This window comes from Lentzea fradiae (genome assembly GCF_900100955.1).
Lineage (GTDB): Bacteria > Actinomycetota > Actinomycetes > Mycobacteriales > Pseudonocardiaceae > Lentzea > Lentzea fradiae.
The window spans coordinates 57,672-173,014 of the sequence record NZ_FNCC01000006.1; the positions used below are offsets into that span (position 1 = coordinate 57,672).

At 70.0% G+C, this 115,343-nt stretch carries 102 protein-coding genes and 3 tRNA genes (2 of these 105 cut by a window edge); 60 read left to right on the forward strand and 45 right to left on the reverse strand.

From position 1 onward, the window contains the following. A protein-coding gene (locus BLT23_RS14850; protein ID WP_143035939.1) for a hypothetical protein crosses the window boundary here: on the forward strand, positions 1–485 show its 3' portion. 382 nt of this gene lie to the left of the window's left edge; the window shows 485 of its 867 coding nt (coding positions 383–867); its start codon lies off the left edge, out of view; the stop codon is at positions 483–485. A gap of 141 nt (positions 486–626) precedes the next feature. Beyond that, positions 627–2,921, forward strand: coding sequence for an FdhF/YdeP family oxidoreductase (locus BLT23_RS14855; protein WP_090049592.1), 2,295 nt, complete (start codon positions 627–629; stop codon positions 2,919–2,921). Here BLT23_RS14855 and BLT23_RS40735 read toward each other — a convergent pair whose 3' ends face one another. From BLT23_RS40735 to BLT23_RS14870, 4 genes are all read right to left on the reverse strand, one after another. Then, positions 2,922–3,089, reverse strand: coding sequence for a hypothetical protein (locus tag BLT23_RS40735; protein WP_176946756.1), 168 nt, complete (start codon positions 3,087–3,089; stop codon positions 2,922–2,924). Between the two features lie 23 nt (positions 3,090–3,112). Next, a complete protein-coding gene (locus BLT23_RS14860; protein WP_090049595.1) occupies positions 3,113–3,670 on the reverse strand; it encodes an ArsR/SmtB family transcription factor in 558 nt (185 codons plus the stop codon). A gap of 69 nt (positions 3,671–3,739) precedes the next feature. Continuing rightward, positions 3,740–4,231, reverse strand: coding sequence for a hypothetical protein (locus BLT23_RS14865; protein WP_143035940.1), 492 nt, complete (start codon positions 4,229–4,231; stop codon positions 3,740–3,742). Between the two features lie 78 nt (positions 4,232–4,309). Further along, positions 4,310–5,812 (reverse strand): phytoene desaturase family protein, encoded by a 1,503-nt coding sequence (locus BLT23_RS14870; RefSeq protein ID WP_090049598.1) that lies wholly within the window; start codon positions 5,810–5,812, stop codon positions 4,310–4,312. Positions 5,813–5,877: 65 nt separating this feature from the next. On the opposite strand from BLT23_RS14870, the gene fdhD reads away from it, so the two are divergent. From fdhD to BLT23_RS14885, 3 genes are read left to right on the forward strand one after another with little or no spacing between them, the layout of a single operon-like run. Next, positions 5,878–6,705 carry a formate dehydrogenase accessory sulfurtransferase FdhD gene (gene fdhD, locus BLT23_RS14875; RefSeq protein ID WP_090049600.1) on the forward strand — a complete coding sequence of 276 codons (828 nt, stop codon included), beginning with the start codon at positions 5,878–5,880 and terminating at the stop codon, positions 6,703–6,705. Then, complete coding sequence (locus BLT23_RS14880; RefSeq protein WP_090050320.1) at positions 6,692–7,822, forward strand: CaiB/BaiF CoA transferase family protein; 1,131 nt, start codon at positions 6,692–6,694, stop codon at positions 7,820–7,822. Before fdhD ends, BLT23_RS14880 begins: the two co-directional genes overlap by 14 nt. A gap of 38 nt (positions 7,823–7,860) precedes the next feature. Beyond that, a complete protein-coding gene (locus tag BLT23_RS14885; RefSeq protein ID WP_090049602.1) occupies positions 7,861–8,742 on the forward strand; it encodes an alpha/beta hydrolase in 882 nt (293 codons plus the stop codon). 96 nt (positions 8,743–8,838) lie between these two features. Here BLT23_RS14885 and BLT23_RS14890 read toward each other — a convergent pair whose 3' ends face one another. The 6 genes from BLT23_RS14890 to tig form a co-directional block, all read right to left on the reverse strand. Continuing rightward, entirely contained in the window at positions 8,839–10,152 is a 1,314-nt protein-coding gene (locus BLT23_RS14890; protein WP_176946757.1) for a serine hydrolase domain-containing protein, read from the reverse strand. Between the two features lie 20 nt (positions 10,153–10,172). Next, positions 10,173–10,751, reverse strand: a complete 579-nt coding sequence (locus BLT23_RS14895) for an RBBP9/YdeN family alpha/beta hydrolase (RefSeq protein ID WP_090049606.1) — start codon at positions 10,749–10,751, stop codon at positions 10,173–10,175. Positions 10,752–10,969: 218 nt separating this feature from the next. After that, the gene (clpX, locus tag BLT23_RS14900) at positions 10,970–12,250 is read right to left on the reverse strand and encodes an ATP-dependent Clp protease ATP-binding subunit ClpX (RefSeq protein ID WP_090049608.1); all 1,281 of its coding nucleotides are present in this window, start codon (positions 12,248–12,250) and stop codon (positions 10,970–10,972) included. A 228-nt stretch (positions 12,251–12,478) separates the two neighbouring features. Then, entirely contained in the window at positions 12,479–13,093 is a 615-nt protein-coding gene (locus BLT23_RS14905; RefSeq protein ID WP_090050323.1) for an ATP-dependent Clp protease proteolytic subunit, read from the reverse strand. 35 nt (positions 13,094–13,128) lie between these two features. Continuing rightward, on the reverse strand, positions 13,129–13,716 hold the full coding sequence (locus BLT23_RS14910) for an ATP-dependent Clp protease proteolytic subunit (RefSeq protein ID WP_065920813.1): 588 nt from the start codon (positions 13,714–13,716) through the stop codon (positions 13,129–13,131). Positions 13,717–13,979: 263 nt separating this feature from the next. Next, complete coding sequence (tig, locus tag BLT23_RS14915; protein ID WP_090049610.1) at positions 13,980–15,326, reverse strand: trigger factor; 1,347 nt, start codon at positions 15,324–15,326, stop codon at positions 13,980–13,982. Between the two features lie 395 nt (positions 15,327–15,721). Here tig and BLT23_RS14920 point away from each other — a divergent pair, with 395 nt between their 5' ends. Beyond that, a complete protein-coding gene (locus BLT23_RS14920; RefSeq protein WP_090049612.1) occupies positions 15,722–16,621 on the forward strand; it encodes a LysR family transcriptional regulator in 900 nt (299 codons plus the stop codon). Between the two features lie 107 nt (positions 16,622–16,728). Here the strand turns inward: BLT23_RS14920 and BLT23_RS14925 are convergent, their stop codons facing one another. Then, positions 16,729–17,757 carry a LacI family DNA-binding transcriptional regulator gene (locus tag BLT23_RS14925; RefSeq protein WP_245743966.1) on the reverse strand — a complete coding sequence of 343 codons (1,029 nt, stop codon included), beginning with the start codon at positions 17,755–17,757 and terminating at the stop codon, positions 16,729–16,731. Between the two features lie 112 nt (positions 17,758–17,869). On the opposite strand from BLT23_RS14925, the gene BLT23_RS14930 reads away from it, so the two are divergent. The 5 genes from BLT23_RS14930 to BLT23_RS14950 are packed head-to-tail and all read left to right on the forward strand — an operon-like array spanning position 17,870 to position 24,856. Beyond that, positions 17,870–19,123, forward strand: coding sequence for an ABC transporter substrate-binding protein (locus tag BLT23_RS14930; RefSeq protein ID WP_090049614.1), 1,254 nt, complete (start codon positions 17,870–17,872; stop codon positions 19,121–19,123). Next, positions 19,120–19,989, forward strand: a complete 870-nt coding sequence (locus tag BLT23_RS14935; RefSeq protein ID WP_218133754.1) for a carbohydrate ABC transporter permease — start codon at positions 19,120–19,122, stop codon at positions 19,987–19,989. Before BLT23_RS14930 ends, BLT23_RS14935 begins: the two co-directional genes overlap by 4 nt. Beyond that, entirely contained in the window at positions 19,986–20,807 is an 822-nt protein-coding gene (locus tag BLT23_RS14940; RefSeq protein ID WP_090049616.1) for a carbohydrate ABC transporter permease, read from the forward strand. The genes BLT23_RS14935 and BLT23_RS14940 overlap by 4 nt, the downstream gene beginning before the upstream one ends. Positions 20,808–20,811: 4 nt before the next feature. Further along, positions 20,812–21,930, forward strand: a complete 1,119-nt coding sequence (locus BLT23_RS14945) for a glycoside hydrolase 5 family protein (RefSeq protein WP_090049618.1) — start codon at positions 20,812–20,814, stop codon at positions 21,928–21,930. Positions 21,931–21,949: 19 nt separating this feature from the next. Continuing rightward, complete coding sequence (locus BLT23_RS14950; protein ID WP_090049620.1) at positions 21,950–24,856, forward strand: alpha-mannosidase; 2,907 nt, start codon at positions 21,950–21,952, stop codon at positions 24,854–24,856. Between the two features lie 10 nt (positions 24,857–24,866). On the opposite strand, the gene BLT23_RS14955 is transcribed toward BLT23_RS14950, so the two are convergent. Beyond that, entirely contained in the window at positions 24,867–26,003 is a 1,137-nt protein-coding gene (locus BLT23_RS14955) for a cytochrome P450 (protein WP_090049622.1), read from the reverse strand. 169 nt (positions 26,004–26,172) lie between these two features. Here BLT23_RS14955 and BLT23_RS40740 point away from each other — a divergent pair, with 169 nt between their 5' ends. Further along, a complete protein-coding gene (locus BLT23_RS40740; protein WP_176946758.1) occupies positions 26,173–26,349 on the forward strand; it encodes a hypothetical protein in 177 nt (58 codons plus the stop codon). A gap of 63 nt (positions 26,350–26,412) precedes the next feature. On the opposite strand, the gene BLT23_RS14960 is transcribed toward BLT23_RS40740, so the two are convergent. From BLT23_RS14960 to BLT23_RS14975, 4 genes are all read right to left on the reverse strand, one after another. Continuing rightward, on the reverse strand, positions 26,413–27,369 hold the full coding sequence (locus BLT23_RS14960; protein ID WP_218133755.1) for an ABC transporter substrate-binding protein: 957 nt from the start codon (positions 27,367–27,369) through the stop codon (positions 26,413–26,415). Beyond that, the gene (locus BLT23_RS14965; RefSeq protein ID WP_090049626.1) at positions 27,369–29,306 is read right to left on the reverse strand and encodes an ABC transporter permease; all 1,938 of its coding nucleotides are present in this window, start codon (positions 29,304–29,306) and stop codon (positions 27,369–27,371) included. The genes BLT23_RS14960 and BLT23_RS14965 overlap by 1 nt, the downstream gene beginning before the upstream one ends. Continuing rightward, the gene (locus BLT23_RS14970; RefSeq protein WP_245743967.1) at positions 29,306–30,319 is read right to left on the reverse strand and encodes a quaternary amine ABC transporter ATP-binding protein; all 1,014 of its coding nucleotides are present in this window, start codon (positions 30,317–30,319) and stop codon (positions 29,306–29,308) included. Before BLT23_RS14970 ends, BLT23_RS14965 begins: the two co-directional genes overlap by 1 nt. A 396-nt stretch (positions 30,320–30,715) precedes the next feature. Continuing rightward, positions 30,716–32,470 carry a hypothetical protein gene (locus BLT23_RS14975; protein WP_143035941.1) on the reverse strand — a complete coding sequence of 585 codons (1,755 nt, stop codon included), beginning with the start codon at positions 32,468–32,470 and terminating at the stop codon, positions 30,716–30,718. Positions 32,471–32,489: 19 nt separating this feature from the next. Here BLT23_RS14975 and BLT23_RS14980 point away from each other — a divergent pair, with 19 nt between their 5' ends. The 3 genes from BLT23_RS14980 (at position 32,490) to BLT23_RS14990 (ending at position 35,866) form a co-directional block, all read left to right on the forward strand. Further along, positions 32,490–33,251: an alpha/beta hydrolase family protein gene (locus tag BLT23_RS14980; protein WP_090049632.1), complete on the forward strand. Its 762-nt coding sequence runs from the start codon at positions 32,490–32,492 to the stop codon at positions 33,249–33,251. 194 nt (positions 33,252–33,445) lie between these two features. Then, a complete protein-coding gene (locus BLT23_RS14985; protein ID WP_090049634.1) occupies positions 33,446–34,666 on the forward strand; it encodes a helix-turn-helix domain-containing protein in 1,221 nt (406 codons plus the stop codon). A 381-nt stretch (positions 34,667–35,047) separates the two neighbouring features. Next, complete coding sequence (locus tag BLT23_RS14990) at positions 35,048–35,866, forward strand: alpha/beta hydrolase (protein WP_090049636.1); 819 nt, start codon at positions 35,048–35,050, stop codon at positions 35,864–35,866. Position 35,867: 1 nt separating this feature from the next. Here the strand turns inward: BLT23_RS14990 and BLT23_RS14995 are convergent, their stop codons facing one another. Then, positions 35,868–37,400 carry a helix-turn-helix domain-containing protein gene (locus BLT23_RS14995; RefSeq protein ID WP_218133756.1) on the reverse strand — a complete coding sequence of 511 codons (1,533 nt, stop codon included), beginning with the start codon at positions 37,398–37,400 and terminating at the stop codon, positions 35,868–35,870. 252 nt (positions 37,401–37,652) lie between these two features. On the opposite strand from BLT23_RS14995, the gene BLT23_RS15000 reads away from it, so the two are divergent. The 3 genes from BLT23_RS15000 to BLT23_RS15010 all read left to right on the forward strand — a co-directional run bounded on the left by BLT23_RS15000 (position 37,653) and on the right by BLT23_RS15010 (position 39,273). Continuing rightward, a complete protein-coding gene (locus BLT23_RS15000; protein ID WP_090049640.1) occupies positions 37,653–38,009 on the forward strand; it encodes a recombinase family protein in 357 nt (118 codons plus the stop codon). Continuing rightward, entirely contained in the window at positions 38,006–38,626 is a 621-nt protein-coding gene (locus BLT23_RS15005; RefSeq protein ID WP_176946759.1) for a hypothetical protein, read from the forward strand. Before BLT23_RS15000 ends, BLT23_RS15005 begins: the two co-directional genes overlap by 4 nt. 182 nt (positions 38,627–38,808) lie before the next feature. After that, complete coding sequence (locus BLT23_RS15010; RefSeq protein WP_090049642.1) at positions 38,809–39,273, forward strand: hypothetical protein; 465 nt, start codon at positions 38,809–38,811, stop codon at positions 39,271–39,273. A 142-nt stretch (positions 39,274–39,415) separates the two neighbouring features. Here the strand turns inward: BLT23_RS15010 and BLT23_RS15015 are convergent. Further along, positions 39,416–39,489, reverse strand: a tRNA-Pro gene (locus tag BLT23_RS15015). 62 nt (positions 39,490–39,551) lie between these two features. Here BLT23_RS15015 and BLT23_RS15020 point away from each other — a divergent pair. The 3 genes from BLT23_RS15020 to BLT23_RS15030 all read left to right on the forward strand — a co-directional run bounded on the left by BLT23_RS15020 (position 39,552) and on the right by BLT23_RS15030 (position 40,752). After that, positions 39,552–39,622 (forward strand) — tRNA-Gly (locus BLT23_RS15020). 269 nt (positions 39,623–39,891) lie between these two features. Continuing rightward, positions 39,892–40,233 carry a VOC family protein gene (locus tag BLT23_RS15025; protein WP_090049644.1) on the forward strand — a complete coding sequence of 114 codons (342 nt, stop codon included), beginning with the start codon at positions 39,892–39,894 and terminating at the stop codon, positions 40,231–40,233. A 183-nt stretch (positions 40,234–40,416) separates the two neighbouring features. Beyond that, a complete protein-coding gene (locus BLT23_RS15030) occupies positions 40,417–40,752 on the forward strand; it encodes a histidine triad nucleotide-binding protein (RefSeq protein ID WP_090049645.1) in 336 nt (111 codons plus the stop codon). Here the strand turns inward: BLT23_RS15030 and BLT23_RS15035 are convergent. After that, a complete protein-coding gene (locus BLT23_RS15035; RefSeq protein WP_090049647.1) occupies positions 40,733–41,341 on the reverse strand; it encodes an MBL fold metallo-hydrolase in 609 nt (202 codons plus the stop codon). The genes BLT23_RS15030 and BLT23_RS15035 overlap by 20 nt on opposite strands. After that, entirely contained in the window at positions 41,338–42,012 is a 675-nt protein-coding gene (locus BLT23_RS15040; RefSeq protein WP_425434382.1) for a 2-phosphosulfolactate phosphatase, read from the reverse strand. Before BLT23_RS15040 ends, BLT23_RS15035 begins: the two co-directional genes overlap by 4 nt. A 26-nt stretch (positions 42,013–42,038) precedes the next feature. On the opposite strand from BLT23_RS15040, the gene BLT23_RS15045 reads away from it, so the two are divergent. Then, positions 42,039–42,500, forward strand: a complete 462-nt coding sequence (locus BLT23_RS15045; RefSeq protein ID WP_090049650.1) for a ribose-5-phosphate isomerase — start codon at positions 42,039–42,041, stop codon at positions 42,498–42,500. Further along, on the forward strand, positions 42,493–43,293 hold the full coding sequence (locus BLT23_RS15050; RefSeq protein WP_090049652.1) for an Fpg/Nei family DNA glycosylase: 801 nt from the start codon (positions 42,493–42,495) through the stop codon (positions 43,291–43,293). Before BLT23_RS15045 ends, BLT23_RS15050 begins: the two co-directional genes overlap by 8 nt. Here the strand turns inward: BLT23_RS15050 and BLT23_RS15055 are convergent. The 4 genes from BLT23_RS15055 to BLT23_RS15070 form a co-directional block, all read right to left on the reverse strand. Beyond that, entirely contained in the window at positions 43,290–44,027 is a 738-nt protein-coding gene (locus tag BLT23_RS15055; protein WP_090049654.1) for a hypothetical protein, read from the reverse strand. The genes BLT23_RS15050 and BLT23_RS15055 overlap by 4 nt on opposite strands. Positions 44,028–44,084: 57 nt before the next feature. Next, positions 44,085–45,296: a GNAT family N-acetyltransferase gene (locus BLT23_RS15060; protein ID WP_090049656.1), complete on the reverse strand. Its 1,212-nt coding sequence runs from the start codon at positions 45,294–45,296 to the stop codon at positions 44,085–44,087. Between the two features lie 40 nt (positions 45,297–45,336). Continuing rightward, on the reverse strand, positions 45,337–46,689 hold the full coding sequence (locus tag BLT23_RS15065) for an aldehyde dehydrogenase family protein (protein ID WP_090049657.1): 1,353 nt from the start codon (positions 46,687–46,689) through the stop codon (positions 45,337–45,339). Between the two features lie 229 nt (positions 46,690–46,918). Next, complete coding sequence (locus BLT23_RS15070) at positions 46,919–47,527, reverse strand: mycothiol-dependent nitroreductase Rv2466c family protein (RefSeq protein ID WP_090049659.1); 609 nt, start codon at positions 47,525–47,527, stop codon at positions 46,919–46,921. A gap of 173 nt (positions 47,528–47,700) precedes the next feature. Between BLT23_RS15070 and pepN the strand changes: the two genes are divergently transcribed. Next, entirely contained in the window at positions 47,701–50,277 is a 2,577-nt protein-coding gene (gene pepN, locus BLT23_RS15075; RefSeq protein WP_090049660.1) for an aminopeptidase N, read from the forward strand. Positions 50,278–50,345: 68 nt separating this feature from the next. Continuing rightward, positions 50,346–50,996, forward strand: coding sequence for a GNAT family N-acetyltransferase (locus BLT23_RS15080; RefSeq protein WP_090049662.1), 651 nt, complete (start codon positions 50,346–50,348; stop codon positions 50,994–50,996). A gap of 54 nt (positions 50,997–51,050) precedes the next feature. On the opposite strand, the gene BLT23_RS15085 is transcribed toward BLT23_RS15080, so the two are convergent. After that, a complete protein-coding gene (locus tag BLT23_RS15085) occupies positions 51,051–51,530 on the reverse strand; it encodes a DUF5130 family protein (RefSeq protein WP_090049663.1) in 480 nt (159 codons plus the stop codon). Continuing rightward, positions 51,517–51,762: an aa3-type cytochrome oxidase subunit CtaJ gene (ctaJ, locus tag BLT23_RS15090; protein ID WP_090049665.1), complete on the reverse strand. Its 246-nt coding sequence runs from the start codon at positions 51,760–51,762 to the stop codon at positions 51,517–51,519. The genes BLT23_RS15085 and ctaJ overlap by 14 nt, the downstream gene beginning before the upstream one ends. Positions 51,763–52,404: 642 nt before the next feature. Between ctaJ and BLT23_RS40025 the strand changes: the two genes are divergently transcribed. Further along, a complete protein-coding gene (locus BLT23_RS40025; protein ID WP_143035942.1) occupies positions 52,405–52,941 on the forward strand; it encodes a DUF2345 domain-containing protein in 537 nt (178 codons plus the stop codon). A 19-nt stretch (positions 52,942–52,960) separates the two neighbouring features. Here the strand turns inward: BLT23_RS40025 and BLT23_RS15100 are convergent, their stop codons facing one another. Next, positions 52,961–53,629 carry an HNH endonuclease gene (locus tag BLT23_RS15100; RefSeq protein ID WP_176946760.1) on the reverse strand — a complete coding sequence of 223 codons (669 nt, stop codon included), beginning with the start codon at positions 53,627–53,629 and terminating at the stop codon, positions 52,961–52,963. 151 nt (positions 53,630–53,780) lie between these two features. Between BLT23_RS15100 and BLT23_RS15105 the strand changes: the two genes are divergently transcribed. From BLT23_RS15105 to BLT23_RS15120, 4 genes are all read left to right on the forward strand, one after another. Next, a complete protein-coding gene (locus BLT23_RS15105; RefSeq protein ID WP_090049668.1) occupies positions 53,781–55,877 on the forward strand; it encodes a prolyl oligopeptidase family serine peptidase in 2,097 nt (698 codons plus the stop codon). Between the two features lie 86 nt (positions 55,878–55,963). Then, positions 55,964–56,797, forward strand: a complete 834-nt coding sequence (locus BLT23_RS15110; RefSeq protein ID WP_090050334.1) for a mechanosensitive ion channel family protein — start codon at positions 55,964–55,966, stop codon at positions 56,795–56,797. 106 nt (positions 56,798–56,903) lie between these two features. Then, entirely contained in the window at positions 56,904–57,323 is a 420-nt protein-coding gene (locus tag BLT23_RS15115) for a globin (protein ID WP_090049670.1), read from the forward strand. A 57-nt stretch (positions 57,324–57,380) separates the two neighbouring features. After that, on the forward strand, positions 57,381–58,973 hold the full coding sequence (locus tag BLT23_RS15120) for a glycoside hydrolase family 13 protein (protein WP_090049672.1): 1,593 nt from the start codon (positions 57,381–57,383) through the stop codon (positions 58,971–58,973). 56 nt (positions 58,974–59,029) lie between these two features. Here BLT23_RS15120 and BLT23_RS15125 read toward each other — a convergent pair whose 3' ends face one another. Continuing rightward, positions 59,030–59,656 carry a DUF8010 domain-containing protein gene (locus BLT23_RS15125; protein ID WP_090050337.1) on the reverse strand — a complete coding sequence of 209 codons (627 nt, stop codon included), beginning with the start codon at positions 59,654–59,656 and terminating at the stop codon, positions 59,030–59,032. Continuing rightward, positions 59,649–60,080 (reverse strand): acyl-CoA thioesterase, encoded by a 432-nt coding sequence (locus tag BLT23_RS15130; RefSeq protein WP_090049674.1) that lies wholly within the window; start codon positions 60,078–60,080, stop codon positions 59,649–59,651. The genes BLT23_RS15125 and BLT23_RS15130 overlap by 8 nt, the downstream gene beginning before the upstream one ends. 93 nt (positions 60,081–60,173) lie before the next feature. On the opposite strand from BLT23_RS15130, the gene BLT23_RS15135 reads away from it, so the two are divergent. Further along, positions 60,174–60,671, forward strand: a complete 498-nt coding sequence (locus BLT23_RS15135) for a DUF2975 domain-containing protein (protein ID WP_090049675.1) — start codon at positions 60,174–60,176, stop codon at positions 60,669–60,671. A 175-nt stretch (positions 60,672–60,846) separates the two neighbouring features. Here the strand turns inward: BLT23_RS15135 and BLT23_RS15140 are convergent, their stop codons facing one another. From BLT23_RS15140 to BLT23_RS15155, 4 genes are all read right to left on the reverse strand, one after another. Next, a complete protein-coding gene (locus BLT23_RS15140; protein WP_090049677.1) occupies positions 60,847–65,784 on the reverse strand; it encodes an NAD-glutamate dehydrogenase in 4,938 nt (1,645 codons plus the stop codon). A gap of 346 nt (positions 65,785–66,130) precedes the next feature. Beyond that, positions 66,131–70,240 carry a hypothetical protein gene (locus tag BLT23_RS15145; RefSeq protein ID WP_090049678.1) on the reverse strand — a complete coding sequence of 1,370 codons (4,110 nt, stop codon included), beginning with the start codon at positions 70,238–70,240 and terminating at the stop codon, positions 66,131–66,133. Positions 70,241–70,258: 18 nt separating this feature from the next. Next, on the reverse strand, positions 70,259–71,935 hold the full coding sequence (ettA, locus tag BLT23_RS15150; protein WP_090049679.1) for an energy-dependent translational throttle protein EttA: 1,677 nt from the start codon (positions 71,933–71,935) through the stop codon (positions 70,259–70,261). Positions 71,936–72,213: 278 nt separating this feature from the next. Beyond that, positions 72,214–72,609 (reverse strand): single-stranded DNA-binding protein, encoded by a 396-nt coding sequence (locus tag BLT23_RS15155; protein WP_176946761.1) that lies wholly within the window; start codon positions 72,607–72,609, stop codon positions 72,214–72,216. 241 nt (positions 72,610–72,850) lie between these two features. Between BLT23_RS15155 and BLT23_RS15160 the strand changes: the two genes are divergently transcribed. From BLT23_RS15160 to BLT23_RS15170, 3 genes are read left to right on the forward strand one after another with little or no spacing between them, the layout of a single operon-like run. Next, entirely contained in the window at positions 72,851–73,462 is a 612-nt protein-coding gene (locus BLT23_RS15160; RefSeq protein ID WP_090049682.1) for a TetR/AcrR family transcriptional regulator, read from the forward strand. Next, positions 73,459–74,382, forward strand: a complete 924-nt coding sequence (locus BLT23_RS15165; protein WP_090049684.1) for an ATP-binding cassette domain-containing protein — start codon at positions 73,459–73,461, stop codon at positions 74,380–74,382. The genes BLT23_RS15160 and BLT23_RS15165 overlap by 4 nt, the downstream gene beginning before the upstream one ends. A gap of 9 nt (positions 74,383–74,391) precedes the next feature. Next, complete coding sequence (locus BLT23_RS15170) at positions 74,392–75,189, forward strand: ABC transporter permease (protein ID WP_090049685.1); 798 nt, start codon at positions 74,392–74,394, stop codon at positions 75,187–75,189. On the opposite strand, the gene BLT23_RS15175 is transcribed toward BLT23_RS15170, so the two are convergent. Further along, positions 75,186–77,117, reverse strand: a complete 1,932-nt coding sequence (locus BLT23_RS15175) for a bifunctional copper resistance protein CopD/cytochrome c oxidase assembly protein (protein ID WP_090049687.1) — start codon at positions 77,115–77,117, stop codon at positions 75,186–75,188. The two genes, BLT23_RS15170 and BLT23_RS15175, sit on opposite strands and share 4 nt — an antisense overlap. Positions 77,118–77,152: 35 nt before the next feature. Here BLT23_RS15175 and BLT23_RS15180 point away from each other — a divergent pair, with 35 nt between their 5' ends. Beyond that, positions 77,153–77,671 carry a hypothetical protein gene (locus BLT23_RS15180; protein ID WP_143035943.1) on the forward strand — a complete coding sequence of 173 codons (519 nt, stop codon included), beginning with the start codon at positions 77,153–77,155 and terminating at the stop codon, positions 77,669–77,671. Here BLT23_RS15180 and BLT23_RS15185 read toward each other — a convergent pair. Then, complete coding sequence (locus BLT23_RS15185) at positions 77,649–78,812, reverse strand: MFS transporter (protein WP_090049691.1); 1,164 nt, start codon at positions 78,810–78,812, stop codon at positions 77,649–77,651. The genes BLT23_RS15180 and BLT23_RS15185 overlap by 23 nt on opposite strands. 63 nt (positions 78,813–78,875) lie before the next feature. Between BLT23_RS15185 and BLT23_RS15190 the strand changes: the two genes are divergently transcribed. The 4 genes from BLT23_RS15190 (at position 78,876) to BLT23_RS15205 (ending at position 82,867) form a co-directional block, all read left to right on the forward strand. Continuing rightward, positions 78,876–79,964: a LacI family DNA-binding transcriptional regulator gene (locus tag BLT23_RS15190; protein ID WP_176946762.1), complete on the forward strand. Its 1,089-nt coding sequence runs from the start codon at positions 78,876–78,878 to the stop codon at positions 79,962–79,964. A gap of 129 nt (positions 79,965–80,093) precedes the next feature. Further along, positions 80,094–80,166: transfer RNA gene (locus tag BLT23_RS15195), tRNA-Arg, on the forward strand. A 161-nt stretch (positions 80,167–80,327) separates the two neighbouring features. Then, entirely contained in the window at positions 80,328–82,448 is a 2,121-nt protein-coding gene (locus BLT23_RS15200) for an ATP-binding protein (RefSeq protein WP_090049692.1), read from the forward strand. A gap of 38 nt (positions 82,449–82,486) precedes the next feature. After that, positions 82,487–82,867, forward strand: coding sequence for a hypothetical protein (locus BLT23_RS15205; RefSeq protein WP_090049694.1), 381 nt, complete (start codon positions 82,487–82,489; stop codon positions 82,865–82,867). Here BLT23_RS15205 and BLT23_RS15210 read toward each other — a convergent pair. Beyond that, the gene (locus BLT23_RS15210; protein WP_090049696.1) at positions 82,850–83,671 is read right to left on the reverse strand and encodes an NmrA family NAD(P)-binding protein; all 822 of its coding nucleotides are present in this window, start codon (positions 83,669–83,671) and stop codon (positions 82,850–82,852) included. The two genes, BLT23_RS15205 and BLT23_RS15210, sit on opposite strands and share 18 nt — an antisense overlap. A gap of 86 nt (positions 83,672–83,757) precedes the next feature. On the opposite strand from BLT23_RS15210, the gene BLT23_RS15215 reads away from it, so the two are divergent. Then, positions 83,758–84,519 (forward strand): AraC family transcriptional regulator, encoded by a 762-nt coding sequence (locus BLT23_RS15215; RefSeq protein ID WP_090049697.1) that lies wholly within the window; start codon positions 83,758–83,760, stop codon positions 84,517–84,519. 18 nt (positions 84,520–84,537) lie between these two features. Here BLT23_RS15215 and BLT23_RS15220 read toward each other — a convergent pair whose 3' ends face one another. After that, positions 84,538–85,332 (reverse strand): DUF3152 domain-containing protein, encoded by a 795-nt coding sequence (locus tag BLT23_RS15220; protein WP_090049699.1) that lies wholly within the window; start codon positions 85,330–85,332, stop codon positions 84,538–84,540. An 80-nt stretch (positions 85,333–85,412) separates the two neighbouring features. Between BLT23_RS15220 and BLT23_RS15225 the strand changes: the two genes are divergently transcribed. Then, positions 85,413–86,078 carry a response regulator transcription factor gene (locus tag BLT23_RS15225; protein ID WP_090049701.1) on the forward strand — a complete coding sequence of 222 codons (666 nt, stop codon included), beginning with the start codon at positions 85,413–85,415 and terminating at the stop codon, positions 86,076–86,078. Further along, entirely contained in the window at positions 86,075–87,811 is a 1,737-nt protein-coding gene (locus BLT23_RS15230) for a sensor histidine kinase (RefSeq protein WP_090049702.1), read from the forward strand. Before BLT23_RS15225 ends, BLT23_RS15230 begins: the two co-directional genes overlap by 4 nt. Here the strand turns inward: BLT23_RS15230 and BLT23_RS15235 are convergent. Then, complete coding sequence (locus BLT23_RS15235; protein WP_090049704.1) at positions 87,771–88,586, reverse strand: NAD(P)/FAD-dependent oxidoreductase; 816 nt, start codon at positions 88,584–88,586, stop codon at positions 87,771–87,773. The two genes, BLT23_RS15230 and BLT23_RS15235, sit on opposite strands and share 41 nt — an antisense overlap. Before the next feature lie 50 nt (positions 88,587–88,636). On the opposite strand from BLT23_RS15235, the gene BLT23_RS15240 reads away from it, so the two are divergent. Both BLT23_RS15240 and BLT23_RS15245 read left to right on the forward strand, forming a co-directional pair. Further along, positions 88,637–89,197 (forward strand): helix-turn-helix domain-containing protein, encoded by a 561-nt coding sequence (locus BLT23_RS15240; RefSeq protein ID WP_090049705.1) that lies wholly within the window; start codon positions 88,637–88,639, stop codon positions 89,195–89,197. Between the two features lie 7 nt (positions 89,198–89,204). After that, complete coding sequence (locus BLT23_RS15245; protein ID WP_090049706.1) at positions 89,205–89,474, forward strand: DUF2277 domain-containing protein; 270 nt, start codon at positions 89,205–89,207, stop codon at positions 89,472–89,474. 30 nt (positions 89,475–89,504) lie between these two features. Here BLT23_RS15245 and BLT23_RS15250 read toward each other — a convergent pair whose 3' ends face one another. Beyond that, positions 89,505–89,762 (reverse strand): hypothetical protein, encoded by a 258-nt coding sequence (locus BLT23_RS15250; protein WP_090049708.1) that lies wholly within the window; start codon positions 89,760–89,762, stop codon positions 89,505–89,507. Between the two features lie 317 nt (positions 89,763–90,079). Here BLT23_RS15250 and BLT23_RS15255 point away from each other — a divergent pair, with 317 nt between their 5' ends. Then, complete coding sequence (locus BLT23_RS15255) at positions 90,080–90,745, forward strand: hypothetical protein (RefSeq protein ID WP_245743969.1); 666 nt, start codon at positions 90,080–90,082, stop codon at positions 90,743–90,745. 446 nt (positions 90,746–91,191) lie between these two features. Here the strand turns inward: BLT23_RS15255 and BLT23_RS15260 are convergent, their stop codons facing one another. Together BLT23_RS15260 and BLT23_RS15265 are read right to left on the reverse strand one after the other, a co-directional pair. Beyond that, on the reverse strand, positions 91,192–91,842 hold the full coding sequence (locus tag BLT23_RS15260) for an HNH endonuclease family protein (protein ID WP_090049709.1): 651 nt from the start codon (positions 91,840–91,842) through the stop codon (positions 91,192–91,194). Between the two features lie 78 nt (positions 91,843–91,920). Continuing rightward, on the reverse strand, positions 91,921–92,868 hold the full coding sequence (locus BLT23_RS15265) for a methionyl-tRNA formyltransferase (RefSeq protein ID WP_090049711.1): 948 nt from the start codon (positions 92,866–92,868) through the stop codon (positions 91,921–91,923). A 93-nt stretch (positions 92,869–92,961) separates the two neighbouring features. Between BLT23_RS15265 and BLT23_RS15270 the strand changes: the two genes are divergently transcribed. Together BLT23_RS15270 and BLT23_RS15275 are read left to right on the forward strand one after the other, a co-directional pair. Next, entirely contained in the window at positions 92,962–94,227 is a 1,266-nt protein-coding gene (locus tag BLT23_RS15270; RefSeq protein ID WP_090049713.1) for a lysine N(6)-hydroxylase/L-ornithine N(5)-oxygenase family protein, read from the forward strand. 24 nt (positions 94,228–94,251) lie between these two features. Continuing rightward, positions 94,252–95,787, forward strand: a complete 1,536-nt coding sequence (locus BLT23_RS15275) for an amidohydrolase (RefSeq protein ID WP_218133758.1) — start codon at positions 94,252–94,254, stop codon at positions 95,785–95,787. An 18-nt stretch (positions 95,788–95,805) separates the two neighbouring features. On the opposite strand, the gene BLT23_RS15280 is transcribed toward BLT23_RS15275, so the two are convergent. Next, entirely contained in the window at positions 95,806–96,615 is an 810-nt protein-coding gene (locus BLT23_RS15280; RefSeq protein ID WP_090049715.1) for a hypothetical protein, read from the reverse strand. A 152-nt stretch (positions 96,616–96,767) separates the two neighbouring features. Here BLT23_RS15280 and BLT23_RS15285 point away from each other — a divergent pair, with 152 nt between their 5' ends. After that, entirely contained in the window at positions 96,768–98,237 is a 1,470-nt protein-coding gene (locus tag BLT23_RS15285; protein WP_090049716.1) for a CYTH and CHAD domain-containing protein, read from the forward strand. Between the two features lie 94 nt (positions 98,238–98,331). Here BLT23_RS15285 and BLT23_RS15290 read toward each other — a convergent pair whose 3' ends face one another. Beyond that, positions 98,332–99,669 carry an aldehyde dehydrogenase family protein gene (locus tag BLT23_RS15290; protein ID WP_090049718.1) on the reverse strand — a complete coding sequence of 446 codons (1,338 nt, stop codon included), beginning with the start codon at positions 99,667–99,669 and terminating at the stop codon, positions 98,332–98,334. Between the two features lie 252 nt (positions 99,670–99,921). On the opposite strand from BLT23_RS15290, the gene BLT23_RS15295 reads away from it, so the two are divergent. Genes BLT23_RS15295 through BLT23_RS15330 form a run of 8 tightly spaced genes read left to right on the forward strand, consistent with a single transcriptional unit; the run spans position 99,922 to position 105,952 of the window. Beyond that, positions 99,922–101,208, forward strand: a complete 1,287-nt coding sequence (locus tag BLT23_RS15295) for a GAF domain-containing protein (RefSeq protein ID WP_245743970.1) — start codon at positions 99,922–99,924, stop codon at positions 101,206–101,208. Positions 101,209–101,266: 58 nt separating this feature from the next. After that, complete coding sequence (locus tag BLT23_RS15300; protein ID WP_090049721.1) at positions 101,267–102,544, forward strand: FAD-dependent oxidoreductase; 1,278 nt, start codon at positions 101,267–101,269, stop codon at positions 102,542–102,544. After that, entirely contained in the window at positions 102,522–103,115 is a 594-nt protein-coding gene (locus BLT23_RS15305; protein WP_090049722.1) for a ribonuclease FAU-1 family protein, read from the forward strand. Before BLT23_RS15300 ends, BLT23_RS15305 begins: the two co-directional genes overlap by 23 nt. Beyond that, positions 103,112–103,699 carry a nucleoside/nucleotide kinase family protein gene (locus BLT23_RS15310; RefSeq protein WP_090049724.1) on the forward strand — a complete coding sequence of 196 codons (588 nt, stop codon included), beginning with the start codon at positions 103,112–103,114 and terminating at the stop codon, positions 103,697–103,699. The genes BLT23_RS15305 and BLT23_RS15310 overlap by 4 nt, the downstream gene beginning before the upstream one ends. A 46-nt stretch (positions 103,700–103,745) precedes the next feature. Then, positions 103,746–104,291 (forward strand): RNA polymerase sigma factor, encoded by a 546-nt coding sequence (locus tag BLT23_RS15315; protein ID WP_090049726.1) that lies wholly within the window; start codon positions 103,746–103,748, stop codon positions 104,289–104,291. Next, positions 104,288–105,004, forward strand: a complete 717-nt coding sequence (locus BLT23_RS15320; RefSeq protein WP_090049728.1) for a hypothetical protein — start codon at positions 104,288–104,290, stop codon at positions 105,002–105,004. The genes BLT23_RS15315 and BLT23_RS15320 overlap by 4 nt, the downstream gene beginning before the upstream one ends. A gap of 10 nt (positions 105,005–105,014) precedes the next feature. Next, positions 105,015–105,299, forward strand: coding sequence for a DUF6412 domain-containing protein (locus BLT23_RS15325; RefSeq protein ID WP_245743971.1), 285 nt, complete (start codon positions 105,015–105,017; stop codon positions 105,297–105,299). Positions 105,300–105,337: 38 nt separating this feature from the next. Continuing rightward, positions 105,338–105,952 carry a YidC/Oxa1 family membrane protein insertase gene (locus BLT23_RS15330; protein WP_090049730.1) on the forward strand — a complete coding sequence of 205 codons (615 nt, stop codon included), beginning with the start codon at positions 105,338–105,340 and terminating at the stop codon, positions 105,950–105,952. Here BLT23_RS15330 and BLT23_RS15335 read toward each other — a convergent pair. Next, positions 105,934–107,442: a PucR family transcriptional regulator gene (locus tag BLT23_RS15335; RefSeq protein WP_090049731.1), complete on the reverse strand. Its 1,509-nt coding sequence runs from the start codon at positions 107,440–107,442 to the stop codon at positions 105,934–105,936. The genes BLT23_RS15330 and BLT23_RS15335 overlap by 19 nt on opposite strands. Before the next feature lie 111 nt (positions 107,443–107,553). On the opposite strand from BLT23_RS15335, the gene pruA reads away from it, so the two are divergent. Together pruA and BLT23_RS15345 are read left to right on the forward strand one after the other, a co-directional pair. Continuing rightward, positions 107,554–109,179 carry an L-glutamate gamma-semialdehyde dehydrogenase gene (gene pruA / locus BLT23_RS15340; protein ID WP_090049733.1) on the forward strand — a complete coding sequence of 542 codons (1,626 nt, stop codon included), beginning with the start codon at positions 107,554–107,556 and terminating at the stop codon, positions 109,177–109,179. Positions 109,180–109,269: 90 nt separating this feature from the next. Further along, positions 109,270–110,193 (forward strand): proline dehydrogenase family protein, encoded by a 924-nt coding sequence (locus BLT23_RS15345; RefSeq protein WP_090049735.1) that lies wholly within the window; start codon positions 109,270–109,272, stop codon positions 110,191–110,193. Here the strand turns inward: BLT23_RS15345 and BLT23_RS15350 are convergent. Beyond that, positions 110,180–112,606 (reverse strand): tetratricopeptide repeat protein, encoded by a 2,427-nt coding sequence (locus tag BLT23_RS15350; RefSeq protein WP_090049737.1) that lies wholly within the window; start codon positions 112,604–112,606, stop codon positions 110,180–110,182. The two genes, BLT23_RS15345 and BLT23_RS15350, sit on opposite strands and share 14 nt — an antisense overlap. Before the next feature lie 175 nt (positions 112,607–112,781). Here BLT23_RS15350 and BLT23_RS15355 point away from each other — a divergent pair, with 175 nt between their 5' ends. Both BLT23_RS15355 and BLT23_RS15360 read left to right on the forward strand, forming a co-directional pair. Further along, positions 112,782–114,425 carry a bifunctional 3'-5' exonuclease/DNA polymerase gene (locus BLT23_RS15355; RefSeq protein ID WP_090049738.1) on the forward strand — a complete coding sequence of 548 codons (1,644 nt, stop codon included), beginning with the start codon at positions 112,782–112,784 and terminating at the stop codon, positions 114,423–114,425. A 279-nt stretch (positions 114,426–114,704) separates the two neighbouring features. Continuing rightward, positions 114,705–115,343, forward strand: the 5' portion of a protein-coding gene (locus BLT23_RS15360) for a carbohydrate-binding protein (RefSeq protein ID WP_245743972.1). The gene runs 591 nt beyond the window's last position; only the first 639 of its 1,230 coding nucleotides appear in the window; its start codon is at positions 114,705–114,707; its stop codon lies off the right edge, out of view.

Sequence of the window (115,343 nt, forward strand, 5' to 3'; positions counted from 1 at the left end):
ACCCGGTGACCATCAGCGAGCACAAGCCCGACAAGTTCCTCGCGGCGCTCGCACCGCAGGCGCGCGACCACTACTCGCAGGAGTTCGAGAAGTGGGTCACCCGGCTCAAGCCGGGCACGAAACTGCTCCCGAACGGCATCAGGGTGTCCGGGAAGATGACGCTCGGGGAGAGCAACGGGCATCAGGCGGTGACCACCGACTACGTGTTCGCCTACGCGTTCGAGCCGCCGGACCCGAAGAAGCTGTTCGACCAGATGGAGATCGTCGCGGCGGTGCGGACGAAGGTGACGTACGAGGTCACCCCGGAAGGGCTGTGGCCGGTGGAGTCCTCGGGGTTCCAGTACTCGATCGCCTGCCAGGCGTCGAAGGACGGGTTCCTCGCGCCCCAGTTCACCGAGCCCGCCAAGCACCTGGACGGCTTGGACGACGACGAGGCGCACTTCTCCGTGGACGGTCCGGTGCCGACCGACGGCAACTGCGAGTGACCACCCTTTCAGAGGTGCCGGGCGGCAGTGACGGCGATCACAATTGACCGTCACGGACCGTTCAACCCCTTGGGGCCCGTGACGGGCGGTGCCGCCGCGTTCTTCGGGGGCGCTGGCGGCGCCGACGTCGATCGGCGTTGAATGAGGTGCATGAGCAAGCCTCCGCAGCACGACGTCGACGAGTCCGCGCTCGAAGTCAGCACGCCCAAGACATGGGCAGCGGGGATTCCCGGTGTGCTCGTGTCACTGGACCGGGCGGTCGGCCAGATGGGCGTGGGACGCACGGTGAAGACGTTGCGCCTGCTCAACCAGCGCGAGGGGTTCGACTGCCCCGGCTGCGCGTGGCCGGAGCCGCAGGGCCACCGCAAGATGGCGGAGTTCTGCGAGAACGGCGCCAAGGCCGTCGCCGAGGAGGCGACGAAGCGGCGGATCGGGCGCGCGTTCTTCGCGGAGCACTCGATCGGGAGCCTGCGGACGAAGACCGACTACTGGCTGGGTCAGCAGGGCAGGCTGACCGAGCCGGTGGTGCTGCGCCCCGGCGCGACCCACTACGAGCCGATCGGCTGGGACGCCGCGTTCACGCTCATCGCCGAGGAGCTGAAGGCGCTGCCGTCGCCCGACGAGGCGATCTTCTACACGTCCGGGCGCACCAGCAACGAGGCCGCGTTCCTCTACCAACTGCTGGTCCGCTCGTTCGGCACGAACAACCTGCCGGACTGCTCGAACATGTGCCACGAGTCGTCCGGCTCGGCGCTGAACGAGACGATCGGCATCGGCAAGGGCTCGGTGTCGATCAAGGACTTCGAGCTGGCCGACCTGCTCGTGGTCGTCGGCCAGAACCCCGGCACGAACCACCCGCGCATGCTCAGCGCGCTGGAGGACGCCAAGAAGAACGGTGCGAGGATCATCGCGGTCAACCCGCTGCCGGAGGCGGGCCTGATGCGGTTCAAGAACCCGCAGAACGTCTCGGGCGTGGTGGGCCGCGGCACGGCGTTGAGCGACGAGTTCGTGCAGATCAAGGTCGGCGGCGACCAGGCGCTGTTCCAGGCGGTCGGGCATCTGCTGCTGCAGTGGGACAAGGTCGACAAGGACTTCGTCGGCACCAAGACGCACGGCTTCGAGACCTACGCCGAGAGCCTGCGCGAGCTCGACTGGGACCGCGTGCTCACCGCCACCGGCCTGACCCGCGAGCAGATCACCAAGGTCGCGGGCATGTTCGTCGACTCGAAGCGCACGATCGTGTGCTGGGCGATGGGCCTGACGCAGCACAAGCACAGCGTCCCGACGATCCGCGAGATCGCGAACGTCATGTTCCTGCGCGGCATGATCGGCAAGCCGGGCGCGGGCCTGTGCCCGGTGCGCGGTCACTCGAACGTGCAAGGTGACCGCACGATGGGCATCTACGAGAAGATGCCGGAGCGGTTCCTGGAGGCGCTGGAGACCGAGTTCGGCATCTCCGTGCCGCGCAAGCACGGGTTCGACACCGTGGACGCGATCAACGCCATGAGGCACGGCCGCGGCAAGGTGTTCATCGCGATGGGCGGCAACTTCGTCAGCGCCACCCCGGACACCCCGGTGACCGAGAAGGCGCTGGAGCAGTGCTCGCTGACGGTGCACGTCTCCACGAAGCTGAACCGCTCGCACGTGGTCCACGGCCGCACGGCGCTGATCCTGCCCGCCCTGGGCCGCACGGAGAGCGACGTGCAGCACTCGGGCGAGCAGTTCGTGACGGTCGAGGACTCGATGTCGGTCGTGCACCGCTCGCGCGGCCGCCTCACGCCCGCGTCGGACCAGCTGCTGTCCGAGGTCTCGATCGTCTGCCGCCTCGCCCGCAAGGTGCTCGGCGACGCCCACCCCGTGGCGTGGGAGGAGTTCGAGAAGGACTACGACGTCATCCGCGAGCACATCGCGCGTGTCGTGCCGGGGTGCACCGACTACAACGCGCGCGTGCGCCAGCCCGACGGTTTCGTGCTGCCGCACCCGCCTCGCGACTCGCAGGAGTTCGCGACGGCGACGGGCAAGGCCAACTTCACGGCCAACGAACTGACGGTCATCGACGTGCCGGAGGGCCGGCTGCTGATGCAGACCCTGCGCAGCCACGACCAGTACAACACCACGATCTACGGACTGGACGACCGCTATCGCGGCGTGAAGGACGGTCGGCGCGTGGTGTTCGTGAACCCCGACGACGTGAAGGCGCTCGGCTTCACGGACGGGCAGATGGTCGACATCGTGTCGGAGTGGAAGGACGACCCGACGGGCGTCTTCGAACGCCGTGCCGAGGCGTTCCGGATCGTCGCCTACCCGACCGCGCGCGGGTGCGCGGCGACGTACTTCCCGGAGGCGAACCCGTTGGTGCCGCTGGACTCCAAGGCGGACATCTCGGGGACCCCGACGTCGAAGTCGGTGATCGTGCGCCTGGAGGCCGCGGGCTGATCAGGCGTGCCGGACCCGGGCGGACCATCTCAGCCGTCGCCGTTCGGGTTCGGCCGTCATCTCCTCCTCGGCCTTGTTCTCCTTGACGAGCCGGCGCGCGGCGGCGTCGGCCTCGAGCTCCCGCTGCCGCGTCTTCGCGATCGCAAACGCATCCGGGTGCGGAATCATGGCTGTTCTCCCTCGGGTGGTTGTTACTCGGGTGCGACCGTGTGGCTCAGGAAGAGCCTGACCGCGCGTGACCCCTCCGGCCGCAGCTCGGGGTTCATCCGGCGCTCGTCGTACTTGTCCAGCAACGCCTGCAGGTCGGCCACGAGCTCGGCGGCCTCCTCGGCGGTGAGGAACTTGACGGTGCCCTGCGTGCCGACCACGTCGCGCCACTCCGCGGGCATGTGCTCGCGTTGCCGGATGCGGTCGCGGATGCGCTCGAACTCCTGGTCCAGGTAGGCCATCGCGGCCGCCTCCGCCGCCATGGCCGCCTCGCCGTCGAGCTCGTCCGGCGAGATGGACTGGCGCCGCCGGACGACCTGCCACGGCTTCTGCCTGCCCGGCCCCTCGACCTCGGTCACGAAGCCGTACTTGGCCAGCATGTTCAGGTGGTACGAGCAGCTGGCGACGCTCTCGCCGAGCACCTCGGAGCACTGGGTGGCGGTCTTCGCGCCCTGCTCGGTGAGCAGCTCCAGGAGCTTCCACCGGAAGGGGTGCGACAACGCGCGCAGCGCTTTCGGGTCGGTGATCGGGGTGTCGGTCATGACACGAGCGTACGCTTATCAAGGAACCCTTAGCAAGGTCCCTTGATATAGGAGTCTTGAGTTAGCGGCTCACCAGTCCGGCGAGTTCCTGGCCACGGCCGTGACCAGCGGCAACGACTCGATGATCGGCACGCGCAGCAGTTCGGCGGCCTCGTCCGGGTCGCGCACCGGTTCCACGAGCTCTCGCAGCAGCGCGCCCACGACGTCGTCCGCGGTCTGGTCGATCTCGGGCGCCAGGTCGCGCAGCTGGGCGGCGGCCTCGTTCAGCACCCGCGGACGTTGGGGCTCCTCCAGCATCAACGCGGCCAGCCTCAGCACACGGCGGCACACGCGCAACCGCAGACTGCGACTGGCGGACTCGGGACCACCCGCGAGACCCAGCCTGCCGCGGGTGCGCTCGATCCACGGCTCGACGGTCTCCTTGCGCCAGATCGGGCCGGACGCGAGCTCCGCGTCCGGCTCCGGGATGCCGTGGGAACGGCGCTTGCGCCACACCGTGACCAGCTGGCGGCTGAGGCCCATCGCGTCCGCGATCTCGGCGATTCCGTAGAAGTCCCCCACGAGCACAACTGTAACCAGAGATGACGATCTATGTCATCCAGCATGTCGCGGAATGTCGCAGAAGTCGTAGCAGAGGGTTCAGAGCCGTTCGAGCACCGCGCGTGCCGCGTTGTGGCCGCCGATCCCGCTCACGCCACCGCCTCGCCTGCTGCCCGCTCCGCACAGGAAGACGTTGTCCACGCCGGTCTCCACACCCCACCCGCCGACCTCGTCGCCGGTCTCGGCGAACGGCCACTCCAGCTCGCCGTGGAAGATGTTGCCTCCCGGCAGCCCCAGCTCCTCCTCCAGGTCGAGAGGGGTGCGGGCCTCGATGCACGGCCGTCCGGCGGCGTCCACGGCCAGGCAGTCGCGGATCGGCTCGGCCAGGTGCGCGTCGAGCTGGTCGAGGTAGCGCTCCACGAGCTGGTCGCGCAGCTCCTCGTTGCGGCCCTGGAAGAGCGACGCGGGCAGGTGCAGGCCGAACAGCGTCAGCGTCTCGTGCCCCGCGAGACCGGGCCCGAGGATCGACGGGTCGGTCAGCGAGTGGCAGTACATCTCGCCGGGCAGCACCGACGGCACCTGACCGGCGGCGCTCTCCCGGTAGGCGGTCTCCAGCTGCTCGTAGGACTCGTCGAGGTGGAACGTGCCCGCGAACGCGAGCCGCGGGTCCACACCGGACTTCAGCGCGGGCAGCCTGCGCAGCAACATGTTGATCTTCAGCTGGCAGCCGGGTGCGTCGTGGACCTCCTTGCCCTGCAACCGTCCCAGCACCGAAGGAGCCACATTGGACAGCACGAACCTGGCCTCGTAGGTCTCGCCTCCACACGAGACGGACGCCGTCTTGCCGTCCGACTCGACCGACGTCACCTCGGCACCGCACTCGATCCGGGCACCGGCCTCCCGCGCCGCCCGCTCCAGCTCGGCGGTGACGGCGCCCATGCCGCCGACCGGGACCTTCCACTCCCCCGTCCCGTTGCCGATCACGTGGTAGAGGAAGCACTTGTTGGCGCTCAACGAGTGCAGCGACGCGTGCGTGCCGATCAACGCGTCGGTGGCCACGACACCGCGCACCAGGTCGTTGCCGAACAGCTCCGGCAGCGTCTCGCCGAGCGGGCGTTCGAAGACCTGCTCCCACACCCGTCCGTCGACTCGCGCCCGCAGGTCCTCGGCCGGCACCAGCGGTTCGAGCAGGCTCGGCGCCAGCGCGGCGGCCAGCTGCTCCAGGCCGGCGTACCAGCGCTGCCACCGCTCCCAGTCGCCGAGCGACCCGCAGACCTCCTCGAACGACCGCACGGTCGCCTCGCCGGGGCTGCGTTCGACCAGGAGCCCGGACTTGCCGTCGGGCGTGTAGGACGACGCGGCACGCGACCGCAGCGCGAGGTTCAGCCCGAGGTCGCTCACGATCCGGTCGGGCAGCAGCGACACCAGGTAGGAGAACCGGGAGAGCCGGGCGTCGACCCCTTCCCAGGGCGACGCGCTGACCGCCGCGCCCCCGGCGCGCGGCAGCTTCTCCAGCACCCTGACCGACTTGCCCGCACGCGCGAGGTACGCGGCGGCCACAAGCCCGTTGTGGCCGCCTCCCACGATGACGACGTCGTCCATGCCCCGAGATCCCTCCCACGTAGCCTGGTCGTTGGGGAACATAGCGGTCCGAAGGAGATGTGCACATGGGCCGAGTGACGGTGCGCCGCCCCGTCGAGCGGGTCTCGCCGAACGGCAGGCGCCGCCGCGTCGACGCGCTCGCCGCCGAGGAGCCGCTGGAGCTGAGGGTCGACGGCAAGGCGCTCGCCGTGACGATGCGCACGCCGGGCCACGACGTGGAGCTCGCGCACGGCTTCCTGCTCAGCGAGGGCGTCATCGGCTCGTCCGAGGACATCTCGGTCGCCCGGTACTGCGAGGGCACCGGCCCGGACGGGCTGAACACCTACAACGTGCTGGACATCGCGCTGGCCGAGGGCGTGCCGCCACCGGACACGGGCGTGGAGCGGAACTTCTACACCACCTCGTCGTGCGGGGTGTGCGGCAAGGGCGCCCTCGAAGCCGTGAAGCTCAAGACCCGCCACTCCCCCGCGCTCGACCCGGTGCGGGTCACGCCGGAGGCGCTCACGACGTTCCCGGACGCGCTGCGCGCCCGGCAGAAGGTCTTCCAGAGCACCGGCGGCCTGCACGCGGCCGGGCTGTTCGCCGACGGTGAGCTGCTGGTGGTGCGGGAGGACGTGGGCAGGCACAACGCCGTCGACAAGGTGCTCGGCTGGTCGGTCCTGCAGAACCTGGTGCCGCTGCGCGGCGCGGTGCTGATGGTGTCCGGGCGGGCGTCGTTCGAGCTGGTCCAGAAGGCCGCGATGGCAGGCATCCCGGTGCTCGCCGCGGTGTCGGCGCCGTCGTCGCTCGCGGTCGAGCTGGCCGAGGAGCAGGGCATGACGCTGATCGGGTTCCTGCGCGGCGACTCGATGAACGTCTACACCGGTGGGGAGCGCGTGCTTGAGACCGCTTGACGGCGTCGTGGTCGTGAGCCTGGAACAGGCCGTGGCCGTCCCGTACGCGACGCGCCTGCTGGCCGACCTGGGCGCACGGGTGATCAAGGTCGAACGGCCGGGCACCGGCGACTTCGCGCGCCACTACGACTCGGCGTGCGGCGAAGTCTCGTCGTACTTCGCGTGGACCAACGTCGGCAAGGAGTCGGTGTCGCTCGACATCTTCCACCCCGACGGCCGCGAGGTGCTGGACAAGCTCGTCGACCGGGCCGACGTGCTGCTGTGCAACCTGTCGCCGCGCGTGTGGGCCCGGCTCGCGCTGGAGCTGCCCGACCGGCTGGTGGTCGGTGAGCTGTCCGGTTACGGCTGGGACGGCCCGTACGCGGACCGCAAGGCGTTCGACGCGCTGGTGCAGTCCGAGACGGGCTTGGTGTCGCTGACCGGCGAGGGCGACGTGATGGCGCGGGCCGGGATCTCGGTCGCGGACATCGCGGCGGGCGTGCAGCTGCAGGCCGCGGTGCTGGCGGCGTTGCTGCAACGGGCGCGGACGGGCTCCGGGGCGCGGCTGCGGCTGTCGCTGTTCGAGGCGATGGCCGAGTGGATGCACCAGCCGATGCTCTACGCCGCCGGAACGGGCGCCGCGGCCCCGCGGTCGGGGGCGCACCACCCGAGCATCGCCCCGTACGGCCCGGTGGCCTGTGCCGACGGCGCCGTGCACCTGGCCGTGCAGAACGACGGTCAATGGCAGCGGCTGTGCGATTTGATCGGCCTCGCTCCGCACGAGAGGTTCGCCACAGTGGCCTCCCGCGTCGCGCACCGGGAGGAATTGCAGAACCTCCTCGAAAAGGCTTTTTCGGGCCTCACCGCGGCTGAGCTGCTCACCACGTTGGACGCCGCCGACGTGCCGGCCGCCCTGACCAGGCCGATCACCGACCTGCCCGCCCACCCGCAGCTCGACACCTGGGTTGACGTGCCCGTTCCCGGCGGAACGGCCAGGATGCTGCCGCCCCCGGTGGCGGGCTTCGACTGGTCACCGGGTGCGGTTCCGGCCCTCGGCCAGCACAATGACCGCGTGTTGAGATGGCTGGGCTACTCCGACGAGGAACTGTCCTCGTTACGCGCGCGTTCCGTCCTCTAGAAGGAAACGAGGAACGGCATTCGCGCGATGGGGTGAGCATGGGGGAACCGAGGTTCAGCCGCCGCACGGTGTTCGTGGCGCTCGGCTTGGTCGTCGCGACCGCCGTGGGCGTCGCGACCTACGTGTCGTCGACCGCGGAGGCGCCCCGGCGGCAGATCGCGACGGCCGACCGCCTCCACACCAAGCCCGCCGTCAAGCCGACGATCCGCTTCGAGCGCGTCTACTCGTCCGCCCGGCGCCGCGAGGTCACCCTCGCCTTCTACCTGCCGACCGGCGTCAACCCCCGCGGCCTGCCCATGTCGATCCTGCTGCACGGCCTGCGCGGCAACGCCAGGAACGCGCCCTTCGGCGGCATCGCCGACGTGCTGGCCGCCGCCGTGGCGAAGGGCTCGGTGCCCGCGTTCGGCTTCGTCGCGGTCGACGGCGGCGACAACTACTGGCACGAGAACACCCCCGGCGACGACCCGATGGGCATGCTGCTCGACGAGATCCCCCGCTGGCTCAAGGACCGCGGCTACGGCGAGCCGTTCGCCGTCACGGGCGTGTCGATGGGCGGCTTCGGCGGCCTGCTCTACGCCCGCCGCCGAGTCGAACGGGGTGACCCGGTCGCGGCCGCCGCGATCGTCTCCCCCGGCCTGCTGACGTCGTGGCCGGAGATGGCCAAGCGCCGCGCGTTCAAGAACGAGGCCGAGTGGCGGGAGCTGGACCCGCTGCGGCGCCCTCAGGCGACCGGCCCGACCGCGCTGGGCGTGTGGGTCGGCGACCGGGACAAGTTCATCGAGGGCACCCGCCGGTTCCTGCGCGACGTGCGGCCCGAGGTGGCCACCGTCAGGCCCGGCGGGCACGACGACGCGCTCTACCGCTCGGTGACGCCCGACGTCATCCGCTTCCTTGCCAAGTACGCGAAGCGGGCCGTCTAGACCCGGCCGAGCACCATGTAGCCGCTGGTGCAGTACACGTACGGACCGACCGGCTCGTCACCCTCTCGCCGGTGTCCAGCAGCCCTTGCAGGTCGATCACATCCGGGTGGCCGCCCGGCCGAAGTGCACCCACTTGACCCGGTCCTGCTCGTCACGCCCGCACAGGACCACCACGGAGTGGTAGCCGCCGCGGGGCTCGACGGCGATCAGGGCGTCGTCGCGCAGCCCGGTGAACTCCCGCTCGGACTCGTCGAGGAGCCCTCGGAAGGTGTCGCCGCGCTGCTCGAACCTCACCGTCACCCGGCCGCCGGTGCCCTCGGCCACGTGGAGGTCGAGCCCCGCGGACCGGTAGACCCCGACGACCCGGTCCATCGCGATCGGGACGGGCGACGCGGGCGGCGCGGGCAGCGGTCGCAGGCGGACACCGGCGTGCTCGCCCAGCACCTGCCGGAAGACCTCGCGCGCCACCGGCAGGGAGCCGCCGCCGTTGGTGAGGAGGGCGACCGCGAGACCGGCGGCGGGAATCACCCGCAGGTGGGCCTGGAAGCCCCGCGTCGTCCCGTTGTGGCCGATGCCGGTGACACCACCGTCGTAGTCGTGCAACACCCACCCGAGACCCTGCCGCCCGCCCTGGCCGAAGTCCGGCGGCACGACCTGGGTCTCGCGCATCACGTCGAACTCGGTGGTGCCGAGGTGCAGCCGCACGAACTCCAGGAGGTCCCGCGCGCTCATCGCGAGCACCGACCCCGCCGGGGTGTCCCCCTCGACCATGGGCTTCTCGACGGGCCGCAGGTCGTCGTCGCCGAGATGACCCGACGCGCACCGCTGGTGGGCGTACTCCGCGTGGCTGACGGCGGCGGTCGGCAGGCCGAGCCGGTCGACGAGCCGCTCACGCAGGACGGCGGTGAAGCGCCGTCCGCGCAGCACCTCGACGATCCGGCCGAGCACCACGAACCCGCTGTTGCAGTACGTGTAGAGCTCACCCGGCGGGGTCCGCTGCTCGGTGTCCGCCATCCGCTCGACGTACCTCTCGAGCATGTCCGGGCCGTTACCGGTGTCGTGGAAGAGGTCGCCGTCGAAGCCCGCCGTGTGGGTGAGCAGGTGGCGTGGCGTGATGACCCGCGCCGCCTCCTCGTCGGCCAGCCGGAACTCCGGCAGCACCTCGCGCACCGGCCAGTCCAGGTCCAGCAGGCCCTCGTTGACCAGCTCCTGGACCAGCGTGGCCGTCCACACCTTCGTGATCGACCCGATCTGGAAGATCGAGTCCGTCGTCACCTCCTCGCCCGTGTCCTTGTTGAGGACACCCGCCGAGAAGTCGGTGATCTCGTCCTCGTGCAGGACGGCCACCTGCGCACCGACGACACCGTGCTCGGCCAGGAGCCCGGCCAGCCACTCCGACGACAGTTCCACGTTTCCCCCAGACTGGTTTTCTAGCGCGGCGAGAGCGGCACCGTCCGCGACCGCACCCACTTGAGCACCGCGGGCCACTCCCCGTAGCCCGCGTCGATGTTGACGTGCGCGGCCCCTGGCAGGACGTCGACCTCGATCCGCAACGCCTCCGCGAGCTGCTTGGCGTCCTGCGCCGAGCAGTGCGGGTCGCCCTCGCCCGCGACGAGGCGCGTCTCGGTGGCGGCGCGGCGCAGGTTCGCCGGGTCGAGGGGAGGCGGCAGGAACGACCTGATGGCCGGTTCCGGGTGGTCGGGCGCCGGCGGGGCGACCAGCAGCACCCGGTCGACGTGGGCGATGTTCTCGCGGGCCGCGTGGTGCAGCCACAGGTGGCAGCCGAGCGAGTGCGCGACGACGACGCGTTCGCGGTCGGCCGGGGCCGCCTCCAGGTGCGCGTCCAGCTCGCGCAGCCACGTGTCCAGGTCGGGCGCGTCCGGGTCGCTGAAGTGCGGCAGGTCGGCGAGGCCGCCGTGCTCGGACACGGTCCGGGCGAGCCAGCGCTGCCAGTGACCGGGGCCGGAACCGGTGTAGCCGTGGAGCAGCAGCACGTGGGGCAGCGACATGCACCCAGCCTAGTGGCGCGTCACGCAGCGTCGGCGGCGTAATCCACGCTCGGCAGGACTCCTCGCGGCACCTCCCCACGCCCCCGTACGACCAGTACGAAGACGTGGCGATCCGCCCGTCTGAACGCGAATTCCACCGGCAACGTCGCGAGCCACACCACTGGAACGACCGAAGGGCGCCCGGCCGGAACCGGACGCCCTTCGATTGAGCTCGAACGCTAGGCGGACTTCTCCCGGCGCTCCCGGCGCGAGGGCTGCCGGGCCACGATCGTCGGGTTCACGTTCTCCTTCACCGTCTGCTCCGTGATGACGACCTTGGCGACGTCCGTGCGGCTCGGGATGTCGTACATCACCGGGAGCAGGACCTCTTCCATGATCGCGCGCAGACCTCGGGCACCGGTGCCGCGCAGGATCGCCTGGTCGGCGACCGCCTCCAGCGCGGTCTTGGTGAACTCGAGCTCGACGCCGTCCATCTCGAAGAGCTTCTGGTACTGCTTCACCAGGGCGTTCTTCGGCTCGGTGAGGATCTGCACCAGGGACGGCTTGTCGAGGTTGGTCACCGAGGCGACCATCGGCAGACGCCCGATGAACTCGGGGATCAGGCCGAACTTGATGAGGTCCTCCGGCATGGAGTCGGCGAAGTAGTCCGCCGCGTCCACCTCGGCCTTGGACCGCACCTCGGCGCCGAAGCCCAGACCGCGCTTGCCGACGCGGTCCTGGATGATCTTCTCCAGGCCCGCGAACGCACCGGCCACGATGAACAGCACGTTCGTCGTGTCGATCTGGATGAACTCCTGGTGCGGGTGCTTGCGGCCGCCCTGCGGGGGCACCGACGCCGTCGTGCCCTCGAGGATCTTGAGCAGCGCCTGCTGCACGCCCTCACCGGAGACGTCACGCGTGATCGACGGGTTTTCACTCTTTCGAGCGATCTTGTCGACCTCGTCGATGTAGATGATGCCCGTCTCGGCGCGCTTCACGTCGTAGTCGGCGGCCTGGATGAGCTTCAGGAGGATGTTCTCGACGTCCTCGCCGACGTAGCCGGCCTCTGTCAGCGCGGTCGCGTCGGCGATGGCGAACGGGACGTTCAGCATCTTCGCGAGCGTCTGCGCGAGGTAGGTCTTGCCGCAGCCCGTCGGACCCAGCATCAGGATGTTCGACTTCGCCAGCTCGACGCCGTCGTCACGACCCTCGCGCCCGCGGTCGCCCGCCTGGATGCGCTTGTAGTGGTTGTAGACGGCTACCGAGAGGGTCCGCTTCGCCTCGGACTGGCCGATGACGTACTGGTCGAGGAAGTCGTGGATCTCGGCGGGCTTCGGCAGCTCGTCGAGCTTCACGTCGCCGGCCTCGGCCAGCTCCTCCTCGATGATCTCGTTGCAGAGATCGATGCACTCATCGCAGATGTAGACGCCGGGGCCGGCGATGAGTTTCTTCACCTGCTTTTGACTCTTTCCGCAGAAAGAGCACTTCAGCAAGTCGCCGCCGTCACCGATACGCGCCATGACCGCTGACCTATGTCCCCTCCGGCGCACACCTGCTGTAGTGCGCCTGCTGACTTGCTGTGGCAGTCCCACTGGCTGTGGGTGCTGAGCCCGTTGCACTGACGGTACCTGGCCCACCCCGCTTCAGGGGAGGACCAGCGTCCCTCCGACGCGCCGATCAGGCCAGACAACCTGGACTTCTCGGCGTGTCGGAGGCCGGGGACCGGGAGTTCCAGTCCCTGGGACGCGTCAGGACTTGGCCGAAAGCTTGCGGTAGGGCAGCACCGAGTCGACGATGCCGTAGTCCTTGGCCTCCTCGGCCGTCAGGATGCGGTCGCGCTCGATGCTCTCGCGAACCTCCTCCGCCGTCCGGTTGGTGTGCCGCGCGAGGGTGGTCTCCATCAGGCGGCGCACGCGCTGGATCTCGTTCGACTGGATCTCCAGGTCGGACACCTGACCGTACGCGCCCTCCATGGAGGGCTGGTGGATCAGGATTCGCGCGTTGGGCAGCGCGTGGCGCTTGCCGGGCGTGCCGGCGGCCAGCAGCACCGCGGCGGCCGAGGCGGCCTGGCCGAGGCAGTACGTCTGGATGTCCGGGCGCACGAACTGCATGGTGTCGTAGATGGCCATCAACGAGGTGAACGAGCCACCCGGCGAGTTGATGTACATCAGGATGTCGCGGTCGGGGTCCTCGGACTCGAGCACCAGCAGCTGCGCCATCACGTCGTTGGCCGAAGCGTCGTCAACCTGCACGCCGAGGAAGATGATGCGCTCCTCGAACAGCTTGTTGTACGGGTTCGACTCCTTCATGCCGTAGCTGGTGCGCTCGACGAACGACGGCAGCACGTACCGCGACTGAGGCATGTGGAACTGGCTCACTTGGGGTCTCCTAGCTGACGTCAGTTGTTCGAGTCGCCGACGGGCTGCGACCGGGTGACGACCTTGTCGACGAAGCCGTACTCCAGCGCTTCCTGTGCGGTGAACCAGCGGTCGCGGTCGGAGTCGGCGATGATCCGCTCGACCGGCTGGCCGGTGTGCTCGGCGATGAGCTCGGCCATCTCGCGCTTGGTGCGCGTCAGCATGTCCGCCTGGATCGCGATGTCCGCGGCCGTGCCGCCGACACCCGCGGAGGGCTGGTGCATGAGGATGCGCGCGTGCGGGAGCGCCTGGCGCTTGCCGGGCGCGCCGGCGGAGAGCAGGAACTGCCCCATCGAGGCCGCGAGCCCCATGGCCACGGTGGCCACGTCCGGCTCGATCAGCTGCATCGTGTCGTAGATGGCCATGCCCGCCGTGACGGAGCCACCAGGCGAGTTGATGTAGAGGGTGATGTCCTTCTCGGGGTCCTCAGCGGCCAGCAGCAGCAGCTGAGCGGTGATCTGGTTGGCGATGCCCTCTTCGACCTGCGATCCCAGGACGATGATCCGCTCGCGGAGCAGCCGCTCGTACACCGAGTCGTTGAGGTTCATCCCGGCGGTGGCCGACCGCATCTCGGGGGTCGGGAAGGAGTGCTGCGTCACGTCTGCCTGCCTAACTCCAGGTGGAACGAATCTGGATGCCAAAACTCTCTGCGATCGACCTTAACGAAGACGGGCGGCGTCAGATGCCCGACACCGCCCGCGTTCGCTCAGGGCTGTATTTGTGGCGCTCGCCCACACGCGCGACGAGGTCGTACTAGACGTCGTCCGGTCCTCCGCTCGCACCGGAGTGGACTCCGGCTCGAACGGGTGACCGGACGAGTCGCACGACCTCGTTACTCCTGGCCGTCCTCTTCGGACTTGGTCTCGCCGAAGAGCTCCTCGAGGTCCAGCTTCTGGCCGGCGGTGTCGCTGACCTCGGCCTGGCGGACGACGCTGGCGAGCGCCTTGCCGCGGCGGACGTCGGCGAAGATCGCGCCGAGCTGGCCGGACTGCTGCGCGCGCTTGACGTACTCGTCGGGCGAGATACCGAAGCGCTGGGCCTGGTAGATGATCCGCTCGGTCAGCTCGCCGTCGGACACCGTGACCTGCTCGGCGTCGGCGATCGAGTCGAGCACGAGCTGCGTCTTGACGGCCTGCTCGGCGGCGGTGCGGAGCTCGGTGTCGAACTCCTCCTCCGTCTGACCCTGCTCCTGCAGCCACGCGGCGAACTTGTCGTCGTCGTGGTCGAAGGCGTGCACGGCGTCGTGCTTGCGGGCGTCGATCTCGCCCTGGACGATGCCCTCGGGCAGCGGGACCTCGGTGGTCTCCAGCAGCGCCTCGAGGACCTTGTCGCGGGCCTGGACGCCCTGCTGCATCTTCTTGACGCGGGCGAGGCGGGTCAGCAGGTCGGCCTTGAGCTCCTCGAGCGTGTCGAACTCGCTCGCGAGCTGCGCGAACTCGTCGTCCAGCTCGGGCAGCTGGCGCTCCTTGACGGAGTTCAGCACCACGGACACCTCGGCCTCGCGGCCGGAGTGCTCACCGGCGACGAGCGTGGTGGTGAAGGTCTTGGTCTCACCCTCGGAGGCGCCGACGAGCGCGTCGTCGATGCCCTCGACGAGCTGGCCGGAGCCGATCTCGTAGGACAGGCCGGTGGTGCGGGCCTCCTCGACCTCCTCGCCGTCGACCGTGGCGGACAGGTCGATGCTGACGAAGTCGCCGGTCTGGGCCGGGCGCGTCACACCGGTCAGCGTGCCGAAGCGGGCGCGGAGCTCGTCGAGCTGCGTCGCGACGTCCTCGTCCGTGACCTCCTGCTCGTCCACGGTCACGGCCAGCTCGCCGAACGCGGGGACGGTGATCTCGGGACGGACGTCGACCTCGGCGGTGAACTCGAGCGTCTGCCCGTCCTCGATCTTGGTCACCTCGAAGTCCGGACGACCCAGCGTGCGCACCTCACCCGCGGAGACCGCCTCCAGGTACTTGGCCGGGATGGCCTCCTGGATGACCTCGTCCAGGACCGGCGCGCGGCCGATGCGGTTCTCCAGGACCTTCGCGGGGGCCTTGCCCGGGCGGAAGCCGGGGATGCGGACCTGCTTCGCGAGCTTCCGGTACGCCTGGTCGAAGTTCGACTTGAGCTCGTCGAACGGCACCTCGACGTTGATCCGGACCCTCGTCGGGCTCAGGTGCTCGACGGTGCTCTTCAACGTGGACTCCTCGATGCGAACAAGAACGTGCAAGACAGCCGGTACCGCCACACGTGACGCCCGGATTCCCAGCGAGTCTAGGCGAACCCCGCAGTGTGACCGCCGCCACCCCGGCTACCGGCACCACCCGCCGCCTCCCGCACCAAGATCTTTTGTTCGTCTGGCGAACGACTTCACCGAAACAACACACCCAACTACGCCCCGTCGAAGACGCGATCGCAATTTCACTCTTTCGGAGGAAAGTCTTCTCTCCGACAGATCAAGATGACTCCGTTAGCACCAATCGGCCGCGCGCTCGCGAGAGGTAGCGTTACGGCTCCTGCACCACCCGTAACAGGATCACGGGAACGAACGAGAAAAAGTCGTCGCACCGTTTTAATCCGAGGATCCGCCTGATGGAGACACGCCAGCTTCTCGCGTTCACGACCGTGGTTCAGACAGGGAGCTTCACGAAGGCCGCAGCCACGCTCAACTGCTCGCAGCCGACCATCACCACCCGCATCAAGGCCCTGGAGGAGGGCCTCGGGGTCGTCCTTTTCCGGCGCCTCCCCCGAGGTATCCAGATGACGTCGGCGGGCGTGGAACTCCTCCCGTTCGCGCGAAACATCATCAACCTCACCGAAAAGGCCCGAAAAGCCATCACGATGAACGGCGAGCCGCACGGCAAACTCGTCATCGGCTCCGCGCAGAGCCTGACCGACTACCGCCTGCTACCGCTCATCGAATACATGTGCTGGCGCTACCCCTCGGTCCAACTCTCCCTGCACTCCCGCAACGCCCTGAACAACCTCTCCTCCGTCCGGGACGGCCAACTCGACTGCGCGTTCTTCATCGGCGCCATCGAACCCCGGGAGGGCCTGGAGACCACGGTCCTCTGCCCCGAACCCCTCACCCTGGTGGCCGGCCCGAACCACGCCCTGGCCCAACGCCAGTCCCTGACCGAGGACGACATCACCGGCAGCACCCTCGTCAGGGCCGAGAACGGCGCCTCCTACCACGAGCTCTTCGAGAACACGATCGGCTTCGACGACACCCGCGCCCCGGTCCTGGAGCTGGACTCAGTGGACGCCGCGAAACGAGCGGTGGCCTCCGGCTTGGGCATAGCCCTGATGCCCGAGGTGACCGTCTCGGCAGAACTGGCCGACGGCAGGCTGGTCCGCTTGCCCTGGTCCCCGACCTTCCGCGTGTACACGCAGTTCGGCTGGCGCCAGGACAACTCGACGAACCCGGCGGTGACCGCCCTGGTCTCGGCGGCCGCGCAGGTGGTCAGCGACCAGGTCGCGTCACTGACCTGACTCACGAAGCCGAAGGCGAGCACCCACTGCACAACCGAACTGCGAAACACGCGGCCGCGGTAAGCCCCAGGCATGCCGCCCGCTCGCAGCGCGAGCCCGGTCCTTGATCAGTCGACGGGGTTCCGGGGCGGAGCCCCGCGCTGAAGAACCCGGCCAGGCGCGGAAGTCGACCCCCGGACCACCAACTCCGGCAACACGTCCTCGACATCAGACGGCAAAGCCCCACCCATCACAGCCAGCAACGCCCGAGCAGCCCGAGCCCCGAACGCGAACGTGTCCCGGGACAACGCGGTCAACCGCCCGTGCTGACACAACACCGAGTCGTCCCAAGCCACGATCGACAGCTGAGACGGCACCCCGACCCCCATCTCAGCGGCAACCTCAACCCCGGCAACCGCCATGACGTCGTTGTCGTAAACGATCGCGGACGGCGGTTCCCCAGAACCGAGCAAGGCCCGAGTAGCAGCGGCCCCGGCCTCAGCCGTGTAATCCCCGCCAACGATCACACCGTCCACAACGGACGACAAAAACGCCTGATCCCGCCGAACGGTGTGCAGCAGCGAAGGCAACCCGGCCACCCGGGCAATCCTCCGGTGCCCCAACGAAACCAGGTACTCCACAACAGACGTCATGGCCGCGTAGTCATCAGCCCACACAGAAGCCAGCGCCCCGTGATGCCCAGCCCCACCCACAACAACAGCGGGCATCCCGAGAGAAGACATCAAGGCGACCCGAGGGTCGTCCACCAACAGATCGACAAGAAAAACCCCGTCGACCCGATGCTCGGCCCACCACCGCTGGTAGAGCGAGATCTCCTCGTCCCGAGACGCCACCACCTGCAACAGCAACGCCGACGACATCTCCGACTGCATCCCGGCGATCAGCTGGAAGAAGAACGCCTCGTCCCCCAACGCCCGAGGCGGCCGCACCAAGACCAGCCCCACCGCGTCGGCGGACGCCGACGACAACGCCCGAGCGGTCGCGGACGGCCGGTACCCGAGTGACGACGCCACCTCCAGCACCCGCGCCCGCGTGGCCTCCGAAACCCCAGGCCGCCCGTTCAACGCCAGCGACACGGCCCCCTTGGACACCCCGGCCGCCGCGGCGATGTCCTTGATCGTCGGCCTCTTCACCACACCCCGCTCCACCCGAACCCCGGTCTTGTCCGGAACAAGACATGCGGACGTTCGGAGGCTAGCCGGAGATAAACCGGTTTAGCTAGGGTCCGCGAGCAGGAGGTGGGTGTCAATGAAGAGGCGCACGTTCCTCGCCGGCATGGTCGCCGTGCCCGTCGCGGGCTGCGGGCTGTCCGGCACGAGCAACTCCGGTTCGTCGGCGGGTGGTCAGGTCACCGGCGAGATCACGTTCCAGACGTGGTCGCTCAAGCCCAAGTACACCGACTACGTCAACGGTGTCATCGACGCGTTCCAGCAGCAGCACCAGGGCACCACCGTGAAGTGGGTGGACCAGCCGGCCGACGGCTACCTGGCCAAGGTCATGGCCGACGCGAGCGCGGGCACCCTGCCCGACGTCATCAACGTGCCGCCGGACCTCAGCTTCCCGCTCGCCAAGGCGGGGCAGCTCGTCGACCTGGACGAGGTCGCGCGGGACGCGAAGCCCGAGTACCTGGAGAACGCCTGGCAGGCGTTCGAGATCCCCGGCCAGGGCGGCTGCTACGGCTTCCCCTGGTACCTCAACACCGGCCCGCTCTTCTACAACAAGGCCCTGTTCCGGCAGGCGGGGCTCGACCCGGACAAGCCGCCGGCGAACTTCGACGAGCTCGAGCAGTACGCCCTCAAGCTCGCCGAGAAGAACATCGCGATCCTCGGCCAGACCCCGTCCATCGCCGACTTCGGCCTGTACGGCGTGAAGCTCTTCGAGAACGGCGAGTTCACCTTCAACGAGCCCAAGGGCGTCGAGCTCGTCGAGAGCTACAAGCGCATGTACGACGCGGGCGCGCTCATCCCCGAGGCGCTCACGCAGAACTACACCGGCGCGGGCACGAAGTTCATGGCGCAGCAGACCGCGATGAACCCCGGCAGCGCCTACGACCTGGGCAAGTTCAAGACCGACGCGCCCAGCCTCTACGCCAACATCGGCATCACCACGCCCATCACGAACACGGGCAGCGCCAACATGTTCCTGCACGGCGTGAGCGTGCCGAAGAGCAGCAAGAACCAGGCGACGGCGCTCGCGTTCGGCCGGTTCGTCACCAACGCCGCGAACCAGGTGGCGTTCGCGAAGCTCGCGTCGATCTTCCCGTCCACCACCAAGGGCGGCGACGACCCGTACTTCACCACCGAGGACGGCTCCGACGAGGCGCGCGTGCGGGTCGCGGCGGCCAAGCAGCTCAAGACGGCGGTGAACTACACGCCCGTGCAGTTCAGCGACCAGATGCGGGAGGCGCTGCTGCAACAGCTCGCGGACGCGATGCTCGGCAAGAAGTCGCCGAAGGAGGCTCTGGACGCGGCCGTCGAAGAGTGCAACAGGCTGCTCAAGTGACGCACCGCCCGTACACGCCGTGGCTGTTCCTGTTGCCGGGACTGGTCATCTGCCTCGCGTTCACGATCTTCCCGTTCCTGAACATGATCGTGCTCGCGTTCACCGACGCGAGCGCGCTGGGCGGTGGTCAGTTCACCGGTGTGGACAACTTCGTGCGGATGGCCCAGGACCCGAAGTTCTGGGTGGCCGCGCGCAACAGCCTGCTCTACATGGTGTGCGTGGTGCCGCCGCTGGTGCTGTTGCCGCTGCTGATCGCGATGCTCGCGCAGAAGGCGGTGCCGGGCATCGGGATCTTCCGCACGGCGTTCTTCACCCCGGTGATCGCGTCCGCGGTCGTGGTCGGGCTCATCTGGACGTGGCTGCTCGACAGCCGCGGCCTGGTGAACAACGTGGTGGAGGCGCTGGGCGGCACCAGGATCGGCTTCCTGACCGACTCCACGTTGCTGCTGGTCAGCTCGATGGTCGTGACGGTGTGGCGCGGCCTCGGCTACTACATGGTGATCTACCTGGCCGCGCTCGCGAACGTGCCGAAGGACCTGCACGAGGCCGCGATGGTCGACGGTGCGGGCCCGGTCCGGCGGTTCTGGTCGGTCACCGTGCCCGCGCTGCGGCCGACGATGGTGCTGATCGCGGCGCTGAGCGCGGTGAACGGGTTCCGCGTGTTCTCCGAGATCTACCTGCTGTCCGGCGGCACCGGCGGTCCGGGCGGCGCGAGCACCACGATGGTGCTGCTCATCCAGTCGGTCGGCCGCGGCCTCACCGGTGAGGTCGGGTACGCGTCGGCGCTCAGCCTCGTGCTGTTCGTCGTCCTGCTGGGGCTGCTGCTGGTCACCCTCAAGCTCAACCGCAGGGAGGACCAGCTGTGAAGCGCTCCCCCGTCTCCCTGGCCCTGCGCTACCTCGGTCTGCTGGCGGTCCTGGCCATCAGCATCGGGCCGTTCCTGTGGCAGTTCGTCACGAGCGTCAAGGGGCCGGGAGAGGACGTCTTCGTCCCCGACTTCATCCCGGACGACCCGACGCTCGCCAACTACGGCGCGGTCGCCGACGTCGTCCCGGTCTGGTCGTTCGCGCTCAACTCGCTGGGCGTCGCGAGCGTCAACGTCGTCACGAACTGCCTGGGCGCGGCGATGGCGGGCTACGCGCTGGCCCGGCTGCGGTTCCGGGGCCGCAGGTTCGCCGCGGTGGTCTTCGCGGGCAGCATCCTGGTGCCGTTCGAGGCGATCCTCATATCGCTGTTCCTGGTGATGCGCGGTCTCGGCCTCACCGACACGCTCACCGCGGTCGTGCTGCCCGGCGCGATCGCCGCGCTCAACGTCCTGTTGCTGCGCAACGCGTTCCTCGCACTGCCCGCCGAGGTGGAGGAGGCCGCGATCATCGACGGTGCCAACGCGTGGCAGCGCTTCACCCGCCTCGCGCTGCCGTCGGTCAAGGGCACGCTGGTCGTGGTGGCGCTGTTCTCGTTCATGTTCAGCTGGGACGACTTCCTGTGGCCGCTCGTCGTGCTGAGCGACCAGGAGAAGTACACGCTCACCATCGGCCTGGCGTACCTCCAGGGCACGTTCGTGCAGAACCAGCGGCTGGTGGCGGCGGGGACGATCATCGCCGTGCTTCCGCTGATCCTGCTGTTCCTGTTGCTGCAGAAGCACTTCTTCCGCGGTGTGGGGGAAGGCGCGATCAAGGGATGACTCCGTGCGTTTCGGCGTGAACTACACCCCGTCGACCGGCTGGTTCCACCACTGGCTCGACTTCTCCCTCGACGACGTCAAAGCCGACTTCGAGTCCATCGCGGGCCTGGGTCTCGACCACGTGCGGGTCTTCCCGCTGTGGCCGGTGTTCCAGCCCAACCGCGGCCTGGTGCGGCCCCAGGCGGTCGAGCAGCTCGCGCAGATGCTCGACGCCGCCCGCGAGACAGGGCTGGACGTGCAGGTCGACGTCCTGCAGGGGCACCTGTCGAGCTTCGACTTCTACCCGTCGTGGGTGCAGACCTGGCACCGGCGCAACATCTTCACCGACGCCGACGTGATCGACGGGCAGCGGTTCTACGTCCGCACGCTCGCCGAGGCGTTGCGGGACAAGCCGAACTTCCTCGGCTTCACCCTCGGCAACGAGGTCAACCTGCTCACCGAGTCGAACCCGTGCACACCGGAGCAGGCGGCCGAGTGGATCGACGTCCTGCTCGCCGAGTGCGAGGAGGCCGCTCCAGGCCGTCCGCACGTGCACTCCGAGTACGACGCCGTCTGGTACGAGAGCGAGCACTCGTTCCTTCCGGAGCACGCCGCCAACAAGGGTGCGATGACCACAGTGCACTCGTGGGTCTTCAACGGCACCGCGCAGCGCTACGGCCCGCTCTCGCCCGAGAGCGTCCACCACGCCGAGTACCTCGTCGAGCTGGCCAAGGCGCACGCCAAAGACCCGGACCGGCCCGTGTGGCTGCAGGAGGTCGGCGCCGCCCAGCCGGAGATCACCGCCGAACAGGCGCCGGAGTTCGCCGAGCAAACGCTTGCGAACGTGTTGACCTGCTCGAACCTGTGGGGCGTCACGTGGTGGTGCTCGCACGACGTCGACCGTGCGTTGGTGGACTTCCCCGAACGCGAGTACGAGTTGGGGTTGCTGACGACGGACCGCGAGGCCAAGCCGCTCGGGGAGGCGATAGCCAGGATCGTGCGGGAGGCGGAACCCGCTCCCGCCACGCGCACACCGATCACACTGCACGGCGACCGGCCCTCGTGGGGTCCGGGTGGCGCCTTCTTCGAAGAGTGGATGGCACTCGCGCGCGACGGCGTGCGGGCCTCGATCGAGCCGGCCTGAGCCAAAGGGGACCGAACACGTGCACGACGAACGCTCGCTGCTGGAAGAACGACTCGACCGCACGCTGAAGGAACGCATCCGCCCGGCCGTCTACGGCGAGACCGCGCCGCTGGAGCTGGCGGTGTGGACCGTGCCGGACGAGCCCGTCCCCGTCGCGGAGGCGCTCACGGCCGCCTATTCACCGGCACAGGTCGGTGACGCCTGGGGCGCGCCGTGGAGCACGAGCTGGTTCCGGCTGACCGGCAGCGTGCCGGAGGCGTGGGAGGGCAAGCAGGTCGAGGTGGTGCTGGACCTCGGCTTCACGCATCCCGGCCCCGGTTTCCAGGCCGAGGGCCTCGCCTACACCGCCCAAGGCGAGCCGATCAAGGGCATCGAGCCCCGCAACACCTACCTGCCGGTCGAGGGCCGTGACGTCCTGCTCTACCTCGAGGCGGCGGGCAACCCGACGATCCTCGACTTCCACCCGTTCCTGCCGACTCCGTTGGGCGACAAGGCGACGGCGGGCACCGAGCCCTTGTACAAGGTCCTCAAGGCCGAGCTGGCGGTGTTCCAGCCGCAGGTGTGGCACCTGATGCTGGACATCGAGGTGCTCCAGGGCCTGATGAAGGAGCTGCCCGGCCACGACCCGCGCCGCCACAAGGTCCTGCACGCGCTCGACCGCGCGATGGACGCGCTGGACCTCAACGAGGTCGCGGCCACCGCCGACCTGGCGCGGGAGCAGCTGGCCGGTGTGCTCGCGTTGCCCGCCACCGCCTCCGCGCACAAGGTCTCCGCGATCGGTCACGCCCACATCGACTCCGCGTGGCTGTGGCCGCTGCGGGAGACGGTCCGCAAGTGCGCGAGGACGTTCTCGAACGTCACGAAGCTGATGGACGAGTACCCGGACTTCTACTTCGCCTGCTCGCAGGCCCAGCAGTACGCGTGGATGAAGGAGCACCACCCGCACGTGTGGGACCGCGTCCGCGAGAAGGTCCGCGCCGGTCAGTTCGTCCCGGTCGGCGGCATGTGGGTCGAGTCGGACACGAACATGCCCGGCGGCGAGGCGATGGCCCGCCAGCTGGTGCACGGCAAGCGGTTCTTCCTCGACAACTTCGGCGTGGAGACCGAGGAGGTGTGGCTGCCCGACTCGTTCGGCTACAGCGCGGCGCTCCCTCAGCTGATCAAGCTCTCGGGCTCGCGCTGGTTCCTCACCCAGAAGCTGTCGTGGAACCAGATCAACAGGTTCCCGCACCACACTTTCTGGTGGGAGGGCATCGACGGCACCCGGATCTTCACGCACTTCCCGCCCGTCGACACCTACAACTCGTCGCTGTCCGGCGAGGAGCTGGCCCGCGCATCACGCCAGTTCGCCGAGCACGCCAAGGCGTCGCGGTCGCTGGTGCCGTTCGGCTACGGCGACGGTGGTGGCGGCCCCACCCGCGAGATGATGGAGACCGCGCACCGCGTCGCGAACCTCGAAGGCTCCCCGACCGTGCGCGTCGAGCCGCCGCGCGAGTTCTTCCAGGCCGCGCAGGACGAGTACCCGGACGCCCCGGTGTGGGCGGGCGAGCTGTACCTGGAGAAGCACCGCGCCACCTACACCACGCAGGCGAAGACCAAGCAGGGCAACCGCCGCAGCGAGCACCTGCTGCGGGAGGCCGAGCACTGGGCCACCGCGGCCGCGTTGCAGGGCCACGACTACCCGTACGACGAGCTGGACCGGTTGTGGAAGACCGTGCTGCTGCACCAGTTCCACGACATCCTGCCAGGCAGCTCGATCGCCTGGGTGCACCGCGAGGCCCGGGACACCTACGCCCGCGTGGCGGCGGAACTGCAAGCCCTGACGGCGTCCGCGATCGACGCGCTGAAGGGCGACGGCGACGACGAGATCACGTTCGACGTGCTCGGCGGCGAGACGCCGAAGCCGTTCGTGGCACCGGTGGACGGCGTCCTGGACAACGGGCGCCTGCGTGTCACGATCGACCCCGACGGCATCGTCACTTCGATCCTCGACTTGGAGAACGACCGCGAGGTCCTGCCGCCGCACGGCTTCGCGGGGATGCCGCAGCTGCACCGCGACAACCCGAACCAGTGGGACGCCTGGGACATCGACCCGTTCTACCGCAACTGGAAGGCCGACCTGACCCCGTCCGAACGGCTCGACGCGCCCGACGGCGTGGTCGTGCGGGCGAAGTTCGGCAACTCCGTCCTCACCCAGACGATCCGGCTGCGCGAGGACGCCAAGCAGGTCGACTTCGAGACCGAGGTCGACTGGCAGGAGCGCGAGAAGCTGCTCAAGATCGCGTTCCCGCTGGACCTGCGGGCCGAGGTCTCCACGGCGGAGACCCAGTTCGGCCACCTGCACCGCCCGGTGCACACCAACACCTCGTGGGAGGCGGCGAAGTTCGAGATCTGCGCCCACCGCTTCCTGCACGTCGGCGAACCCGGCTACGGCGTCGCGATCGTCAACGACTCGACCTACGGCCACGAGGTCACCCGCACCACCCGCGAGGACGGCGGGACCACCACGACCGTGCGCCTGTCCCTGTTGCGCGCACCCCGGTTCCCCGACCCGGAGACCGACCAGGGCGAGCACCGCTTCCGCTACGCCCTGGTCGTCGGCGGCCTGCCCGAGGCCATCAAGGCCGGGTACCGCATCAACCTGCCGCCGCGCGCGGTCCGCGGCTCCGTGCCGCCGGAACCGCTGGTGAGCACGGACAACCCGGCGGTGAGGGTCGAGGCCGTGAAGCTGGCCGACGACCGGTCGGGCGACGTCGTCGTCCGGCTCTACGAGGCGCACGGCGGCCGTGCCCGCGCCTCGGTCGGCACCTCCTTCGCCTACACCGCGGTCCAGGAGACCGACCTGCTCGAACGGCCACTGGCCGACGCGTCGGCGGAGGTGGTGCTGCGCCCGTTCCAAGTGGTCACCCTGCGGTTCACGAGGTAGCGCGCAGCCCTCAGTCGAAGCGGAAGGTGGCCGTCTCGAGGTTGTCGAGCATCCACTCCCGCCGCACGAGCGGTGCGCTGGGTTCCCTGCGCAGCAGTGGAAGCCGGCGCACCATCTCCTCCAGCAGCACGCGCTGCTCCAGCCGGGCGAGGCCCGCGCCGAGGCAGTGGTGCGGCCCGTGACCGAACGACATGATCCGGGTGCGCCGCCGGATGTCGAACACGTCCGGCGAGGGGTACCGCGCCGGGTCCCGGTTGGCGGCGCTGAGCCACCCGGTCACCCACTGGCCCGCCGGGATGGCCTGTCCGCCGACCACCACGTCCCGCACGACCAGCCGCCGCGGGCCCGGGAACACCGGGTACCAGCGCATGGTCTCCTCGACGGCGCCGGGGATCAGCGACGGGTCGGCGCGCAGCTCGTCCCAGCAGCCGAACTCGGTGAGGAACAGCAGGGCGTTCGGGATGCTCGCGTAGGTCGTGTCGACACCGGCGCCGAGCAGCATCGCGCAGTACCCGACGAGGTCGAGGTCCGACAGCGGCCTGCCGTCCACGAGGTGACCGGACCGCTGCGCGGCGATCAGCTCGGCGATCAGGCCGCCCGCGGGCTCGGCGCGCTGGCGCTCGATCTCGTCGGCGAAGAACCGCGCCATCGCCTCCTGCGGCGGGACGGTGCTGGTGGTGACCGACGCCCGGTACCACTCCTCCAGCCACTCGGTCATCATCGCCTCGGCGCTGAGGTCGAGGCCGAGCAGGTGGCAGATCACCCTCGCCGGCAACGGCCTGGCGATCACCGGGACGACGTCGAAGCCCGCCGGGTCCAGGCCGTCGACCAGCTCGGCCGAGATGGCGCGGACGCGGTCCTCCAGCCGGGCCATCACGCGCGGGCTGAACGGGTCGGCGACGGCGGCCCTCAGGTCGCGGTGGCGCTGCCCGTCGGCGGCCCACATGCCGCTCATCATCGGGTTGGCGAACGCCCGCGTCTCGTCGGTGAGGCCGTACCCGGCGGAGAAGTGCTCCTCGTCGGACAGCACCCGCTGCACGTCGGCGAGGCTGAAGACGTGCCAGGTGTCGAGCGCCTCGTCGAAGTGGACCTCGGTGGCGGGGTCGAAGAACTTCGCAGGTCGCGTGGGTAAGTGGGCGACAGTCATGCCCTCGATCGTGGCCCCTTACCCGCGGGCCGGGGGACCGCCGATCCAGCTACGCGACGTCCGCGTAAGGGGTCTCCCCGCCCGGCCGTGGGTGATCGTCCGATGTGAGGGGTGACCCCTCAGGAGCAGTCTCGGTGTTGTCAGCGAGACGACCTGAGGAGTGAGTGAGATGGAGTGGACGCCCGAGGCGATCAAGGCGGAGATGGACTACCGGCAGGAAGCCCTGCGGGAGGACGCCCGCCGCGTCCAGGAGTACTACCGCAACGGCGGGAAGCCGCGTTCGTGGTGGCACCGGATGACGCACAGGCACGAGCCTGAGGTTCCCGCCGGACCGCAGGCGGCGTGATGCCGGGGGTCGGCGGTGGGGTGGTCTCTCTCGTCCGGGGACCACCCCACCGCCGTCGCGCGTCTACCCCTGGGCGGGGAGCCACGCCTTGACCTTGTCGCCGTTGGCCTCGACCCACTTCTTGGCCGCGTCCTCCGGCTTCATCTTGTCCTCCGCGATGTACTTCGCGACGGTGTTCTGGTCCTCGTTGGTCCACTGGAAGTTCTTGACCAGCTGGTACGCGGGACCGTTGGCGTCGGCGAACTTCTTCGACACGATCTTGTCGAGGTCGTAGTCCGGGTAGTCGCAGGCGACCTTCTCGGCGTCGGCGTCACAGCCGGGCCTGTACTCCGGCAGCTTCACCTTCTCCAGCTTGATCTCGTTCAGCAGCCACTGCGGCGAGTAGAAGTAGCCGATGACCCACTTCTTGTCCTTCTCCGCCTGGCGGAACGCCTGGATCAGCGCGGTCTCGCTGCCGCCGTAGACGACCTTGAAGTTGAGGTTGAGGTTCTTCACCAGCGCCTCGTCGTTGGTGACGAACGACGGGTCGCCGTCGAGCAGCTGGCCCTTGTCCCCCGACTCGGACGTCTTGAACCGGTCCGCGTACTTGTCGAGGTTGTTCCAGTCGAGGATGTCCGGGTGCTCCTTGGCGAGCCACGGCGGCACGTACCAGCCGATCTGCCCCTTCACGCCGGTCGAGCCGGCGTTGACGGCGGTCTTCTGGTCGTCGATGTACTTCTTGCGCAGGTCGTCGTGGCCCCAGTTCTCGACGACGGCGTCGACCTCACCGGTGCCGAAGCCCTGCCAGGCGACCTCTTCCTTGAGCTCCTTCTTGGTGACCTTGCACCCGAGCTCCTTCTCGGCGACGTGCGCGAGCACCGCGGCGTTCGCCTCGTAGCCGACCCACGGGTTGATCGCGATGTTGAACGTGCCGCAGTCGCCGGCGGCACCCGACGAGGTGTCCCCGACCTTCGCGCCGCCGCACCCGCCGAGCGCGAGCGCTCCGACGAGCACCGCTGCGAGGACGTTGTGCCTTGCCACTACCGAACCTCCTGGTTGGTCCACCGCCTGGCGGCCGCCTGCGTGAGGCGGTCGAGCATGACGCCGAGCACGACGATCGCGGCACCGGCCGCGAGCCCCTTGCCGTACAGCTGGCCCTGCGAGAACCCGGCCACCACGTCGTAGCCGAGCGCGCCGGCGCCGACGAGACCGCCGACGACGACCATCGAGAGCACGTAGATCAGTCCCTGGTTGGCGGCGAGCGTCAACGCGCCGCGCGCCATCGGCAGCTGCACCTTCACGATCGTCTGCCACGTGCTCGCGCCGAGCGCCGTCGACGCCTCGACGCTCGCGGGCGGCACCGAGCGCACGCCGTCCGCGATGATCTTGGTGGCGACCGGGGCCGCGAACACCACGGCCGCGACGATGGCGGTGAAGCGCGACGCGGAGAACAGTGCGAGGAACGGCACCAGGTAGACGAAGGCGGGCATGACCTGGCCCGCGTCGAGGATCGGCCGGATGACGCGGTCGGCGCGCGTGCTGCGCCCCATCCACGTGCCGACGACGATGCCGACCAGCATGACGATGACCGTGGCGACCAGGGTGGAGGCGAGCGTGACCATGGCGTCCTGCCAGAGGCCGGTCGCGATGAGCAGGCCGAGGCAGACCGCGGAGACGACCGCGGACCTGACACCGCCGACCAGGAACGACAGCGCGACGACGACCAGCGCCACGAGGAACCACGGCGACTCGGCCAGCAGCGCCTGCAACGGGTTGATCAGCGCCCACGTCACGAAGTCCTTGACACCGCCCGTGATCACCGGCAGCGAGTCCTGCACCCACTCCGTCGCGGCGGTCGCGCCCTGCCGGATGGAGCTGCCGACCTCCACCTCGTCGGAGGGGAACTCCGCCGCCCACAGGTAGGTGTGGGACAGGTAGACGGCGACGCCCGTGACGCCGAGCCCGCCGAACAGCGCCCAGCGCGGGAGCGACCGGCGTTCGGTCGCGGCCGTCGTGACGCGGTCCAGCACGATCGCCAGCACCACGATCGCCAGACCGGCGTTGAACGCCGTGCCGACGTCGAGCGTCTGCAACGCCTTCACGACCGTCTTGCCCAGGCCCGGCGCGTCGATCAGCGCGGCGATCGTGACCATCGACAGCGCGGCCATGATCGTCTGGTTGACGCCGAGCACGATGGTCTTGCGCGACGACGGCAGCAGCACCTTCACCAGCGTCTGCTTGCCGGTCGCGCCCAGCGACTCGGACGCCTCGACGGTGTCGCGCGGCACCGAGCGGATGGCGTGCGCGGTGATGCGGATCGCGGGCGGCGCGGCGTAGATGAGCGTGGCGATCGTCGCGGACGCCGGGCCGATCAGGAAGAACAACGTCAGCGGCGCCAGGTAGACGAACGTCGGCATCGTCTGCATGAAGTCGAGCACGGGGGTCAGCACCCGGTGCACGCGGTCGGACAGGCCCGCCCAGATGCCCAGCGGCACACCGAAGAGCAACGCGATCGCGACCGCCGCCAGGGTGAGCGAGAGCGTGTCCATGCTCTCCTGCCACAACCCTTGCAAGCCGAGGAACGTGAACCCGGCGAGTGCGAGCAGCGCGACCCGCCAGCCCGCCACGACGAGGCTCACGAAGCCCGCGATCGCGACGACGCCGAGCCAGCCGATCACCGGCACCGGCCTGCCGAACGACGGCTGCGCGATCAGGGCCTGGATGAGCGTCACGAACTCGTCGATGACGAGCCGGATCTCGTTGAAGAAGTACAGGAACACCGGGTTGGTGTTGCGCGACGCGCCCACGGCGTCGTTGACCTCGTTGATCCACCGGTGCAAAGGCGTGAGCTGGGACGCGTCGAGCGGCAGCGTGCCGACGTCGCGCAGCACCAGCCACAGCACCAGCCAGGCCAGCACGATCCCGCCGACGAGCAGGGGCTTGCGGGGGATCTGCCGGGAAGCGGCGACGGCCACCATCACGCCTCCCCGGCCACGACCTCGAGGATCTCCTCGTCCGCCACGACGCCGAGCAGCTCGCCGTCCCGCACGACCTTCACCGGCTTGCCGGCGCCGAGCACGCTGCGCACCGCCTCCCGCACAACGGTTTCCGGTGCGAGCTCCGGGCCGTCGAGCACGTCGTCCTCACGCGGCGGGCGCATGATCCACTTCAGGGTGAGCACGTTCGCGCGCGGCACGTCCTTGACGAAGTCGCGCACGTAGTCGTCCGCGGGGGCGCCGACGAGCTCGTCGCCGGTGCCGACCTGGACGACCTGGCCGTCGCGCATGATCAGGATGCGGTCGCCCAGCTTGAGCGCCTCGCTCAGGTCGTGGGTGATGAAGACCATCGTCTTGCCGACCTCGCGGTGCAGCCTGATCACCTCGGACTGCATGTCGCGGCGGATCAGCGGGTCCAGCGCGGAGAAGGGCTCGTCGAAGAACAGGACGTCCGGATCTCCGGCGAGTGCGCGCGCCAGGCCGACGCGTTGCTGCATACCACCCGAGAGCTGGTCGGGATAAGACTTCTCGTAACCACTCAGGCCGACCAGGTCGATCACTTCCTGGGAGCGCTCCGCGCGTTTCGCACGCGGTACCCCGCGGATTTCCAGCCCGTAACCGACGTTGTCGGCGACGGTGCGGTGCGGCAGCAGACCGAAGTGCTGGAACACCATGGAGAACTTGTTCCTGCGCAGGTCGCGCAGCCGTTTCGCGTCCGCCGCGAGAATGTTCTCGCCCTCGAACACGACGGTTCCCGAAGTCGGTTCCACCAGCCTGGTGAGACACCGGACCAGAGTGGACTTGCCAGACCCCGACAGGCCCATCACCACGAACATCTCACCGGGCGCGACCTCGAAGTCCACGCCCCTGACCGCGGCGACGGCACCGGTGCGGTCCATCAACTCCTGCCGCGACAACGCTTTCAGCTCGTCGGACGCCGCCACCTGGGACGCCTTCGGCCCGAACACCTTCCACAGGTCCCTGACCGAAATCACGGGATCCACGCCAAACCACTCCGACCTTGTTGCGGACTGCGCACACCGTTTCTCGATGCGCGACAGCATTGACCTTCACACGGACGCGGTCAAGGGTCGGTACGAATTCCGTCCACAATGGACGACCAATCATCCCATGACTTGACTCGGCTTGGACCCGTGTGGAAAAGCTGGACTGAGCGGCCCCCTGCTCCGCTTTCCCCTCCACCGAGGAGCTGTTCTCGTGCGAGCCCCGGGAACCGCTCTGACAACGGCACTCGTGCTGACCCCCGCCGGTTGCGGCGATGAGTCCACAGTGTCATCCCGCTCCAGTTCCGCGGTACCGGCAGCACCTTGCGGTTGCATTACCATCGCCGTCAACGGGTGAGGCGAACGTGGTTCTCCTGACCGGCGTGGTCAGCTCCCGCTCCGCGACCACCACTTCTCGTCGGGCCCGGAGATGTCCTCCACGCTCAGCCTGCGCACCGACCCCGCCCGCCTGAGCCGGGCCACCAGCTGGTCCTGCCGCTGCGCGAGCCGGCGGTAGATCTCCACGGCGGAGGTCTCCCGCCTGCCCAGCCGCCGTTCGACGGTGCGCCAGTTGCCGAGGAACTCGAGCGTCAGGTCGATGACGGCCTGACCGGCGTGGGCGGTGAGCGTGTCCGCGGGCGAGGCGAACCGGCCCGCGTGGAAGGCGAGGTTGCGGGTGGCGTAGAGCCACTCCAGCACCGCCGCGGCGGTGTTCTCCTGCTCCCGCAGCCAGTCCGCGAGCGCCTTCGAGTCGGCGAGCCTGGCCTGCCAGACCTCCACCAGGTCGCGCACCAGCCCGCCCTCGTTCCCGGCGAGGTCCGCGACGGCCTGCCGGGCCGCGCGCAGCCCGTCGCCGGGACGGCGGTGCGGGACCAGCACCTCCAGCCACGCGTCGACGGACCTGAGGTGGTGTTTCACCCCGACCGTCGGCACCCGCGCGTCGAGCGGCCCGCGCAGCTCGCCGTCGTGGGTGGTGACCAGGACGTGCAGGCTGATCAGGTGCTGCCGCAACGTCTGGAGCGCGCACGCCTTGGCGAGCCACGCGATCTTGCCCGGGTCGAGCCCCGTCGCATCCAGGGCGCTCCACGCGAGTCCCGCGCTCGCCATCGGCGCGTCGACCTGCCGGGCGAGGTTCGCGACGCGCATCGCGCTGCGCAGCTCGACGGGCCAGTACGGGGTCAGCGGGTAGGCGTTGCCGACCGTGCGCCGGTGCTCGGTGCCGCGCGTGACCCGCCCGCCGGGGCTGCTGACCTGCCAGACCGGCGCGACGTGCAGCTCGGTGAGCCGCTCCCCCGCCGCGTACTGGTCGAGCACCTCGTTCAGCACGCGCCGCCCCCGCACCGCCGCCGTGTGCACGTCCGGGGCGCGCACCGGCAGCCGCACCAGCACCGACGACCCGTTCACCGCGCCCTTGAGGAAGTCGTCCTTCGGCAACCTGTTGCGGTGCAACGGCTCTTGCCGCGCGTCCGGCAGCAGCTCGTCGAGGTGCCGCAACACCCTCGCCCCGCTCACGACCAGTGCCACGACGTACTTGCGCGGCTCCGGCCACAGCACCTCCCCCAGGTCACCGGGCTTCTTGAGCCACCGCAGCAGGTCCGCGCGCAATTGCCTGCCGTCCCGCCCGTGCACCGCCACGAGCACCGCAACCTCGGCGATCATCCTGCCGCGCAACGGAAGCGGCACTCCGCTCCACAGTGGACCGATCCACCCCCTGACCGCCTTTCCCAACGCCTCCGGATCGAGCTTCGCCGCTGCCGCCGCCGTGACCTGCGGATCGAGACGCTGCCCGTCCGCCGCGATCGCCGCGTCGACCTCGCGCAGAACCTTCCGCGCCCTGGCGAGCTCCCTGGCACCTCCGTGCGCATACGCGGGCTTGGCGGCGTCGAGGCACGCGATCGACGTGACGACGATCCGGCGCAACAGGTTCCACCGGGGCTGGTCCTCCGCCGCGTGGCTCTCCAACGCCGTCCGGGCCCGCGTGACGGCCAGAAACGCGCTGTTGAGCCCCGCCACGTGCTCACCGAGGTGCGCATCCGGATCCAGTGCCCGCAGCACCCCCTGCAACAACGCCCGCTGCCCGCGGTCGAGCCCGGCGTCGTCGAACGCCTGCCGAAGCCGGCCGTCGAGGTACTGGTAGCGCACGTGACGCACCATAGAGGGCATGGACAACCGAAAAGCGGTCTTCGCGGGCGCCCACGGCCACACCCTCGCGGGCCGCCTCGAACTACCGGAAGGCGACCCCGTCGCGACCGCCGTGTTCGCGCACTGCTTCACCTGCGGCAAGGACTCGGTGGCCGCCACCCGCATCGCCCGCGAGCTGGCCTCCCACGGCGTCGCCGTCCTGCGCTTCGACTTCACCGGCCTCGGCCAGTCCGACGGCGACTTCGCGAACACCACCTTCACGTCCAACGTCGACGACCTGGTGTGCGCCGCCACCCACCTGCGCGACACCATCGGCGCCCCGAGCGTCCTCATCGGACACTCACTGGGCGGCGCCGCCGTGCTGGCAGCCGCCCACCGCATCCCCGAGGCCCGTGCCGTCGTCACCATCGGCGCCCCCGCGGACACCGCCCACGTGGAGCACCTGCTCGGCCCCGCCAAGGCCGAGATCGAGGAACAGGGCGTCGCCGAGGTCGTGCTGGCCGGCCGCCCGTTCCGCATCAGCGACGGCTTCCTCACCGACATCAACCAGCAGAACCAGACCGCGTGCATCGCCGGCCTCGACCGGGCCCTGCTCGTCATGCACTCACCGCAGGACGACCTGGTCGGCGTCGACAACGCCCGCCTGATCTTCGAGGCGGCCCGGCACCCGAAGTCGTTCGTCTCGCTCGACGGCGCCGACCACCTGCTCACCGACCGCAGCGACGCGGCGTACGTGGCACGGGTGCTGGCGGCGTGGGCAAGCCGCTACCTCGGGGCGTGACCGCGGTCAGCCGAATTCGCCGGTTTCCCGACCACCGAAGCACTCGCGGGCCGCATTCGTCCCTACCGCATTCGACGTACGCAAGCCAGGACACCTTGTCCTAGTCGCACGTCACCCATTTGATGAGGCCGGAACCCGCGTACCCTGACAACGGCTCGCAATCTCACCCCGACGGCAGGAGGTGAATCGGCCCCATGTCCGGCGATCAAAGCCTCGGTCAACGCATCCGGCGCGCCCGGAAGCGTCGCCAGCTCACCCAGGAAAAACTGGCGGAAAAAGCCGAGATCAGCGTCGACCTGGTGCGCAAGCTGGAGCAGGAGATCCGCCACACGGCAAGCATGAGCTCGTTGACCCGCATCGCCCGAGCGCTGGATGTCGACGTGCCGCAGCTTCTGGGACAGACCAGCACCATCGAGCCGTTGGTGGACGAGGAGTCCGCCGGCATCCTGGCCATCCGCGACGAGCTGACCTCGTTGTCCTGCTTCCCCGGCCTGGCGGACGAAGAGGTCTTCAACGACGAGCCGCCCACCGTGGCCGGCCTGCGCGTCGCCCTCTCCCACGCGGAGACCATCCGTCAGCAGGGCTCGTTCGCGCAGCTCGGCGTCCTGCTGCCCGGCCTGATGGCCGAGGCACGAGCAGCGGTGCGCGAACTGTCCGGCGACGACCAGGCAGCCGCCTGCGGCCTGCTGTCCGAGGTCATCCAGATCGCCTCGACGATGCTCACGGCACTCGGCAAGCCCGACATCGGATACATCGGCCTCGTCCGCGCACAGGAAGCCGCGGAGCGTTCGGGGGACGAGTTGCTGCAAGCGATGAACGTCTCCGCCTTGTCCTGGGTGTTCTTCAAGCAGGGTCGGCTGGCGGACGCCGAGACCGCGGCACTGCGCAAAGCGGAGCAGCTCGCCCCGGACTTCATCAACGGCCCGGCGGAACGCCTCGCGGTCTGGGGCATCCTGATGCTTCGCGCGGGTAGCGCCGCCGTGCGCGACAAGAGGGCGGAACGCTCCGAAGAGCACATGAGCCTCGCCCGGGCCGCCGCTGCGCGGATCGGCACAGACCACAACATCCATGCCACGCCGTTCGGCCCGACCAACGCAGGCATCGCGGCCGTGAACGCGGCGGTGGAAAGCGAACGCTTCGAGCACGCCCTCGAACTGACCAGGTCCATACCGGCGAACGGCTGGGTCTCGCCGACCTTCCGAGCCCGCCATCTCCTCGACGTGGCCATCGCGCACAGCGAACTCGGCCAAGACGAGGCCGCCACCTCGCAGCTCCTCGCAGCCGAACGCATCGCGCCGGAATGGATGCGCTACCACACCCTCAGCCGGCAGACGGTGCACGAACTGGCTGAACGTGCACGGCGCAAGCAGACGCCACTCCTGCAACTCGCGGACCGCCTGCGAATCGGGCTGTAGTAAATCCCCGGTGCTGCACCGGCACGACGATTTTCGGGACCAGGACACTCCGTCCTGGTCTCTTTGTTCATTTGCGCCCGCTCTGAACGGCCGCCACTTCTGAAGCACTACGGTGGTGATTCATTACCTTCTCTGCTTTTGGTGCAGCGGCTACGGTTGCAATCCTTTTAGGGCCTCTAATCGCGCCACGATCGCGGAGGAAGATGGGCAACAAAGCACTCGCTTTCTACCGCAAGGGATAGTGGAATGACTCATTCGAGTACTTATGCGCCGGTGGCTGCGCAGAACTGGAGTCGAACCCAAGCCTGACCCGTCCTGTTGAAGGGTCGCGGTAGGTGCAACGGGCCTGAGATCATGAGGGCAGCCGACCCAGGAGCCTGGATGCCTGTCAACCGCACCGAGACAACCATCCGCACCCTCGACGGCCTCCACCTGCGCGGGACGCTCGACACTTCCGACACTCCCACCGACCGCTCCATCGTCCTGGTGCACGGCGGCGGCGTCACCCGCGACGAGGGCGGCTTCTTCACAAGGCTGGCAACCGGCCTCGCCGAGGCAGGCGTGGCCGCGCTCCGCTACGACCTTCGGGGCCACGGAGAGAGCGACGGGGCGCAGCAGGACGCCACTCTGGCCGGACACCTCAACGACATTGCCGTTGCCCTGCAACACGTCCGTGAGGTAACCGGCGCTACGCGGGTCAGCCTGCTCGGTACGAGCTTCGGTGGCGGTCTCGCCGCTTACTACGCCGGGACGCGGCCGGCCGAACTGGACCGCCTCGTGCTGCTCAACCCCCAGCTCAACTACCAGAACCGCTACATCGAGCAGAAGCCGTACTGGGATGGCGACCACCTCAATGACGAGATGGCCGCGCATCTCGCCGAGCAGGGCTTCATCGCGCACTCGCCCACCGTCAAGCAGGGCCGCGCCTTCCTCAACGAGGTGTTCTGGATTCGGCCACTCGACGTGCTGGACAAGATCACCGCGCCGACGCTGCTGGTCCACGGGACACAGGACACGTTCGTGCCGGTGGACGTGTCGAGGCAGGCAGATCAGCAAATCCGCGGTGAGCACCGGCTGGTCGAGATCGAGGGTGCGCAGCACGGCTTCGCGGTGCATGACGATCCCGAGTACGCCGACCCGCAAAGCCAAGCCTGGCAACGGTTCGTCATCGAGACGGTGTGCGACTGGGTTACCGCGTAGATCAGCCGGTAAGTACTTCGCGGAGTGCTCGCGGGGCTGGGCGACTGGCCCACGGCTGCAAAGTGGCGACCGTGCGGCCGAGCTCGCGCCTTGTTCGGGCTGAGCTGGTCGCCGCCGCCAGTTCCGCGGCTTGCAGGCCGACGGTCGCGGCGTCGTCCGGTTCGCCGGACAAGGCCAGCGCCGACGCCCGCCGCGCCAGGAAGTACCCCTGGTCGCGGGTCGAGAGCACTCCCGTGTTCAGCACCTCGCTGTAGAGCATCGCTGCACGTAGAGGCTTGCCGGCCTCGATGTAGCAGCTGGCTGTTTGGAGTGTCAGCGACGAGATGCTGTAGTGCGTGGCAAGGCCGCTGTTGTCGGCCGAATCCCCGGCGCTGCTCAGATACTCGCGCGATCGCTCCAGCTTCCGTTCGACGTCGAGCATTGGCAGGCCGAGCATGGCCAGTCCGCGCGCTTCCTGCTGAGCGACTTCAGCCCGAACCTTCGGCGGCAGATTCCACGGCCCAGACTGCGCTGCTTCAGCAAAGCCGAGCACGTTCACCGCGTCGCGGTCGTCGTAGGCAGTCTGGGCCTTCTTGAGCAGGACGTAGCCCTGCATCGGGAGGTCGCCGGAAAGCTGCGCCCACTCGGTTGCCCGGTCGTGCCAGAACGTCGCCCGTGCCTGGTCGTGGAGGTCACGGCACAACCACCCGGCGAACTCCGCGCCGCGTGCGCCAACGGCAAACAGCGCCCGGCGGATGTCAGGCTTGGCGTCCTGGGCACAGACCTTGATCGCCCCGAGCATCCCCAGCAGGGTCGGCAGCGTGCGGTCTGAGCCGAGCATGCCGTCATCGGCCTTGCAGTTGTCGAGCTGGCGCGTGAACGAGGCGACGATCTCCGCGTCCGAGTAGCGCCGGGCGTTCTCGAGCGCCTTCCCGATGTGATCGGCCTCGTCGGCGTTCACGCCCGGCAAGGTGGCGGCGGCAACGCCCTGGAAGAGCAACGAGCGACGGCTAAGCGGCATGGTGTCCTGTTCGGCGGCGGTGAGTGCACCCGATGGGCGCTCACCTTTGACCGCCCCACCGGAGATGCCACCGGGATTCCCGAGATCAGGCGTGTCTACGCCCTCGGGCGTGCGGGCCTGTCGGTCTTCGGCCGCTGTCTGCGGCCTGCCCGGCATGCGAAACCACAGTAGGTCGCGCGGCATCCCGAGGACATGCGCCCAGCGCATGAGGCGCGGCAGATCGGAGACACCTTCGCCGCCCTCGATGCGGCTCAACCGGGTCTGCGAGATACCAAGCCAGCGAGCCGCAACTTCTTGGGAGATGGTGCGGCCGTGGTGGCCGTGCGTCCGGTAAGCCCGAATGACCGCGCCCATGTCGCAAGTGTCGAACGCCTCGCACATTTCCGCTGTACGCCAGAACTCTGGCGGCACGACCGGCGGGCTGACGACGAGGTCACGAGCCTTCTTCTTGCATGCGTTGCACTGGCGGCCGCGGTTGTCGCGCGCCAGGCGCGTGCCGCAGGCGCAGCGCCGAACGCTCCCGTCAGCAGCCATGAGTCCGGTCTCCAGTCGTACCTGATCTAACGCGTTGCGACAGCCTAGCCACGTTAGGCCACTTGGACGGCTTCCATCATGCGGATGGCGCATAACGATCATGCGGCTCACGCACCGACGCTTTCGCTGGTCACGGCCAATCTCGATTGCGAGTGTCCGGCGCTCAAGAGCCCTCCGCCCCGACATGGCCCCTGGGCGTCGGACACCACCCATCCCGTGCTTTAAGCACCAGATTGCCGAGGTGGCCTGATCGTGAAGCAAAGCCCTCGCCGCGAGTCGGCCCGGCTCGGCCTCCGGCCGACCGTTTGCGGCTACATCCGTGTCGAGCGCCCGGATGAGGACGCCGTTTCCGAGCGGAAGGCGGTCATCCAGCAGTACTGCCCAGAACAGGACTTCCTGCTGGAGACGATCTTCACTGATCGGACGGTGTGCGGCGGCACGTTGACCCGTCCGGGCCTCGTCGGCGTGCTGAGCCTGCCGGGCGTCATCGGGGCGGTCATTCCGTCCGAAGAGCACCTGTCGCAGTACGACCTGCCGCTGGCACGGCTGCGTCGGGTGATTGCGCGCACCAGCTCCGAAGTGCTGTGCGTCGAGGCGGGGGAAGCGTGAGCACCCAACAGCTTGCGAAAGCGTCGCAGATCATCGCGCCGTACATCACGTCCTGGAGCGCGGAGCAGGACTTGCCGTACCGGCTGATGGAACGCCCCGGACTGGGAATCGGCTACGCCGACGAGTCCTTTGGAGACCGCGACGCCAAAGGCGTGCTCTGGCAACGAGCCGCAGTGCGCCACGGTGTCGGCAAGCCGGAGTTCGGCAAGGTGCATCCACTCAGGCAACGCCGCGCCATGCGCCAGCTCCTGTGCCAGGTCTGTGCCGGGCCTGCCGACCGGAACGACGACGGCGTGCTGTGGCTGTTGCGGGACTACCGGAGCGACTGGCCGGGATGGCCGAACGGCATGGGCTGCAACGAGCCGCCGGTCTGCATGCCGTGCGTCGCGATTTCCTTGCGCCTGTGCCCGGCGCTTCGGCGCGGCGCGGTTGCGATTCGCGCCCGCAAGTTCGATGTGGCGGGCGTGCGCGGCGCGCTCTACCGAGCGGGTGCGGCCCAGGAAGCCAGCCTGGCCTACGACGACCCGGACGTCCGGTGGCTGGTCGCCTCCGCCCTGATTCGCAAACTCCACTGCTGCACCTTCGTGCCGCTCGCGGAACTGACCGAAGGGAGGTGACGCTCATCCACTGACCTGCACGAGTGACAGACGCGAACCACCTAGGGGTCTGCTGCACGAGTAGGTGACCCATCGCGGCGCAGCGCTCCCGCATCGCTAATTTCAGGCAACGGGCCAAGCGCAACAAGGATGCCTACTTCGCCGAGGCCCTGAGCCTTGAGGAGTTCAAGGCAAAGCAGGACTTGACGAACAGCGAGATCGCCGCTGCCGAGAAGATCACTACGAAGTGGACAGTCACCGCCGAGTCGATCAAGGTCAGCCTCGACGAAGCACTGAGCATCACGGTTGATCCGTACCGGCTCTTCACCGAGGCGCCGGACGCCATGCGGCTCCTGTTGACCCAAGCGGTCTTCGAGAAGCTCTGGGTGATGGACACTGAGATGGTCGGCTCCGAGCTGACCGACGCCTATCACGAGCTGTTGACCGCTGAAGCCCAACTGGCGCTCGAAGGTCAACGGGAGGACGACAGCGCCTCTGACGAACTGAACCTCGCTCCTGCACCACGGACCTACCACCGCCAGCGAAACGGCGATGGCGGCGACCTGGATGGCGAAGACGACCTTGCGGAGTTGGCCGGACGACTCTGGTCGAGCGGCCACGGGGTGCACTATCTCTGGACAGCCAAAACCCCGCCTCACCTGAGGTGAGACGGGTTCCGACGTACTTCATCTGGTCGGGGCAACAGGATTGAACCTGCGACCCCCCGCTCTCCAGTCGGGGTGTCACCGAGCCCTGTGCTCACCTAAAGGAAGAGCCCTGACCAACGTTTCCGCTGGTCAGGGCTCTTGATCGGGGCGACAGGATTTGAACCTGCGACCCCCCGCTCCCAAAGCGGGTGCGCTACCAAACTGCGCCACGCCCCGGTTGCACCCACCTTACCGCCCTCCGCTAAGGTATTGACCGCAGCCCCACCAAGGGCGGCAACGCGGGCGTAGCTCAATGGTAGAGCCCTAGTCTTCCAAACTAGCTACGCGGGTTCGATTCCCGTCGCCCGCTCGCGACCGAGGCCGACGTGTGTCTGCGAAAAGCGCAGACCTTGTCGGCCTCTCGTCTTTCCTCTGGGGGGCCGAGCCCCCCAGACCCCCAGCCGGGGGCGAGCCCCCGGACCCCCATCTCCTGTGGCCGAGCCCATGGCCGACCCCCAATGGTCGAGTTCGTAGTGGTCCCGTGGTCGAGGTCGCAGTCGAGATCGTGGCGGGCCCGTGTTGAGGTCCTGGGGCGGCAGAATGAGGGCTGGGTGGAGTGGTGGCTGAGGTGGAGGTTTGGTGGACTTTCGGCTGGAGCAGGTTGTTGTCGACAGTGCTGAGCCTGGGCGGTTGGTTCGGTTTTGGGCCGGGTTGCTGGGTGGGGAGCCTGTTGAGCGGGATGGCGGGTGGGCCCACGTCGAGACGCCTGGTGGGGTTCGGATGGCGTTTCAGCCTGTGCCCGAGCGGAAAGATGTGAAGAACCGGGTGCATCTCGACTTCGTCGTCGAGGACATCGAGGCCGCTGTGGTGAAGGCGGTGAGTCTCGGGGCAGTTCGCGAAGGTGTGGTTGTCACCGACGCGAAGGGCAGTTTTCAGGTCATGCGGGACCCTGAGGGCAACGAGTTCTGCTTCGTGCGGTGAGGTCAGTGGAACGCGCGCCAGAGGGCCTCGCCGAAGCGGACCGCCAGGACCACCAGCAGGACGCCGATCGCGAAGCTGACGAGGCACCGGACGATCAGCAGCAGCTTGGCGCCCTTCATCCGGACATGGTCGGTCCCGCCCGGCGGCGGCACCAGGGTCCAACGGGCCCAATACGATGCGTGCGTGACCGACTGCCTGTTCTGCCGCATCGTCGCGGGTGAGATCCCGGCGACCGTCGTGACCGAGACCGAGACGACGCTCGCGTTCCGCGACATCGACCCCAAGGCGCCCACGCACGTCCTGGTGATCCCCAAGGAGCACCACCGGGAGATCGGGGACGTCGAGCCGCAGCTCGCGGGGGAGATCCTCGCCACCGCGCACCAGGTCGCCAAGTCCGAGGGGATCGACGCCTCCGGCTACCGGCTCGTGTTCAACACCGGCGAGGACGGCGGCCAGACCGTCTTCCACGTGCACTGCCACGTGCTCGGCGGGCGCGGGCTCAGCTGGCCCCCGGGATAGGCATCCGCCGCACGAACTCCGCGTCCACCGGGTCGCCGTGGCCCGGCACGACGACGCGCGGGTCCAGCTCCAGCAGGCGGTCCAGGACGGCACGCCAGTTCGACGGTGTGGCGTCCGGGCCCGCTTGGGCGGGCGCGCCCTGTTCGACCAAGTCGCCCGCGAAGACCACGCCGGCGTCCGGCACGTGCACGACGACGTCGTGCGAAGTGTGCGCGGGGCCGAAGTGGTGCAGGTCGACCCGGCGGCCGCCGACGTCCAGCGTGACGGTGTCGCGGAACGTGTGTGTGGGTGCGACGAGCGTGCCGTTGAACGGTTCGTCGTAGTAGTGCGCGCGGTCGTCCAGCAGTGAGTCGTCGACAACGCAGTCCTCGTGCGCCCACACCTCGCAGGGCAGAAACGCCTCCGTGGCCAGGACGTGGTCGAAGTGGTTGTGCGTCAGCACGATCCGCGACGGGCTGATCTCCCGCGCCAGAGCCTGATCCATGCCGGAGTCCACCAGCAGCGCGTCGCCCGCTCCGGTGATGTAGCCGAGGGTCAGGTCCAGCTCGGCGTGCCGCCGCACGAACACGCCCGGTGCGATCTCGATCACGCCGACTCCCGGAGCACGCCGTCGACGAGCACCGGGACGGCGGCGCTGACGCCGATCTCGACGGCCAGGTCCACGTCCGCCGCGTGTCCGCCGTGGATCAGCTCCTGGCCCGACCCGCACTCCCGCACGGCCGCCGCCACGTCGGTGTTCCGGAACGCCGTGACCGCGAGCAGGGCCTCGGCCGATGCCTTGCCGTCCAACGCCGCCAGCACCGCGCCCGCGCCCAGGTAGTCCTCGACGCACGGCCGCAACGGCCCGAACTCGCGTGGTCCCGACCGCAGGACGTCGAGGCCCCAGCGCTCCCCACCGGGCACCACGCCGATCGTCTCGCCCAGCTCGGCGGCCCGCCTGGCCACCGCCTCGGCGTTGCGCAGGCACGCGGCGAGGACGTGCCTGCCGGTGCGTGCCGCGAGCGCGCACAGGTTCGACCCGTTCGGCGACGGCAGCTCGACCAGGCCGGTGGCGTCCACGAGCGACGCCGGGCGCAGCGTCCTGCCCGACTCCGGCCGCCACTCGGACGGCCGCACCTGGCCGCCGTTGCCGACCACCAGGTCGACGGACGTCGTGAACGACAGCACGTCGACGATGACCAGCACGTCGCAGTCCCGCAGCGCCGTGACGCCTTCCGGCCCCCACTCCAGCCTCAGCTGGTACCCCTCCTGGCTGAACACACCCACCAGCGTGTCAGACTCGTGACGTGCGCGTTTACTTGGCAGCAGACCACGCGGGCTTCGAGCTGAAGGCCCACCTGTCCACCGCTCTCAAGGAGCAGGGTTACGAGGTCGTGGACGTCGGCGCCCACACCTACGACGCGCAGGACGACTACGTCTCGTTCTGCACCGACGCCGCCGAGCGGGTCGTCGCCGACCCCGGCAGCCTCGGCGTGGTGATCGGCGGTTCCGGCAACGGCGAGCAGATCGCCGCCAACAAGGTGAAGGGCGCCCGCGCCGCACTGGCGTGGAACGTCTCCACCGCCCAGCTCGCCCGTGAGCACAACGACGCCCTGCTCGTGGGCATCGGCGCCCGCCAGCACACCACCGAGGAGGCGACCGAGATCGTCTCGGCGTTCCTCAAGACGCCGTTCTCCGGCGAGCCGCGGCACCAGCGCCGCATCGACCTGGTCAGCGCGTACGAGAACAGCTCAGCCGAGAGTGCCTGAGGGCCACACGCTGCATCGCCTCGCGCGGCTGCACCAACGCAGGTTCGCGGGCAGGCCGGTGTCCGTCAGCAGTCCACAGGGACGCTTCTCGGCGTCCCTCGTGGACGGCCGCAAGCTCATCCGTGCCGAAGCGCACGGCAAGCACCTCTTCCACGTGTACGGACCGGACGCGATCGTGCACGTCCACCTCGGCCTCTACGGAACGTTCACCGAGGCGCCGCTGCCGGTGCTGCCGCCCGTCGGCCAGGTCCGCATGCGGATGGCCGGCGAGACGCACTGGACGGACCTGCGCGGCCCGACGGCATGCGAGGTGCTGAACAAGGCCGAGGTCAAGGCCGTCCGGGACAGGCTGGGGCCGGACCCGCTGCGCCGTGACGCCGACCCGGACCTCGCCTACCAGCGGATCATCCGGTCGAAGCAGCCGCTCGCCGTGCTGCTGATGGACCAGAAGGTGCTCGCGGGCGTGGGCAACGTCTACCGCGCCGAGGTGCTGTTCCGGCACAACGTGAACCCCATGCTGCCCGGCGCCGGGGTGAGCCGGGAGCTGTGGGACGCGATCTGGGCGGACCTCGTCGTGCTCATGAAGGACGGCGTGAAGGTCGGGCAGATCAACACCGTCCGGCCGGAGCACCTGCCGAAGGCGATGGGACGTGCGCCGCGCGTGGATCGGCACGGCGGTGAGGTGTACGTCTACCGCCGTGCCGGGGAACAGTGCTTCGTCTGCGGCACCGAGGTGCTGACCACCGCGCTGGCGGCCCGCAACCTCTTCTGGTGCCCGGTCTGCCAGGTCTAGAAGTCGAACCCGCCCATGTCGCCGAAGTCGAACCCGCCTCCGGCGTCACCCATGTCGGCGCCACCCATGTCGCCCATCCCCATGTCCCCCATGCCCATGTCGCCCATGTCGCCCATGCCCATGTCGCCGACGCCGTGCATGCCCGAGAACATGGCGTCCATCAGCAGGAACGTGCCCACACCCCAGGCGCCGGCGACGAGCGCGGGCTTCCACCACGGCTCGGAGTACCAGCCCCGCGGCACCGGGCGTCCCGCGACCATGCCGCCGGGGTAGTAGTACGGCGTGCCCGAACCGGACTGCGGCGACGCCGCGTACTGGTGGCCCTGGACGGTGACCTGGCGGTCCTCGCTGACGGCACCGGCCTGCTTCTGGCCGGCGATCTCGGGCAGCGCGGGACCGGGGTCCATGCCCATCGCCTCACGGGCCGCGCGCACGTAGTGCAGGCCCTCCATCGCGGTCTGGGTGACCAGCCGGGCCTGCGGGATCGTGCGGGCCTGCTCCATCTGGGACCCGGCCGCGGTGAAGCGCTCGGAGGCGTCCGCCAGCGCCTGGGTCGAGGCGGTGTTGCTGCCCGTGAGGCTCATCACCTGCCCACCGAGACGCTCGACCCACCGGCGTGCCTCCGCCTTGGCGTCATCGAGCTCCCGCGCCTTGCGCGCGTTGCTCTGGCTGACCAGGTAGAACACACCCGCGACCAGCAGTACCAGCACTACGACCCACACGATCGTGCCCACGGCTTTACCTCCCAAAGCAGGTGAACCGTCAACGTGTGAACGCCGGTCGTAGTTCCGTCAGAACACCTCCGGGCAATGCGGGACCTGGTCTCCGAGGAACGCCAGCGACAACGCGTCCACATGCCCGGCCGTGTGCTCGGCGACCCGGTGTGCCCGCCTGAGCAGGGAAAGCCTTGCGCCACCGAGGTAGGCGCTGCCGAGCGCGGCGACGTCGAGCGAGACGTCCGCCGGGTCGTCGGTCCGCGTGACGATCGCCTCACCGGCCTTCACCGTGAGACGCCAGCGACCCGCGTTCCACGGGCACAGCTCGTCCGCGACCTCCAGCACGCTGTCCACATCGGACGAGTAGCGGCGCAGCGGCAGCGCCTTCTTCACGTCGACGATCCGCAGCCACAGCGCGTCGGTCATCTCCCGCACGACCTTCCGCGGGTTGTCGACCATGTGCAGGATCGGGTCGTCCGCGGCGGTGTAGAACGAGATGCTGCCCGCGAGGTCGAGGTCCAGCAGGAACCGGTAGAGGTCCGCGTACGCCTGCTCGGTCTCGCACACCAGCTCCCGGACGTGCAGCGCGTGCTTGGGCCCGCCGCTGTCGCCGTCGCGCTTCACCCGGAACACCACATAGCCCTCGGGGTGCAGGCAGTAGCGGAAGGCGCTGAGGCCGCCCCGGTCGCTCTCGGAGTCGGCGAGGTGGACGTCCCACGTGCCCTCGACCCGGCTCAGCCAGCCGACCCGCGTGCGCCGCACCCGGTCGTGCACCTCGCGCATGAACGGCATGGCCTCCTCGCGGGTGACCTGCCGAATGCGGGCGGGGCTCACGGGCACGCCGGGGTGGAACGGCATCCGCGTCGGCATCGTCAGCTTCGACAGCCCCGACGCGTACTCGCCGTAGCCGAACCGGCGGTAGATGCCGCCCTCCGACGCCCACAGGATCGACATCGACTCACCGGCGTCGCGGATGCTGTGCAGCTGCGTCTTCATCAGCAACGAGGCCGCGCCACGGCGGCGGTTGCCCGGTTTCACGCCCACGGCCGTCACGGCACCGACAGGCGCTTGGACGCCGCCGGGCACGGTCAGCTCGCGGGTGAGGACGCCGCCGGTGCCGATCATCTCGTCGCCGTCGAACACCGCGTGCGCGCGGTCGAGTTCCAGGACCTTGAGCCACTTCTGCTCCTCGACGGGTTCGTCGAGGAACGACCACGCGAACACCCGGTTGAAGTCCGGGAAGTCGGCGGTGCCGATGGTCCTGATGCTCAGCGCCGAGTCAGCCATGGCCCAGTGATACGCCGCCCCGGCGCCGCGCGCAGCTCAATTACCGCTGGATCGACTTGATCTCGCAGAACTCGTCGAGCCCGAACCTGCCGAACTCGCGGCCGTTGCCCGACTGCCGGTAGCCGCCGAACGGCGCGCTGGTGTTGAACGCGGCGCCGTTGATGTCGACCTGCCCGGTGCGCAGCCGCCTGGCGACCCGCATCGCCCGATCGGTGTCCGCGGAGAACACCGCACCCGCGAGGCCGTAGATCGTGGAGTTCGCGATGCGCACCGCGTCGTCCTCGTCCGCGTACGGCATGACCGACAGCACCGGGCCGAAGATCTCCTCCTGCGCGATGGTCATCTCCGGCGTGACGCCGCCGAACACCGTCGGCGCGACGTAGAAGCCCTGCGGCAGCGGCGCGTCCGGCCCACCGGCGGCGAGCGTCGCGCCCTCCTCGATGCCCTTGCGGATGTACCCGACGACGCGGTCCCGCTGCGCCGCCGACACGGCAGGCCCGATGCGCGTGGACGGCTCGGCGGGGTCGGCGGGCGTGTACTTCGCCGCGGCCTGGGCGGCCAGCCCGACGGCCTCGTCGTGCCGGTCGGCGGGCACCAGCAGCCGGGTCCACGCGCTGCACGCCTGGCCGTTGTTCATGAACGAGTTGGCGACGGCGATCTTCACCGCCCGCCCGAGGTCGGCGTCGTCGAGCACGACGCACGCCGACTTGCCGCCCAGCTCCAGCGCCACCCGCTTGACCGTCTCGGCCGCCACCGCCGACACCCGCCGCCCGGCCCTGGTCGAGCCGGTGAACGAGACCATGTCGACGTCCGGGTGCGCCGCCAGCGCCTCCCCGACGACCGGACCGGTGCCGTGGACCAGTCCGAACACGCCCTCGGGCACAGCCGCGGCGACGACCTCGGCGAGCAGGTCGGCGGTGCCGGGCGCGAGCTCGCTCGGCTTGAGCACCACGGTGTTGCCCGCGGCGAGCGCCGGGACGACCTTCGCGACCATCTGCTGCAACGGGAAGTTCCACGGCGTGATCGCCGCGACGACCCCGACCGGCTCGCGGAAGACCAGCGAGCCGCCGATCTCCTCGGGCTCGAAGTAACCGCCCTCCAGCACGGCCGCGACGCCCTCCGCGATGGCGATGGGGTTCGTGACCTGCACCTTCTGACTGAAGGTGAGCGGCGTGCCCATCTCGCGGGTCATCGTCCGAGCCAGCTCGTCAGCGCGGTCCTTCAGGCCGTCGATGATCGTGCGGACGGCCTTGGCGCGCTCGTCCACAGAGGTCTGCGACCACGCCGGGAAGGCCGCGACCGCCGCGGCCACGGCCGCGTCGACGTCGGCCGGTGTGCCCTCGGCGACGGTGCCGACGACTTCCTCGGTGGCGGGGTTGACGACCTCGATCACGAGAGCCCTCCAGGCGGGACGCTAGATGTGACACTTGGGGCGGTGATGAGGTCCAGGGTGTCACATCGTGGCGCCGGGGTCACGTCCACCGGGGCAGAGGCAGGCGGGCAGCGGCGAGACGGCAGTGGCGCCGCCCCCGGTCACGGAGACCGGGCACGGCGCCACTCGCGCTCGACGAGGTGGTGCGCCCTGTCCCCAGGACGTCGGCGACCACCCCTGACGACAACGCTCAGCTGAAGTCCAGCTCGCCCGTCCTGGTCCGCTTGAGCTCGAAGAAGTACGGGTAGCCGGCGAGCAGCCGGGAGCCGTCGAAGATGCGGCCGGCCTCCTCGCCCCGCGGGATCTTGGTGAGCACCGGGCCGAAGAACGCCACGCCGTCGATGTGGATGGTCGGCGTGCCGACGTCCATGCCGACCGGGTCCATGCCGCGGTGGTGGCTCGCCTTCAGCTCCTCGTCGTACTCGGTCGAGCCCGCCGCCTCCGCCAGCTCCGCCGGCAGGTCCGCGTCGGCCAGCGCCAGCTTGATGACCTCGGTGAAGTCCTGGTTGCCCTCGTTGTGGATGCGCGTGCCCATCGCGGTGTACAGCTTCGGCAGCACCTCGTTGCCGAACTTCTGCTCCGCCGCGATGGCGACGCGCACCGGGCCCCAGCCCTTGGTCATGAGCTCCTTGTACTGCTCGGGCAGGTCACGGCCCTCGTTCAGCACGGCGAGGCTCATCACGTGGAAGCTGAGGTCGATGTCGCGGACCTTCTCCACCTCGAGGATCCACCGGGAGGTGATCCAGGCGAACGGACAGAGAGGGTCGAAGTAGAAGTCGACCTTCGCCTTGTCGGCCATGAGTGCCCTTTCGGTCGCGTTCTGTCGCGTCGGGTGCGTTTGTCGCCCCAACAGCCCAACCAGATCACCCCTTCATCTCTTCCCGGGCGGCGGTTCCGTGATTGGATGCGGGAGTCATAACCATTCCCGACGACGTCAGCGCGTAACCAAACGCGTGGCAGACGAGGTGACCAGTGGCCGCGCCCAACCTCACCCGCGACCAGGCTCAGGAACGTGCTGAGCTGCTGGAAGTGGAGTCCTACCGGATCGAGCTGGACCTGACCGACGGCGGCGGAAAGCCGGGTTCGGACACGTTCCGCTCCACCACCACCGTGGTGTTCCGAAGCCGGACTCCGGGTGCTTCCTCGTGGATCGACATCGTGGCGGCGACGGTGCACCGCGCTGTGCTGAACGGCAGCGAGATCGACGTCTCCGGCTACCGCGAGGAGGACGGCGTCCGCCTGCCGGACCTCGCGGAGACCAACGAGCTCACGATCGAGGCCGACTGCCGGTACATGAACACCGGCGAGGGCCTGCACCGGTTCGTCGACCCGGTCGACGGCGGGGTGTACCTGTACTCGCAGTTCGAGACCGCGGACGCCAAGCGCATGTTCGCGTGCTTCGACCAGCCCGACCTCAAGTCGGTCTACTCCATGAAGGTGACCGCCCCGCACGACTGGAAGGTCATCTCCAACAGCGAGATCACCGCCACGGAGGACGGCGAGGGCGGTGCGGACGTGCACACGTTCGCCACCACCAAGCCGATGTCCACCTACATCGTGGCGCTGGTCGCCGGCCCGTACGCCGAGTGGCGTGACGAGTTCGTCGACCAGGACGAGAACGGCTCCGAGATCCGGATCCCGCTGGGCATCTACTGCCGGGCCTCGCTCGCGCCGCACATGGACGCCGAGCGGCTGTTCACCGAGACCAAGCAGGGCTTCGGGTTCTTCCACCAGGCTTTCGGCGTGCGGTACCCGTTCGGCAAGTACGACCAGTGCTTCGTGCCGGAGTTCAACGCGGGCGCGATGGAGAACGCGGGCTGCGTCACGTTCCTGGAGGACTACGTCTTCCGCAGCCGCGTCACCCGCTACCTCTACGAGCGCCGCGCCGAGACCGTGCTGCACGAGATGGCGCACATGTGGTTCGGCGACCTGGTGACCATGCGCTGGTGGGACGACCTGTGGCTGAACGAGTCGTTCGCCACCTGGGCGTCCGTGCTCGCGCAGGCGGAGGCCACCGAGTACCGCCAGGCGTGGACGACGTTCGCGAAGATCGAGAAGTCGTGGGCGTACCGGCAGGACCAGCTGCCGAGCACGCACCCCGTCGCCGCGGACATCCCCGACCTGCAGGCGGTCGAGGTCAACTTCGACGGCATCACCTACGCCAAGGGCGCTTCCGTGCTGAAGCAGCTCGTCGCGTACGTCGGGCTGGAGAACTTCCTGGCGGGCCTGCGGGTCTACTTCGCCAAGCACGCCTGGGGCAACGCGACGCTCGCGGACCTGCTCGGCGCGCTGGAGGAGGCGTCCGGCCGCGACCTGTCGTGGTGGAGCGCGCAGTGGCTGGAGACCACCGGCCTGAACCTGTTGCGCCCCAAGTTCACCGTGGACGCGGACGGCAAGTTCACCGAGTTCGCCGTGTTGCAGGGCGGTGCCCGTCCGGGTGCCGGTGAGCTGCGCACGCACCGGATCGCGATCGGCGTCTACGACGACGACGGCTCCGGCAAGCTGGTCCGCACGCACCGCCACGAGCTGGACGTGACGGGCGAGCGCACCGAGGTCCCCGAGCTCGTCGGCGTGCACCGCGGCAAGATCGTGCTGGTCAACGACGACGACCTCACGTACTGCACGATGCGCCTGGACCCCGACTCGCTGGCCGCGCTGATCGACCACATCTCCGACATCGCCGAGCCGCTGCCGCGCACGCTGTGCTGGTCGGCCGCGTGGGAGATGACCCGCGAGGCGGAGCTGAAGGCCCGCGACTTCGTGAACCTGGTCCTCGGCGGCCTGCACACGGAGACCGAGGTCGGTGTCGTGCAGCGGCTGCTGTTGCAGGCCCAGACGTCGCTGTCGTCCTACGCGGACGACTCGTGGCGCGCGGAGGGCTGGCGCCGGTTCGTGTCCACCGCGCTGGAGTTGGCGCGGTCGGCCGAGCCGGGTTCGGACCACCAGCTGGCGTTCGTGAACGCGCTGACGTCCTCTGTGCTCGACGACGACACGTTGGACGTCCTGCGCGGCTGGTACGACGGCGCCGGCGCGCTGGAGGGCCTGGACGTCGACACCGACCTGCGCTGGCGGCTGCTGCAGGCGCTCGTCGCGCACGGCAAGGCGGACCTGGCGGAGATCGAGGCCGAGGAGGAGCGCGACCCGACCGCCACCGGTCACCGCCGCGCCCAGTCGGCCCGCGCCCTGCGCCCGACGGCCGAGGCCAAGGACGAGGCGTGGGACCGCGCCGTGAACGACGACGACCTGCCCAACGCGGTCAGCGAGGCGATCATCGCGGGCATCTCGCACCCCGGTCAGAAGGAGCTGCTCGCGCCGTACGTCGAGCGCTACTTCGCCGACGTCAAGGGCGTGTGGGACCGGCGTTCGTCCGAGCGGGCGCAGTCGATGGTGGTCGGCATGTTCCCGGCGTGGGCGATCGCGAAGTCCACTGTGGAGGCCGCGGACGCGTGGCTCGCGGACGAGCACCCGCCGGCCCTGCGCCGTCTGGTGTCCGAGGGCCGTGCGGGCATCGTGCGCGCGCTGGCCGCCCAGGAGTTCGACCGCTCCTGATGTAGCACCGTGGAAGCCCCGTGCCGCGTTCGCGCGTCGCGGGGCCTTCCCGTCTGAGGGGGAAATTCGTGTCCGAGAACGAGATCGGTCCGCTGGTCGAGCGCTGGCACCGCGGCTGGATCGCGGCCGACGGCCTGACGTCCGGGTACCGCGACGGCTACCTGGTCGTCCACGTGAACCGGCCGCACCGGCAGTACGAGTGGATCGCCACCGACGACACCGAGACCGGCGCGATGGCGAGCGTCGTGGCGGCGTCGCGGGAGCCGAACTGGCTGAGCGTGCCCACGCTCTCGCGGGAGAAGGTGGTCGCGGAGATCGAGGCGGCCGGGTTGGTCGTGGCCAGGCCGGACGAGACGTTCCTGCGCCGCGCGCTGCCCGGCCACCCGTGCTTCGACGCCCCGGAGGGCTACTCGGTCGAGGTGACGACGGGCCCGGTGTTCGGCGTGAAGGTGCTCGCGGAGGACGGCGAGCAGGCGGCGAGCGGCCTGATGGCCGTCGTGGGCGAGGACGCCGTCGCGCACCGCATCGAGACCGCGGAGGGCCACCGGCGGCGCGGGCTGGGCAGCGTCGTGATGGGCACGCTGGCGCGGCAGGCGCTAAAGGCGGGGGCGAGGACCGGGCTGCTGTTCTCGTCGACCGACGGGGTGCACCTCTACCGACGGCTGGGCTGGGAGCGGATCTCCGACCTCGTCGTCGCGCGCAACGACGTGCAGGCGTAGAGACGCGAGAACGCCCCCGGTGCGGCACCGGGGGCGCTCTCGCGTCTCTACGAGTCAGGAACGGGGCGCGCTGCCCGCCTGGTCGGTCAGCATGCGCAGGCCCGAGATCAGGCCGCCCGCGAGGTCGCCCTCCTTGAAGGACGCCACCATGCTCATCACGGCGAGCTTGGTGCCGCGGTCGGGGATGCGGCGGTGCGACTCCTCGCCCGTCACGACCTCGACGACGCGCTCGCCCGGCGAGACGGCCACGAGGACGTGGTGCGAGGGACGCTCGGTGGAGCCGTGCAGCTCCTCCGCCCGCTCACGCGAGGACGAGCCGAGCTCGCCCAGGTAGACGCTGAAGTCGAGGCCGGTCGAACGGCTGGAGAGCGTCAGCGCCTCGTCCAGCTGCGCGAGCTGCGACGGCGTGAACGGCACCTCGGGCACGTGCGGCTCGTACATCTTCGCCGCGGACACCCTGCCGCTGTTCGTCACGACGGCCCCGAGGGGCAGCGTCGCCGGGTCGACGGGAACGATCGTCTTACCAGTTGCCACGGGCACCTCCCTTGGCGGTCGAACCCGCGGCAGCGGGCTCGGCTGCGGTGTGGTGCTCCGCGCTCAGCCCGGCAGGGTTCGCGCTCCACCACACAGGGGCGTAGCCCCACTCCTGGCCGGGCCTGTACCGGGGGATCCGGGTGGCCTTTGGCCTCACCGTCAGCAGCGTGATCACGCCGTAGATCGCCAGCGGGATCAGCGCGAAGACGAGAACGGTCTCCACGATGGTCACGCGGGGTACGGTAGCCGAACTCAGCCGCGCGTGAGCGGCCGGGCCAGCGTGATCGCGGTCAATCCCACGATCGAGCCGTCACGACGCGGACCGTGCCGAGCGACGTCGTGGACGCGAGCGGCCAGGGCCCACCAGCGCACATCGCGTGTGGTGGACGGCGAACGCGAGCGATCCGGTCACTCCCGCACGCAGGCCGTGCGCCACGAAGACCACGGCCAGCGGTCGACCAGGGCTCCCGCCGACAGCGCTACGAACAACCAGGGCGGGATGAGCGCCCCGGCGACGACCGGACACCGCGCGGGCCGCGGGTCGTCGCGGCGGCGAACACGGCGACGCGGACCCCGTCGCCGACGAGCGAGACGGCCCAGGCGGCGACGAACGCCCGGAAACCCCGTCCACGCACGCCTTTCGGCTGTGACGCATGTCATGTTCCATCGATTCGACCATCACGGAGCGTGGCAGCACCGGCCAGTGGGGGCAGTGAGCGCTCTCGTGCGGCGCAGCGGTTACGCCCGGTCAGACCTCACCCGGTCGGAGGCGAACGGGTGCCGGTTTGGGGTCTTGTTCCAACGAGACGCACCTCCTAGCTTTTCACCTATACGGGTCTTGCGCACCCGTTCCAATCGAGTTGGAGGACACAAAATGTTCACGACGACCCGTCCCCAGGCCGTGCCCTTCACTCTTCCGCGCTACACCGACGATTCGGTGCGCATCACTGCGTGTGACTCCGTCCGGATCACGGCCGACGACTCCGTTCGGATCACCGCCCGTGACTCGGTGCGCATCACGGCCACCGACTCGGTGCGAATCACCATGTCGGACTCGGTGCGCATCACCGCGAGCGATTCGGTCAGGATCACGATGTCCGACTCCGTCCGGATCACGGCGCGTGAAGACTCCGTTCGGATCACCGCGCGCCAGGATTCGGTCAGGATCACTGCGCGTGACTCCGTGCGCATCACGATGGACGACAGCGTCCGCATCACCGCGCACGACGACTCGGTCCGGATCACCGCTCAGGACGAGTCCGTGCGCATCACCATGGACGACTCCGTGCGCATCACGGCGCACGACGACAGCGTCCGCATCACCGCCCACGACGACTCGGTCCGCATCACGGCGCACGACGACTCCGTGCGCATCACGGCTCGTCGCGACGACTTCACCCTCGCGGCCTGACCCGCCGCGCGACGGCGACTCAGGCCGCGGGCTCACCCAGGTACGGCAGCCACTGCGGATCCGCCTCGGCCACGCCGGCGAGCAGCCGCCAGTGCGGGCCCCGCGGCGCCGCCGGGACGACGCGCAGCCGCCAGCCCAGCTCGGACAGCAGCTTGTCCGCCTTGCGGTGGTTGCACTTGGCGCAGCAGGCGACGCAGTTGGTCCAGGTGTGAGGTCCGCCACGCGAGCGCGGCACGACGTGGTCGATCGTCTCGGCCCGCCCGCCGCAGTACGCGCAGCGGTACCGGTCGCGGTGCATGAGCCCGGCACGGGTCATCGGCACGCGGCCGCGGTAGGGAACACGCACGTACGTGCTCAGCCGGATCACGGACGGCACGAGCACCTCTGACTTCGAGGAGTGCAGCACCAGCCCGGAGGCGTCGCCGTGGACGACCTCGGCCTTGCCGCACACGACCAGCACCACCGCCCGGCGCAGCGACAGCGCCGTGAGCGGCTCGAACGTGGCGTTCAGGAGCAGGACCTTGCGTCTTCCCCAGGGGAAAACCGCCGGTGTCCGACCGGAACCTCCCCCGTCTCGATCCCCATCCGGCACCGCCCTCAGCTCGGGCTGGTTTCGGCATGGGGGGACCGTCGGCGCCCTCTCGCCGGTCAGCGAGTCGCCGATAGGGGTCGGTTGTCGGTCTGGCACGCGACCACCTCCACCGGTTCAGCCATAGGAGACCACACTTACCAGGAAAAAATCACGTGTGATAAGTGACGCGTCATGGATGTGTGATCGAACCTGAGGCGCTCCGTCGCCCTATCGGGGATGGTTTTCAACAGCCGCTACCCTGGTCAGGGTGACAGAAGCGCCTTCCGCAGCACTGCCCGCGACGATCTCGTACCCCGTCGCCGAGCGTCTCAACCTCGTCGAACAGCTCCACGGGCGGACCGTCGCCGATCCGTACCGCTGGCTCGAGGACACGGCGGACCCCCGCACCGAGGAGTGGTCCCGCGCCCAGGACGTGCTCGCCCGCTCCTGGCTGGACGCGATGCCCGGCCGCGACCGGCTCGGCGGCAGGCTGCGGGAGCTGATGCGCACGGGGTCGGTGTCCACGCCCGCCTGGCGCGCGGGCAGGGCGTTCTTCACCCGCCGCGGCCCCGAGCAGGACCACCCGGTCGTGATGGTCCGCGAGACCGACGGCACCGAGCGCGTGCTGCTCGACGTCGGCGTGCTCGACCCGTCCGGCCGCACCACCCTCGACGCCTGGTCGCCCAGCCTGGAGGGCACCCTCCTCGCCTACCAGGTCTCCGTCGGCGGCAACGAGCACTCGCTGCTGCACGTCGTCGACGTCGAGACCGGTGAGCTCGTCGAGGGCCCGATCGACCGGTGCCGCTACTCCTCGATCGGCTGGCTGCCCGGCGGCGAGGAGTTCTACTACGTCCGCCAGCTCGACCCGGCGCGGCTGCCCGAGGACGAGAAGCTGTTCCACCGCCGGGTGTGGCGCCACCGCGTCGGCACGGACCCGGAGACCGACCTCAACGTGCACGGCGACGGCCTGGAGCACACCTTCTACTACTCGCTGACCGTCTCGCACGACGGTCGCTGGATGGTCGTGAGCGGTGCGCCCAGCACGCTGAAGCACGACTCGGTGTGGATCGCGGACCTGCACGGCGACGCCTCGCTCAAGCCGGTGATCCTGACCGAGGCCGGCGCGCAGTGCTCGGCGAGCGTCGCCAGGGACGGCCGCCTCTACCTGCACACCAACCACGGCGCGCCCCGGCAGCGCCTCTGCGTCGCCGACCCGGAGCACCCCACCGAGTGGACCGAGCTGATCGGCGAGGAGCCGGACTCGGTGCTCGACGGCGTCCGCTGGCTGGACGGCGACCTGGTCGTCCTGCGCACCCGGCACGCCGTGTCCGAGCTGCACCTGCACGACGCCGCGACCGGCGCGCACAAGAAGCAGATCCCCCTGCCCGGAACGGGGTCGGTGCACGGCATGTCCGTCGTGGACGCCCGCACGGACCACGACCAGGACACCCTGTGGTTCGGCTGGACCGACTTCGTCACGCCGCAGTCGGTGTACCGGTTCTCGAAGACCACCGGTGAGACGGTGCTGCACGAGGCCGCGCCCGGCCGGGTCGAGCTGCCCGCCGTGACGACGCAGCAGATCGCGTACACGTCCAAGGACGGCACAACCGTCCACATGTTCGTGGTGAGCGGCGAACAGCAGCCCGACCTGCCCCGTCCCGCGCTGCTCACCGGTTACGGCGGCTTCGCCTTGGGCCGCGGCCCCGGCTACAGCGCGACCACGCTCGCGTGGGTCGAGGCGGGCGGCGTGTGGGTGCACGCGTCGTTGCGCGGCGGCGACGAGGAGGGCGAGGAGTGGCACCTCGCCGGGATGCGCGCCCACAAGCAGAACGTCTTCGACGACTTCCACGCGGCGGCGGAGCGGCTGGTCCGCGACGGGTGGACCACGCCGCAGCAGCTGGCGATCATGGGCGGCTCCAACGGCGGCCTGCTCGTGGGCGCCGCGCTCACCCAGCGCCCCGACCTCTACGCCGCCGTGGTGTGCTCAGCACCACTGCTGGACATGGTGCGCTACGAGAAGTTCCTGCTCGGACGGTTGTGGGCCGACGAGTACGGCAGCGCCTCCGTGCCGGAGGAGCTCGGCTGGTTGTTGTCCTACTCGCCTTATCACCAAGTGGTAACGGACGTTGAGTACCCTTCCGTGTTGTTCACGGTGTTCGAGTCGGATTCTCGTGTGGACCCCAACCACGCCAGGAAGATGTGCGCCGCGCTGCAGCACGCTTCGTCCAGTGATCCGACCAAGCACCCCGTGCTGATCCGCCGCGAGACCGAGGTCGGTCACGCGGGCCGGTCCGTCAGCCGGACGGTCGCTCTCGCCGTGGACCAGCTGACGTTTCTCGCGAATGCCACCGGCATGGAGTTGTAGGAGGGCCCGACCACGTGAGCAGTCCCGTGGATGACGTCGCCAACAGAACCGCACAGGCGGTGGGCTTCTTCGAGAAGTACGGCCCGATGATCCTCGCGGGCGCGATCAAGATCGTCGTGATCCTGATCGCCGCCTTCGTGCTGAGGGCCGTGCTTCGCAAGATCATCGACAGGATCACCATCCCCGGCAAGGAGGGGAAGAAGCCGGGCCTGCTCAAGCCGTTGCGGGAACGCGCTCCGCAGGCGCTCGGGAGCCTCATCTCCGAACGCCGCGAGCAGCGCGCCCGCACGATCGGGTCGGTGCTGAAGTCGATCGTCACGATCCTGATCTTCGGGATAGCGTTCCTGGAGATCATGATCGTGATCGGGCTGGACATCACGCCCGTGCTGACCTCGGCGGGCATCCTGGGCGTCGCCATCGGCTTCGGCGCCCAGAACCTGGTGAAGGACTTCCTGTCCGGCATGTTCATGCTGCTGGAGGACCAGTACGGCGTGGGCGACGTCGTCGACCTGGGCCCGTCGATCAGCGGCACCGTCGAGGCGGTCGCCCTGCGCACCACCACGATCCGCGACACCGGCGGCACCGTCTGGTACGTCCGCAACGGCGAGATCCTGCGCGTCGGCAACTCGTCGCAGGGCTTCGCGGTCGCGGTCGTCGACCTGCCGCTCGGCTACGGCGCGAACCTCGCCGAGGCCACCGCCGTGCTGGAGCGCAAGGCCGCCCAGGCCGCCGAGACCGAACCGCTGAAGTCCGACGTCACGGCCAAGCCAGACGTGCTGGGCGTCGAGAAGTTCACGTCCGACGGCATCACCCTGCGGGTCACCGTGAAGACCCGGCCCGGCCGCCAGTGGGCGGTCCAGCGCAACCTGCGGGCGCAGCTGATGCCCGCGCTGGAAGAGGCCGGCTTCACGCCCAAGTGAGGTCGGAACCCCGAGCGCCGGGTGAGCTGGAACACGCATCCGAGATCCTGATCACCCGGCGTCCTGCCAGCTCACCGGCCTATGGCACAGCCAACACCGGGGCGGCATGCGCGTGGCGTTCCCGGTGAGTCAGGATGGGTGTGTGGGAAACCCCGTGAGCTTCTTCGAACAGGTCGGCGGCGAGGAGACGTTCCGCCGAGTCGTCGCGCGCTTCTACCAAGAGGTCAAGAACGACGACGTGCTCCTCCCCCTCTACCCGGAAGAGGACCTCGGACCTGCGGAGGAACGGCTGCGGCTGTTCCTGATGCAGTACTGGGGCGGCCCCCACACCTACTCGGACAACCGGGGCCACCCGAGGCTGCGGATGCGCCACGTCCCGTTCAAGATCGGCCCGATCGAGCGGGACGCCTGGTTGCGCTGCATGAGGATCGCCGTCGACGAAGCCGGCCTGGACGAGGCCCACCGCAAGCAGCTCTGGGACTACCTGGAGATGGCCGCGAACAGTCTGATGAACAGCCTGACGTGACCACCCATCACCCGTTCGGGTCCTTTGGCAGCGAGACGAATGGCAGGATGACCCCTCGTGCGACGATCCTCCGACCTCACCCCTGAGATCGCCGAAGAGGCCGCTTGGTGGCGTGACGCCGTTTTCTACCAGGTGTACGTGCGCTCCTTCGCCGACTCGAACGGCGACGGCGTGGGCGACCTCGACGGCATCCGGTCCCGCCTCGGCTACCTGGAGCTGCTCGGGGTCGACGCCCTCTGGCTGACGCCGTTCTACCGCTCCCCGATGGCCGACCACGGGTACGACGTGGCCGACCCGCGCGACGTCGACCCGATGTTCGGCGACCTCGCCGCGTTCGACCGGCTGGTCGCGGACGCGCACGAGCACAACATCCGGGTCACCGTCGACCTCGTCCCGAACCACACGAGCGACCTGCACGAGTGGTTCCAGGACGCCCTGCGGGCAGGCCCCGGCAGCATGGAGCGCGCGCGCTACATCTTCCGCGAGGGCCGCGGTTTCGACGGCTCGCAGCCGCCGAACAACTGGGTCTCCGTCTTCGGCGGCCCCGCCTGGACCCGCGTGCCCGACGGCCAGTGGTACCTGCACCTGTTCGCGCCGGAGCAGCCCGACCTCAACTGGGAGCACCCCGAGGTCCGCGCCGACCTGGAGCACACGCTGCGGTTCTGGCTGGACCGCGGTGTCGACGGCTTCCGCATCGACGTGGCGCACGGCATGGCGAAGCCCGAGGGCCTGCCGGACATGGAGATCCACCACCAGGCCCCCGGCGTGCTGTCCGACGACGCGCACGACCCGCGGTTCGACAACGACGGCGTGCACGAGATCCACCGCATGATCCGCAAGGTCATGGACGGCTACCCCGGCACCATGGCCGTCGGCGAGATCTGGGTGAAGGACGACGAGCGCTTCGCCGCCTACGTCCGTCCCGACGAGCTGCACCTGGGCTTCAACTTCCGGCTCGTCGAGGCCGCCTTCGACGCCGACGCCGTCCGTTCGGCGATCGAGCACTCGCTGGCCGCCGTGGCGCTGTCCGGCACGCCCGCCGCGTGGACGCTGTCCAACCACGACGTGGTGCGGCACGTGACCCGCTACGGCGGCGGCGCGCTGGGCGAGCAGCGGGCGCGCGCGATGGCGCTGGTGGAGCTGGCCCTGCCGGGCGTGATCTACCTGTACAACGGCGAGGAGCTCGGCCTGCCGAACGTCGAGCTGCCGGACTGGGCGTTGCAGGACCCGACCTGGGAGCGCTCCGGCCGCACCGAGCGCGGCCGGGACGGCTGCCGCGTGCCGATCCCGTGGGAGGGCACCTCGCCCCCGTTCGGCTTCTCCACGGCGCCGAACACCTGGCTGCCCCAGCCGAACGAGTGGGACCACCTCACGGCAGAGGCGCAGCTGGAGGACCCCGGTTCGATGCTGTCGCTGTACCGCGAGGCCCTGGAGCACCGCAAGTCCAACGCGGGCTTCGCCGGCACCGAGCTCGAGTGGTACGGCGCCCCCGCCGGCTGCTTCGCGTTCCGGCGCAAGGGCGGCGGGCTGATCTGCGCCCTCAACACCTCGGGCGCGTCCGTGCCGCTGCCGCCCGGTCAGGTGCTGCTGTCCTCCGGCCCGATGGACGGCGAGCAGCTGCCGCCCGACACGGCCGTGTGGCTCGTCTGACCCCCTGACAGCACAAGGGCCCCCGGGACGCGTCCCGGGGGCCCTTGTGGTCGCTCTCAGACCAGCAGGGGCAGCATGTTGTGGCGGCGCCGCACGACAGCGCCGAACTTGGCGTCGATGCGCAGCCACGAGTCGGTCGCCGTCACCCGCACGTCGCCGCCCTCGCCGAGGAAACCCATGCCGGACAACGCGAACAGGCAGCGCAGCGGGATCTTCACGTCCATTCCCGACCCGCTGACGGTCAGCACCGTCTGGTCGAGCAGGGAGGCGGGCGGCGTGCCCTGCGGGCCGGTGTTCTCCCGCGCCACCTCGACGCCCTCGTCCGCGATCTTCGCCACGACCTCGACGGGCAGCCGGTCGACCACCACCCAGCCCTCGGCGGGCGGCAGCGCCGACCGCCACAGCAGGTCCTTGGCCGGTCCGGGGTCGATGCGCTCGTCCCGCATGACCGCGAGCCCGGTCAGCAGCTCCGCTCCCGCCACCGTCACGTCGGCCGGGTTCGCCTGCCCCGCAACGGTTCGCGTGGCCAGCGCGTCGAACGGCGTGGCGGTCCACGCGTCGAGCAGCTCGTCGTTGCGGTTGCGCAGCCGCACGACGGACTGCGCGTCCAGCCGCACCGCCCGGGCCGCGAACGCCCCGAGATCGTCCCGCTCGGCCGCGTCGGCCAGCACCAGCTCAGGCACCACTACCCCCTGCTCGCCATCCGGCGAGGAAATCGCGCTCCGCATCGGTCAACCGCCGCGGCCGCGCGGTCGTCACGTTGTACGGAGCCATCAACGTCTCCGCCCTGGTGAGCACCGGGCTGTCCGGCTCCCGGCCGCCGCGCACCACGTAGTCGAGCGTGAACGACGCGGCCTTGAGCTCCCGCACCGACATCTCGACGACGACGGCCTCCCCGGTGAACACGATCGGCGCGAGGTAGTCGACGGCGAGCCTCGCCACGACCATGCCCTCGGCCATCTCCTTCACCCCGTGGCGGGCCGCCTCGGTGAAGAGCAGCTCGATCCGGGCCTCTTCCAGCAGGGTCACCGTGTTCGCGTGGTTGACGTGGCCGAACGCATCCATGTCCGACCAGCGAGGCCGCACACCAGTGACGAAGACACCCATGACCGGACCCTACCGTCCTGGACAGTGCGAACCTTCACAGGACCTCCACAGCAACCTATTGAATCTCAATAGGTAACTCACGAAACTCGATCCATGTCCCGTGCACTGGTGATCGTCCTGCAGTCCCTGCTCGCCCTCGCGGTCCTCGGCGGGCTGTTCGCGCAGGTCGTGGTGATCCCGACGACGGCCGCGCACGAGGTCGAGCTCTTCCCGCCCTACGAGTCCGTGCGGGTCCCGTTCGTGACCGCCGCGATCGTCTTCATCGTGTGCCTGCAGGTCCTCGCGCTGGCGCTGGGCGTGATGCTGCGGAAGGCGGGCAACGGCACGGTGTTCCAGTCCGGCGCGGTCACGTGGACCAACGTCGCGATCGGCGCCATCGCCGCCGGAGCCGTCGTGCTGGCCGGGTTGTTCGTCTACGTCACGTTCGCCGACATCCCCTCGCCTGCCGACGGCATGGAGCTGCTGGGCCTGTGGATGGGGTCCGCGGCCGGCACCGTCGCCGCGGCCGGGGTGGCGCTGCTCGTCGTCGTCGGCCGGCACTGGCTGCTGCGGGCCATCGCTCAGCGGCGGGAACTCGACGGGGTCGTCTGACGTTGGACGGGGGTCGGGGCGCCGCGAAGGGGATTTCGTGGCGCCCCGGTTTGCTGCCCGGGCACGGTTTCCGCCGCGTCGAACCGCTTCGCGATGCCGGGCTTTCGCTGCTGCGCAACGAGAACGGGCCCGGTCTCCGCGGTGTTCCGCGAAGCCGGGCCCGTTCCGTGATGACCTACCGCACCATGCTCCGCACCTGGCGGGCGGCGACGGACAGCGTCGCCAGGTCCAGCTGGCGGACCCGGCTGATCTCCTCCAGCGCGCCGCGCGACCGGACCAGGCGGGAGGAGTTGGCCTGCTCCCACTTGGCGATCTTCTCGGCGGCCGTGTCGCCCTCGTCGCTGGCCCGCAGCACGTCCAGCGAGATGGCCCGCAGCGACGAGTAGAAGTCGTCGCGCAGCGCCAGCCTGGCCAGGGCGTGCCAGCGGTTGCCGCGTTCCAGCCTCGTCACCGAGTCGAGCATGTGGTCGATGTCGAGGTGGTCGGACAGCGCGAAGTACAGCTCGGCCGTCTCGCGGTGCGACCGCTCGGGGCCCACGCCGCCGGACGGGCCGATCTCCCGTTCGGCGAGCTCGGCGATCTCGGTGACGTCGAGCAGGCCGTACATGTACAGCAGGGCCGCCACCTTGCGGGCGAGCACCGCCGGAACGCCCTGCTCGACGTACCGCTCGGCCTTGGCCGCGACGACGTCGTACTCCTGACCCTGCAACAGGTCGAAGGCGTGCGGGCTGAGCTCCTCGACCACACCGCGGAAGCGGTTGATCGTGGACCCCACCGCGAGCGGCTGCGGGCGGTTCGACAGCAGCCAGCGCGACGCGCGGTCGAGCAGGCGGCGGGTCTCCAGGACCATGCTGTCCTGCACGTCCGTCGGCACCACGGTGTCGAGCGCCTCGATCTCACGCCAGATCGACGGGAGGTCGAAGACCTGGGTGACGACCGCGTAGGCGCGGACCGCGTCCGTCGCCGACGCGCTCATCTCCTCGGCCAGGCGGAAGGCGTAGGAGATGCCACCACCGTCGACGACCTCGTTCACGACGACCGTGGTGATGATCTCCCGCGCCAGCGGGTGGTCGGGGATCGCGGCGCCGAACCGTTCGCGCAGCAGGCTCGGGAAGTAGTCAGGCAGCTTGCGGGCGAACGTGTCTATCGTCGGGATGTCGCTCGCCAGCAGCTCTTCCTTCAGCGTGAGCTTGGTGAACGCGAGCAGCGTCGCGAGCTCGGGCGAGGTGAGGCCCTCGCCGTTCTTCTCCAGCGCCTTGAACTCGGCGACGCTCGGCATCGCCTCCAGCTTCCGGTTGAGCGCGCCGCGCGCCTCCAGGTCCGCCGTGAGCCGCGCGTGCACCGACAGCATCGACACGGCGTGCGCCCTGCCGACACCGAGGACGCTGTTCTGCGAGTAGTTGTCCGCCAGCACGAGCCTGCCGACCTCGTCGGTCATCTCGGCGAGGACCTCGTTGCGCTGCTGCTGCTCCAGCGACCCCTCCCGGACCAGGTGGTCCAGCAGGATCTTGATGTTGACCTCGTGGTCGGAGCAGTCGACGCCCGCGGAGTTGTCGAGCGCGTCGGTGTTGACCTTGCCGCCGTTGCGGGCGAACTCGATGCGGCCGCGCTGGGTCAGGCCCAGGTTGCCGCCCTCGCCGACGACCTTGACGCGCAGCTCGTCGCCGTTGACGCGGATCGCGTCGTTGGCCTTGTCGCCGACGTCGGCGTGCGACTCGGTGGACGCCTTGACGTAGGTGCCGATGCCGCCGTTCCACAGCAGGTCGACCGGCGCGAGCAGGACGGCCTTCTTGAGCTCCGGCGGCGACAGCTTCTCGACGCCCTCCGGCAGCCCCAGCGCGACGCGGGCCTGCTCGGAGATCGGGATCGACTTGGCCGTGAGCGGGAAGACGCCGCCGCCCTCGCTGATCAGCGAACGGTCGTAGTCGTCCCACGACGACCGCGGAACGTTGAACAGCCGCACCCGCTCCGCGTACGACGCGGCCGCCACCGGGTTCGGGTCGATGAAGATGTGCCGGTGGTCGAACGCGGCCACCAGCCGGATGTGCTCGGACAGCATCATGCCGTTGCCGAACACGTCACCGGACATGTCGCCGATGCCGACGACCGTGAACTCCTCGGTCTGCGTGTCCACGCCGAGCTCGCGGAACGAGCGCTTCACGCTCTCCCACGCGCCCTTGGCCGTGATGCCCATGGCCTTGTGGTCGTAGCCGATCGAGCCGCCGGAGGCGAACGCGTCGCCCAGCCAGAAGCCGTAGCTCTGGCTCACGCCGTTGGCGATGTCGGAGAACGTCGCGGTGCCCTTGTCCGCGGCCACGACCAGGTACGTGTCGTCGCCGTCGTAGCGCACCACCTGCGGCGCGGGCACGACCTCGTTGTTGATCAGGTTGTCGGTGAGGTCGAGCAGGCCCGAGATGAACATCTTGTAGCAGGCGACGCCCTCGGCCATGAAGTTCTCGCGGTCGATGCCGGGGTCGCCGGTGGGGGCGATCGGGCGCTTCACGACGAAGCCGCCCTTCGCGCCGACCGGCACGATCACCGCGTTCTTCACGGCCTGCGCCTTCACCAGGCCGAGGATCTCCGTGCGGAAGTCCTCGCGGCGGTCGGACCAGCGCAGGCCACCGCGCGCGACGCTGCCGAAGCGCAGGTGCACGCCCTCGACCCGCGGCGAGTACACGAAGATCTCGAACTTCGGCCGCGGCGCCGGCAGGTCCGGGATCGCCTGCGGGTCGAGCTTGACCGACAGGTACGGCCGGGCGTTGCCGTCCTCGTCGCGGAAGAAGTAGTTCGTCCGCAGCGTGGCGTTGATCAGGCTGAGCAGGCTGCGCAGGATCCGGTCCGCGTCGAGGCTCGTCACGTCGTCGATCAGCTTCCCGAGCTCGGTCACCATCGTCTCGGTGCGGTCCGCGCGCGTTGCGTCGCTCAGCGACGGGTCGAACCGGGCCTCGAACAACGCGACCAGCGCTATCGCCACGCTCGTGTGCCCGAGGACGGCGTCCTCGATGTAGTCCTGCGAGTACGGCGTCCCCGCCTGGCGCAGGTACTTCGCGTAGGCGCGCAGCATCGCGGCCTGCTGCCAGCTGAGCCCGGCCTGCAGCACCAGCGAGTTGAACCTGTCGACCTCGGCCTCACCGCGCCAGACCGCGGCGAACGCGTCCTGGAAGCGCACGCGCACGTTGTCGAGGTCGGCCTCGGACAGCTGCGAGAGCGCGGCCTTGTCGATGCGCAGGCCGAAGTCGTAGATCCAGCACCGCACACCGTCCTCGCGGGCGATCTCGTACGGCCGTTCGTCGACCACGATGACGCCCATGCGCTGCAACATCGGCAGCACGTCGGACAGCGTGATGCCGTCGCCGGTCACGAAGAGCTTGAAACGCCGCTCCCCCGGCTCCGCGTCCTCCGGCTTGTAGAACTCCATGTCGAGGTCGCCCTCGGCGAGCTTCTCGATGCGCCGGTAGTCCAGCAGACCGGTGGTGGCGGGGAAGTCCTCCTTGTACGCCTCCGGGAAGACCGCGGCGAACCGCTGGCCCTGCTCGGTGGCGGACTCGGCGCCCAGGTCGTCGCCACCGACGGCCTCGACCATGCGGTCGTCCCAGCTGCGGACGGCCTCGGCCAGCTTGACCTGGATCGCGTGGACGTCCGGCTCCAGCGTGCGCGCCGGGTCCGTGTGCACCATGAAGTGCACGCGCGCCAGCGCCGACTCACCGATGCGCGCGCTGTACTCGAGGTTCAGGCCCCCCAGCTCGGCGAGCAGCACCTCCTGCATCGCGAGACGGCTCGTCGTCGTGTAGCGGTCGCGCGGCAGGTAGACCAGGCACGAGAAGAAGCGGCCGTACGGGTCGCGGCGCAGGAACAGCCGCAGCCGCCGCCGTTCCGCGAGCGCGATGACGCCCGTCGTCGTCTGGTACAGCGTGTCCGCGTCCACCGAGAACAGCTCGGTGCGCGGGTAGTTCTGGATCACCTCGAGCATCCGCTGGCCCGAGTAGGACTGCAGCGGGAAGCCGGCGCGGTGGATCACCTCGCGCACGCGGCGCTCGATCACCGGGATGTCGAGCACGTCCTCGTGCAGCGCCGTGGTGCTGAAGATGCCGAGGAACCTGTGCTCACCGGAGACGTTGCCCTCGTTGTCGAACGTCTTCACGCCCACGTAGTACGGGTAGACGCTGCGGTGCACGCTGCTCTGCGCGCTCGCCTGCGTCAGCACCAGCAGCTCCTTGCTGAGCGCCTGGGCACCGTTGTCCGGCCCGGCGGTGAGGCTGCGGGCGGCGAGGCTGTCCTGGCGCAGCACACCGAGACCGCTCGCGAGCACGGCCCGCAGCGCGGGCTCGCCGTCCTCGCGCACCAGCTCGTACTGCCGGTAGCCCATGAACGTGAAGTGCCCGTCCGCGAGCCACTCCAGCAGGTTCGCCCCGTCGGTCGTGGCCTCGGACGAGTCCTTCTTCAGCTCCTCCGCCAACTGCAGCGCCGTCGCGACCATGCGGTCGGTGTCCTCGACGACCTCGCGGACGTCGTTCAGCACCGTCAGCAGCCGGGTCTCAAGTTCGCGGGCGCGGTCGGCGTCGGTGAGGAGGTCGACCTCGATGTTCATCCACGACTCGGCCAGCGCGTCGCCGGGCGGGTCGGAGGGGTCGGCGGCGGGCAGCACCTCGGTGCGGTCGCCGGTCACCGGGTCGCGGCGTACGACGACGATCGGGTGCACGACGCGCTGGACCTGCACACCACCTCGGGTCAGCTCGGACGCGACCGAGTCCACGAGGTAGGGCATGTCGTCCGTCACGACCTGCACGACGGTGACAGGACACTGCCACCCGTCGGCAGGGCGCGTCGGGTTCAAGATGCGCACCGCGGCGCGTCCGGGGACGCGGTGCTCGGCCAGCTGGTACAGCGACCGCACCGCACCGACCAGGTCCACCGGGTCGTCGTCGTTGACTTCCTCGGCGGGCACGTGGCGGTAGAAGAGGCGGATCAGGTCAGCCAGTTCAGGGGCATTGGCGGCGGCCCGTTCGATCAGCTCGTCACGGACCTGTTCAGGACTGGCCGATCGACTCCCATCGGCCGCGGTGGCCACCGCGGGGACGTCGTCGGTTCGGGTCGGGGCTCCAGTCGAGGTCATCTTCAGGCGACTCCACGCTATCCGGCACCTCTGTGTGCCGGGTCCGTCCCCACCCTAGATGGGGTGGCGGACATCACCGGCCACGGGAGGGCAATGGCAGACCACTGAATCGAGGGCTGAATCGAACAACTTCCCCAGTCGCGGCAACACCTTCCCCACGCCCGGCCACGCCCCGGCACCACCCGGCTCCCGCCGGTGAACGGCACGGGCGGCCCGGCCGACCAGCGACACGCCGCCCGACGTGCGGCGAGCCGTTTCCACCTCCCGTGGCCTACCCACCGCCCGCCGGTCGATCACACCCGGACGGACCTCTTGGGCAAGGCTTGAGGTGTGGCGCTCGCCACCATCACACCCCGGGCAATGTCCAGCCCGGCGGCCCGTCGAACCCGACCGGCCGGATCGGACCGGTGGTCTCACTGTCCGGGGCCGCGCCCACGGGGCGGATCGGGCCGGTCTTCTCCTGGTCGCTCTCGTGCGTCGGCGGCGTGCCTAACTCACCGGCACCGAACTGGGTGGCGCCGAAGTAGAGGTCGGATTGGTCGGCGGGGTCGGCCGCGGGTGGCTGACCGGTGGCGCCGGGTGCACCGGCTTGCGGGGTGCCCGGCAGGTGGCCGCCTGGCTGGTGGCCGGCTTGCTGGTGGCCGGCGGCGTCCGGGTCGACGGCTGCCCACTCCGGGGCGTCGAGGTCCGCGGCCTGGACCTGGTCCTCGTCGGAGCGCCGTCCCGTCTCGTAGGCGACGAGCGCCTCCGCGAGCAGGTCGGCGAGGCTCATCTCGCTCGGCCGGCGACGGCTGCTCGGCGGCCCGGCCGGGTCGTCCGCGGTTGCCGAGGGCGCCGGTACGTCCGGCGTGGACGGTCCGGACAGCGCCCCGGGTTCGGGGTGCGCTGCCGGTTCGACGTGCGCTGCCGGTTCGGAGTGCGGTGCGGGTGGAGCGGTGGGCTCGGGCGTGTCCGAGGTGTGCCGCGTCCCGAAGCCGGGCTCGCTCCCGCCGATCGATTGAGTTCCAAAGCCCTGAGTTCCAAAGCCCTGGGTGCCGAACGTCTGGGCTCCGAAGCCCGGCTGGGCACCGAACCCGGCCTGCGCCCCGGTACCGGGCCCCGTGTGGTCGCCCGACGGCTGGTCGGGTGCCCGGTCGACCTGCACCGGGACCGTCGGGACGTCCGAGGAGTCGTCGTCCACGTCCGCGGAGCTCAGGAAGCTCGTCGACATCAGGTCCGGCGTCGGCGAGTTCTGCGGCTTGGCCTTCGGGGCGCTGAGGTCGAGCGAGCTGAAGTCGAGGTCGGGGAGCTTGCGCTCGTCCCCGTCCGCGGCGGGGAAACCGCCGGCCGGGGTGTGCAGGGGGTAGACGGGTTCGTCGATGTGCGGGCCGAAGTCCGGCGCGTACGGCGCCGCCGAGGCGGCCTGCTGGTCAGGCGCGGACCGGGGTTCCACGATCGGGATGCCGCTGCCCGGCGACATGGAGAACAACGGGGGCACCGCGCTCGGGTCGTCCGGACGCAGGCGCGACGGGGGCTCGACGCGCCACGACGGCGTCGCCGAGGCTGAGCCCGGGCCTGAGTCGGTGCTCGATGCCGAGGCCGCGTCGAGGTCCGAGGCGGTGACATCCGAGGTGGCGATGTCCGAGGCGACAGCGTCCGAGGTGGTGGCGTTTGAGGTGGTGCCGTCCGAGGTGGTGGCGGCACGAGATTTCGCCGCGCCGGCTTCCGGGGAGGGGCCTGTGCCCGGTTGGGCGTCTGACCCGGACTCGGAACCAGGCTCGGCGAGCGGGTCGCGGGCGCGGCGGCGGCCTCCTGCTCGCAGGCCCTGGGCCTTGAGCATGTCCAGGACGCTCTCCTGCTGCGGCTTGGCGGCTTCGGCACGTGCTGCCGCCGCCTCTCGTTCCGCGGCGAGACGTGCGACCTCCTGGTGCGCCGCCTCCTGACGCGCGACGTCGCGGCGCACCGCTTCCAGACGTGCGGCCTCGCGACGGGCCGCTTCCTGGCGGGCGACCTCTTCGCGGGCCGCCTCCAGACGTGCCGTCGCGTCGCGCGCGGCTTGCTGGCGGGCCGCCTCACGCCGTGCGGCGTCTTCGCGGGCCGCCTCCCGGCGGGCGGCTTCCTCCCGGGCTGCTTCCTCGCGCGCGGCTTCCTGCCGGGCAGCCTCTTCGCGGGCAGCTTCCTGGCGCGCTGCTTCCTCGCGTGCCGCCTCCTGGCGCGCCGCTTCCTCACGTGCGGCTTCCAGGCGGGCTGCCTCTTCGCGCGCTGCCGCTTCGCGGGCTGCTTCCAAGCGTGCTGCTTCCTGGCGCGCCGCTTCTTCGCGGGCCGCTTCCGCACGCGCGGCCTCTGCCCGTGCCGCTTCCTCGCGGGCTGCTTCCTCCGCCGCCGCGGCCTCGCGCTCGGCTTGGGCGAGCTGCTCGGCGATGGCCTTGCGTTCGGCCTCGATCTGGCGGCGGGCCTCGCGCTGCAACTCCATGAGCTGCTGCTCGACCTTGCGCTTGCGCTCCTGTTCCGGGCTCAGCCGCGACTGCTCGGCCGACGCGACCTGGTCAGCCGAGGCACCGCCCGACGCGTGAGCACCCGGCGACTGCTCCACCGGCGACTGGCCCACCGGCGACTGGCCAACCACCGTCTGTTCCGCCGGCGACAGTTCCACCGACGATCGACCCGCCGACTGACTCGCCGCCCCTGACTGACCAGCCCCTGACCGGTCCGCCAGTGACCGATCCGCCGGTGACTGGGCTGCCGGTGGCTGCTCCGCCAAGCGTTGGTCGCCGAACGAAGACTGCTCCACCAGTCGCTGCTCGCCGAACGAGGGCTGGTCGGTCAAACGCTGCTCGCCGAACGAAGGGCGCTCCGCCAAACGCTGCTCGCCGAACGTGGGCCGCTCCGTCAGGCGCTGCTCGCCGAACGCGGGCCGCTCCGCCGGGGGCTCCTGGGCCGCGGAGGCGGGCGGCTCGGAGTCGTCGGTGATGACGGGGATCTGGGCGATGGTGGTCGGTGTGTCGTCGCCGATCTCCCCGGCCGCCACTCGGGCGGCGCGGCGGCGGCCGCTCACCATGGCGCCCGCCGAGGCGATCAGGCCGGAGGCGGGGACGGTGCGGCCGGACGACGAGGGTGCGGGTGGCGGTTCCACGGGCTCCGGAGTCTTGTCTTCTGGGTCGCCGAACGGCTGGACCACGCGCCATCGGTCGGCGGCGTGCTGTTGTGCTGCGGACAAGCCTTCCACGGTCATGTCCTCGGCTGCGCGGCGGACGCGGTTCGCCTTCACGCCGTCGCCCTTGCGCACGGTGACCGGGCGCCACTGGCGCAGCTGCTGCTTCAGGGCGGTCGGGATCACGCCGTCGGCGTCGGCGGGCAGGCCCTCGACCGGGCGGAGCAGGCTCGCCAGCTGCTGGTGCAGGTCGGCGGGCTGGCGGTGCACGCCGGAGAACTCGGCGGCGAGCCGGGCGCGCACCGCATAGACGGCGCGGGCACGGCGGCGTTCAGCGGCGTGCGCGGAGCGCAGGTTCGCGAGCGCGTCGGTGAGCTCACCGGACACCTCGTGCACGTGGGCGAGCGCGAGCAGGCTCTCCGCGAGGAGGGTGTCGAGCTGGTGGCGTTCGGCGCTCGACTCGACCTCGCTCAGCATCTCGCGGGCCTGCGCGACCCTGCCCGCGGGCAGGTGGACGCGCGTGGCCAGCGCCAGGCGCAGCCAGCCCGTCGTGGACGCCGACGCGGCCCGCACCGGGCTGCCGAGCACAGCGGCACCGGCCTCGCTCGCCTCCAGCAGGCGGTTCGCGTCGAGCAACGCGAGCACCAGCTCCAGCGTGAGGCGGCTGACGCACTCGCCGCTGTCGGCCGCCGGGTCCGTGCACCTGCTCACCAGGTCGAGGCCCTCGCGTGCGGCACCGATGGCGGCGGGGAGGTCGCCCCACCGCCGGTGCTGCGCCGCCTGCACCGCGCGGACCAGGCCGCGCACCACCAGGCGGGTGTCGTCGTCGAGCGACGTGTCCGCGACGTAGAGCTGGTCGGCCTCGGCGAGCGCCCGCGTGGGCTCGTCGCCGCGGCCGACCGTCACCAGGCTTTCGCTGGCCTGCACCAGAGCCGACGCCCGCAGTCCCGCGGGCACGTCCGGCGCTTCCAGCACAGGCGCCACCGCGGCGAACCCCGTCAGCGGGGCACCCGCGGACCGCGCGCACGCCGCGAGCTCGACCCGCAGCAGCCACGCGGACTCGTGCTCACCGGCGGCCTCGGCCGCCTTGAGCGCGTCGAGCGCCCGGTCGGTGAGGGCGACGCCGCGGCCCACGCGGTTGCCCGCGAAGACCACGAGCGACTCCGCCCGCAACCGGTCGGCTTCGTCACGACGGGCGGTGGCGAGGGCCGACGCTCGTTCACCGAGCACCAGAGCGAGCTCCGGTGCCCGCCAACGCAGCCGCCAGGCGGGCACGACCAGCGTGCTCACCTCGACGTCTGCCTGCGCCTCGCCCCTCGCCGCCACGTCGTCGCCGTTGCCCTCTCAGTCCCGTGTCAGCTTGCGGTACGTGACACGGTGCGGCCTCGCGGCGTCGGCACCCAGGCGCTCGAGCTTGTTCTTCTCGTAGCCCTCGAAGTTGCCCTCGAACCAGTACCACTTCGACGGGTCCTCGTCCGTGCCCTCCCACGCGAGGATGTGCGTGGCGACGCGGTCGAGGAACCACCGGTCGTGGGAGATCACGACGGCGCAGCCGGGGAACTGCTCGAGAGCGTTCTCCAGCGAGCCCAGGGTCTCGACGTCCAGGTCGTTCGTCGGCTCGTCCAGCAGGATCAGGTTGCCGCCGAGCTTGAGCGTGAGCGCGAGGTTCAGCCGGTTGCGCTCACCACCCGACAGCACGCCCGCGGGCTTCTGCTGGTCCGGGCCCTTGAAGCCGAACGCGCTGACGTACGCGCGGGACGGCATCTCGACGTTGCCGACGTGGATGTAGTCGAGCCCGCCGGACACGACCTCCCACACGTTCTTCTTCGGGTCGATGCCGCCGCGGTTCTGGTCGACGTAGGACAGCAGGACCGTCTCACCGACCTTCACGCTGCCCGCGTCCGGCTGCTCCAGACCGACGATGGTCTTGAACAGCGTCGTCTTGCCGACGCCGTTCGGGCCGATGACGCCGACGATGCCGTTGCGCGGCAACGTGAACGACAGGTCGTTGATCAGGACCCGGTCGCCGAAGCCCTTCTTCAGCTTGTCGACCTCGACCACGACGCTGCCCAGACGCGGGCCCGGCGGGATCTGGATCTCCTCGAAGTCGAGCTTGCGGGTCTTCTCCGCCTCGGCCGCCATCTCCTCGTAGCGGTCGAGACGCGCCTTGGACTTCGCCTGGCGGGCCTTGGCGCCGGAGCGGACCCAGTCGAGCTCGTCCTTGAGGCGCTTCTGCAGCTTCTGGTCCTTCTTGCCCTGGACCGCGAGCCGCTCGGCCTTCTTCTCCAGGTAGGTGGAGTAGTTGCCCTCGTAGGGGTGGGTCCGGCCGCGGTCGATCTCGAGGATCCACTCGGCCAGGTTGTCCAGGAAGTACCGGTCGTGGGTGACGGCGAGCACGGCGCCGGTGTACTGCGCGAGGTGCTGCTCCAGCCACAGGACGCTCTCCGCGTCCAGGTGGTTGGTGGGCTCGTCGAGCAGCAGCAGGTCGGGCTTGCTCAGCAGCAGCTTGCACAGCGCGACGCGGCGGCGCTCACCACCGGAGAGCTTGGTGACATCGGCGTCCGGCGGCGGGCAGCGCAGGGCGTCCATCGCCTGCTCCAGCTGGGAGTCGAGGTCCCACGCGTCGGCGTGGTCGAGCTCCTCCTGGAGCTTGCCCATCTCCTCCATCAGCTCGTCGGAGTAGTCGGTCGCCATCAGCTCGGCGATCTCGTTGAAGCGGTCGAGCTTCACCTTGATCTCGCCCAGGCCCTCCTGGACGTTGCCGAGGACGGTCTTCTCCTCGTTGAGCGGCGGCTCCTGCTGCAGGATGCCCACGGTGTAACCGGGAGACAGGTACGCCTCGCCGTTGTTGGGCGTGTCCAACCCCGCCATGATCTTGAGCACGCTCGACTTGCCGGCGCCGTTGGGACCGACCACACCGATCTTCGCGCCGGGGTAGAACATGATCGTGACGTCATCGAGGATGACCTTGTCACCGTGCGCCTTGCGCACCTTTTTCATGGTGTAGATGAACTCGGCCATGGCGGCGATCGTAGAGCGGTGCCCGAAGGGTCTTGACCTCGGTTGCCGAGTAGCGGGCGTCCACGCCCGGATCGAGGGTCACACGGCTCGGTGACCTGCTCGTTCCGTTCGAACGTGAACGATTCTCGGCGTACGGTCTCCCCTGCTCCGACCTACGAGCTTCCCTCCTTCGTGCTTCGCGGTGCTCTCATCTTCTCCGGCGGCACCCCCGGACCGGGTGGGTTCCCGGGATCCCGCCTGTGCTTGCCTCCGAACGGCGCAAACCCGGCGGCGGGAGCTCAGAACGGCGCGGTGTGCGCCACGAGATCCTCCCCGGCCCCGGGTTCAACGACGGGAGGCGACCCGAGTGACTGCACCCGGCTGAGATCCAGTCCGACGTGCAGCGCGTCCAGGGTCAACGTCGTCCGCTTCACGTCGTCCTTCTCGACGTGCCTCATCCGCAGCTTGCCCTGGACGATCACGGGATCGCCTTTCGACAGCGTCGTGTTCACGCTGTCCGCGAGCTTGCGCCAGCACGAGACGCCGAGCCACAGGGTCTCGCCGTCCTCCCAGTCGCCGGCCGCCGTGTTGTACCGGCGCTCCGTCGAGTGGAGGCGGAAGTACGCGTTGCTCTTGCCGTCCTCGCCGTGCCGGAACGAGATCTCGCTCGCCACCAGACCAACGACGGTGACCACCGTGGAATTCCAGGACATCGGTTCGCCTCCAGGTTGCGGGGTTGCCGGTCCAGGTTGCCGTTCCAGCAGCCGCCCGGGACGACGCCGAGGCGAATCTGTGGACAACTCGCGGGTTGTGGACAGGTCGCGATCTTGAGCGCCCCTGAGAGGCGAAATTGTCAGACCCGTGTGCTAAGCGCCAAGCAAGTGAGTGAGTGCCCACTCATTGACATGAGTGAGTACTCACTCATACAGTGGGAGCGTGTCAGAGGAACCACGCCGCCGCCGCGCCCCCGCGATGAGCCCGGAAGACCGCCGCGAGGCGATCGTCCAGGCGACGCTGCCGCTCGTCGTGAAGGACGGCGCGAACGTCACCACCAGCCAGATCGCCGCCGCCGCCGGGATCGCGGAAGGCACGGTGTTCCGCGTCTTCAAGGACAAGGCGGAACTCCTCAACGCGTGCATCGACCGCGTGCTGCTCTCCGACGAGGAGGTGGCCCGCATCAAGGCCGTGCCCGCGGACCTGCCCCTCGAACAACGGCTCGTCGAGGCGGCCAGCACGGTGACCGGGTACCTCGACCGCATGTGGAGCGTCATGGGCGCGCTGCGCGAGTCCGGGTACAAGCCAAGCCAGGAGGACCACGAGAAGCACCGCGGTCCCCAGGCTGGCATGCAGCGCGTCTCCACCGCGGTCGCCGAGCTGTTCGGCGACGCGGAGCTGCGCACGAGCCCCGAGCACGCCGCCCGGCTGCTCCTGGGCTTCGTCTTCACCAACCGCCTGCAGGGCAAGGGTTTCGGCGAGACCACCGTCGAACCGGAGCAGCTCGTCGAGCTCTTCCTGCACGGCGCACTCACCTCAGGGGGGACCAGATGACCGAGCTCATGATCGAAGCGACGGACGTCGACAAGAAGTTCGGCGACGTCGTGGCGCTCGACGGCGTGAGCGTCACCGCGCGGAAGGGGTCCGTGCTCGGGCTCCTCGGCCACAACGGCGCCGGCAAGACCACGCTCGTCAACATCCTCACCACGATGCTGCCGCCGACCGGTGGCAGCGCGAAGGTGGCGGGGTTCGACGTCGTGCGGCAGAGCCACGACGTGCGCAGCCGCATCGGCCTCACCGGCCAGTTCGCCGCCGTCGACGAGCAGCTGAGCGGCCACGACAACCTCGTGCTGATCGCCCGCCTGCTCGGGGCCGGCCGCGCGCAGGCCCACCGGCGCGCGAACGACCTGCTGGAGCAGTTCGACCTCACCGAGGCGGCCAAGCGCAACGCCAAGACCTACTCCGGCGGCATGCGGCGGCGCCTCGACCTGGCCGCCTCGCTGGTCGGCAACCCCGAGGTGCTGTTCCTGGACGAGCCGACCACCGGCCTCGACCCGGCCAGCCGCCTCGCGATGTGGGAGATCGTCGAGAAGCTCGTCGCGGACGGCACGACCGTCCTGCTCACGACGCAGTACCTCGATGAGGCCGACCGGCTCGCCGACTCGATCACCGTGCTGTCGCACGGCAAGGTCGTCGCGTCCGGCACCTCGGCGGAGCTCAAGGCGCAGGTCGGCCAGCGCACGGTGACCGTGACGCTCGACTCGGCGTCCGAAGTGGACGCCGCACTCAGGGCGATCAACGGCGTCGGGCTCCACCCCGTCGCGGACGGTCTCACGCTCACCACTCCCGTCAACGCGTCACGCGACTTGGCGACGGTCGTGCGCGCGCTGGACGACAACGGCTTGGAGGCGCACGAGATCGGCCTCAAAGAGCCCACTCTCGACGACGTCTACCTCACTCTCGCCGCGAACTAGGGGGAAATCATGGCGACCTTGACCTGGCACGGCAGCAGCTACCCGACACAGGTTCTGGTGCTGACCGGCCGTTCTCTGCGCGCGTTGCTGCGCACGCCCGCACTCGTGTTCTTCAGCGTGCTGCAACCGTTGATCATGCTGACGTTGTTCAGCCAGATCTTCGGCAGCATCACCTCCACGGCGAACTTCCCGCCGGGCATGAGCTACATCAACTTCCTGCTGCCCGCGATCCTCGTGAACACCGCGATGCAGTCCTCGCTCTCGTCCGGCATCGGACTCGTGCAGGACATGTCGAACGGCGTGCTCGCACGGTTCCGCTCGCTGCCCATCCGCCCGAGCACGGTGCTGCTGGCGCGCAACCTGTCCGACGCCGTGCGCACCGCGTTCCAGCTCGTGCTGATGATCGCGTTCGGCCTGCTGGTGTTCGGGTTCCGGCCCGACGGCGGCCTGGTCGGCACGATGGCCGCGCTCGGTCTCGCCCTGGTCGTGGGCTGGGCACTGAGCTGGGTGTTCATCGCGATCGCCGCGTGGGTGCGCAAGGCGGAGCTGATGCAGACCGTCGGCTTCCTGGCGATGTTCCCGCTGATGTTCGCGTCCAGCGCGTTCGTGCCGGTCACCGGCCTGCCGGGCTGGCTGCAGGCCATCGCGAAGGTCAACCCGCTGACCTACGCCGTCGACGCCGCCCGCAGCCTCGCGCTCGGCAACCCCGTCACCGGGGTGGTCGGCGCACTGGTCACGAGCGGCGTGATCGCGGCGATCGGCGCGTTCTTCGCGGTCCGCGGGTTCCGCAGGCCGCTGTCGTTCTAGTCCTTGCCCGCCATCTTGCGGAGCATCGCGTTGTACGCCTCGAGGTCGGCGTCGCCATCGGCGTCGGCCTTGCGGTCGATCCGCTTGGCCTCACGGGAGTCCTGCCGCGCCCACTGCGCGAGCAGGGCGACCATGACCACCAGCAGCGGGATCTCGCCCGCGGCCCACGCGATGCCGCCGCCGAGCCGCTGGTCCTCCAGCAGGTTCTGCGACCACGGCAGCGCCAGGCCGCGGTAGAACTGCTCGCCGATGACGGTCGCGGAGCTCATCAGCACGACGCCGAAGAACGCGTGGAACGGGATCGACGCGAACAGCAGGCCGAGCCGGCCGAGCGGTGGCAGCTTGTTCGGCGACGGGTCCACGCCGATCACCGGCCAGTAGAAGACGTAGCCGGCGAGGATGAAGTGGGCGTTCATCAGCAGGTGTGCCCAGTGGTACGGCAGCGCGGCCTCGAACAGCCCCGAGAAGTACAGCGCGTAGAACGACCCGACGAACAGCGCCAGCGCCACGAACGGGTTCGTCAGCAGACGCGCGACCGGTGAGTGCACGAACGCGAGAATCCATTCACGCGGGCCCGGGACCTCCTTGCTCACCGGAAGTGCGCGCAGCGCCAGCGTCACCGGTCCACCCAGGACGAGCAGGATCGGCGTCAGCATGGAGAGCACCATGTGCGCCTCCATGTGGATGCTGAACATCGCGGGCGAGTAGCGGCCCATGCCGGACGACGTCGCGAACAGCAGCGTGAAGCAGCCGCACAGCCACGCCGCGGTGCGGCCGACCGGCCACTTGTCGCCGCGTTTCACGAGCCGACGTACACCCAGCACGTACAGCAGGCCGAGCGCCAGCGCCGCCGTGCCGAAGATCAGGTCGAACCGCCAGTCGAACAGGATGCCCGCGACCGTGGGCGGTCCTTCGAGGTCGTAGCCGATCGCGATCTCCACGCGGCTGGGCAGCTCGAGGTCGCCGCCCGGCGGAGGCGTGCGGGCCAGCGCCACGGCGAGCCCGATCGTGAACATCATCAGCAGCACTTCGACGCCGGCGAGCTTGACCAGCGCGTGCGGCTTGCCGTCGAGAACGCCCTTGACCCCGCGTTCGCGCTGGAAGTAGCCGAACACGCCGAGCAGCACCAGGCAGGCGAGCTTGCCGAGCGTCAGCCAGCCGTAGGTCGACGTGACGAGGTCGGCAGGGGTGATCCGCACCAGCGCGTTGACCACGCCGGAGAGGGCCATGACGATCCAGCAGACCAGCGCCAGCTTGGAGAACCGCGTGGTGGCGAGCGACAGGTGCGCGCCGCCTCGCCTGCCGTGCGCGAGCAGTGCGATGAGCCCGCCGACCCACAGGACCGCGGCGACGAGGTGGAACAGCAGGCTGTTCGTCGCCATGTCGTGCGAGCCGCCGGACGACGAGTGGCCCGTGACGGCGACGGGGACCAACGCGAAGATGGACAGGAACAGCAGGACGGTCGTCCATCCCCACGTGAGCACCAGACGGCACGCCACCGCGATCAACGCCACGAGGATCGCCGTCAGCATCCACGCCTTCGACTGCTCCAGGAGCATCGCCGTCGCCAGCATCTGGTTGAGGCTGAACGAGCTCACCGGACGGTCGATCGCCGCCGCTGTGTTGAAAGGCACAGACAGCAGTGCGCCCACGAGCCACACCAGCGCGAACCACCCGGCGGTGCGCATCGCGGCGTAGCCGTCGGCTGCGAGAGTGCCGGACTTCTGCGGTGGCACGAGGAACGCCGCCAGCAGCAACGAGCCGATGGTCACCACCGCGCCCGTCTCGGTCAGCACGCGCACGACCAGCAGTCCTGCCGGTGGATTGCCCGAAAGCGCGCTGAACGCCACGGCGACTAGAGCCGCCACAGCGAAGCCGATGACGACGAGGGGCACCAAACCCGTTCTGGTGGAGCGTTCGATTGGCACGTCATGGAGCCTACGACCCTTTAGGGTTTCGCCGTGTGAGACGTTCTCTCTCCTTGCTGCTCGTCCTTCTAGCGGTGTCGGGCTGCTCCTATCGCATCCAGGGCGCGCCTGTCGCCGCCCCGCCTCCGCCGCTGTCCATCGAGACGCCGCGCAAGACAGCCGGTGTCGACGCGTGCAAGCTCCTGACGGAAGCGGACCTGAAGCCGCTCGGGTCGCTCCTGTTCGTGCCCGCTCCGCGTGTCGAGATCCCGAACTCGTGCCTGTTCACGATGAAGGAGAACGCGTACGTGCTGGTGGTGGTCCCGTACCGGTCGCTGGACGAGTCGCGGAGGATCCAGTCCAAGGGCCGTGAGATCGTCACCTCCAAGCACTCCACGTGGCTCAGCTGCGGCAAGCAGGAGACCGAGATGGTGTGCACGGCCACCATCGCCGTGACGCGCACGGAGTCGTTGATGGTCGCCATCGGCATGGGTGGCGACATCCCCGAGGCGCGAGCGCAGGCGTCCCTGCAGCCGCTCAGCGTGGAGGCGCTCAAACGGATGCCGGCCGCCTAGCAGCACGCCTGGCCAGCCAGGTCGCCGGGATGATCAGGGCGGTGACCAGCGCCACGAACCCGAGCGACAGCACGAGCGAGCTGACGTGCGCGAGCCCGCCCACGACCGGCGGGCCCGCGAGGAACCCCGTGTAGGCGATCGTCGTCACCAGGCCCAGCTCACGCTCGCCACCGGTGCCGTCGGCGCGTCTGCCGGTCTCGCCAGCGAGGTCCATCACGACGGGGAACGAGAACGCGAGCCCGAGCCCGGCCAGCCCGAACCCGGCGTACCCCGCGGCGGGGAACGGCACCGCGGCGACGAGCCCCAGCCCCGTCGCGGCGAGGCCACCACCCGCCGCGAGCAGCCGGTGCGGGCCGAGCCTGCGCTGGATCGGCTCGCCGAACCAGCGTGCGAGCGCCATCGCGACGGAGAAACCCGCATAGGCGTACGCGCCGGCCGCGTCACCCATGCCCCGCTCACGCACCATGAACAACGCGGACCAGTCCGCCGCCGCCCCCTCGGCGATGGCGCTGCACAGCGCGACGCTCGCCAACAGCCAGAGAACCGGGCTCTTGAGGACGCTGGCCCGTTCGGTCGCCTCTTCCCTGTGACGCTCCCCCACACCTCCGGGGATCGCCTTCACGATGAACGCCACGACGAGCACGCCGACCAGCGCCACCAGCACGAAGTGCCGCATGGGAGTCCACTGCGCCTGCGCGGCGGCGGCGCTGCCCAACGACCCGATGAGTCCGCCGACGCTGAACCCCGCGTGGAACTGCGGCATCAACGGCCGCCGCAGGTCACGTACGACGACGACAGCGGCCATGTTCATCGACACGTCCATCGCCGCGACCGACGCACCCAGCGCCACCAGCGTCAGCCCCAGTTGCAACGTCGACTGTGAGAGCGCGAGCACGGGCAGCATCAATGGACTCAGCAGACTGCTGCCGATCAGCACCCCGCGCGACCCGTGGAGCGCGCAGAGCCGTGCCGCCAGCGGCGCCGTGACCGCCAGACCGATGCTCGCACCCAGCAACGCGAGCCCGAGAGCCCCCACCTCGGCGCCGACCTGGTCGGCGAGCGCGGGCACGCGCGAGGCCCAGGTGCCGAAGACACCGCCGTTCAACAGGAAGACGACGAACGTCGCCAGTCGCGGAGACATGCCCCCAGGATGACTGAAGCGCTTCAGTCGCGCCAGCCCGCGCTGTCGGTGCCCTCGAATACGATGCTGACCGTGGACTCCGATCGCCGACGCAGGCCGACGCTGGACACCGTCGCCGCAGCCGTCGGGGTCTCCAGAGCGACCGTGTCGAACGCGTACAACCGGCCGGACCAGCTGTCGGCGTCGCTGCGCGAACGCATCCTCGAGACGGCCCAGTCGCTCGGTTACACCGGCCCGGACCCGGTGGCCCGCTCCCTGGCCACCCGGTCGTCCGCGGCCGTGGGCTTCATGCTCCCCGAGGGCCTGTCCGGCGCGTTCTCGGACCCGGCGCTCTCGATCGTGCTCGACGGCCTGGCCTCGACCGTCGACGGCCACGACCACAGCCTGGTCCTCATGCCGGGCGACGCGACCGGCGGCCCCCGCCCGTCGATCGTGACGCGCGCCCAGGCCGACGTGATGGTGGCCTACTCCCTGCCCGACTCGGCACCCGCACTGGAGGCAGTGGCCGCCCGCGGCCTGCCGCTGGTGGTGATCGACCAGCCCGTCCTGCCCGGCTCGGCACGAGTCGAGGTGCAGGACTACACCGGCACCTGCCTCGCCGCCGACCACCTGCTGCGCCTCGGCCACACCCGCTTCGGCGTGCTGTCGTTCGCCCTGCACCCGGACGGCGCATCGGGCCCGGCCTCACCGGACCGCCGTTCGGACGTGCCGTTCCGCGTCAGCCGCGACCGCCTGGGCGGCTACCTCGACACTTTGGAAAAAGCCGGGGTGAAACCGGACAATGTTCCCGTGTGGGAGGCCCGCGGCAGCGATCGCGAACTCGGACGTCTCGGCGCGCGGTGGTTGCTCACCCGCACGCCGCGCCCGAGCGCACTGCTGTGCACGTCGGACCAACTGGCGTTCGGCGCCCTCCAGGCGGCCCGCGACCTCGGCCTGACCGTCCCGGGAGACCTCTCGGTCGTCGGCTTCGACGACGTCCCCGAAGCGGCGTACAGCGACCCACCACTGACTACGGTGCGTCAACCCCTGGCCGACAAGGGCCGCCGAGCCGGCGAACTGGCCCTGAAACTACTGGCCGGCGGTAGACCGCCGAAGCCGACGAGACTCGCCGTTTCCCTCGTGGAGAGAGCCTCGACAGCGTCCATGAAGTGATCCTCGTCACGTTTAGACCGTTTTCGTCACCCATTTGGACGCAGGACGGAAACGGTCGATCGACTTCGGACGATGTGTCCGGTGGGGGCACCGGCGGCCACGATCCGTGGCTGTCTTCGGACCCCTCCAGCCTCTGTAGCTCAGTGGAGAGAGCGAGGGACTTCTAATCCCGAGGTCGCAGGTTCGAATCCTGCCAGGGGCACAAACGCGCTGGTAACAGCACTGGAGCCGGTCTCTTCGGAGGTCGGCTCCAGTGCTTCTCAGCCAGTCGCTCAACGCACGCGCTAGAGGTTGCGTCGAACGGACGTGCGATCGAGCCGCTTGGCGGTCGATCGCCCCGGCCGGGGTGGCCACGATGGCGGGGTGGAACAGTCCGCCGGGGGCACGCGCAACGAGGTCGCGGGGAGCGCCGGGAACGTCGTGCAGGTCGGTGTGGTCCGGGGTGACGTGCACCTGCACGGTGGGCGTGGGGTGTCTCCGCTCACGCCGCACCAGTTGCCGGGCACGATCCCGAGTTTCGTGGGGCGGGAGGCGGAGCTCGCGAAGCTCGACGGGCTCGCTGCTCGCCGGGCCGGTTCGGCGCCGATCGGCATCGTCGCCGGGTCGCCGGGAGTGGGGAAGACGGCGCTGGCGGTGCACTGGGCGTGGCGGGAACGGGCGCGGTTTCCCGACGGGGACCTGTACTTCGACTTGCACGGGTACTCGCCTGGGCCTGCTTTGACTGCGGATGACGCGTTGTCGGCGTTTCTGCTGGCGCTTGATGTTCCCGGGGAGAAGGTGCCGCGCGGGGTTGAGGCCAAGGCGGCGTTGTTCCGTTCGTTGCTCGTGGGCCGGCGGATGTTGATCCTGCTCGACAACGTCACGCGTCCGGACGACGTGAGGGCGGTGCTGCCCAGCACGCCCGAATGTCTGTTGCTCGTGACCAGCCGCAGCAGTCTGCCGGGGCTGGTGGCTCGCAACAGCGCTTATCGGATCACGCTGGACATGTTGCCGCCCGCCGACTCGGCCGCGTTGCTGCGGGAGGTCATCGGGACGGACCGCACGGACGAGGATCCCGGCGCGATCGGGGAGCTGGCCGATCGGTGCGGGCACTTGCCGTTGGCCTTGCGCATCGCGGGTGAGCGGGTCGCGGCTCATCCGCATCGGCGGCTGGGTGACCTGCTGGGCCAGTTGGCTTCCGAGACGGACCGGCTGGACGTGCTGGAGACCGACGGGGACGAGATGTCCGCGATCCGGGCCGTCTTTTCCTGGTCCTACCGGGCGTTGGCGCCGGAGACGGCGCGGGTGTTCCGGATGCTCGCGTTGCATCCCGGGCCGACCTTCAGCGCTGCGGCGACCGCGGTGGTGACGGGTGAGCCGATCGGGAGTGTGCGGCGGTGGCTCGGTGCGCTCACGGATGGCTATCTGCTCATGGAGATCGGGCACGAACGCTATCGGTTTCATGATCTGCTGCGCGTATACGCCAAGGAGCGCATGGACGAGGAGGAAACGCAGGAGCAGCGCGAGAAGGCAGTGAGAAGTCTGCTCGGCTGGTACCTCGCGTGTGCCGACTCCGCGGATCGTGTGCTCACGCCGCGACGTCGGCGCGTTCCATATCGGTCTCCTGTGAACACGGAAAGTGTTGTGGCGTTTCGCGCGCACGGCGATGCGTTGGAGTGGTGTGAGACTGAGCGCACGAACCTGGTGTCGGCCGTCCATGCCGCGGTGGACGCGGATCTGCCCGAGATCGCGTGTCGGCTTCCGTTGGCGCTGTGGGCTTTCTTCACGCTGCGCAAACCGTGGGCCGACTGGGTCGCGATGTACCAGGCGGGGCTCGCGGCGGCGCGGCGGTGTGGTGACCGGTTCAGCGAGGCGTCGCTGCTGGCCGGGCTCGGCATCGCCCACCGCGACCTGCGGCGGTTCGAGGAGGCGATGACCTACCTGCGGACCGCGCTCGCCATCCGGCGCGAGATCGGCGACGACTGGGGCGAGGCGCAGGCGCTGGTCAGCCTCGGCACCGCGCACCACGAGCAGTCGCTGTTCACCGAGGCGCTGCGGTGCCTCACCGACGGGCTGGCGGTGTTCCGGCGGCTCGGTGACGAGTGGGGTGAGGCGCAGACGTTGCACTGCCTCGGGCGCACGTGCCACGAGCTCGGGCGGTCCCAGGAGGCGCACGACCACCTCCGCCAGGCGCTCACCATCCGGCACGCGATCGGCTACCGGTACGGCGAGGCGGAGACGCTGGCGGTGCTCGGGCTGGTCTGCGAACAGCTCACCGGCACCGGCGAGGCCGTCCGCTTCCTGACCGAGTCGCTCGGCATCCGCCGCGAGATCGGGGACCGCTACGGCGAAGCGGCCACTTTGGACGATCTCGGCGAGGTGTGGCGGGCGGCGGGCGAGACCGGCACGGCCAGGACGTGCTGGACCGGTGCGCTGACGATCTTCACGGACCTGGGCGCGCCGCGTGCCGCCGAGGTCTACGCGCGGTTGCGCGACCTGGACTGACGAGCAGGCCATCGGCGGCGCTGGTTACCCTGCCGCGCGTGGACAAGACTCGATTCGGCACCGTTCTCGTGGTCGCCGTGCTGGTCGTGCAGACGCTGGCGAGCCTGGTCTGGAACGCCGACGCGACGCTGACCGGGATGGCGCTGGCGTTCAACCTCGTGGCCGGTGTGTCGGCCTGGCTGTTCACGCGGCGGGGCGGGCGGGGCGCCTGGGTGGTGGCCGGGTGGTGCGCCGGGTTCGCCGGCTGGCACGTGGTGGGGCTCGGCGAGCTGGCCGGCTGGTGGACGACCGGGCTGGACGCGGTCTTCCTGGTGGCGTCGTCGTACCAGCTGTCGGTCGTCTACCAGGCCGTGCTGGCCACGGCGGCGGGGTTCGCCGTGCACCTGCTGTTGCCGCGGCGGTCAGCGCCAGGCGTCTAGGGCTCCCGCCACGTAGGTGTCGAAGCTGGTCGTCGGGCGGCCCAGCAGGCGGCTGACGTCGTCGGTCGGCGTGGCGAGCAGGCCCTTGCGCATGGCGTCGTACATGCCGTTCAGCTCGGTGACGACCGGTTCGGGGAGCCCGGCGCCCAGCAGGATCTCGCGGTACTCGTCCGGGCTGGGCCTGACCAGCTCGACGGGGCGGCCCAGCGCCTTCGAGATCTTCTCCACCGCCTCGTCGAACGTGAGCGCCTCGGGGCCGGTGAGGTTGTAGGTCTGGCCGGCGTGGGCGTCGCCGGAGGTCAGGACCAGGGCGGCGACCTCGGCGATGTCGTGGACGTCCACGAACGGCTCCGGGGTGTCGTCGACCGGCAGTGCCAGGACGCCCTCACGGATGCCGGGCTGCCACAGCTCCTCGGAGAAGTTCTGGGCGAAGTTGTTGGCGCGCAGGACGGTCCACGGCAGCGAGGAGGCGCGGACGGCCGCTTCGGCCGCGTGCATGCTCGTGAAGATGTCGCCGGGGATGTCGTCGAGGCCCTTGCCGGACAGCAGGACGAGGTGGGACAGGCCGGCGGCTTCCGCCTGCTCGACGAACGGGGCGATGGCGCGGGGGTCGTGCGGGGCGATGACGTACGCGCCGGTCGCGCCGGTCAGGGCGGGCTGCCAGGTCGAGGGGTCTGACCAGTCGAAGCGGACCGCACCGGAACGGGACGCGGCGCGCACGCTCGCGCCTGCCTTCGCCAGGGCGCCGACGACGCGGCGGCCGGTCTTGCCGGTGGCGCCCAGGACGAGGATGTCGTGTGTCATGAACCCAGTTCACCGCGGGCGTGCAGCCGGGGACATGGGTGAGAGTTCGGAGCTGCTGTCTGATCGTCCGCCAGTATGTTGGAGACATGGACCCGTTCGACGAACTGCTGCGCGGAGTGCGCGCGGACGGCGCCGGCCTGCACCGGATCGAGGTGTCCGGGACGCGGGCCGCGTCAGGACTCACCCTCTACGCGGTGGTCAGGGGCGCGATCGGGGTCGGTGACGACGTCGCGCGGGGCGGCGACCTCCTGGTGGTCAAGGACTCCGTCACCGTCACGGGGCACGCCACGGTGATCAGCGGGACGTACGACGTGATGGGCGCGGTGGCGCGCCGGTTGACCGACGTGCTGCCGGACGCGCTGGTGACGCCGGGCACCGACGGATGCGAGGGGTTTCTCGACACCCTGGAGACCGGCAAGCCCGGCGTGGTCGCGGACCGGTTGCTGGACTGGATGATGGTCTGCGCGCTGCGCGAGTGGTTCGACCGGCACCACCCCGAGGGGTGGATGGCCGCACTGGCCGACGAGGTCGTGGGGCCGGTGCTGCGGGCGATGCACGACGACCCGGCCCGTTCCTGGACGCTTCCGTTGCTCGCCGGTGTGGCCGGGGTGGCGCGGACGACTCTCGCGAGCCGGTTCTGCAGGCTCGTCGGGACGCCGCCGCTGACGTACCTCACCGAGTGGCGGATGGCCCTGGCGGCCGACCTGCTGGCCGAGTCGCCGACGACGGTGGCCGCGGTGGCACGACGGGTCGGGTACGCGGACGCGTTCGGGTTCAGCGCCGCGTTCAAGCGCGTCCACGGCGTCAGCCCGAGCGAGTGCCGCACCAAGTGCGCGGTGAGCGCCTAGTCCTGTCAGGACTGAACCTCACGGGTGAGGCCAGCCGTTGGGCGTGCACACCTTGCCGTCGCGCGGAATGACGGCGCCCTGCGGGATTCCGCCGGTGATCTGGACGATCTCGTCGTTCGACACGCTGAACGTCTGCTGCATCATCACCGGCGCGGGCCCGCCCGCCACGCCGCACGGCTGGTGCCCCTGACCGAACGCGTGGCCCACCTCGTGGTTGACGACGTAGTGCCGGTACGAGGTCAGGTCGGGCAGGAACGCCACGGCGCCGCGGAACCAGCGGGCACCGTTCAGCGTCACGAAACCGCCGTTGTTGCACGAGACGTCGACCGGGATCTCGAAGCCGCACACGGCACGGGCGGTCTGCTGGGACGCCAGCCTGACGCGGACCGAGGCCGGCCCGGAGACGCGCTGTACCGAGCGGGCGCCTCCGGCGGTCCAGCCGCGAGGGTCGGCGAGGGTGGCCTCGACGAAGGCCGCGAACGCCTGCTCGTCAACGGTGATGCCGTCCTCCACGTCGATCGCGTAGGTGCGCACCGGGCCGCCGGTGCCCACGACCGGACCTTCGCCGGGGACGACGTGGAACGTGCCCGCGCCCGTCTCCGGGAACGCGGGGCCGTCCGGCAGGTCCGCGCTGGACGCGTAGACGCGCGGAGGCGGTTCCGACGACGGGACGGGCGCGCTGGACGAGGGCGGCGACGGCGGTGTGGTCGTCACGGTCGGCGCGGCCACGGGTGCCGTCTCCCCCGCCGGTTGCGTCGTCGTGAGCAGGAGCGCGGTCAGCGCCAGCACAGCCAGGACCAGGTGCACCTTCATGACGGCAACGCTCGCCGGAACTGATGAAGAACCTGTTTGCGTTCCGCTTGGCTGCCGTGAAGACCTGCATACTTCGAACCGTGTGCGCCCACATCCTCGTCGCGGAGGACAACGTCCACCAGGCAGAGCTCGTCCGCCGCTACCTCGAGCACGACGGGCACTCCGTGCTGGTCGTCCACGACGGACGGGCCGCCATCGACGAGACCCGGCGCCGCAACCCCGACCTGCTGGTCCTGGACGTGATGATGCCGCTGGTGGACGGCATCGACGTGGTGCGCGCGGTCCGCGCCGAGTCCGACGTGCCGATCGTGCTGCTCACCGCCCGCTCCACCGAGGACGACGTGCTGCTCGGGTTCGACCTCGGCGCGGACGACTACATCACCAAACCGTTCCGGCCGCGGCAGATGGTCGCGCGGGTCCGCACGATCCTGCGCCGCACCGGGCGGGCCCGCGAGACCGGCGCCACAGTGCTCAAGGCGGGCGACCTGACCGTGGACCCGGTCCGGCACGAGGTGCGCATCGGCGACGACCTGGTGAACCTCACGCCCGCGGAGTTCCGGTTGCTCACCAAGATGGCCGCGCAGCCGCAGCGGGTGTTCACCCGAGAACAGCTGCTGGACGACGGGTTCATCACCGCGCGGACGGTGGACGTGCACATGATGAAGCTGCGACGCAAGATCGAGAAGGACCCGCGCCGCCCGGAGCGGCTGCTGACCGTCTACGGCATCGGCTACAAGCTCGCATGAAGAGCCTGCTCGTCCGGTTCTTCCTGTTCTCACTGGTGATCGCGGCCGGTTCGATCGCCGTCACGGCGTGGCTCGCGAGCCAGGCGACGACCGGCACGATCCGGCAGGAGCAGGGCGAGGCGCTCGAGACGGACGCGCAGATCGTCGACGAGCTGGTGCGGTACGCGGCCACGCACGACAGCTGGGCCGCGGCGAAGCCCCGGGTGGACGAGATCGGGCTGCGGTACGGGCGCCGCATCGCGTTGGTCGACCGCGACGGCAAGAAGCTCGTCGACACCGGGAACGGGACCGCGCCGCCGCTGCCGGTCACCCCGAGAGCGGTCGTGGACCCGCTGAACGTGGGCGGGAAGATCGACCCGCGCGCCATCGGGCCGTTCAAGCTCACCGACGAGGAGTACCGCACGCTGCACGAGTACGCCTCACAGCTCACCGAGTGCAGCCCGCACATCCGGCTCTACGAGGCGCCCAACGGCAGGCCGCGGCTCACCACCCTCAAACCGGGCGAGCTCTCCGTGTGGGACGACCAGTGCAGGGCCGGCGAGTGGCTCTACACCATCACCGTGACGGAGAAGGCCGCGTACGGGCAGCTGCGGCGGATGTTCACCGAGTGCCTGGAGCGGATCGGCTCGGAGCTGCTCTTCTCGCCTCAGCCACCGGGGTCGTCGGACCTCGACTGGGAGATCACGACGGTCCGGAACGCGCCGCCCGACGTGGTGGGGTGCATGGACAGCGCCCGGCGCGAACAGCTGCGGCCGTTCGTCGCGCCGCCGGTGCAACTCTTCCTCACCTCGCCGACCGGCGGTGAACCGGTGGCGATCGACCTGTCGACGACCGGCGCCACCCGGATCACGTTGGTGGCACTGGGAATCCTCGCGCTCGCCGGGTTCGCCTCGTGGGTCACCGCGACGCAGCTCGTGCGGCCGATCCGGGCGCTCACCGCCGCCACGAAACGCACGGCGGAGGGCGACCGCACGGCGCGCGTGGACGGCGGCGCGGGCGAGATCGGCGAGCTCGCCCGGTCGTTCAACGCGATGTCGGCCAAGCTCGCCGAGACCGAACGGCAACGCCAGGCGCTGGTCAGCGACGTCGCCCACGAGCTGCGCACACCGCTCGGCAACATCACGGGCTGGCTGGAGGCCACGCAGGACGGGCTGGCGGACCCCGACCCGCACCTGATCGGGATGTTGCTGGAGGAGTCCCTTCTGCTGCAACGACTCGTGGACGACCTGCACGACCTGGCGCAGGCCGACGCGGGCACGTTGCGGCTGCACCCCGAGCCGATCGCGCTCGACGACGTCGTGGAGCAGGTCGTCAACGCGCAGCAGAACCGCGAGGTCCTGCTGCGCGCGGAAACCGCGCCGATCCACCTCACCGCCGATCCGGTGCGGCTGCGCCAAGCGCTCGGCAACCTCGTCGCCAACGCCGTCCGCTACACCCCGCCCGGCGGCGAGGTCGTCGTGAAGCTGTTCCAGGACAACGACACCGCCGTGCTGGAGGTGCGCGACACCGGCACCGGCATCGCGCCGGACGACCTGCCGCACGTGTTCGACCGGTTCTGGCGCGCGGACAAGTCGCGCAGCCGCAGCACGGGCGGCAGCGGCCTCGGGCTCGCGATCACGCGGCACCTGGCGGAGGCCCACGGCGGCGCGGTGTCGGTGACGAGCGAGCTGGGCCGCGGCTCGGTGTTCCGGATCAGCCTGCCACTGGGACGAGTCCCAGCAGATCCGTGTTGATCATGCCCGCGGCCTGGGCACCCTGCGCGGCGGCGACGATCACGATGGCCGTCGGGTCGGTGACGTTGCCGGCCGCGTAGACGCCGGGAACGCTCGTGCGCCCCTTGGCGTCCGTGCGCACGAACGGACCGGCGACGCCCTCCTCGGTCTCGGCGCCCAGCGCGAGCAGCAGCTCGTCGCGCGGCTTGACCGCCGCCGAGTACACGAGCGCGTCCGCCGGGATGCGCCGCGAACCGGAGAGCACCGCGACGAGCCGGTCGTCCTCGACCTCGATGCCGTCGACGGACTCGACGTGCGTGACGTCGTCCGACCACTGCCGGAGCAAGGCGACCTTCATGTCGTCGCCGTGCACCACGATCTTCTGGTCGCGGAACTCGTAGCCGTGGCAGTACGGGCAGCCGAAGACGTCGCGGCCCCAGCGGTCGCGCAGGTTCTCCGGCACCTCGTCGACCATGCCGGTCGCGAACAGCAGGCGCTGGGCTCGCACCGTGCGTCCGGCCAGCTCGACGGTGAACCCGTCACCGTCCCGGCTCACCGCGCGGACGTCGTCGTTCACGATCTCGCCGCCGTAGCCCTCGACCTCGGCGCGACCGTGCTCGAGCAGCTCCAGCGGCGACAGCCCGTCGCGGGAGAGGTAGTTGTGCATGTGCTCGGCCGGCTTGTTGCGCGGCTCGCCACCGTCGACCACCAGCACGCTGCGACGTGCCCTGGTCAGCATCAGAGCGGCGCTCAGCCCGGCCGCTCCCCCACCGATGATCACGACTTCGTAGTTCATGCTCCCAGGCTGCGGTCGACAGTCCTGTTTTGGCAAAGTAAGTTGCCGTTATGGCAACAACCGTGGGGCAACGCCTCGCCGCGCTGCGGGCGGAGCACGACCTGACGCTGGCGGCGTTGTCCGAGATGACCGGCATCTCGAAGTCGACGCTGTCCCGGCTGGAGACCGACCAGCGCAAGCCGACACTGGAGCTGCTGCTGCCGTTGTCGAGGACCTACCAGGTGTCGCTCGACGACCTGGTCGGCGCGCCCGAGGTGGGCGACCCGCGGGTGACGATGAAGCCGCGCGAGCTGACCCACGGCCGCGTCGGCATCCCGCTGACCCGCTCGGTCGGGCCGCTGCAGGCGTGGAAGCTCGTCATCACCGACGCCACGCTGCACGAACCCCAGGTGCACGAGGGCTACGAGTGGTTCTACGTGCTGAGCGGGCGCATCCGGCTGCGCCTGGGCGACAAGGAGGTCGTCCTGCGCGCGGGCGAGGTGGCGGAGTTCGACTGCCGCCAGCCGCACTCCGTGAGCAGCGCGGACGGCAGACCGGCCGAGATCCTCAGCCTCTTCGGGAAGCAGGGAGAACGCCTGCACACCCGCGCGGCGCCGCCGAAGACGTCATAGTGGGGGCATGTGCCGAAACATCCGGGTGCTCCACAACTTCGAACCGCCGGCCACCAGTGACGAGGTGCAGGCCGCGGCGCTGCAGTACGTGCGGAAGGTGAGCGGGGCGGCCAAGCCGTCCGCGGCGAACCAGGCCGCGTTCGACCGCGCGGTCGCGGCCGTGGCGGCGGCGACCCAGGAACTGCTGGACTCGCTGGTCACCGCGGCTCCGCCGAAGGACCGCGAGGTCGAGGCGGCGAAGGCGAAGGCCCGCGCCGCGGAGCGCTACGCGCGCTGAACCCCGTCCCGCCGGAGCGATACCGGGTCGCTAGCGCGGCACGCGGGTGTCGAGGTACATGCAGACGAGCTTGGCCGCGATGCCCGCGGAGCCGACGATGAACGCCTGGTCGGGGCCGAGCGTGAGCGCGATGGCCCAGAGCAGCAGGGCGATCAGCACCACGATCACCGTGGTCTGCACCGCGTGCGGCCACTGACCGGGGTGGACCAGCCACCCGATCGGCCGCCTCCGCTGCGGAACCTCCACGTCACCCGCGCTATCGAGTGAACGCTCCGCCTCGACCGTCATCGTGCTCCTTCGCCGTCCTCGCCTCCTGGCCGCCATCCATTCTGCTGAGTTGATCTTCTACGCAGTGTTACTTCCGCACGTCGTGCGGTGAGCGTTGCGTGAGCGTCGGCGAACGGCAGACGAACGGTCGATCCCGCGATCGGTCGCCGTTGCGTCACCGTCCGTCCACAGATTGAGGCGCAGGTCGCAACTCTCTGTATCACCCGATCGAGTGAACGTTCAGCAGTCCGTCACCGTTGCTCCGTCCGGCGGAACGCCGTTTTTGTCAGACCCCTCCGATAACGTCGGACCAGAGAGCGGTACGAGGGGAGAAAACGTTGCCGGACAACAACGTCAGCGTCACCGCACTGTCGTTCACCGAGTACGTCATGAGCGGTCAGCGTGGACGCATCAACATCGTTTCGGAGCAGCGGGGCATGTACCTCGCCTCCGACACCAGGGTCTGCGGGTTCTACAACCCGATCCGCGACGCCATGCGACGAGCGGTCAGCTCGACCGAACCGGAGCTGGAGCTCAAGAAGGCGATCATGGGCGCCAACCGCACCGGCCAGCCGCGGGCGTTCGAGGAGATCGCCGACGGCTTCCTGCCGTGGCTCGCGTCGTTCAAGGCGACCGGCGTCCCCGTGGAGGGGGCCACCTACCGCGCCGGCGAGCTCACGCTGAAGGTCCGGCCACACCTGGGCCTGCGCAAGAAGGACGGCTCGACCTACGCCGTACTCGTGCACACCAAGGAGGTGCCGCTCACCAGGGAGGCGGCCAACGTCGGGCTGCGCATCCTGCAGCACACCATCGAGGACACGCTGCCGGGCGCCACGCCGATGGTGCTGGACGTGCGGCGCGGCAAGGCTTTCCAGATGCCCGCGCGGACCAACCTCGGGAAGCTCGACGTGCTGATCGCCGCGGAGGCGATGGGGTACGTGACGCACTGGAAGCTGTCGGGGTTGTTCGAGGACGTGCGGGTGGGGCAGGAGCAGGTCGGGTAGCGGGCAGGTGATTGGCGGCGGTGCGGGGGCGCGGCTGTCGCAGTGGGGTGGGCCGGGCCCGTGGAGGCGGGTTCGGCCGGTACCGGCTGGGCGGAAGGCCGGGGCTGGGTGAGGAACCGGGTTCGACGAAGGTCCGGGCTGGGTGCAGGGCCGGGGGACAGCAGAGGACGCGGCCCGTCTGGGGGGTCGGGCCGCGTCGTCGGCGACAGGTGGACGGTACTGCGGTTCGACACCGGCGGTCCGGTACCGAGGAGTGCGCAGCAGGGTTCGGCACCGGCAGTTCAGCACCAAGAGCCCGGTGTCAAGGGCCCGGTGCCAAGGAGCAGGCACCACGGGGCCGGTGGCCGAAGCTGAGCGCTGAAGGCCGAAGTGCCGCTTCGGCACAGGCGCTCAGCGGTGATGCCCGGCGGCGCTTCCCTTCCGGTGGCGGCGTTCGCCTTCCGGTGTCAGCAGGTCTTGAGCAGCGCGGCCAGTGCGTCGTGCTCCGCCTGGTCGGCGGTGAGCTTGTAGGTGACCTTCACCGAGATCCAGTGCTGGGCGTAGGTGCACCAGTAGGTCTCGACGGGCGGCTTCCACTTCGCCGGGTCCTGGTCTCCCTTGCCGCGGTTGGTCTTCGCGGTCACGGCGAGGAGCTGGATGCCGCCGAGGTCGTTGGCGAACGCCTTGCGTTCCTCGTCGGTCCACTTGTCGGCGCCGGACCGCCACGCCTCGGCCAGTGGGACGGTGTGGTCGATGTCGATCTCGCCGGCGTCCTTGACCACGACGTTGTCGTACGGGCTGGTCCAGGTGCCCGACACCGCCTTGCAGTCCTTGTCCGTCTTCACGTCGGTGCCCTGGCGCTGCAGCACGATCTCCCTGGTGTCGCAGGAGTTCCCCTGCGACGCCCAGTGCGGGAAGCGGTCGCGGCTGTAGCCGGTCATCTTGCCCTCCGGCGCGATCTGCAGCGCCGCGAGGTCGGCCGAGACCTCCGGGGCCGGTCCGGTGGACGGGGCAGGCGGCTGCGAGCTCTCCTCGCCGGACTGCAGCTCCGTTAAATACCAGCCGAGTGCCACGAGCAGGACGAAGACCACCAGTGACGTCACCGCCGCGCGATTCATGCGCCCATGATCGACCATGCTGATCACGGTCCGGTCACCCAGGTCCGTGATCAGCGCGGCGAAGTCAGCCTGTAGGGGTCACGGCCGTGACGTCAGGTAACCGCCCATGTGCTTGAAGTACTCGTGCGCCTTGAGCTCCGTGCCGTCGGCGGTGCGGACCTTCTTGACCAGCAACGCCTTGCTCCGCCCCCGGCGGGCCTCCGCGCCCGCGACGATCGCCACCCCGTCGCCCTCGCGGTAGAAGATGCGGCCGGGGGTTCCGCCGTAGACCTCGGCGGAGACGTCCGCCTCGATGATCTCCAGGCGCTGCCCGCGGTGGAAGCAGAACGCGCTCGGGTACGGCGCGCACTGGGCGCGGACCAGGCGGTCGAGCTCCTCTGCCGTCCAGGTGAAGTCGATGCGCAGGTCCTCCTCGGCGCGCTTGTGGAAGAACGACGCCTGCGAGCGGTCCTGCTTGGTGAAGTCGGTGCGGCCGGAGGCGATCTCGGCGAGGCCGTCGACGGTGATCGGACCGAAGAGCTCGAGCGTCTTCTCGAACAGGACGGCGGTGGTGTCGCGCGGGCCGACCGGGACCGAGCGCTGCAGGACGATGTCGCCCGCGTCGAGCGTGTCGTCCATCATGTGGGCCGTCACGCCGACTTCCTTCTCGTCGTTGAGCAGGGCCCAGATCAACGGCGAGAAGCCCGCGTACTTCGGCAGGAGCGAGTCGTGCACGTTCAGCGTGCCGTGCTTGGGCAGGGTGAAGACCTGCGGCGGGATCCACGTCCGCCAGTTGCAGGCGACGATCACGTCCGGGTCGGCCGCTTTGAGCTTGTCGAGCAGCTCCTGGTCCTCCGGGCGTTCGCGGATGACGACCTCGACGCCGTTCTCCCTGGCCAGCTCCTCGACCGAATCGCTCCAGACCTTCTCGTAGGCGCCTTCTCCCTTGGGATGGGTGACCACCAGGACGACCTCGTGCTCGGACGCCAAAAGTGCCTGCAGGGTGCGATGACCCCAGGTCTGGAACCCGAACATGACGACCCTCATCGGGGTGTCCTCCTTCACTCCGGTGCGATACGGTCAGGCTAACCTAACTGAAGGCTTGCGGAGATAGCTTAGGCTTCCCTAAGTTACGGGGTCATGCATCCGATCTTCGACATCGTCGGCATCGGGTTCGGTCCCTCGAACCTGGCGCTCGCCATCGCTCTGACCGAGCACAACGAGCAGGCCGAAACGCCCGTCACCGCGGTGTTCCTGGAACGTCAGCAGACCTTCGGCTGGCATCGGGGCATGTTGCTCGACGACGCCACCATGCAGGTGTCGTTCCTCAAGGACCTCGTCACGATGAGGAACCCGGCCAGCCGGTTCTCCTTCCTCTGCTACCTGAAGGACCGCGACCGGCTCGTCGACTTCGTCAACCACAAGAACCTGTTCCCGCTGCGCGCCGAGTTCCACGACTACTTCGAGTGGGCCGCGGCCCAGGTCGACGACCTGGTGTCCTACGGCGCGGAAGTCGTTGGCGTGGAAGCGGTCCAGGACGACCTGTTCGAGGTGACCACGGCCACTGGTGACGTGTACCACGCCCGCAACCTCGTCTTCGCGACCGGACTCCGGCCCACCGTGCCGGAAGGTGTCGCGCTCTCGGACCGCGTGTGGCACAACAGCCAGTTCCTGCACCGCATCGGCGAGCTGACCGACCCGAAGCGCTGCGTCGTCGTCGGCGCCGGTCAGAGCGCCGCCGAGGCCGTCGCGCACCTGCACCGCGAGTTCCCCGGCGCGGAGGTCTGCTCGGTGTTCTCCCGGTACGGCTACAGCCCCGCCGACGACAGCTCGTTCGCGAACCGGATCTTCGACCCGGAGGCCGTCGACCACTACTTCGACGCGCCGGACGCGGTGAAGCGGCAGCTGATGGACTACCACCGCAACACGAACTACTCGGTCGTCGACGTCGACCTGATCGCGCAGCTCTACCGCACCGCGTACCGGGAGAAGGTCCTGGGCGTCGAACGCCTGCGGATGATGAACATGACCCGGCTCGTCGCCGTCGAGGAGTCGGCGGACGGCGCCCGCGCCGTGGTCCAGTCACTCGTGACCGGCGAGCAGGAGCTTCTCGACGCGGACCTCGTGCTGCTCGCGACCGGGTACGACGAGGCCGCGCCGGCACTGGGCGGACTCGACGCCACCTGCGCGCGGGACGAGGCGGGCAGGTTGGTCGTGGGCCGCGACTACCGCCTCCAGTCGACGGCGCGCGGCGGCATCTACCTCCAGGGTGGCACCGAGCACTCGCACGGCATCACGTCGTCGCTGCTGTCCAACGTCGCGGTGCGGTCGGGCGAGATCCTCGCCTCCGTCCTCGCGAACACGCCCCTGGCCACCACGCCCGTGCCCGTCCTCGCGACGGCGTGACGGCGACCGGGTGAGACTCATCGGGTGAGACTCGACCTGAAACTGACGGGCTGCCGGGCCCTCACGATGGACCCGGCACGCCCCGCCGCGCACACGATCGGCCTGTGGCAGGGCCGCATCGCCGGTCTCGACGAGCAGGTCGAGGACCTGCCCGCCGCCGAGACCGCCGACCTCGGGGGCGCCGTGGTGCTCCCCGGCTTCATCGACGCCCACACGCACCTCGCGTGGAACGGCCGCCGCACGACCGACATCGCGGGCCTCACCACGATCGCGGGCATCCTCGACCGGCTCGCCGGTGCTCCCGGCACGGGCTGGATCGAGGCGTCCGGCTACGACCCGAGGGCCGTGGACCGGCCTCTCACCGCCGCCGACCTCGACCGGATCAGCGACGGCAGGCCGGTCTACGTGGCCGACCTGTCCGGGCACGCGTGCGTCGTGAACTCCGTGGTGCTGCGGCAGCTCCCCGGCATCGACAGCGACGGCTGGCTGACCGAGAACGAGCAGCTGGCCGCCCGGACGTTGCGCCTGCCGTATTCGGTGGACGAGATCGTCGAGGAACTGCACGAGAGCGCCCGCCAGGTGCTCGCCGAAGGCGTCACGATGTGCGCGGAGGCCGGTATCGGCGCCGGGCTCATCGCGAGCAGCCCGCTGGAGGCCGCCGCCTACCAGCGCGCGAGGCTGCCGATCCGCGTGCAGCTCATGGTGTCCGCGCACGTGCTGCACCCGGTCGCGGCCGACCCCGCCGACGGCATCGCGCGAGCGGTCGACCTCGGCCTGCACACCGGGTTCGGCGACGACATGCTCTCGCTGGGCGCCCTCAAGCTGTGGACCGACGGCGGCATGATCGCGCGCACGGCCGCGCTGTCCGAGCCCTACGCCGGAACGGACAACCGCGGTCAGCTCGCCGACTTCGAGGAGTCCATGCGGGCCGCGGTGATCGACGGGCACAACGCCGGATGGCAGCTCGCGATCCACGCCATCGGCGACCGCGCCGTCGACTTCGCGCTCGACGCCGTGGCGGAGGCCCAGCGCCAACGCCCGCGCGCCGACGCCCGGCACCGCATCGAGCACTGCGGCCTGGTCCGGCCCGCCCAGCTCGCCCGCATCGCCGAGCTGGGCGTGGTCCCGGTGGTCCAGCCGACGTTCCTGCACGCCTACGGCGACGACTACAGCGAGATCATGGGCGAGCGGCGCGCACCCTGGCTCTACCGCGGACGCTCGTTCCTCGACCACGGCATCACCGTCGCGGGCAGCTCGGACCGCCCCGTCGCGGACGGGGCACCGTTGCGCGCCATCGAGTTCATGGTGCGACGCCGCTCCTGCGGAGGCCGGGCGATCGGACCGGACGAGGCCGTCACCGTCGAGGAGGCCCTCCGCGCGTACACGCTCGGCAGCGCCTACGCGTGCCGCAAGGAGGACGTGCTGGGCAGCATCACTCCCGGCAAGCTCGCGGACCTCGTGGTCCTCGGCGACGACCCGCGCACCAGCGACGACATCGCACAGATCCCGGTGCTGGCCACGATGGTCAACGGCACGTTCGCCCACAACAGCGCCCTCTGACCACCCCGGCCTCCGCCCCTACTGGAGGTGGAAGGTGGCGGCCAGGGTCGTGAGCCGGTCGGTGATGTCGGTGTGGACGTTGGTGCGGCGCACCCAGTTCTGCAGCCCGCTCGACGCCGACGGCGCGGGGCCGAGCGGGGACACCGCGTCCACGACGCCGTACTCCAGCCGGTACGCGAGCACGGCGATGGCCGACTCCAGCCAGAACGACGGGTCCGGCGTCGGGATCTCGCCGAGCCCGACCCGGAACCACACCGGCATCCGCGCGTACTGCGCGAGCGCCCCGGAGATGCGCCGCGCGGCGGCGTCCCTGATCTCGCCGCGAGCCTTCTCCCCCGCCAGCACGGCCTCGGTGCGCCACTGCTCGGCCGTCGCGTCCTCGTCGGCCGCCAGCCGTTCGGCGGCCCGCCGGGCACTGGCCTCGTTGGCGTGGATGAGCCATTCGACCTGCCGCACCTCGTGCGACAACGCGTCCCGCTCGAACCGCGGCACCCGCCCACCGTCCAACCTGGACCTGGCGTCGTCCCTGCGCGCCTTGAGCCCTTCGAACTCGAGGACCTCCTGCCTCAGCTCGACCCTGGCGGGGTCGGCGAGGATCTCCTGCTCGGCGTCCCACGCCCGGCGCAGCGCCTCGACGAGCGGCGCGACCTCCCCGTCCACCGCGTCGAGGTCGGCGAGCGGCCCGTCCCCGGCCCCGGACAACCGGCGCTCCAGCACCGTGAGCCGAGCCGTGACGCGTTCCAGCTCGGCCGAGAGCTGACCGACGTGACTGATCAACGAGGCGACCTGCGGCTCGACGACGTCGAGCCGCTCCTTCTCCGTGGGCACGCGCCCAGCGAACCCGAGACGCGGAACCCGCAAAAGCGGGTAACCGGCGATTGCACGCGTTAGAGACCGGCTTCCGCCCACCAGTGGCAATCCCGCTTCACGCACCGTCACGACAGTGGGTGAACCAGGACAAAACGAGGTATTAATAGGAAATGGCGACCTCCGTTACTGAGACCGAACGCAAGTACGAGGCACCATCGGACGCGAGCCTGCCCGACCTCGCGGAGATCACCGGCGTGGCGACTGGCCCCGAGGAGTTCGACCTGGAGGCCACCTACTTCGACACGCCGGACTACCGCCTGGCCAGGGCAGGCGTGACCCTCCGCCGCCGCGTCGGCGGCGAGGACGAGGGCTGGCACCTCAAGCTCCCGGTGAGCCAGGACAGCCGCCAGGAACTCCGCGTCCCCCTGGGCGAAGCGGTGAAAACCCCGCCCGAGGACCTCACCACCCTGGTCCGCGCCCACACCAGAGGCGCCGCCCTGACCCCGGTGGCCGAGATCCGCACCAACCGCCGCCGCTGGCAACTGGCCAACAGCACAGGCGACCTGCTGGCCGAGGTCGTGGACGACGTCGTCACCGCCCAAACCCTGGGCAGCTCCACCTCGACCACCGCCTGGCGCGAGATCGAGGTCGAGCTGGGCGACACAGGCACCCACGACCTCCTCGACACCGTCGAACGCCACCTGGCTGACGCGGGCATCCACCCGTCAAGCTCGAAGTCCAAGCTCTCCCAGGTGATCGGCGTGAAACGAGACGCCGTCCCCACCGTGACGAAGAAGTCCACAGCAGGCGAGGTAGTTCTCGCCTACCTCCACGAACAACGAGCAGCACTGCAAAACCAGGACCCCAGAGTCCGCACGAACGAGGCCGACGCCATCCACCAGATGCGAGTGGCGACCCGCCGCCTCCGCTCAGCCCTCCAGGCGTACGGCAAGGTCATCGACCGCGAAGCGACCAAAGCCCTGACCGACGAACTGAAGTGGCTCGCCTCGGTACTGGGAACCGCGCGAGACCTGGAAGTCCTCCGAGCCCGCTTCGAAGAAGCGCTGAACGCCCTCCCTCCGGAACTGGTCCTGGGCGACGTGAAGGCCAGGACGACCCGCCACTTCGCCCCACAGGAAGCCAAGGCGCACAACGACTCCGTGGCGGCCCTGGACAGCGACCGCTACTTCGCCCTCCTCAACGCCATCGACGACCTGCTCACCACTCCACCCCTGACCGAACTGGCCGGCCGCAAGGCGAAGAAGGTCCTTCCCACTCTGGTCAACAAGGCCCACTCCCGCCTCGCCGACCGAGTGAACACAGCCTTGAGCACCACCACCGACGACTCCCTGCACGAGGCCCGCAAGGCGGCAAAACGCCTCCGCTACAGCGCAGAGGTGGCCGAACCGTCCCTGGGCAAGCAGGCCAAGGCCCTCCGCAAACGAGCAAAGGCGGTCCAAACCCTCCTCGGCGACCACCAGGACTCGGTGGTGGCCCGCCCGGTCCTCCTGACCCTGGGCAGGGGCGACGAGAACGGGTTCACCTTCGGCCTGCTCTACGGCAGGGAGGTGGAACTGGCGAACAAGACGGCAGCGGAACTCCCGGCCACCTGGGCAAAGCTGAAGAAAACGCGCCTCTAGCACCAGACCACGAAGCCGACGGCGAGCCCAGGCAAGGCTTTGCTTTCCGGCGAAGCCCCGCGCCCTGAACAGCAACCCCCCACAAACGAAAACCCTAGAAGTACCCCAGCCCACGATCCGAGTAACTGACCACCAGATGCTTGGTCCGCCGATACCGCCCCAACGCGGAAGCCCCGGCCGGATAAACGTGGTAGTTGTTCACCCAGACCCGCTCGGCGGCCAGCTCCATCCCCAAGGAGTGGGCAAGGGCGATGTCCCGCCCCCACACCCCGGCCCCCACCCGCAACCCACCGTCGTTGGCGATCTTCACAGCATCGGCCCGGTCATCGAACCGGGTGACCGACACCACCGGCCCGAGCACATCGGCCGAGAAGACGCCCAGCCGATGATCCCCCTCGAAAACCGTGGGTTCGACGAAGTGCCCGGAAGCCTCCCCACCGTGCACCAGCCGAGCCCCTTCAGCCCGCCCAAGTCGGATGTACTCCAGAACCCGGTCCCGCTGAGCCAGTGACACCACCGCACCGACCATCGTGTCGGTGTCGAGCGGATCGCCAAGCCGGAGCCTGCGCACCCGCTCGGCCGCAAGCTCCAGGAACTCCTCGTACACCCCGCTCTGCACCAACGCCCGGGAAGGCGCGGTGGGAACCTCGCCCTGGTTCGCGGCGAACATCGCGAACCCTTCCAATGCCTTGTCCAGGAAGGCATCGCGCTGCGCGAGGACGTCGGCGAAGAAGATGTTCGGACACCGCCCGGCCACGACCGGGTGGTCATCCGACCCGGTGACCACGTTCACCACCCCGGGCGGCAACAGATCCGCGATCACGTCGAGCAGGACGTGGATCGACGCGGGGGTCTGCGACGCGGGCTCCAGCACCACGGCGTTGCCGGCGGCCAGCGCGGGTGCCAGCACGCGACCGGCGTTCATCAGCGGGAACGTCCAGGACAGCCGTTCGCGCACGACGCCGACCGGCTGGAAGGTGCGGTAGTCGCAGGTGTCGTGGCCGAGCTGCTCGACCTGGCCCACCTCGGCGCGGACGAGGGCGGCGAGCTGGCGGAACTGCTCGATGAGCATGGGGATGTCCGCGACGAGCGCCTCGCGGACGGGCTTGCCGTTGTCCCAGGTCTCGGCGACGGCGAGCTCGGTCGCGTGCTCCTCGACCCGGTCGGCGACCTCGGCCAGGACGGTGGCGCGTTCCCGCGCCGTCGTGCTCCCCCACGACCGGGCGGCGCCGCTCGCCGCCTCCAGGGCCCGTGCGCGGTCGGCGTCGGTGCCGCGGGCGACCTCGGTGAACACCTCGCCGGTCACCGGCGACACGTTCTCGACGTACTCACCGGACACGGGCGCCACGTGCTCGCCGCCGATGAAGTGGCCGTACCTCGCTCGGTACGCGACCACGCTGCCGGGCTGACCCGGTGCCGCGTACTGCGTCATTCTCGACTCCCGCTGACGGACTGAAGTGGGGGAAATGAGAAAGTAGGCAGCGGAACGTTGCATGCTCGTTGCAATCCGTGGATGGATTCAGTGGCCCACACCCCAGGGCAACACGCACTGTTGCTGAGTCGCTTGAGAGATGCCGTGTTGAGTGGTTCCCGCACGGTAGATTCGCCACGCTCCGTTATTTCCGCGTCGTGGCAGCGGTCACTCGCCGCCAACGTCGATCCCGACCTGCACACCGCCCCGACCGTGTTCGCGCCCGACGAGCTCCCGGGTCTGCGCGAGCGCCACCCGTTGCACCAGAGCCTGCCGTTGCTGCGCGAGACGCTGCTGGGCTTCGCCGAGGAAGCCGGCCACATCATGATCGTCGCGGACGCCCAGGGCCACGTCCTGTGGTGCGAGGGGTCGCGGCAGACGCGGGGCCACGCCGAGGACGTCGGCCTGGCCGAGGGGACGCTCTGGTCGGAGGGCGCGGCCGGCACGAACGGCATGGGCACGGCGCTGGCGGTGAACTGTCCCGTCACGGTCCACTCCGCCGAGCACCTCGTGCGCACCTACCACCACTGGACGTGCGCGGCGAGCCCGATCCGCGACCCCGACTCCGGCACGACGATCGGCGTCGTGGACCTGAGTGGCCCGATCTCGACCGTGCACCCGTCGATGGTGGCGCTGGTGTCCGCGTCGGCCCGGCTCGCGGAGTCGGAGATGCTCGCCAGGATGCACGCCCAGGACGAGGAGCTGCGTGCGCGCAACATGCGCCACCTGATCGCGTTGCGCGGCGAGCCCGGCGCGTTGCTCAGCCCCACCGGCCGTGTCGTCGCGGTGGAGCCGTACGGGCTGCTGCCCGCACGGGTCGACGTCTCCAGTGACCGCGTGCTGCTCGACGACGGCCGCGAGGCGGTGCTGGAGCCGCTCTCCGAGGGTTACCTGCTGCGCGTGCCGCGTCAGCGCCACGTCCGGCGCAGCGTGCTGTCGCTGTCGTTCCTGCTGCCGGAGCCGAAGGTCGTGCTGGACGGGCGCGAGGTGCCGATCTCGTCGCGGCACGCCGAGATCCTGTGCGCGCTGACGCTGCACGGCCGGTTGTCCGCCGACCAGCTCGCGTTGCGGCTCTACGGCGAACGCGGCAACCCGACCACCGTGCGCGCCGAGCTGCACCGGCTGCGCGCCCAGCTGGGTGCGGGCGTCCTCGCGACGAGGCCCTACCGGCTCACCGCCGACGTCGAGGCCGACTTCCTCGCGACCAGGGCCGCGCTCAAGGCGGGTGACGTCCCGCTGGCCGCCTCGCGGTACCGGGGGTCGCTGCTGCGCCGGTCCGAGGCGCCGTTCGTGCTGGCCGAGCGCGACGACCTGGCGACGGCGATGCGCAACGCGGTCCTGTCCCGCGGCGACGCGAACGCGCTGTGGACGTTCACCCAGACCGACTCGGGTGAGCACGACACCGAGGCGATGGAACAGCTGGTCAGGCTGTTACCGCCGGACGACGTGCGGCTCGCGGTCGCCACGGCGCGGCTCAGGAGGCTCGGTCAGGACGATTGACAAGACTCTTGAGAACTGAAAATCTTCCCGACTAAGAGACTTAGCTCGGGAGGCTGTTGTGCGTGTACTCATCATCGGAGCGGGAACCGGCGGCCTGTGCCTGGCGCAGGGGCTCAAGAAGGCCGGCGTGGACGTCGCGGTGTTCGAACGCGACCGCACGCCCCGCAGCATGCTGATCGGATACCGGGTCGGGATCAGTCCCGACGGCAGCAAAGCGCTGCACAGTTGCTTACCCCCCGAGGTGTTCGACGAGTTCCTCCGCACCACGGCCCGGCCGCCCGTGCGGATCAACATGCGCACCGAGAAGTACAAGGAACTGCTGGTCGGAGACCTGCCGGAGCCGCTGGACGCGAGCCGCAGCGAGCAGTCCGTCAGCCGGATCGCGATGCGCTCGGCGCTGCTGGGCGGCCTCGACGACGTCGTGCGGTTCGACAAGACGTTCACCCACTTCACCCGCAACGACGACGGCACCGTCACCGCGTTCTTCGCCGACGGCACGTCCGAGAGCGGTGACGTGCTGGTGGGCGCGGACGGCGCGCAGTCCAAGGTGCGCAAGCAGTACCTGCCGCACGCCAAGGTCCTCGACAGCGGCATCACGTCGATCGCGGGCAAGCTGCCGCTCAACGACGAGACGGTCAAGCTGCTGCCCCCGCTGGCCGACGGCGCCGTCACGCTGCTGTTCGGGCCGCGCGGCGAGTTCGTGATCGTCCACGTGATGCGCTTCGACAACTCCGACGTCGAGGACGACTACATCATGTGGGGCTACACGGCCTCGCACGACAAATTCCCGGACATGAAGGGCATGAGCCAGCCGGAGCTCAAGCAGGTCGTGCTCGGCATGACCCCGGACGTGCACCCGAACCTGCGCAAGATGATCGCGCTGGCCATCCCCGAGACGGTGTTCCAGATCAAGATCCGCACGTCGGAGCGGCTCAAGCCGTGGGCGCCGAGCAACGTCACGCTGATCGGCGACTCGGTGCACCTCATGACGCCCGGCCGCGGCATCGGCGCGAACACGGCGCTGCGCGACGCGGAGCTGTTGTGCCGCAAGCTCACCGAGGTCGCCCGCGGCAGCAAGGACGTCGTGCGGGCCATCGGCGAGTACGAGGACGAGATGCGCGTCTACGGCTTCGACGCCGTCGAAGCGTCGATGGAGCTGATGGACGGCAACAGCCTCGTCCACAAGCCGGTGATCGGCCGGGTCGCGTCGGCGTTCACCCGGACGGTCCTGCGCTTCACGAACTCCGTGCCCGTGCTCAAGCGCAAGATGCTCGCCGAGGACGCGCACGAGCGCGACCACGTAGATTTGCCGGATGAGGTCGTTCGCGCCGGGTGAGGTGGTCGTGCGGCGTGAGGTGCTGCACGGCGAGGTCTGGTCGGAGATGCCGACCAGGGTGGTCGTCGACGAGCCGGGGCTGCTCGCGGTGTTCGTGGAGCCGGGCACCCGGCTCACCTACCCCGCGCACCACCACCCGCACCCCTGGGACACCCCCGGCCGCGGCTTCTGGCGCGGTCACGGCAAGCTCATGCTGCACCGGCCCGGGGACGCCTACTCCGTCGACCTGTTCTGGAGGGGCGACGACCGGGTCTTCGCCAACTACTACCTGAACCTGCAGGCCCCCTACCGCCGCGTCGAGGACGGGTTCGAGACCCTCGACCACGCGCTCGACTACACCCTGGCCCCCGACGGCACCTGGGAGCAGCGCGACCTCGACGAGTTCGAGGAGCAGGTCGCGGCCGGCAAGTACTCGGCGGCCGAGGCCGAGGCGATCAGGGCGCAGGGCGTCACGATCGAGAAGATGCTGGCGTCCGGCGAGATCTGGTGGGACACGACCTGGGCGGACTGGCAGCCGCCCGCGGACTGGCACCTCCTCGCGGACAGCCTGCTCCCGGCGGACCGGCGGTGAAGGTCCGTCCCCTGACGTTCGACGCGCTCGTCGCCGAGGTCGTCGGCCGGGTCGGCGCGATGGACGGCCGGGTGCGCGTGCTCGTCGACGGTGCCCCCGCCGCGGAACCGGGCAGGCTCGCCGACGCCGTCGTGGAACCGTTGCGCGCACTGGGACGCGCCGTGCAGCGGGTGTCCACGCAGGACTTCCTGCGGCCCGCGTCGGTCCGGTTGGAGCACGGCCGCACCGACCCGTACTCCTACCGGCACGACTGGTTCGACTTCCACGGTCTGCGACGCGAGGTGCTCGACCCGGCGCTCGACGGCAAGGTGCTGCCGTCGCTGTGGAACGCGGCCACCGACCGCGCCAGCCGCGCCGAGTACGTCGACCTGCCGGAGAACGGCGTCGTCGTGGTCGACGGCACGCTGCTGCTCGACCGGTGGCTGCCCGCCGAGCTGACCGTGCACCTGTGGCTCTCCCCCGGCGCCTTGAAGCGCAAGACCACCGAGCAGTGGACGCTGCCGGCGTTCGAGGACTACGAGCCGGTCGCCGACCTCTTCGTGCGCTACGACCACCCGGAACGGCCTGGTCTCGTCGAGTCGTGAACCGCTCTGCCCGCCGCGGACATGAACGGGGCGGAGAGGAGGGTCCGTGACCGACGAAGAACTGTGGGGCGAGGTCCGGGCAGGCGGGGACGAGGCGTTCGGGCTGCTGTTCGAACGCCACGCCCAAGCCGTGTTCGCCTACTGCCTGCGCCGCACCGGCACGTGGGCGGTGGCCGAGGACATGGTGTCCGTGGTGTTCATGGAGACGTGGCGCAAACGGACGTCAGTGCGGGTCGAGGGGTCCCTGCTGCCGTGGCTCTACACCGTCGCGCTGGGCGCCACCCGCAACCACCAACGCGCTCGCAAGCGGTACAGGGCGGCGCTGGGCAGGGTCCCGGCGCAGCACGCCGACGACGACCACGCCGACGACGTGGCACGGCGGGTGGACGCGGAGACCAGGACCAGAGCGGTGATCGCCGAGCTGGAGAAGCTGCCTGCCGGGGACCGCGAGGTGCTGGAGATGTCCGCGTGGTCGGACCTGACCCAGCCGCAGATCGCCGAGGTGCTCGGCATTCCCGTCGGCACGGTGAAGTCCCGTCTTGCTCGCGCGCAACGCACCGTGCGTGGCGCTCTGGTGGAGGAGGTCCTGTGAACATCACGCCCGACGTCCCGCAACTGGACCCGCTGCGGGTGCAGGTCCGCAAGCACGCCCTGCTCACCGAGATCGACGAGAAGCCCTCGCGCCGCTGGTGGCGGATCGCCGTGCCCGCGACGACGCTGGTCGCCGCGGCCGCGGCGGTCATGGTGCTGTGGACGCCGACGAACCCGAACGCCTCCGCGTCCTGGTCTGCGGAGCCCAGAGCACCTGGCGCGGACACCGAGGCGGCGGTGGCGGACTGCCGGACGATGATCGAGGAGCACGACCGCCGCGAGAAGCCGGCGAACTTCCCCGCCGCGCCCACCGAGGTCTCGGTCGTCGACCAGCGGGGGATCATGACGCTGGCGCTGTTCACCGGTCCGCAGAGCGAGCTGCTGTGCCGGCACGTCCAGGGCGGTCGCGCGAGCCTCACCGGCAGCGGGCGCGCGGAGGGCCTGGAACCGCTCGGCGACGAGCTGTTCCGGTCGTTCGGCGCGAGCACGCACTCGGAGCGGGACGGGAGCGACGCGATGCGGATCTTCCGCGGCGAGGTGAGCGGGCAGGTCGGCAAGGCGGTGGTCGAGACGGAGAACGGGCTGGAGGTGACCGCGACCATCGGCGACGGCTGGCTGATCGCGTGGTGGCCGGGGAAGGAGGACGCGAAGCTCGTCAGGCTGTACGACCGCCAGGGCACCGAGATCGGGACCGCACCGGCCGGGATTCGGTAGGCTGCGAGGCATGTGGCGGCCGGAGACCAAGCAGCGGGCGATGCTCGTGCTCGCGGTCTTCCTGCCCGCCCTCTACGCCTTCACGCTGTTCTCGTCACCGACCGAGGTCGTCGCGGCCGTGACCGCGCTCGCCCTCACGTTGGTCGTCCTGGTCGCGCTGGTGCCGCTCTCGGCGGCACCGGCGCGGTCGCTCTCGATCCGCGAACGAGCCCAGCGCACGGCACAGCTGCGCCTGCGGAACCCCGACGCCGCGGGCAGGGCCCGTCCTCGAGCACCGGGATGCCGGACGTTCTGACACGTCCCCAATCCCAACTCAAGACGGAGAACCCACCCTTGTTCGCTGACCTGGGCGCCGCCCTGGCGAGCTTCGGCACGCCCGCGCTCGCCATCGTCGTGTTCACCATCGTCGTGCGGCTCGCGCTGCACCCGCTCTACCGCGCCGCGGTCAGGGGTGAGCTGGCCAAGGCCAAGCTCGAACCGGAGATCAGGAAGCTGCGGGAGAAGCACGGGAAGGACCTCGTCCGGCTCTCGGAGGAGTCGCAGAAGGTCTACCAGCGCAACGGCGTCTCGATGTTCGCCGGACTGCTGCCGATGCTCGCCACCATCCCGTTCTTCATGGTCGTCTACCAGGTCGTCACGACCCCCAACCCGTTGTTGGACGGTACTTTTCTGGGAGTTTCACTAAGCGCTCATTTCCTGAGCACTTTCGCCTGGGCGTTCTTCCTGCTGTTCGGGCTGCTCGCCGTGGTCGCCTGTCTGACCGTGAAGTGGCAGCAGTCGCGGATGACCACGCCCACCCCGGGGTTCCTGGGCTGGCTGGTCAAGGTGCTGCCGTTCGGCACGATCCTCGTGGCGGCCTACCTGCCGCTCGCCGCCGGGCTGTACCTGCTCACCACGACGACGTGGACGATCGCGGAACGGGCGCTGCTCTACCGCATCCTGAGCTGAAGCTGGGCGACGAGCCGCACGAGCGGGTCGTCCAGGTCGAGGTCGATGCGCCTGAGCCGGTACCGCAACGTGTTCGGGTGGACGTGCAGCCGTTCCGCGGCGGCGCGCACGTCCCCCAGCGCGTCGAGGTAGGCGAGCAGCGACTTGGCCAGCTCGGGGTCGAGCGCGTCGATGCGCGGGTCCCGGATGCGCGGGTTGTCCTGCAGCAGAGCCAGGATCTCGCTCACCAGGACCTGGGAGCGGACGTCCGCGAGCGTCGCCACCTCGGCGTCGAGGTCGCGGGCGAGCGCGTCCAGCACGCGTTCGGCCTCCTGCCGGGAGACCTGCGCCTCGTCCAGGGTGGACACCGTCGAGCCCACCGCCGCCTGCACGCGCGTGTGCAGGTGGCGCCGGGCCGTGGCGACGATCTCCTTGGTGAGGCTGAGGAGCTGGGCGTTCGGGGCGAGGTCCGGCAGCAGCACGTAGGTGCGTCCGCCGGACTCGCTCACCAGCGCGCTGCGCCGGTACGCCGCCGCGTGCACGGAGATCAGGCCGGTCATCTCGGCGAGCCGCAGCTCGTGCTCGCTGCGGTCGACCTCGCCGCCGCGCAGCGCGAACACCACGACGGCGGCGGGTTTGCCGGGGTCGGCGCCGATCTGGCCCGCGACGGTGGCGGCGTCCATCCGGCCGGAGAGCAGGGCCGCGAGCAGGTTCTCGCGGAACCTCGACGTGGGCTGGTTGCGCTGCTGGATCAGGTGCGGGGCGGTGACGCGGGCGGCGCCGAGCAACGCCCGTTCGGCCTGCTCGTTCAACGGCTGGTCGCCCTCCTGCACCCAGATCGTGCCGAGCGGCTGCTTGCCCGCGTGGATGCCGACGGCGAGACGGCGGCGGATGCCGAGCTCGGGGCGTTCGTCGATGCGCACGACCTCCTCGCCCGAGCGCAGCAGGTTGTAGACGCCCCACTCGCGCAGCATCTTCAGGTACGGCTCCGGGCCCTGACGGCCGAGGATGGACAGCCTGCGCAGCTCGTCGACCTCGTCGGACGACCGCGAGTAGGCGAGCACGCGGCTCGCGGTGTCCTCGATGCTCACGATGCCGCCGGTCAGCGTGGCGATCGTCTGGGCGAGCGCGAACAGGTCGCCGAGGACCTCGCCGTCGTCGGTCGTCGTCTGCAGGACGCCCTTGGCGAGCGCCTCCAGGTGGCCCCAGCGGACCTCCGTCCCGACCTCCAGCAGCGCCACGCCCGCGTCGACGGCGGCCTGTTCGAGCGCCGGGGACGACTCCTTGACAGCGACGGCGGCGGCCTTGGCCCGTCCGGCGGCTCTGACCAGGGGCAACGCGGCCCGGCCACGGGCTCCGATGACCAGCGCGAGGTCACCGGCGGCCACGTCCGGCGGGTCGTCCGGGTCCACGATCACGACGTCGCGCACCTCGACCTCCAGGCCGTGCGGCGCGACCTGCAGCTCCACCAGCGGGTCGCCCAGCGCGATCAGGAGGTGCCGCAGGCTCATGCTGTCCGATCGTACATCCGGGACGGTGAATCTTGGCGGTTCGCACAACGGACGGTGCCGCGCGCGGACCTACGGTGTGCGTACCGACGCTGACTTAACGAGGAGTTGCGAGTGGACGCGGTCACCCAGGTTCCCGCCCCGGTCAACGAGCCGGTCCTGCAGTACGCCCCCGGCACCCCGGAGCGCGCCGAACTGCAGGCCAAGCTGGCCGAGCTGCAGAAGGAGCCGCTCGAGCTGACGATGACCATCGGTGGCGAGCAGCGCATGGGTGGCGGCCAGCGGGTCGACGTCGTGCAGCCGCACAACCACCGCTCGGTCCTCGGCACCCTGGCCGGTGCCACCCAGCAGGACACGCACGACGCCCTGCGCGCCGCCCGCGAAGCCGCCCCCGAGTGGCGCCGGATGTCGTTCGACGACCGCGCGGCCGTCCTGCTGCGCGCCGCGGACCTGCTGGCCGGCCCGTGGCGGTCCACCCTGAACGCCGCCACGATGCTCGGCCAGTCGAAGACCGCGATCCAGGCGGAGATCGACTCGGCCTGCGAGCTGATCGACTTCTGGCGCTTCAACGTGCAGTTCGCGCGCAACCTGCTGGCCGAGCAGCCGATCTCCTCCCCCGGCGTGTGGAACCGCACGGACCACCGCCCGCTGGAGGGGTTCGTCTACGCGATCACGCCGTTCAACTTCACGGCCATCGCCGGCAACCTGCCGACCGCGCCCGCGCTGATGGGCAACGTCGTGCTGTGGAAGCCGTCGCCCACCCAGTCGTTCGCCGCGCACCTCACCATGCGGCTGCTGGAGGAGGCGGGCATGCCTCCCGGCGTCATCAACCTGCTGCCCGGTGACGGCCTCGCGGTGTCCGAGGTGGCGCTGAGCTCCCCCGACCTCGCGGGCATCCACTTCACCGGCTCCACCGCCACGTTCCAGAAGCTGTGGGCGCAGGTCGGCGCGAACATCGCGAACTACCGCTCGTACCCGCGCATCGTCGGCGAGACCGGCGGCAAGGACTTCATCCTCGCCCACCCGTCTGCCGACCCGGACGTGCTGCGCGTGGCCATGCTCCGCGGCGCGTTCGAGTACCAGGGCCAGAAGTGCTCCGCCGCCTCGCGCGCCTACGTGCCGCGGTCGGTGTGGAACAAGATCTCCGACCAGTTCCTGGCCGAGGTCGAGGCGCTGACCTACGGCGACGTCACCGACTTCTCGAACTTCGGCGGCGCCGTCATCGACCGCCGCTCGTTCGACAAGCTGTCGGGCGTGCTGCAGGCCGCCAAGGCCGACTCGTCGCTGGAGATCGCCGCCGGCGGCACCGCGGACGCCACGGACGGCTTCTTCGTCCGGCCGACCGTGCTGCTCGGCACCGACCCGGCGAACTCCGTGTTCACCACCGAGTTCTTCGGCCCGGTGCTCGCCGTCCACGTCTTCGAGGACGCCGACTACCTCACCGTGCTCAAGCAGATGGAGAACGCGGCCCCGTACGGCCTGACCGGGTCGATCATCGCCCGTGACCGCGCCGCCGTGGCGCACGCGCAGGAGGAGCTGCGGTTCGCCGCCGGCAACTTCTACGTCAACGACAAGCCCACCGGTGCCGTCGTGGGCCAGCAGCCGTTCGGCGGCGGGCGCGCGTCCGGCACGAACGACAAGGCGGGGTCGGTGCACAACCTGCTCCGCTGGGTCAGCCCGCGCTCCATCAAGGAGACGTTCGCGGCGCCCACCACCCACCTCCACCCGCACCAGGGCTGACACCCAGGCCCTGCAGAAGTGAGGGGAACGTCCCCGCGTCACGAACGCGGGGACGTTCCTCCCACCTCGCACACCCCGAGGACGTGAACCATGTTGCGCTCCAGCCTCCTCCTGGCGTCCCGCAGCGCGGGTGCCCGCAAGCTCGTCGAGTCGGCGCCGCTGACCCGGCCCGTCGTCGAGCGGTTCGTCGCCGGGTCCGATGTGGACGCGGCGATCCGCGCCACGGCCGAGGTCCTCGGCGACGGTCGCCTGGTGACCCTGGACCACCTCGGTGAGGACACCGTCGAGGAGTCGCAGGCCGACGCCACCGTCGAGGCGTACCTGACGCTGCTGGCGCGGCTGGAGGCGCAAGGGCTCACCGAGGGCGCCGAGGTGTCGGTCAAGCTGTCCGCCGTCGGCCAGTCGCTGCCGGTGGACGGCGAGAAGATCGCGCTGGAGAACGCCCGTCGCATCTGTGCCGCCGCCGCTGTCGTCGGCACGACCGTGACGCTGGACATGGAGGACCACACCACCACGGATTCCACGCTGGGCATCCTGCGCGAGCTGCGCGTGGACTTCCCGTGGGTCGGCGCGGTGTTGCAGGCGTACCTCAAGCGCACCGAGCAGGACTGCCGCGACCTGGCGCACTCCGGTTCGCGCGTGCGGCTGTGCAAGGGCGCGTACCAGGAGCCCGCTTCCGTTGCGTACCAGGACAAGCACGACGTCGACCTGTCGTACGTGCGCTGCCTCAAGGTCCTCATGGAGGGCAAGGGCTACCCGATGGTGGCCTCGCACGACCCGCGCCTGATCGCGATCGCCGCCGACCTCGCCTCGCGACGCGCCAAGGACACCTACGAGTTCCAGATGCTGTACGGCATCCGGCCCGAGGAGCAGCGGCGCATCGCCGCCGAGGGCAACCGGATGCGCGTCTACGTCCCGTACGGCGACGAGTGGTACGGCTACTTCATGCGGCGCCTCGCGGAGCGTCCCGCCAACGTCGCGTTCTTCGTGCGGTCGCTGCTCACGACCAGCTGAGCGCGGCCTCCGCCTCCCGCACGGTCTCCAGGGCGAACTCCAGCTTGACCGGGTCCCCCACCGCCCTGGCGATCCGCACCGCGTGCTGGGCGAGCTGGAGCGCCTTCGCCGGTTCGTGCCTGGTCTCCACGCACAACCGGCCGTAGATCGTCAGCGCGTCGGCGTAGCCCGGCTGCTGTTCGAGGTCCAGGCCCGTCATGTGCCACAGCACCACGGCCGTGTGCGCGGCGTTGCGCGCCTCGTCCCGGCGTTCGGCGCCACGCAGCCGGCACGCGTGCTGCTGCACGGCCGCGAGGTACGGGCCGGGCGACGACTTCGGCAGCTGCGACCGCCACACGTCCACGGCGAACTCGGACAGCCGCAACGCGCGGACGTGGTGGTCCGACTCGGACAGGGCGTGCGCGGCGGACTGCAGCACCGGCGCCAGCTTCGCGCCGAAGAACTCGACGAGCTGCGACGGCATCCGGTGGCACAGGTCGAGGCACTCGTCCGCCGTGCGCAGGGCCCTGTCGTCGCAGCCGTGCAGGAGCTGCTGCTCGACCAGGGTCGCGAGGGCGATCAGCAGGTCGGCCTGGTTCCACACCAGGTCCTCGGCCACCAGCTCGCGGTGCACCTCGACGGCCTCCGCCGCCGCGTCCAGGTCGTCGGCGATCTGCGCGAGCACGAGCAGCGCGGTGCCGAGGCCCTTGCGGTCACCGGTCTCGCGCCACGCCATCACGGCCTCGCGCGCCGTGAGCTCGGCGTCCAGGCCCTCGCCGAGCTGCCGCAACGCCTGGCTGTAGCGCATCAGCGCCTCGGCCAGCTCGGCGCGGAACGTCTCCGGGTTCACGACGGCGAGCCGGCGGAACAGGTCGATGGCCTCCTTCACCGTCTCGCTCGCCGCCTCCGCCCTGCGCAGGTCGATCAGCATCGTGCCCGCCACGACGAGGTTGCGGGCCAGCTCCGGCTCGAACCTCGGGTCCTCCTGCGCGAGCACCCGCCAGTTCGCGGTGGAGAGCTGCATCGAGTCGGCCGCGTGCTGCGTCTGCCCCTCGGCGAGGTAGCGGCGGGCGAGGGTGGCCGCGACCCGCGCGAAGTCGGCCCGGAACAGCGCCGGGTAGGTCTTCGCGAGCTCCTGGAAGAGCAGCGTGGCGCGGCTGATCGCGGTCATCGCGGCCTCGTCCTGGCCGAGCGCCTGGTAGCGGTGGCTGATCTGCTCCAGCGCGGTCGCGAGCTGCGGGATCGTCTCCTGGTCGTCGAGCGCGATGTCGTGCCAGAGCTCGATCGCCTCCTCGGAGACGGCCAGCGCCTCCTCGCGCCGCTGCGCGTTGATGAGCCGCAGGCCGAGGTCGCCCAGCGCGTCGGCGAGCAGCGGCCGGTTCTCCCTGTCCTGCCGCACCAGCTCGCGGTAGCACTCCACCTCCCGCATCGAGGCTTCGACGGACTCCTCGCGCAGCCCGCACAGCATCGTGCGGGCGCTGAGCATCCCGTACATCTCGGCGCGCTCGAGGGTGCCCTCCGCGCGGTCGATCAGCCTCCGGGTGAGCAGCGACGGGACGGCGTCGACGACGAACCGCTCGTCGTGGAAGATCTGCCGGGCGATGTGCTCCGCCGTGCGGAGGGAGCCGATCTCCGCGGCGATGCGCAGGCTGTCGCAGGCCATGTCCGGCACGACCTCGGGCGTGGCGGCGATCAGCTCGTCGAGCCGCGGCACCAGGTGGGGCCACCGCAGGGCGGCGCGGGCGAGCAGGTCCGGGTCCGGGTCGTCCGGCGTGGCGACGGCGAGGTGGTCCTCGGCGAGACGGCCCGTGAACGGGCCAGCGTCGTGGTCGAGCAGCGTGCGGACGAGCTGCGTGCGGTTGACGTCGCACGGGTCGCCGCGGACGGCCGTGAGCGCGGCCAGGTGCAGGTCGAGGACCGTCTCACCGGCGATGTTCGGCGGCGGCTCGTGCGGGGCGGGCACGCCGAGCCGGTCCGCGAAGCACCGGCAGGCGAGGGCGAACGACGTGACCCTGTCCTGCACCGTCGGAGGCAGGGCGAGGTCGGTGACCTCGTGGTCGAAGTCGGCGACGCGCTGGCGGGTGGAGGACCACCACCAGCCGGTGATCCGCGCGGCGAACAGCACCCGCGTGCGTTCCGGACCCTGCCGCAGGGTGTCCTGCAGCTTCTGGAAGACGTCCTGCCACGGCAGCCGGTCGGCGTCGTCGACCACCAGCAGCCTGCCGTGCTCGACCGGGTCCCAGTGCTCGTCGCGGAAGTGCCGCAGCAGTCTGGTCTTGCCCGCGCCCGCAGGGGCGTGCAGCAGCAGCGACGCCTGCGGTGCGGGGCTGTCGCGCCAGCGCAGCAGTGCTTGCAGCTCGGTTTCCCGGCCGTGGAAGGGAACCACCTGGTGGGTGGGATCCAGCAAGGCGGCGACGCTGGGTGCTCGGTCCACGGCTTCATAGTCGGCCGGTGCTCCGGCCAGGGGTAGGAAGACCACACCATCGTGGACTTTTCCCTCGTCCGCCTCACCCCATCGCTGTCTGGCTTGGAGCAGCTCCATCAGCTGCGGCCGGGTTGGTTTTCAGCCTGGACTGAAACTGTCGGACCCGCCCGGCAGAATCGGGGACGTGCTGGTCGCCCTCGTCCCGGAAGAGGACGGCGCGGGCCGGTGGCAGGAGCTGCACGACGACGGGACGCCGGCCGGTCCCGCGATGACGGCTCCGTCGCTCGCCTCCGCCGTCGCCGAGCTGGAGCGCGCCCACCGGCCGCGCTGGGTGTGGGCGGACACCTCGGAGGTCTATCCGCCGCTGCTCGGCGCGGGTGTGCGCGTGGAGCGGTGCTGGGACCTGCTGCTGACCGAGTCGCTGCTGCTCGGCGCCGAGGGCAGGCACCGCGAGCCCCGCGAGCTGCCGGCGGCGGTGGCCCGTGCCCTGGGGCTGCCCGCACCGGCCGACGCGGGGCACCGCAAGCCCGACGCGGAGCTGACGCTGTTCGCGCCGGAGCCGGTCGTGCTGCCCGGCGGGACCGACGAGCTGGCCGCGGTGTCGCTGGTTTTCCGGGCCCAGCAACGAAACCCGGCGCTGGGGCTGCTGATCGCGGCGGAGTCGGCGTCGGCGCTCGCGGCCGCCGAGATGACGCACCACGGGCTGCCGTGGCGCGAGGACGTGCACCTGCGGATCCTCGAGGAGACGCTGGGACCGCGGCCCGCTCCCGGTGCGCGGCCGAAGCTGCTGCAGGACCTGGCCGACCAGGTCCAGGAGGCGCTCGGCGGCCGGGAGATGAACCCGGACGCGCCGGCGAGCATCGTGCGGGCGTTCGCGCGGGCGGGCATCGACATCCCGTCGGCGCGGCGGTGGGTGGTGAAGAAGGTCGACCACCCGGCCGTGGCGCCGTTGCTGGACTACAAGGAACGCGCCCGGCTGTGGGTGGCGCACGGCTGGTCGTGGCTCGACACGTGGGTCTCGGGTGGACGGTTCCGGCCGGACTACGTCGTGGGCGGCGTGGTTTCCGGGCGGTGGGCGTCACGCGGCGGTGCGGCGTTGCAGATCCCGCGGTCGCTGCGCCGCGCCGTCGTGGCGGACGAGGGCTGGTGCCTGGTCGCGGCGGACGCCTCCCAGCTCGAACCGCGGATTCTCGCTGCCCTGTCAGGGGATGCGCGGCTGATGGAGGTCTGCGGCGACGACGACCTGTACGCGGCGCTGGCGGCCGACTCGTTCAAGGGCGAACGCCCGCGCGCGAAGATCGCGATACTGTCGGCCATGTACGGCGGCACGTCCGGCGAGGCCGGGCCGTTGCTCGCCGTGCTGCGCAAGAGGTTTCCGGTCGCCGTGGGGTACGTGGAGGCGGCGGCGCTGGCGGGCGAGCAGGGCCGGATGGTGCGCACGCGGCTGGGCCGCACCTCCCCCGCGCCGTCCGCCGCCTGGCAGGAGCTCACCGGCGGGGCCGACGACTCGGGCGAGGTGTCGCGGTCGTCCCGGCAGGCGGCGCGGAACTGGGGGCGGTTCACCCGCAACTTCGTGGTGCAGGGCAGCGCGGCGGACTGGACGGCCGCGCTGCTGGGCGTGCTGCGCACCCGGTTGCCCGCCGACGCGCACTTGGTTTTCTTCCAACACGACGAGGTGCTCGTGCACTGCCCACGCGAGGAGGCGGACGCCGTGATCGCGGCGATCGCCGAGGCGGGGCGCGAGGCGACGAGGCTGCTGTTCGGCGAGACATCGGTGCGCTTCCCGATGAACGCCGTGCCGGTGGAGTGCTACGCCGACGCGAAGTAAGTCCAAACGAGACGTACCGCGACCTCGACGATCGGAGCCGTTAGCCCGAACGGGCGCTTGCCCTTACTTCGTGAGAGCGCTCTCATAAATGGACTGCACCCGTGACAAGGAGGTCACTCGCGCATGAGGCCAAGCCGCCGCGCACTCGCGGCCACGACAGCGCTTATTGCCGCGGTACCCCTGGCGCTCGCCGCTATGTCCGCCAACGCTTCGATCCCACCCCCTGCAGCGGGATGGACGCAGGTGTGGGGTGACGACTTCAACGGTCCGAACGGATCCTTGCCGTCCAGCTCCAACTGGATCATCGACCTCGGCCACGGCTACCCCGGCGGACCTGCCAACTGGGGCACCGGTGAGATCCAGAACTACACGAACAGCACCAACAACATCAAACTCGACGGCAACGGCAACCTGCGCATCACCGCCCTGAAGGACGGTGCCGGCAACTGGACGTCGTCCCGCATCGAGACCCAGCGGTCCGACTTCAGACCCCCCGCCGGCGGCAAGCTCGCCATGGAGGGCCGCATCCAGATGCCGAACGTGACGGGCCAGGCGGCCCTGGGCTACTGGCCCGCGTTCTGGGCGCTCGGGTCGCCGTACCGCGGCAACTACTGGAACTGGCCGGGCATCGGCGAGTTCGACATCATGGAGAACGTCAACGGCATCAACTCCGTGTGGGGCGTGCTGCACTGCGACGTCGCACCCGGCGGTGCCTGCAACGAGTTCGACGGCATCGGCAACTCCCGCGCGTGCCCCGGCTCGTCCTGCCAGAGCGCGTTCCACACCTACCGCTTCGAGTGGGACGACGCGGCCAAGACGTTCACCTGGTTCGTCGACGGCCAGCAGTACCACCAGGTGTCGCAGTCCCGCCTCGGCGCCGACGTGTGGAACCGCATGACGTCGCACGCCGGCTACTTC

What these genes read in the sequence shown, in the direction of transcription:
- BLT23_RS14855 (WP_090049592.1), top strand. Translation starts at nt 627, where the DNA reads ATGAGGTGCATGAGCAAGCCTCCGCAGCACGACGTCGACGAGTCCGCG.
- BLT23_RS40735 (WP_176946756.1), bottom strand. Translation starts at nt 3,089, where the DNA reads ATGATTCCGCACCCGGATGCGTTTGCGATCGCGAAGACGCGGCAGCGG.
- BLT23_RS14860 (WP_090049595.1), bottom strand. Translation starts at nt 3,670, where the DNA reads ATGACCGACACCCCGATCACCGACCCGAAAGCGCTGCGCGCGTTGTCG.
- BLT23_RS14870 (WP_090049598.1), bottom strand. Translation starts at nt 5,812, where the DNA reads ATGGACGACGTCGTCATCGTGGGAGGCGGCCACAACGGGCTTGTGGCC.
- fdhD (WP_090049600.1), top strand. Translation starts at nt 5,878, where the DNA reads ATGGGCCGAGTGACGGTGCGCCGCCCCGTCGAGCGGGTCTCGCCGAAC.
- BLT23_RS14885 (WP_090049602.1), top strand. Translation starts at nt 7,861, where the DNA reads ATGGGGGAACCGAGGTTCAGCCGCCGCACGGTGTTCGTGGCGCTCGGC.
- BLT23_RS14895 (WP_090049606.1), bottom strand. Translation starts at nt 10,751, where the DNA reads ATGTCGCTGCCCCACGTGCTGCTGCTCCACGGCTACACCGGTTCCGGC.
- clpX (WP_090049608.1), bottom strand. Translation starts at nt 12,250, where the DNA reads ATGGCGCGTATCGGTGACGGCGGCGACTTGCTGAAGTGCTCTTTCTGC.
- BLT23_RS14905 (WP_090050323.1), bottom strand. Translation starts at nt 13,093, where the DNA reads ATGCCTCAGTCGCGGTACGTGCTGCCGTCGTTCGTCGAGCGCACCAGC.
- BLT23_RS14910 (WP_065920813.1), bottom strand. Translation starts at nt 13,716, where the DNA reads ATGCGGTCGGCCACCGCCGGGATGAACCTCAACGACTCGGTGTACGAG.
- BLT23_RS14920 (WP_090049612.1), top strand. Translation starts at nt 15,722, where the DNA reads ATGGAGACACGCCAGCTTCTCGCGTTCACGACCGTGGTTCAGACAGGG.
- BLT23_RS14930 (WP_090049614.1), top strand. Translation starts at nt 17,870, where the DNA reads ATGAAGAGGCGCACGTTCCTCGCCGGCATGGTCGCCGTGCCCGTCGCG.
- BLT23_RS14955 (WP_090049622.1), bottom strand. Translation starts at nt 26,003, where the DNA reads ATGACTGTCGCCCACTTACCCACGCGACCTGCGAAGTTCTTCGACCCC.
- BLT23_RS40740 (WP_176946758.1), top strand. Translation starts at nt 26,173, where the DNA reads ATGGAGTGGACGCCCGAGGCGATCAAGGCGGAGATGGACTACCGGCAG.
- BLT23_RS14965 (WP_090049626.1), bottom strand. Translation starts at nt 29,306, where the DNA reads ATGGTGGCCGTCGCCGCTTCCCGGCAGATCCCCCGCAAGCCCCTGCTC.
- BLT23_RS14980 (WP_090049632.1), top strand. Translation starts at nt 32,490, where the DNA reads ATGGACAACCGAAAAGCGGTCTTCGCGGGCGCCCACGGCCACACCCTC.
- BLT23_RS14985 (WP_090049634.1), top strand. Translation starts at nt 33,446, where the DNA reads ATGTCCGGCGATCAAAGCCTCGGTCAACGCATCCGGCGCGCCCGGAAG.
- BLT23_RS14990 (WP_090049636.1), top strand. Translation starts at nt 35,048, where the DNA reads ATGCCTGTCAACCGCACCGAGACAACCATCCGCACCCTCGACGGCCTC.
- BLT23_RS14995 (WP_218133756.1), bottom strand. Translation starts at nt 37,400, where the DNA reads ATGGCTGCTGACGGGAGCGTTCGGCGCTGCGCCTGCGGCACGCGCCTG.
- BLT23_RS15060 (WP_090049656.1), bottom strand. Translation starts at nt 45,296, where the DNA reads ATGGCTGACTCGGCGCTGAGCATCAGGACCATCGGCACCGCCGACTTC.
- BLT23_RS15070 (WP_090049659.1), bottom strand. Translation starts at nt 47,527, where the DNA reads ATGGCCGACAAGGCGAAGGTCGACTTCTACTTCGACCCTCTCTGTCCG.
- BLT23_RS40025 (WP_143035942.1), top strand. Translation starts at nt 52,405, where the DNA reads ATGTTCACGACGACCCGTCCCCAGGCCGTGCCCTTCACTCTTCCGCGC.
- BLT23_RS15110 (WP_090050334.1), top strand. Translation starts at nt 55,964, where the DNA reads ATGATCCTCGCGGGCGCGATCAAGATCGTCGTGATCCTGATCGCCGCC.
- BLT23_RS15115 (WP_090049670.1), top strand. Translation starts at nt 56,904, where the DNA reads ATGCGCGTGGCGTTCCCGGTGAGTCAGGATGGGTGTGTGGGAAACCCC.
- BLT23_RS15130 (WP_090049674.1), bottom strand. Translation starts at nt 60,080, where the DNA reads ATGGGTGTCTTCGTCACTGGTGTGCGGCCTCGCTGGTCGGACATGGAT.
- BLT23_RS15135 (WP_090049675.1), top strand. Translation starts at nt 60,174, where the DNA reads ATGTCCCGTGCACTGGTGATCGTCCTGCAGTCCCTGCTCGCCCTCGCG.
- BLT23_RS15140 (WP_090049677.1), bottom strand. Translation starts at nt 65,784, where the DNA reads ATGACCTCGACTGGAGCCCCGACCCGAACCGACGACGTCCCCGCGGTG.
- ettA (WP_090049679.1), bottom strand. Translation starts at nt 71,935, where the DNA reads ATGGCCGAGTTCATCTACACCATGAAAAAGGTGCGCAAGGCGCACGGT.
- BLT23_RS15165 (WP_090049684.1), top strand. Translation starts at nt 73,459, where the DNA reads ATGACCGAGCTCATGATCGAAGCGACGGACGTCGACAAGAAGTTCGGC.
- BLT23_RS15170 (WP_090049685.1), top strand. Translation starts at nt 74,392, where the DNA reads ATGGCGACCTTGACCTGGCACGGCAGCAGCTACCCGACACAGGTTCTG.
- BLT23_RS15185 (WP_090049691.1), bottom strand. Translation starts at nt 78,812, where the DNA reads ATGTCTCCGCGACTGGCGACGTTCGTCGTCTTCCTGTTGAACGGCGGT.
- BLT23_RS15190 (WP_176946762.1), top strand. Translation starts at nt 78,876, where the DNA reads ATGCTGACCGTGGACTCCGATCGCCGACGCAGGCCGACGCTGGACACC.
- BLT23_RS15210 (WP_090049696.1), bottom strand. Translation starts at nt 83,671, where the DNA reads ATGACACACGACATCCTCGTCCTGGGCGCCACCGGCAAGACCGGCCGC.
- BLT23_RS15215 (WP_090049697.1), top strand. Translation starts at nt 83,758, where the DNA reads ATGGACCCGTTCGACGAACTGCTGCGCGGAGTGCGCGCGGACGGCGCC.
- BLT23_RS15220 (WP_090049699.1), bottom strand. Translation starts at nt 85,332, where the DNA reads ATGAAGGTGCACCTGGTCCTGGCTGTGCTGGCGCTGACCGCGCTCCTG.
- BLT23_RS15230 (WP_090049702.1), top strand. Translation starts at nt 86,075, where the DNA reads ATGAAGAGCCTGCTCGTCCGGTTCTTCCTGTTCTCACTGGTGATCGCG.
- BLT23_RS15235 (WP_090049704.1), bottom strand. Translation starts at nt 88,586, where the DNA reads ATGAACTACGAAGTCGTGATCATCGGTGGGGGAGCGGCCGGGCTGAGC.
- BLT23_RS15240 (WP_090049705.1), top strand. Translation starts at nt 88,637, where the DNA reads ATGGCAACAACCGTGGGGCAACGCCTCGCCGCGCTGCGGGCGGAGCAC.
- BLT23_RS15245 (WP_090049706.1), top strand. Translation starts at nt 89,205, where the DNA reads ATGTGCCGAAACATCCGGGTGCTCCACAACTTCGAACCGCCGGCCACC.
- BLT23_RS15250 (WP_090049708.1), bottom strand. Translation starts at nt 89,762, where the DNA reads ATGACGGTCGAGGCGGAGCGTTCACTCGATAGCGCGGGTGACGTGGAG.
- BLT23_RS15260 (WP_090049709.1), bottom strand. Translation starts at nt 91,842, where the DNA reads ATGAATCGCGCGGCGGTGACGTCACTGGTGGTCTTCGTCCTGCTCGTG.
- BLT23_RS15265 (WP_090049711.1), bottom strand. Translation starts at nt 92,868, where the DNA reads ATGAGGGTCGTCATGTTCGGGTTCCAGACCTGGGGTCATCGCACCCTG.
- BLT23_RS15270 (WP_090049713.1), top strand. Translation starts at nt 92,962, where the DNA reads ATGCATCCGATCTTCGACATCGTCGGCATCGGGTTCGGTCCCTCGAAC.
- BLT23_RS15285 (WP_090049716.1), top strand. Translation starts at nt 96,768, where the DNA reads ATGGCGACCTCCGTTACTGAGACCGAACGCAAGTACGAGGCACCATCG.
- BLT23_RS15290 (WP_090049718.1), bottom strand. Translation starts at nt 99,669, where the DNA reads ATGACGCAGTACGCGGCACCGGGTCAGCCCGGCAGCGTGGTCGCGTAC.
- BLT23_RS15305 (WP_090049722.1), top strand. Translation starts at nt 102,522, where the DNA reads ATGAGGTCGTTCGCGCCGGGTGAGGTGGTCGTGCGGCGTGAGGTGCTG.
- BLT23_RS15325 (WP_245743971.1), top strand. Translation starts at nt 105,015, where the DNA reads ATGTGGCGGCCGGAGACCAAGCAGCGGGCGATGCTCGTGCTCGCGGTC.
- BLT23_RS15335 (WP_090049731.1), bottom strand. Translation starts at nt 107,442, where the DNA reads ATGAGCCTGCGGCACCTCCTGATCGCGCTGGGCGACCCGCTGGTGGAG.
- BLT23_RS15345 (WP_090049735.1), top strand. Translation starts at nt 109,270, where the DNA reads ATGTTGCGCTCCAGCCTCCTCCTGGCGTCCCGCAGCGCGGGTGCCCGC.